Here is a 93,819-nt window from a genome sequence, read left to right as displayed (position 1 = left end):
TGGTGGGTGGTACTGGGATCGAACCAGTGACCCTCGCCTTGTAAGGGCGATGCTCTCCCAGCTGAGCTAACCACCCACTCTGGTACCTTTCAAAGGCACTCACCTGATATTGCTTATGTTGCCTGTAAACAGGCTTCATTGCTCAACCAAGTGAGAGGCGCATTTTAAGCATTTGTTCGGCGGTGTCAAATCTTTTTCGGGAAACCCTAGAAAAACCACCAACCGTCAGATTCTGCCTCCTCACGACGTTCGCGCTCCAGCTCCAGCGAAGCATATTCCTGCTCCAGCTGCTCAATTTTCCGGTCCGCCTCCAACGGCACCGAAGGACCGCCTCCGAATGGCCAGTACCATGGAGCCGGCTCATAAAGCCCCTCACTTTCAAGCCTTTCAATCTCAAGCGCGCGCTCTTCTTCAAGAAGCGATATCTGCCGCTCGTAGTCGACATCTTCGTTGGTTTCGACAATGGAGACGGCGGCATGGTTAGGCGCCAGCATATCGCTGTTCAGAAACCGTGTTGAGATAATTTCTTGCCTCTGCATGGCGTATTCCCGCGTGACCAGTTGCAGGTGCCCCTCTGCGAGGGGGTGTTCCGGATCGAGCTCCGGGTGCATCTGTGTTGGCTCAGATAATTCGTTATACCGCAGATAATAAATACGGCCTGGCTCAACCGTTAAGGTGGCGTCTGCAATCAGGCTAAGACTGAACGAATTCAGCCCTTCCAGGCCAAGCAATGGCCTGCGCATGGCAAGGTGACGCTCGCCGGGATTCACCACAAGCCAGGTAAAGCTGTTATTGCGGATATTGAAGTAGTGGGTGTCATCAATATAAACGCTGGGGGATTCGATCTCGTCTTCAGCCCATTGGGAGTGGGTGCGATAGAAGTACAGAACCGCATGCCTGCTGTCCCATTCATCGTTGTCGAGATGGACAAAGTCATGACCGGAAACCGGATGCAGGAAAGACCCGACGCTTTTGCCAATGGAATGGTAAAACGTACAACCAGACGCAGGCAGCAACAGTGAAACGACTAACAGCCCACGAAATGAAAATGAGGCGTGCTTGAGGGACTCAAAAAAAGACACTGGGGTTTTCATTTTTGTTAACTCTTCATCCTTTGGTGAGTTGCCCGATCATAGCAACTGACAAACCGTATAAATGAGAGCTACCGCAAGGGATGAATAACAAACCGTTACAAACCAGGGCGCGCACGCTCAGTGCGGCGCCACCAGTGTCGATGTCACCTCAGTTACTGGCCTGATACCTGGCTGCGAAGCTGATTAACTTCCTCCGACAACCGCACGAGGCGTGATGTAAGCTGGGCACGGGATGAATCGATTGCTTGAACATTCTTTTTCAGCGCCGCCAGCTCATTCCTTAGCGCCTGATTGCCGTCATTATCCGACAAATCAGCCAGTTTCCGCTCCAGAGCCGACAAACGCCCTTCCATGCCATCGATTCCGAGTTTTTGCTCCTGCTCAAAACGACGAACCCGGCGCTCTACCACCTGATCAACATCCGCCAACTGCTTGCTCAGCGATGTCAGCTGCTCCGTTGCCTGCCGGCTAGAATCCTCCAGGGCTGCAACAGACGTCTCAGTTTGCTTCGTCAACGCGGCCACGTCGGCGCCCAGGGACGCACGGACCTGTTCAACTGTAGATTCGATATCTGCCAGCGCCTTATTGCTTTCAGCGAGCCCGCCCTCTGCCGCGGCAATTCGGTCCTGGTGTTCATCCAGGCGCTTCTTGTTGCGCTCGTTTGCGATGGCCCACAGCTTACGGATCTCGCTATCCGCCACATCAAGTTGCTTCTTCTGGGCGTCAAGCTGCTCAGCCAGAGACGCTCCATGCTCTTGCAGATTCTCTCCGGTTTGTGAAAGGTCACCTTCGAATCTTGCCAATGCCAGCTTGCTCTGACGGGCCCAGTAATCCGCCTCCTCCAGTTGCCCCTCAAGCATCTGGATCCGTTGATTCTGGGAATACCACCCAGCAATGGACGCGACAGCCACCGCGATGACCAGCAACCATAAAACCGCCAGCCCGGACCGACCACTACCGCCGCCGTTACTATTACCAGTGCTCTTCTGTGCCGGCTTCGGTGGCTTCACTTTTCCGCCTGAAGCCTCCGCTGACGATTTCGGCTTCTTCTGGGCTGGTGCCTTTTTCTCCGCGGCGCCAAAAGGCCGTTCAGCTCTCAGTTCATCGTCATCTGGACGGATGGGTTCCATTGCAGCTCCTGAATATGGGCGGTTTAAGTCACTGACACTGATAATACATGCACTTGCGGATGGGTTGAAATCACGAAGCCGCCTTCCTTGCATGGTAGATAGCCAAAACATACAATGTCCGGCTTTCCAATTATCACAGGACTGTTGCGTATGCAGCCGCTTGTAGGACTTATCATGGGCTCGAAATCCGACTGGCCCACCATGGAACACGCCGCCAACATGCTCGAGAAACTCGGCGTCACCTATGAAACCAAAGTCGTCTCGGCTCACCGCACCCCGGATCTGCTATTCGACTATGCAAAAACAGCGTCCGATCGCGGCCTGAAAGTCATCATTGCAGGTGCCGGCGGCGCAGCTCACCTCCCCGGCATGGTCGCTTCGCAGACATCTCTACCGGTACTGGGCGTGCCCGTTCAATCCAAAGCGCTCAGCGGCCTTGACTCGTTACTTTCTATTGTCCAAATGCCCGGCGGCATTGCCGTTGGCACCCTGGCCATTGGCAACGCGGGCGCTACCAACGCCGGATTACTGGCCGCACAGATTATTGGCACCTCTGATGAGAGTGTGCGCGAAGCTGTCGACGAGTTCCGTACAGCACAAACGCAAACGATTCTGGATAATCCCGATCCAAAAGAGCAGTAAGCCCAACTCCGTGCAAGAGTGTGCGGACAGGGCTTTTCAAAACACGCTGTAAATACATCCATGTACGCTTGGCTCCGCCATCCATGGCTCCGCACAGTTTTGGAAAGCCCTGCCCGCAAACTCACCCAAACTTGATCAATGCCCGTCAACGGCAGGAGAACACAAATGAGAATTGGTGTACTAGGCGCCGGTCAACTGGGAAGAATGCTTGCCCTCGCCGGATACCCGCTGGCCAAAACCTTTGTTTTCTACGACATGTCAGGCAGCCCCAGTGCCGGATTGGGTGAAGTCATCATTGATCGCGAAGGCAAGTACCTGGATGACTTCCTGTCCCGGGTTGATCGGGTCACTTACGAATTCGAACACCTTCCTGTCGACGTTGCAGAAAAACTGGCCAAAGAAAAGCCGGTTCACCCCTGCCCCCGCGCCCTGCAGGTCTGTCAGAATCGAGAAGCGGAGAAGACACTGTTCGGTGAGTTGGGCATTCCTACGCCACAATGGAAGATTGCCGACAGCGCCGAATCCCTGAGAGCTGCGGCGGAAAGCCTGGGCTGCCCGGTTGTTGCCAAGTCCAACACCGAAGGTTACGACGGCAAGGGCCAAGCAGTACTGAGAAGCCCGGAAGATGCCGAAGCCGCCTGGGAATCCATCGGCCACCCGCGACTGATGGTGGAAAAGTTCGTCGAGTTCAGCCGGGAAGTATCAATCATTGCAGTCCGCGGTGAAGACGGCCAACTGGCCTTTTACCCCATCTCGGAAAACGTGCACCACGAAGGTATTCTGCGTTACGCAATCGCGCCGGCACCCAAGTTGGAAAAACACGTTCAGGAAGATGCAGAACGTTATATCAAAGCTCTTCTGAACGAACTAAATTACGTAGGTGTGCTAACGCTAGAGCTGTTTGACACGCCCGCAGGCCTGGTTGCGAACGAAATGGCACCACGGGTTCACAACTCCGGCCACTGGACCATCGAAGGCGCGATGACCAGCCAGTTTGAGAACCACATACGCGCCATAAGCGGGCATGCTCTGGGTAATGTAGAGCCACGAGGCCTGAGCTGCATGATTAACATCATTGCAGAGCACGGAGATATTGAACGCCTGCTGGAACTGCCTTACGCTCATGTGCACCTTTACAAAAAAGGCGAACGGCCCGGCCGCAAGCTGGGCCATGTAAATGTCCTGGCAGACAGCTACGCCGAACTGGTCTGGCGAGTCAGAAACTGCGTGCAGTTTTTGCCCGGCAGCCCAGAGTTCAGCAGTTCATTAAACAGCAACAGCAACGGTTGAATCGCCTACCGGGGTTGATATCGCTCAAATCGCCCCTATATTAGAGCGGTGACATTCACCATAATCGAGAGAATCAGGGAGAACGACCTCATGGCATTTGAACTTCCGGCACTACCTTACGAAAAGAACGCACTGGAACCCCACATCTCTGCCGAGACCCTCGAATACCATTACGGCAAGCACCACAACACCTACGTAACCAAGCTCAACGGCCTGGTTGAAGGTACGGACAACGCCAACAAGTCGCTCGAAGACATTATCACAAGCGCCAGTGGCCCGCTGTTCAACAACGCAGCACAAGTATGGAACCACACCTTCTATTGGCACTGCCTGAGCCCGAACGGTGGTGGTGAGCCCACAGGTGCAGCCAAAGAAGCTATTGAAAAAGCCTTTGGCTCGTTCGATGACTTCAAAAAAGAATTCAACGACAAAGCCGCCAACAACTTCGGTTCAGGCTGGACTTGGCTCGTCAAGAAAGCAGACGGCAGTGTTGCCATTGCCAACACCAGCAACGCAGAAACACCGTTGACCGGTGCTGACAAGCCTGTGCTTACCGTCGATGTGTGGGAGCACGCGTACTACATTGACTATCGCAACTCTCGCCCGAATTACCTGGAAGCATTCTGGAACCTGGTCAACTGGGATTTCGTAAACGAAAACCTGGCTTGATTGTCCTGATTTGTAATACAGGCACAGCTGGCAACAGCTGAAAATAAAACGCCCGCTATATGCGGGCGTTTTATTAATGGCAAAGAAGGAAACTTACAAATTGAAACGTCGACGCTCTTAAGTATCTGAAATAATCCCCGCTACTATATAGAGTGTCGTTTGACCTGAACCGTAATCCCTACAGTCAGCAATATGGTAAGTTACTCCAACACTTGATATCTACAAGAACAAGGGCGCCTGATGAACGGGCTAAAGACGGATTTGAATGCAAGCATCCTTTGAGGCCGAAAACCGCCTTGGCTACCGCATCCTTTGGTGGATACTTGCCGTTGCACTGATCAGCGGGGTGATTGTGAGTGCCATACAGGTGGTACTCGATGCTCGCCGCGTATCTGCTGACCTCAACAATGAGGCCGGCGAAACCATTGCGATGGTCAAAGACGCTGCAACCCAAGCCGTGTTCAGTATTGACGCAGATCTGGCAAAACAGGTGGTCGACGGCCTGTTTGAGAGGGAAGCCGTGCATCTTGCCCAGATCCTCCACACCAACGGCGAACCTCTAAGCAGTCGTTCGCGCCCAATGGCTGACAGTGCATTCCGACCGCTGACCAACTGGATTTTCGGTGCCGAACGCCAGTTTCGGACAGAACTGGTACGCAAAGGCGACCCGGCGGGCTCTGTATACGGTTATTTCGTTGTTCACTACGATACCGAGCCAGCAGCCCACATGTGGCTCGGCCGCGCCATCATTACCTTCACATCGGTTATCGCCACAGCCGTGATCTTGGGCATGGTGCTGTTTTTTGTTTTCTACATGCTTCTGACCCGCCCGCTGCTGCGCATTGTGCACTCCTTGAAGCAGGTCGACCCAGCACATCCGGATGACCGCCTGATTGGCACCCCTGCGGGACACGAGAAGGACGAACTCGGGCTTTGGGTAAAGGCGACCAACACCCTGCTTGTCGCGATTGGCGACAGCCAGAAACGCCATCGCGAAGCCGAAGACCGAGTCAGCCGGCTTGCCCGCTACGACCAGCTAACCGGGCTGCTCAGCCGAGACAGCTTCATGGAACTGTTGAAAGCTGATATCGAAGAATCGAAGCTTAACCAGACACTGCTATCCGTGATTGTTTGCGGTATCGACGATTTCAAATCTATTAACGACCAGTGCGGTTTCCGTACCGGGGATATGACCCTGCAGACCGTTGCAGACCGGCTCCTCAACTACCTGAGTGGTTCACGCTTCACTGTCGCCCGGCTCGGGGGGGATCAGTTTGTGGTTGTTGAGAAAGGACTCAAAGATGGTTTTCAGGCGGCAGATACTGCAGAAGCCATTCTGGCTGGAATCAGCGAGAACATCGGTGTCGAAGGCCAGAACATTTCCATGACGGCAACTCTCGGTATTGCCCTTTACCCATCCGATGCCATCCAGCCAGACCGTCTGCTACAGAGCGCAGAGCAGACCATGATGCTGGCTAAGCAGAAGGGCCGGGATCACTTCCAGTTTTACGTGGCAAGCATCGACCAGGAAATCCGGGACCGCAAGCAGCTGGAGAAAGATCTTTCACAGGCGCTGGCTCTTCACCAGTTCCACCTCGTTTACCAGCCTCAGATTAACCTCGAAACCAAACGGATTATCGGCGCGGAGGCGCTGCTTCGATGGGAACATCCTTTACGCGGCCTGGTTCCACCGGATTACTTTATTCCGGTCGCGGAAAATAATGGCACTATTGTAGAAATTGGTCAGTGGGTGCTGGAACAGGCCTGTCTGCAAGCCAGATTATGGGCAGACAAGGGGCTTCACCTGCGGATCGCCGTCAACCTGTCTGCGGTTCAGCTTCGTCAGGATCGGATTGTGGACGACATACTGAGCACGCTGAAGCGCCACAGCGTCCCGGCGGGTCGGTTGGAGCTGGAAGTCACTGAGACCAGCTTCATGACCAACCTGTCAGATGCGGTTGCCAAGCTTCACACCCTGAATCGGGCTGGCATCAGCATTGCCGTAGATGACTTCGGCACTGGCTACTCATCCCTTACCTACCTCAAGAAAATGCCAGTACAGCACTTGAAGATTGATAAGCAGTTTATACGGGACCTGCTTGTTAACGAAGAAGATACACAGATTGCCAACACCATTATCGATCTCGGCAAAAGCCTCAACCTTACGGTGATTGCGGAAGGCGTGGAAACAGCAGAGCAGGAATGCTATCTCAGCCAGCGTGGTTGCAAACTGGCACAAGGTTATCTCTTCAGCCGACCCATCCGTCCTGACGATTTCGAGACTTTTGTACAAAGGTTCCACCAGAAAACTGTAGAAAATAACACCTGACCCATTACCTGTGAGGAGTTGCCATGGGCACTACCATTATCGGCCTTATTGTTATTGCCATCGTGGCAATCTATCTGGTTTTTATCTACAACCGCCTGGTTTCTTTGCGTAACCAGTTCAAAAACGGCTTCGCTCAGATAGACGTTCAGCTTCAGCGCAGGCACGATCTCATCCCCAACCTGGTTGAAGCAGCCAAGGCCTACCTTGTGCACGAAAAATCAACGCTGACCCAGGTAATGGAAGCCAGGAATAATGCCGTCAGCGCGCAGAAAGACGCAGCAAAAGATCCAGGCGACGGCACCAAAATCCAGCGGCTAGGTGGCGCCGAAAACCTGCTGACCAAAGCACTTGCCAACTTTTATGCTGTAGCAGAAAACTACCCGGAACTGAAAGCCAATGAGACCATCCAGCAATTGATGGAAGAGCTTTCAAGCACCGAAAACCGGGTTTCCTTTGCCCGCCAGGCTTATAACGACGGAGTAATGAGCTACAACATCTTCCGCGAACAGTTCCCTAACAACATTATCGCAGGCATGTTTGCGTTCAAGGAAACTTCTCAGTTGGAGCTTGAATCTCCGGAGGCCCGCCAGGCTCCGAAAGTAGCCTTCTGAGGCTCTGAAAAATGGCTCATCCCGGTTTTTTCCAGCGCCAGGCCAGTGCCCGGCGCAATACCAGTCTGCTCGTGTTCCTGTTTATCACAGCAGTGATGCTGATCACACTGGCGGTATGTCTCGTGGGTTATCTCGTGACCCGCAGCGAAACTTCCGGCCAGCCTTTCCACTACTGGCTATTATCCAGCCATGGCCTGATCACCGCCTCAGCTGTTGTTATTCTCATATGTATGGGGTCACTCATACGCTGGGCAGACCTGTCCGGCGGCGGCAGCCGCGTTGCAAAAATGGTTGGCGCACGCCCCATTGACCCCGACACCCGAGATGGAGATGAGCGCAAGCTGCGCAACATCGTAGAGGAGATGGCTATCGCCAGCGGCGTGCCCGTGCCGGAGCTCTACATAATGGATAGCGAGACCGGCATCAACGCCTTTGTGGCGGGGTACACGCCCGGCTCGGCTGTGATGGTCGTTACCCACGGGGCAATCACCCAATTAACCCGGGACGAACTTCAGGGCGTTGTGGGTCACGAGTTCAGCCATATCTTCAACGGTGATATGCGCCTTAACGTTCGCCTCATAGCCCTGCTCGCCGGCATTCTGATGATTGGTCAAATCGGTGGGTTTCTCGTTCGTGTTTCGTTTTATAGCGGTGGACGGACAACCGCCCGCAACCGGGATGGGCGCGCCCAGGCTGCCATGGGGCTGCTTGGCATAGCTTTGTTTGTCATCGGCTACCTGGGCGTATTTTTCGGACGCCTGATTCAGGCTGCCGTGTCGCGTCAACGGGAAACCCTCGCCGATGCATCGTCAGTTCAGTTTACCCGCAACCCGGAAGGGATTGGCGGAGCCCTCTTCAAGATCGGCCTTAGAAGCAGTTACCTGGATACCACCGGCCATGCCAGTGATATGAACCACATGTGCTTCGGGGAAGCCGCACGCATGAAGTTCTCTGCTTTACTTGCGTCCCATCCTCCGATTGACCAGCGTATTAACGCCATTCAGCCCGGGTTAATGGCCCGGCTAAAAAGCCGCCTCAGGGACACTGAACCCGGTAGTGATCTGCGTGCAGCTACGACCGGGCGAAGACCTGAAGGTGCCTCTGGCTTTGCGGATACTGCAGCAGACATTTACGGCAGCATTTCTGGCCGGCGCACATCCCCTTCAGGCTCGGCAATCGCGGCACCAACACCCACATCCACGACGGCACAAAAGCTATCGGAACGAGTCGGTACGGTTAGCCCGGAAGGCGAAGACTTTGCAGTTCATCTGCTGCGCCGTTTGCCTTCAACATTCCGCGGCTTGCTTTACACCCGGGCAGGAGCCATTCAGCTCTGCTATGCCCTGCTCGTTAGCGATTTGGACAAACGGCAACAAGAAGAATGCCTCGGACTGCTTCCGGAGCATTCGTTACTTGGCGCGCAATCAGACCTGTTGGCCAAACTGATCCCTGCGCTTCAAAACCTTGGCGAGGCTGTGCGCTTCCCGGCTCTGGAACTCGCCATGCCAGCTTTGCGCAAACTGGATCCAGACGAACGCGCGCAATTGATTCGCAATGCGAGGAAACTGGTCAACGCAGACAAGCGGATTACGCTATTCGAGCTCACTCTTACCAGCTTCCTTTCCCGCCATTTAGGCGTGGATTCAGACAGGGCAATGCCTGTACGCCACCGCAGTTACAAGCCGGTGATGCCGGCACTTCAGAGACTTCTGAGCCTCTTGGCAAGAGCCGGGGCGGGTAAAAGTGCGGACGCAGGCATTTTGTATCGCGAAGCCATTGCCGGCTTCGCAAGCCGCGGAAGCGGCGATTATCCGATTCTGACAAAAGTCACCATGAAACAACTGCAAGAAGCATTGAAGGCGCTGAATGGCCTATCGCCCCTGCTGAAGCCAGCGGTTATCGATGCCTGCGGGCATTGCATCACTTATGATGGCGTTATAGAGGTACGGGAGTACGAGCTGATGCGGCTAGTGGCAGACCAGATGGACTGCCCTATGCCGCCGATGACTATCTAAAAGGCATGCAGGTATTTATTTTTCCGGCGAACTTTTATTCGCCGGCTTTAAACAATATGTCTACATCGGGATTCACTTCAACTTCCGGCAAGCCGAGTTTGTTGCGAATATCCAGGTTCACATCCCACAACTGATTGAACTTTTCGGATGTCGCCACTACCGCATCGCCCTTGCCAAGGAGAATCTTGGGTCGCAGGAACACCAACAGATTACGCTTCACCCTGCGCTCAGACTCCGACGAAAACAGTCTCCCGATATACGGAATGTCGCCCAACAGGGGCACTTTGCTCTTGTTCACCGTGTAATCGTCGCGGGTTAGGCCGCCAAGCACGATGGTTTCGCCATCGTCTGCAAGTACCGTTGTCTTTATTTCACGTTTGTTCGTCACGATATCCGACGCATCTTCAATACTGTCGGCAACGCTTTCTGTGGTCTGCTCAACAACCAGCCTTACCAGGCCATCCGCACTGATGGTTGGAGTTACCTTCAGAGTAAGACCAATATCCCGGCGCTCAATCGTGGTGAACGGATTAGTGGTGCCGTCACCCGTAACGGTGGACTGACCTGTACGAAAAGGGACGTTCTGGCCAACGATAATTTCCGACTCCTGATTATCCAGAGTAATGATACTCGGTGTCGAAAGCAGATTAGCCGCTGCAGAGGTTGATAGCGCCTGCAGTAGAATTCCCCAGGTCACACCGTCCTCATTTCTCTGGCCGGCACCGATAGTAACCCCCCCTAATGCCGGTGCAATGGCGGACTCCGTCAGAATTGCGCTGACAACATCACCCAGGCTGTTTCCCACATTCCCGAAGTTTGTTCCCATTACAGGCGTAGAGGCGCCGGATTCATCACCAACCGCCACCTGGACCCCAAGGTCCTGACCAAGTTCATCGCTGATTTCGACAATTGCCGCCTCAATCATTACCTGGGCACGACGAACATCCAGCGCGGCGACAATCACTTCTGCCTCCTGCATCAACGACGGCTCACCACGAACCACCAGAGCGTTCAGCCCCTCATCGGCAAACACCGAGAAGCTGCCCTGAGGCCTGCTGGTAGCGCCGCTACCAGCCGCGCCTCCGGAGCCACTTTCCTTGGCGAGCTCGCCCATTACACCCGTGAGGATCTCGGTCAGATTCTTCGCATCGGCGTGCCTGAGGCGGATTACCTTGGTTGTGCCCCCGCTGGCAGATGGCTGATCAAGTTGCGCAATCAAACCACGCATCTTGTTCCGGAAGGATTCATCACCCCGGAGGATAAGACGGTTGCTACGCTCATCAGCGGTGACACTGTACTTTCTGGCGGCGCTGTCGTTTCCGGCGCGACCCAGCTCATCCGGCGCCAGCTCCTGCAACAGCACCACCATATCGCCGACCCAGGCTTCCCGAAGTTTGATCACTTCTACTTCATATTTAGAGGGGCTGTCCAGCTCCCTCACAATCTGCTCAATCCGCTGAATATTAGAAGAATGATCACTGATAATCAGCGCATTAGCGGCTGCTACGCCAGCCAGATGGCCGTATTTTGCCACCAGCGGCCGAAGAATGGGCACTAGCTCCAATGCATTCGCGTTATCAATCTGAATAACCCGGGTAATCAGCTGTTCAGAGGGCGTACTGGGGAATCGGCCCAGAGCCTCGGCGGACTGTTTAGCATCCACCTGCTGAACCACCTTGATAACCTCTTCGCCGGGAATAGCGGTGAAACCATGGACGTTAAGCACCGCAAGAAACAGATCATAAATCTCATCCTTGTTCATCGGTGCACTGGAAAGGACGGTGACCTTACCCTTAACCCGGGGATCCACCACAAAACTGTAACCGGTAATATCCGCGACCTGAGTAACAAAAGCGCGGATATCCGCATCCTTGAGGTTCAGTCTCCAGGTTTCTTCCTGGCCGTATGCCATCGACATCAGGGGTAAAAGAACAAGCAGAGCCAGGGCCCGCAGAAAATTGGTTTTGTGGTTATACATCTGGCGATTTCTTCCTGTATCGATGAACCCGATCAGCGCCACTGCTCGGGTATGGCATAGCTTATGGTTAGGAAAGATCCGTCACGTTCGATTTCAATATCAAGGCTGGCCTGGCCACGCCAGCTTTCCAGCAACGACTGATCCTGTTGCAGGTCGCCCAGACGCTGCCCGTTGATGGCTGTTATTACGTCCCCGGCTTTGAGATTCACTGCGTTCAACATGGCATTAGAGCCGTCATATACGTAGCCCGACATACCGCTGTCATCCACGGGGCTCAGCCCGTAAGGCGTCAGTGCGGCAACACCTGAACTGTCCAACTGTTGCCTGGCATTTTCAAGAAACGCTTTCGGTGATGATTCTGCCGGCTCCCGTGCCACCTCTGCAACCATTGTGGAAGTGTCGTCTTCCTCAAACGTCAGTGATTCATAACGACCGCCACGGCGAATCAGTATGCGCCCGGGCTCTACCTCTGCCAACTCGGCATTGCCCGGAAGCAAATCACCAACCCGATACCACGAGGTTTCACCATTGCTTCCGGCCACTATAGCACCTGAGTCCTCCGGGCGCTGTCCTACCAGAACCCCTTGAAGCCTGAGCTTTAATCCAGTCTCCGGAGCTGAACGTTTCACTGCCTCGGCCACCTCTCCTGAGACCTCCGGCCGACCAAAAAACTCGTAGCTCGCCATTGGGTAGCGGCCAGAACTTCCAAAAACCGAAACACCTGACGCACTGGAGACCGGCGCAATCACAACCGGCTTATCATTCCAGGCGTAAAGCCAGGTAGCATTCGCCAACACAACTCCCAGATAGATCACCAACCCCACAAGCAGCAGATTGGCGAACGCTTTAGCAATCCGATGCTGGGTATCGGCAGCCGGCATAGCCATCATCAACGCGCCCCCGGGAGCAATGGCTGCCTTACACGGAACACGATATCATCCGGGCTGGCAGAGTCCGACCAGGGCTGACCGGCCAGATCGATCATGCGCTTATAGACCCGTAACTCCATCATTCCGTTCCAGCGGATATTTGCATCTGCCGCAGGACCGCTGCCTGATTGCTCCGAAATAACCAGTGCCACACCACCATTGGTCGTGTCCAGATTGGCTTGCATAGGCGGAAACTGGGCCTGCCCGGTCTGATCACCCATGGGCCAGCTCACCCTGCCCCCTGCCCATCGGCCGAGGCCGTCGGCACTCACGACACGGTCGTCGGCCCATTCCAGAGCCAGGCGATCAATGCTCACGTCGCCCTCAATCATCGCGCCACCACTGCGCCGGATCAGTTCTTCAAACTCGGCAACGGCAATATTACCGCGGGCATTCAGACGAGCATTTGCAGGCCAACCCAAGGCTATATCGCCCGAAACAGCGGACTGAAGAGACTCCACCGAAATCCGCACAGGTTGCTCCAGCGCTGTGATCGAGGGCCAGCCCAACTGCCAGTGCACGCGCACCGGAAAACCGGCAACAACAACTCCAGCGGCGCCATCCCAGACCTTGCCCGCGACCTGCTTGACCTGAACCTGAGCAGGAAGGGAAATATGCGGCGATGCCTGCTGCCAGAGCCAGCCTGCGGGTATAAAAACAATCAACGCACCGAGGTAGACAATCACCCCAAGCAGCAACAGCAAAAATACCTTGCCGGGGCGAAAAAAATGTTTGGATTCAGCGTCACTCATTCATTTACACACAGACAGTTGGCTGGTTGCCGAGTCTAGCAAACGCTTTGGTCAAGTTCATGACAAAAAAACAAAAACCCCGCGCCAGTGTGAACCGACGCGGGGTTTTTGAGCAGATCTGGCTGCGCCTCTTAATCAGAGGCGCAGTCGGAATCAGCAGGTTATGAACGGCATTACATCATGCCGCCCATGCCTCCCATTCCACCCATTCCGCCCATATCAGGCATAGCGCCACCGGCTTTCTCGTCATCCGGCTCATCCGCAACCATCGCCTCAGTGGTGATGATCAAAGATGCAACAGAGGCAGCTGCCTGCAGTGCAGAACGGGTTACCTTGGCAGGATCCAGGATACCCATTTCCAACATATCGCCATAAGCTTCGGTCGCAGCGTTATAGCCGAACGAACCTTCGCCTTCGCGAACCTTGGCAACCACTACAGAAGACTCACCGCCTGCGTTGTAAACGATCTGACGCAAAGGTGCTTCCATGGCGCGACGCAGAATGTTAACACCGGCTTTCTGCTCTTCGTTGATGGCATCAACTTTCTCCAGCGCAGCAATAGCGCGGATCAGAGTTACACCACCACCAGGCACAATGCCTTCTTCTACGGCAGCACGGGTTGAGTGCAGCGCATCTTCAACGCGAGCTTTCTTTTCTTTCATTTCAACTTCGGAACCAGCGCCTACCTTGATGACGGCAACACCGCCAGCCAACTTGGCCACACGTTCCTGAAGCTTCTCTTTGTCATAGTCTGAAGAGCTGTCTTCAATCTGCTTGCGAACCTGTTCAACACGGGCTTCGATATCCGTCTGCGCACCAGCACCATCAATAATCGTGGTGTTTTCTTTGGTGATGTTCACACGCTTGGCAGTGCCCAGGTCGTCCAGAGTGGTGTTCTCAAGGCTCAGACCTACTTCTTCAGAGATCACAGTACCGCCAGTCAGAATGGCGATGTCCTGCAGCATTTCCTTACGACGATCACCAAAACCAGGCGCTTTAACAGCGGCGACTTTTACGATGCCACGCATGTTGTTCACAACCAGAGTCGCAAGCGCTTCGCCTTCGATGTCTTCGGCAATGATCATCAGCGGCTTGCCAGCTTTAGCGACAGCTTCCAGAACCGGAAGCAGTTCGCGGATGTTGGAAACCTTCTTGTCGACCAGCAGCATGAACGGGTCATCAAGTTCAACAGACATGTTGTCCTGGTTGTTGATGAAGTACGGAGACAGGAAGCCGCGATCGAACTGCATACCTTCAACCACGTCCAGCTCGTCTTCCAGGCCACGGCCTTCTTCAACGGTAATTACGCCTTCCTGACCAACTTTTACCATTGCATCGGCAATAAGCTGACCAATCGTCTCGTCGCCGTTGGCAGAAATGGTACCTACCTGGGCAATGTTGCGGCTGTCATCGCAAGGCTTGGCCATGTCATGAATTGCTTTGACCGCTTCTGCAGTGGCCTTGTCGATGCCGCGCTTCAGATCCATCGGGTTCATGCCGGCAGTCACAGCCTTCACGCCCTCGTTAACGATGGCCTGGGCCAGAACCGTAGCAGTGGTAGTACCATCACCAGCAGTGTCATTGGCCTGGGAAGCAACTTCCTTAACCATCTGCGCGCCCATGTTCTCGAACTTGTCTTTCAGTTCGATTTCCTTGGCAACCGATACACCGTCTTTGGTGATGGTGGGTGAGCCGAAGGACTTCTCGAGAACAACGTTACGGCCTTTAGGGCCAAGAGTAACCTTAACAGCATCCGCCAGGACGTTTACGCCTGCGACCATGCGCTTGCGAGCGCTATCACCGAACTTAACTTCTTTTGCTGACATGTTTCTATTCCTGTTCGTTAAACCGAATTCGTTGAGTCAATCGAATAAAGGACTGATCATGCGAACTGCCTGAGCTGTTACTCAAGCACGCCGTAAATGTCGCTTTCGCTCATGATGAGCAGCTCTTCACCGTCGATTTTTACGGTGTTGCCGGCATACTGGCCAAATACCACGGTATCACCCGCTTTGACTGCCAACGCACGAACATCGCCGTTTTCCAGAACGCGACCGTTACCAACGGCAACGACTTCACCCTGGGAAGGCTTTTCTTTGGCATTACCTGGCAGCACAATGCCACCCGCAGTTTTCTCTTCTTCTTCTTTACGGCGTACAACGACACGATCGTGTAGCGGACGAATCTTCATTGCTCGGCTTCTCCAATAGTCAGATTAATGTGGCAATGACATTTGCTGTTGATAGCCGGATTGCTGTTTCAATCCGGCAAAATTGCCCGGCCTCTGACCCACTGCTTCCAGCTGGTATCGGCCTGCGGCTAACTTGTGAATCTTATGTGGGGCTCGTACAGGGGTTTTCAACACCCACTCCGATAAAATTTTTACTTTTTCTCGAGGCGATCGTGGTCGGTTTCTGTCTCGTCACGGTATTCACCTTCAATAATGTCGCCGTTGCCATCCCTGTCGAATGGCCGCTGTTTGCCAAAAGGGCTATCAGACCGCCCAAAGGGGTCCTGACCGAAAGGGTTCTGGCCACCCCCAGCGCGGAAATAGAACCCACTACTCTTGCCTGATACCACCATCCGCTTCAACGCCTGCGCGGCGAGCCAGTGCCGGGTGAAGGGCACAAGGCAAAAAAATCCGACGGCGTCGGTGATAAATCCGGGGGTCAGAAGCAGCACACCGCCAACGGCAAGAATCAGCCCTTCAGCAACTTCTCGGGCAGGCAACTCGCCACTGTTCAGGCGTTGATTGGCTTTAAGCAATGTGGCCAGGCCTTGCTGGCGAAGTAACCAGGCTCCCGCCACGGCCGTTAGCAACACAAAACCAATGGTGTTGAACACACCAATCACGCTGCCGACCTGAATGAGCACCGCCATTTCGGCGATCGGCATGATAATGAAGATAAATAATAATATGGGCATCAAGCTCTCACGGTCTGGATTGGGGCATTTAAAGGTCTGGTATACTCTCAGCCTTTCCAAAATACCTCCTCACTTACTTAGGGCAAAACATGAAACTTCAAGATTCTGTGATAGCAATTACCGGCGGCGGCCAGGGCCTTGGCCGCGCCATGGCCGAGTACCTGGCTGCAAAAGGCGCCAAACTGGCTCTGATTGACCTGATGCCAGAGAAACTTGAAGAATCCGCAGAAGCCTGCAGAAAAGCAGGCAGCGACGCGAAAAGCTACGTGTGCAATGTGGCAAAAGAAGACGAAGTAGAGAAAACATTTGCCGCCATCGCAGAGGACTTCGGACGCTTGGATGGTCTCGTCAACAATGCCGGAATACTGCGAGATGGCCTGATGGTCAAAGCAAAAGATGGCGAAATCACGAAGCGCCTGGAACTGGCCCAATGGCAGGCTGTTATCGACGTTAACCTCACGGGCGTCTTCCTGTGTGGCCGTGAGGCGGCTACTCAAATGATCAAGAACGATAATAAAGGCGTGATCATCAACATCGCCTCTATTTCCCGTGCCGGCAACATGGGCCAGAGCAACTATTCCGCCGCCAAAGCCGGCGTATCTGCACTGGTGCCCGTGTGGGCAAAAGAGCTCGCACGCTACGGCATCCGCTGCATGGGCATTGCACCCGGGTTCGTGGGGACAGAAATGACCGAATCCATGAGGCCGGAAGTCCTTGAGAAGTTGATCTCAGCCATCCCCCTCAAACGCATGGGCACGCCAGAAGAAATCGCCTCGGCGGCCGCTTTCATTTTTGAAAACGATTACCTGTCGGGCCGGATGATCGAGGTAGATGGCGCGATGCGTATTTAAATGCCCAAAATACTTTACAAAATAAACAAAAATAATAGTATGTAAAGTAAATTAGACAAAGTAACCACTCAGAATGGACTTACAAACATTAGGCAAGGCCATCTCAACCTTGCGCCAACAGAACGGGGTGTCTCAGCTAAAAATGGCTGAGCACCTCGGCATCTCCCGCGCCACGATCAATGCGCTTGAAAATGGCCGCTCAGGCGACGTTGGTATCCGCAAAGTCATGGCGATACTGGACTACCTCGGCAAGGAACTGGCCATTCGGGATAAATCGCCCTTCCCTACTCTGGAGGAGCTGCGGGATGGGCAATGAGCTAAGCGTACGCACTGGGGGGTTCCCTTCCGGAAAACTGTTCCAGGAAGCCGATGACCTCGTATTCCGTTACAGCGGGACGGCTTCCCCAGACCAGTTCGTTTCACTCACAATGCCTGTGCGCCGCAAAGATTACATCCACCCGCGCTTGCACCCGGTATTCGAGATGCATCTGCCCGAGGGCTATCTGCTCTCAATCATCAAAAAGCAATTTGCCAAAATTACAGAGACCGACGACTTCGGACTTCTCAGATTGCTTGCCCCTAATGTTCGGGGACGCGTTGAATACACGCGCAATGAACAATCTGAAAAGTCGCCCTTGCAGCTCGATACCCTTCTGCACTCAGATAATCCGGGCCTGTTCGAAGAACTCGTTTCACGCTTCGCTCTGCGCTCTGCACTGAGTGGCGTGCAACCCAAAGTGCTGGCACAACTTGAGAACAAGGCAACTCTGCGTCTGGATGACTTCATTGTTAAGGCCTGGGGCCCAGACTACCCTGCTCTTGCCCTGAACGAATACTGTTGCATGCTGGCCTGCCAATATGCGGGAATCCCAGTACCGGAGTTCTATCTATCCGACGACGAAGCCCTGTTTATCATGAAACGATTTGATCTCCGCGACGACGGAAGCGCGCTGGGCTTCGAGGATATGTGCGTGCTTCAGGCAAAGCAGCGAGAAGACAAGTACCGCGGCAGTTATGAACAAATTGCAAAAACAATAAAAACCTTTGTGAGCCCGGAAAACAAACAGGCTTCACTGGAGCAGTTCTTCAAGATGCTTGTTATCAGCAACGCGCTGCAGAATGGGGACGCGCACCTGAAAAACTTTGGCCTGGTTTATGAGAGCTTCACCTCAGCCAGACTTGCGCCGGCTTACGATATTGTCTGCACCACGGCCTATATCAGGCAGGATATTCCCGCGCTTACGCTTGCAGGCAGCAAAAAATGGCAAACTCGCAAGCAACTGGAGCGATTTGGGGTACAGGCATGCAATCTGACGGCTTCAAAGGCCAGTGCACTTTACGAAGAGTGCCGCCAGGCCCTGGGAAAACTGTCGCCTTACATCGCCACCCGACTTACTCAGAACCCGAACAATGTGCAGTCAATGGTGCTTGAGCACTTGCAGACTCTTATTGCCAACGAAACCGCGACATAGCTACCCGGCCGCTAACCACTTCGACGCCTTCCGCTTGCAGTAAACTGACCTGTTCCTGATAGATCTCGGAGCCTTCCGGAAAGGCGATCTGGCCATTACTGCGGATAACCCGATACCAGGGCACGGAGTGGCCTTGCGGGAGTTTGCCGAGCGCCCTGCCAATGTAGCGGGCCTGGCGACCGAGACCAGCCATTTCGGCCACTTGGCCGTAGCTGGCGACCTTGCCCGGCGGGATTGCGAGCACTACCTGCCAGATTTTTTGATCCTTTCCCGGTTCCATACGCTTTACCCGCTTGCGGCCTGGCCGGCCTCTGCACTGTCGTTACCTGAGTGATCGGGCGCCAAGGCATCCAGCCTGTCACCCTGGCGAATCATAAACAGAGCCAGAAGAATCGCGGGGATACCCATCAAGCCGGCTACGAGGAAAAACTCTGCATAACCAAAGCCCGCGACAACCATCCCGGAGAACCCGCCCAGAAACTTCCCTGGCAGCGTCATTAAAGAGCTGAACAACGCATACTGAGTAGCCGTAAAAGACGCGCTGGTCATGCTCGACAGCCAGGCAATCAAGGCCACATTGGCAATGCCTCCGCTGAGGTTATCGGCACTCACCACCACCGCAAGTGTGACCAGATCAGGCGGGTACTGGGCCAGAAATACGAACAGAAGGTTTGTTGCTGCCGTCATGATCGCGCCCACCAGCAAAATCTTCCTTGTACCATAGCGCACAACCAGAACACCGCCGGCCAGCGAGCCGGCAATCGTCATGAAAAACCCGAAAATCTTGGTTACGTCCGCAACCTGGGTTTTGCTGAAACCCATGAAATCCAGGTAGAAGGGGTTGGCCATAACACCCATGGCAATATCAGAAATGCGGTAAACCGCCACCATCAACAGAATTGCAATGGATAGCTCTTTGTAGCGCCGGAAAAAATCCAGGAAGGGCCCTGCTACGGCAGCATAAAACCATCCGGCAAAGCGTGCCATTCTCGGGCCCAGATGGGTACGCTTCGCGGCTTCCTGCTCGACTTTGTGGGCGATGTCCTGCGCGATAGAAAAGTGATTTACCTCAGGCTCCCGAACAATCAGCACGGTTAAAGCACCCACACCCACCAGAGCAGCCATAACCTCGTAGGACACCTGCCAGGACCAGAACTCCGCCAGGTATAAAGCCCCGGCTCCGGCTACCAGAAGAGCCAATCGATAACCAAAGATATAAGTAGCAGCCAGGGCGGCCTGAAGCCTCTCTTCAGCGATCTCGATGCGATACGCATCGATAGCCACATCCTGGGTTGCAGAGGAAAACGCCACCAGCAGCCCACAAAGCGCCATGGTTTCAGGCACCGCGATGGCGTCTACATGGGCCATCAGATACAAACCGGTCGCAATGCCAACCTGCGCCAGCAGTATCCAGCTACGACGCTTGCCCAGCAGCCTGTCCAGTATCGGCAGTTTCAATCGATCAACTACCGGCGCCCAGAACACCTTGATGGAATAGGTTATTCCCAACCAACTGAAGAAGCCTATAGTGGCGGTTTCCACACCCACGTCGGCAAGGCGGGCATTCAGCGTGGAAAACACCAGCAAAAAGGGCAGCCCGGCGGAGAACCCGAGAAACAACAGAGCGATCACCTGCCAGCGAGTGTAGGTGAACAGCGTGTCCCGGATCAGGGCCAGGCGGGTGCCGGTAGAAATGGTGGTGCCTCCGGATCAGTCGCGGAAATTATTAAACTGCAGAGGGACGTCCAGTTCGGTCTCGCGCAGCAAGGCAATTGCCGTTTGCAGATCATCCCGTTTTTTACCGGTCACCCGCACCTTGTCGCCCTGAATGCTCGATTGTACTTTCAGCTTGGCGTCTTTGATCAGCTTCACGATCTTTTTCGCCATGTCGGTTTCAAGGCCCTGCTTCAGCACAAAATGCTGTTTCATCAGCTTGCCGGATTTACTCTCGCCGCTCTCGGAAAGCGCGCGACCATCGATATTGCGGCTGGCAAACGCCATGCGCAGTATGTCGATCACCTGCTCCAACTGGAATTCCTGCTCGGCGCTGACGGTTACGCCCTTATCATCCTGTTCAATGTCTGCATCTACATTTTTGAAATCCCAGCGATTGCCGAGATCTTTTTTGGCTTTATCCACCGCGTTGGTGACTTCGTGCATATCAACTTCAGAAACAATATCAAAAGAAGGCATGGTCGTTATTCTCCTGGACCTGTAGCGAGTATACTGTCGGCTTTAGAAATTGTGGCAAGCATATCAAGCCCCGGTAATCATCGCATCTGACAATGGACTGTAAAAAGTAGACAAACATGCCAAATCTGGACCTTCCAATACTTGTAGTCGACGACGCGAAATTCAGCAGTATGGTGGTTGGCCGTACTCTAAAGAATGCCGGTTATCGCGACGTACGTATCGCCAATGACGCACCGGCGGCCCTCAAGCTTATCGAACAACGCCCGGTAAGCGTGCTGATTGCAGACTGGCTGATGCCCGAAATGGACGGGCTGGAGCTCACCGATCAGGTACGCCAGCAGGATGAGCAGAAAAACCACTACACCTATGTAATGCTGCTGACCGCTCGGGAGAGTGTGGAAGCTCTCGCAGAAGCGTTCGACCGGGGCGTAGACGATTTTGTCTACAAATCCGACATGAGCAAACAGCTGATCCCAAGGATTTTCGCTGCCGACCGAATGGCAGATCGACAGAACACACTGCTGCGTGCCAACGCCCTGTTGATCGAGAACAACCGGGAACTGGAATCCAGCAACATCATCGACCTTGAAACCGGTCTTTGCAACAACCGCTACGGCCGGGACCGGCTAACCAAGATGTTGCGCCATGCCGAATCCCGCGGCGGTGCGTCAGCTTACGTGCTCTGTGGCATCCGCAACTGGCAGGAACTCAAACGCAAGCACCCGCCCGCCATTATGAATGAATTGTCAGTGGGCATTGCACGCAGGCTAAGCACCCTGATTCGCCCCATCGATGTGCTATGCCGGGTCGGCGACAATCAGTTTGCGATCATTTCCTACTTCCCGAACAGCGACCACTGTACAACAACCGCCTTTCGCCGGGTGTTTGATGGCATTAACCACAAGGCCCTGAAAACCACCGCGGGGTATATTTCTGTCGAAGCCGGCATGGTGCTTTGCAAAGCCGACGCCCAGAACGGAACGCCCTCCATTCAGGATATGGAACGGGCCTCGGTAAATGGCCTGGTGGATGCCTATGAAACCCGCCGGTTTACCGAGACCGCACCAGAGATAGGCATGAGCGCCTGAGCAGGCAAACAATCCGTAACACTGAGACACACATCTCGCACAGACACAGCGCAGCGTACAGCCTATTCTGAGATTGTGGATTCAAGCAGTATCCCCCATGGCGGAGGAGCCGTGTTGTACCTCCGCCGCCAAATGGGGAATCCACCGAATTAACGAATTTTTCAGGCACTTTCGTTGTTCTTTTTTGGCCAGCTCGATAGCTGGCCTTTTTGTTTTTTGCTTCCCCGCAAATCCCTCTTTTAAAGTCGCTCGGCACAACATTCGTTATACTCCCGCTATAACATCCAAAAAATTGTGCTGTATTCATGAAAAACCTTGGAACCGCCTCCGTCGCCGCCCTTCGTCAATACGTTCGTGCGGCCGAATCCGCAGGCACAGATACCTCTGCCCTATTTGCACAGGCTAACCTGGATCCGAACATTCTGGATTCTGACGACGGCCGTATTGATGGTGAACAGTTCCAGCACTTTATCCGTTTGTTGTGCGAACTCACCGACAACCCGATTCTCGGGCTGGAGACCGGCGACTTCGTGCAGCCGGGCTCCTACAGCGTGCTGGGTTATATCACCATGAGCTGTGCCACCCTGGGGGAAGCCGTTGCCAGAATAGCGCCGTTTGAAAAACTCGTGGGCGACATGGGCACAACCGGGCTGGCCATAGCTCAGGGCTCAATCACACTAACCTGGAACTGCAACTACGATGACCCAGTGGTTCGACCACAGGTGATCGATAACGTATTCGCCTCTTGGGTGAACTACGCTCGCTGGTTAGCAGACGATACTGAAGCCTCTCCTACCAGCGTTCGCCTGCAACGGGAATTGCCCGGCGTCGAGCTGGAAAAGGCCTATCGCAACCGCTGGAACTGCCCGGTTCAGTTTGGCGCAGACGAAGATTCCATAACGCTCAAACAAGATTTACTGGATACCCGCCTGCGCCAGCCCGACCCCATGCTGCGCAAAACCCTGGAAGCGCACGCCCTCACCCAGCTGGCCTCACTGGATACGCTGGACACAGATACTGGCCTTACATCCCAGGTAAAACACAGCATTCAGCACCAGCTGACGCAGGGCATCACCCGGCAAGACATGGTGGCGGACGATCTGGGAATGACAAGTCGAACCCTGCAGAGGAAGCTGAGCCAGGAGGGCGTTTCCTATCAAAAGCTGCTGGATGAGGTTCGCCAGAAAATGGCGGAGGATTACTTACTAAACAGCGACTTGAGCATCCCGGATATAGCACTAAGGCTGGGATACAGTGAAACCACCTCGTTTCACCGTAAATTCAAAGCCGTAGCGGGAAAGACGCCTGGAGAGTTCAGGCAGTCGTAGACTTGTGACTGAGCAAAAACGGCCGAGGCTGGCAGAGCCTCCCAGAAAACGCCCGTAAATACATCCCTGTAGGGCTCGGTCGCGCCATCCTTGGCGCTCCACGTTTCTGGGAGGCTCTGCCAGCCCCGGCCTTTCTGACTATCTGCTGACTTCAGCTTTAAAGCTTGCGGCCTTTACCAGCAGCAATCCGCAGACGCAGAGCGTTCAGCTTGATAAAGCCTTCTGCGTCTTTCTGATCATAAGCACCGTGATCCTCTTCGAAGGTCGCGATGGTTTCATCGAACAGAGAGTCATCAGACTTACGGCCAACCACATCAACGTTGCCCTTATAAAGCTTCAGGCGAACGGTTCCGTTCACGTATTCCTGAGTCTGATCAATCAGCGCCTGCAGAGCTTCACGCTCTGGCGACCACCAGTAGCCGTTATAGATAACCTCGGCATAGCGCGGCATCAGGCTGTCTTTCAGGTGTGCTACTTCACGATCCAGCGTAATGGACTCGATGGCACGGTGGCCACGCAGCATAATGGTGCCGCCCGGTGTTTCATAACAGCCACGGGACTTCATGCCTACATAGCGATTTTCAACGATATCAAGACGGCCTATACCATTGGCGCCAGCAACCTTGTTCAGGTTTTCCAGCACTTCGTGTGCTTTCATTTCTTGCCCGTCAATGGCAACAATGTCGCCCTTGCGGTAGGTCAGCTCAACGTAAGTCGGCTCGTTCGGAGCTGCTTCCGGAGACACGCTCCAGCGCCACATATCTTCCTCGGCTTCAGACCAGGGATCTTCCAGGTTCATGCCTTCATAGGAAATGTGCAGGAGGTTGGCATCCATGGAGTAAGGCGATTTGCCCGGCTTCATATCTACCTGAATATTGCGCTCTGCGCAGTACTGCAGCAGCTTTTCACGGGAGTTAAGATCCCATTCACGCCAGGGCGCAATCACTTTCACACCCGGTTTGAGTGCATAGGCACCCAGCTCGAAACGAACCTGGTCGTTGCCCTTACCGGTAGCGCCGTGGGAAATGGCATCCGCACCGGTTTGATTGGCAATATCGATCAAACGCTTGGCAATCAGAGGGCGGGCAATGGATGTACCCAGCAGGTACTCACCTTCATAGATGGTATTCGCACGGAACATCGGGAACACGTAATCGCGAACAAATTCCTCGCGCAGATCCTCAATGTAGATTTCCTTAACGCCCAAGGCTTCCGCCTTTGCCCGCGCCGGCTCAACTTCCTCGCCCTGGCCAATGTCGGCAGTAAAGGTTACCACCTCACAGTTATAGGTATCCTGCAACCACCGAACAATAACGGAAGTATCCAGGCCACCGGAGTAGGCCAGAACCACCTTTTTAATATCAGACATGCTTTGTGCTCCAGACTGAACAGAATGGATGTATTGAAAAGAAGAGCGATATTGTACGGGATGGCGGGGGAGTTGGCTATTGGAGGAAAGACCAACGCCCCCCTCTCTTGGCGGGAGAGGAGCTTAAAGGAGGCGCGTCAGGAAGAAGGAAAATCAGCCAACCTGGGCCGACTGGCCCACCGCCTCTTCCCGAATGCCGTCCCAACCGCCTTTGATGGAGCGAAGCAGGTCAGCAACTTCGTCCAGCTTGGCAGTATCGTTCCTGGAACTCGCCTCTAGCAAGGTGCGCTCCATATAGTCATACAAGCCTTCAAGGCGTGCAGCAAGCTCACCGCCTTTTTCAAAATCCAGAAAGCTTTTCAGCCCACCGATAATTTCAATCGCTTTACCAATCAACTTGCCTTTACCGGCGAAGTCCTTTGCCTGCATACGAGCTTTGGCCATGTTGATACGTTCAAGCGCACCGTTGTACAAAAGCTGAATCAGCTTGTGAGGGTCGGCGTCGGTGATGCTGGTTTGCGTATTTACCCGTTGGTAAGCCTGTAAGCCGTTCATAGTTCGCCTCGTTTTTCATTAGCCAAGCCAGCACTTTGCCTGGCTTTACCTGATCAAATTTGTTTATCAATCGCTATTGCTTGAAAGCAGTGCTTCAAACTGCTGAGTCACATAATCACGCGTACTGTTGAGCTGAGAAATCAATGAATCTGCAGCGGTAAACTGGCTGACCAGCCGTTCCCGATAAGCTTCGATTCGAGTTTCCAGCGCGGCCTGGCTTTCAGCTATCGACTCCAGCTCCCGATTAAGGTTCGCGGTTCGAGTCTCGAATGCCCCATCCGCACCAACAAACCTGGTAACCAGGTCTACCGTGCGCTCTGCGATCCCTTCTACAAAGGTGATGGAGCCCCGACTACCGGTCTGATCACCCAGAATTCGAACCTGAAGCCCAGAGGCCCCTCCCGAGCCGCTGCCCAGATAAAGCACTTGTCCATCGCCTTCGGCAGTCCGTCCACCAATGGTACCGGCTACATCCAGCCCGGTGGTCGCCGTTGCCGTATCCAGCCCGAACGTTGTAGCGTTGTCTGCAGAGCTCAGGGTTACCGCGGATTCGTTTCCATAGGTTTCTGATGTGAAGACCAGCTTTCCATTTTCATCCAGCGCGGCCTTTACAGAGGTACCCGCCGCGTTCAGAGCACTGTTACTATTGAGCTGCAACTGAACCTCATTCATCAGGTCCTGAGCCGAGGCATAAGTCTGCTGGGTTAGCTGGAGGCTAACCGATAGCTCCCCGTTCACCTGCAGTGTCAGCGCATCATTGCTGTCATCAATAGAAATTCCATCCGCAAGCGCTGAACCCGCCAGAAGACTGCCCTGTGTAGCCGCCTGGGTGATATTGATATCATAGGTACCCGGATCTGTATCCAGACCGCTACGCACAAACTCGACCTGGCTATCGGTAGTCCGACCCTGTTCTGCAAACAGTGCCGTTACATCGTCCGGATTGGCCTTGAGCTGGGTAATGAAAGTATCCCTGTCAAACTCCAGTCCGCCGGTTTCAAAGTCTGTGGTAATTCCCACATCCGCCAGGCTGCGTACGTTTGAACCTTCCAAGCCCTCCACAATCCCGGTGAGCACCTGCCGGAGTTGGTTCTGTATACTCCGGACGGTACTGTCTCCACTGAGCAGGCCACCGACGCCGGCCTCTGCATTGTATCCAGCCAAACCATCAATGGTGGTTTGTAAGGCGTTAAACTGGTCAACAAAGCCCTGCACCCGATCCGCAACCGCATCGAAGTCCTGCTCGACCCTGATGACAGATGAGCCGGTTTCTGAAATATCAAAACTAAGCCCGTCTATAACATTTTCAAAACTGTTATCAGAGCGGGTAATCTCTACACCGTTAATGGACATCACAGCGTCTGTCGCCGCGATTGTCTCTCGTAAGCCAGAATCCGCATCCATTGCAGTATTAAAGGCGAAGCGGGAAAGCCCCTGGTTATCCGTCGCGGTACCTTCCGAGTCGCCGGAAACTGAAATGCTAACAGCGTTGGCTGTGCCGCTTTCATCGGCAGAAAACACCAGCTGAAATCCGTTACCCGTATCAATTACACCGGCAGACACACCCGCATCGGCCTCATTGATTGCATTAGCCAGCCCCTGCAGAGTGTCGTTGCTATCATCAATGGTGATATCGACGATGTTAGTCCCGACAGAGAGCGTAAGCGTTCCCTGACCCACGCTTGTGGAATCCCTGTCGGCAAACACGTCCCGGGAGGCCAGCGCCTGCGCACCCGCAAGGCTGGTGACTTCCACGCTGTAAGTGCCGCGACTGGCTTTGGTGCTATCAACCGTTACGCCGATGTCCTCGTTGGACGAGCTGGCAGAAAAGGCCGTCAGATTTTCCGGTGAGCTCAGCTGACGCATGGGCAGGCGCAGCTCAGTTACAGCGCTTCGCAAGGTGCCATAGGCTGAAATCAGGGCCTCGGCTTCTTCAGTTTTCTGGGCAAGACGGGTATCGGTTGGAGCACGCTCCGCCTCCACCAGCTGATCCACCAGATCAGACGTCAGAACACCAGAACCTATTCCCAGCGATGAAATGCTTGACATAACCACTGCCTCCCAAGGGGGCGAATCTATTCGTTGTTCAGTTTATCGGCAGAAGACGGCAAAACTTTGCCTCTTTCTTCACTCGATTTGTAACAACCTGTTAAACCGAATTTTAACCCAAAACGCAAAGCACCGCCGGCCCCTCTCAGGTGCGGCGGTGCTGAAATACCGTTGTCAGCCTTAAATCAAAACGGCAAGCGTTCAGACTTTAATGTTAAACAACGTCAGCGGTTCATCCTGCTGCAATTTTTCTGCCAACCTTAATGCCACCTCATCAGGCATCTGTCGGACAACTTCCTGGGTTTGCTGATCCACCACACGAACGATGGTCTGCCCCAGATCGTTATCCACTTCAAACTGCAGATCCCTCTGGACGTTCTGAACATAATCGTTCAGCTGCGAAACCGCAGAATCCAGTTCTTTCCGCTGCGCGTCATTCTGTTCCTTGAGCTGTTCAGCTTTAGAAACATCCTGACCTCGGGTAGCCACCGCAACCGGCGCAGCTGACTCAGAAGATGAAGAAACAAGCTCGGAGGCATTCCTGCCTTCGGCCTGAGATGACGACATTGCCTTTACCGGAGCCTGGCTGTCAGTACGCACCAGTTTCAGGCCCGGACTGCTCAGGTTAACGTCATTCATAGCTCACCTCTCTATCCTTAGACGGCTTAAAACCGGAACCCGAAGGTTCCGGCTGTTACCGCTGATCCCTTACTGCAGGAGGGACAGAACCTGCTGTGGACGGGCGTTAGCCTGTGCCAAGACGGAGATACCGGCCTGCTGCAGTACCTGAGATTTGGCCAGATTGGCAGTTTCTGCTGCGAAGTCAGCGTCCAGGATTCGGCTGTTGGAGGCGCTGAGGTTCTCTACCGAGGTACTCAGGTTCGCAATGGTGGACTCAAAGCGGTTCTGGATCGCACCCAGCTCACCGCGCAGGCCGTTTACTGAGGTGAGGGCAGCATCTACACGAGCAATCGCTTCATTTGCACCATCAACGTTGCTGATATCGATATCTTCAATAAATCCATCAGCACTAACATTTTGAGCAGCGCCGACAGAGGCAACATCCGTTCCGTCAACCACAACCGAGTCTTCCGCCGTAAAGCTCACTGTGCCGGAGAAATTCGTTTCGGTACCGTATCCAGCAGAACCAGTTGAGTCGAGAAGACCTTCTGCATCCAAGTCTGTAATGGTTGCGGACCCAGTAACAGCAGCAGCCTCCTGGATGGTGAAATTTTCACCATCAGCTTGAGCGATTACCAAATCGCCACCGTCCACGGAAGCAGAGATTCCTGAGTCAGCAAGAACGGAATTACTGTTGATCGCATCCCTGACATCTTCAACGGTAACCGTATTGGCACCATCCGCTTCCGGGCTGTTAAACGCCAGATCAACACTCTCACTCCCCACACCCACAGTAAGGGTGTAGCTTTCTGTATCATTTCCTGTATCTGCAGTCGTTAAAGTTACATCAGCAAAGTCAATTGTTTGTGAATTCTCCGCAGTGACACTCGAAGCTCCACCAACAGTAGAGCGAATAGTATCCGCGATGCTCGCCGCACTGCTACCCGCTTCAATATCGACCGTTTGGACCTCACCAGTTCCCACACGAAGTGTGAATGACTGCCCATCAGCAATGGCTTCTCCATCAACATCAAGATCAACCTGTGCAATCGAGCCAATTTGGGAAGCTCGAGTCCCTTGAGTCAGGTTAATACCGATCGTCTCACCGGCATTCGCACCCACTTGAAAGTCCTGCTGACCAAACGAACCATCCAACACCCTGAGTCCGTTAAAGGCAGTCTGAGAAGAAATTCGATCAATTTCTTCCAGTCGCTGCTGAACTTCATCGTTCAACGCAGCGCGATCAGAGTCACTGTTCGTTGCGTTGGCAGACTGAACGGCCAGTTCACGAATCCGCTGCAGGTTATTGGTGATCTCGTCCAGCGCGCCTTCTGTAGTCTGGGCCAGAGAGATGCCATCATTAGCGTTTCGGGTCGCTACATTCAGGCCAGAGATTTGGGACTGGAAGCGAGTCGAGATCGCCAGGCCTGCGGCATCGTCTTTGGCGGAGTTGATGCGCAGGCCAGATGACAAACGCTGAAGAGCCTGGTCATTCAAGCTTTGAGATTTACCAAGCTGGTTCTGAGCGTTCAATGAAGCGACGTTAGTGTTAATTCCGAGAGCCATAATGCTTCCCCTTCGACAGAAGTCGTTTTTTCATGGATAAGGTCTGGCGTTCTCTTTTTGGTTTGGAGCGCCGCCCTGTTGATTTACTTAACGGCGTTCATTGTTCTTCCTTTAGAAAAAACCGGCAGGATTTTGTAAAGGAATGTAAAAGCTCGAATCTAAAGCGCTATCATATTGTTTTAATAAGTTTTTTATTTCCTGGCTTTCAGAAAAATCGTTAATTTAGTCTGAGACGTGCCTGAAAAAAGCGGCAACTTGCTTCCCACACTCGCCGCCGGGAATATGGCAGGCCCTTCGCAAAAAGCATCAGAAAATAGCAAACAACGCTATATTTATTAGCTAGTTAAGGTTCATACAAAAAAACTGGCACACCCTTCGCTTAGTCTTCCACAAAACGGTCATTAACGAATTTTTTGCCGGTATGCTGCCTGATGCACAATGAGCAGCGTGACCCGGCACCTCTAAGCAGGGAGACTAGATATGCCTCAGGTCATCAACACCAACATTGCCTCATTGAATGCGCAGCGTAACTTGAACGCCTCACAGACTCAGGCCAACACAGCACTTGAACGCTTGTCTTCAGGCCTGCGCATCAACTCCGCCAAAGACGATGCCGCCGGCCTCGCCATTTCCGAAAGGTTCGAGTCACAGATCTCCGGGCTGAACCAGGCCCAGAGAAATGCCAATGACGGTATTTCTCTGGCACAAACTGCCGAAGGCGCGATGGATGAGATCACCAACAACCTGCAGCGCATTCGTGAGCTGGCGGTGCAGTCTGCTAATGCGACAAATAGCATTTCAGACCGCCAGGCACTAAATCAGGAAGTTCAGCAACGCGTTGAAGAAATTAACCGGATTGCCAGCCAGACTTCTTTCAACGGCTTGAAAGTGCTTGATGGCACGTTCGGCACCCAAACATTCCAGGTAGGCGCAAACGCCGGTGAGACAATCGGCATTAGTGGATTAGATTCCCGCGGGAGTCAACTCGGAGCGACCCTAGGGAAGACTAGCGGATTCACTGATCAGGTCGCTCCTTTTGATACCGAATCTAACGCACTGGGACTCGATTACACTGGAGATGTCACCTATTCAGTCACGATAGACGGTACTGCCTATACAGGCACTAGTACCGCTCCGGGCGACCTAGCCACCCTCACTGCCGATATTGAAACCGCCATTGCCGCTGCGAGCGGCATCACCGTATCAGACACTGCGGATGACACGCTGATCTTTACGAACAGCACCGGCGAAACGGTTCCGGTTGCCCTTGACCTGACAGACAGCGCTGGCACCCCCAACAACTTTACCCAAAGCTTCAGCGCAGAAGGTGGTGATTTAGCCGCTTACTTCGACACTAATCAGAAAACCACCGTCGACTTCAGCATCAACGGAGTATCGTTCTCTTCCGACAACATTACTTCGTTGAACGACTTGGTCGGAAAGATCAACGCTCAGTCCAACGATACAGGTGTCAAGGCAAACCTGGACAGAACCAACAACGAGATCGTTTTCTCATCACAATTTGGCGGAGACATCGATGTCGATATTAAAGCTGATCTTGATGGTGACCCTCTGACCAATGAAATTGACCTGGTAGAGGCTTATACCGCCACCGCAAATACTGTTTCGCTTAATGACATAGACATCTCAACGCCGGACGGTGCCGACGAGGCAATGTCCACTCTTGATTACGCCATCGACAAAATCAACGGTTTCCGAGCAGAGCTCGGCGCGGTGCAGAATCGCTTCGAATCCACGATCGCAAACCTGGCAACCACCTCAGAAAACCTCTCGGCCTCCAACAGCCGAATCCGCGATGCCGACTTCGCCGCAGAATCCGCCGAACTGGCCCGCACTCAGGTACTCCAGCAGGCTGGCCTCTCGGTGCTGGCCCAGGCCAACGCCAGACCTCAGCAGGTGTTGCAGTTGCTACAGGGCTAAACTCCTTCGCAGAAAACAAAACGGCCGGGCTAAGAACCCGGCCGTTTTTCTTTGTAGCCCCTCTGTACCAGCCTCGAAAACTGGCACACCTTTCGCAATACCTCACTTAACGCACAGCAAACAACCAAAAACTGCAGGCCTTTGCCGCAATTTTTGAATCTAGCGGCAGGTAAATGAGGTATCCCATGCAAGCCAAACATCACATTCAGGAATCCCATTCCCAACAGGCTCAGGCCGCCCGCCTGCTTCTGCAGGCCAACCTTGCCTATGGCGAGTCCAATAGCAGCGGGCTTAGCCATATTCAACGCCTGCAAGCCAGGCAGGAATGCCGTGTTTACCTGGAAGAGGTGATTGCACTGGAGCCAAACAACGTCATAGCGTTGGGGTTATTGGGGCGTGTCGAAATGGACGACGGGCAACTTAAAAACGCCCACGACCTCTTTACTGCCAGCCTGGAAATCCAACCCGGCCAGGCACAGCAATACGCCAACCTGGGCTACTGGGCTTTAAAAACCGAGCGGCCAGCCTTGGCTGAGCAGCACTTCCTGCAGGCTCTGGACTGCGACCGGCAATCGGCCGCCGCTTTTTGCGGGGTGGCCCATGCCAAGCGGTTGCAGGGTCAGTTTGATGTGGCGTACCTGCACTACCGCAAGCTGTTGGAGGCGGGCGCTGAATGGGATTCAGTCTACAGTGGCATGCTCAGCTGTGCTCAGCATCTGGCAGTGAATAAAACGGATAGCGACCTCGCGCTGGATGCCGTTGCACTTCTGAAACATGAAGGCTTGCCGCACCAGGAAATCGGTCGTTTTGTCGGCGCTATCGTCCGCCAGCAATACGATCTTGATAACCCCCAGACAGAAATTCTGCTGAATGCTGCCGCCGCGGACGAGCTGCTGATTCTGGCACTGCAAAAAACACTGATGCCGGATCCGGCCGTGGAAGAGCTGGTTGTAATGCTGCGCCGGGCGATTCTGGCGGAGGTTGCCCAAACCGTTGAACTACGAGACGAGCTCCAGCAACTTGCGCTCGCCATAGCAATGTATGCAGACCGCACCGGCTATGCGCTGGCAGCAGAGGATGATGAGGAGCGACTCGTAGCGGCCGTGAATGACAGCCTCAAAGCACAATTTGTAATGGGCGACCCACAGGAAGCCCTGATTGGCACATTGATGATCAGCGCCATGTATGGCGCGCTGTTTCACCAGGAATTTGCGGTTCAGCTCGGGCAATGGAATCTCGTGGACTGGCCCCTGGCCCTCCAACCGGTTTTGGCCGCCAGCTACTATCACCGTGCTGAAGAAGAAGGCATCAAGCAGTGCTTTGATGAGAAAGCAGAAGAGCTGTGTCTCGACAAAACGGATGTGCCACAAGCCTGGCCTGCGTGGTCAAAACTGGCGTATCGCGCTGAAAGCAGCCTGAAATCTCTGATGGCAACCGAGCTGGGACTGGCCACAAACAACCTGCCAGACACCTTGCGCATCATGGTGTGCGGTGCCCAGTCCGGCCAACGTGCCATGGAACTTGCGCGTTACCTGGCTGATGTGGAAGTGATCGCAGTGGATGAGTCCCTGGCCAACATCGCCAAGGCTACGCGCATGGCCACCGAATCCGAGATCAGCAACATTGTATTCTGGCCCTGGTCCATCGCCCGGCAGTTTGTGGCAGATGGCCATCAGGTGCACTGGGTTGAAGTCGGTCGCCTGCCCTCCCCGGCAATGACCGAACTCTCGCTGGCCGCACTGGTGAAAAGTGCCTCCGGCTCCGGCGCCATCGTGCATCTGCATACAGCCATTGCTGAACAGACAACTGGCGACCGGCAGATGCGGAAACTGATCGCAGAGCATAACCTGCAACCAACCCGCTCTACCTTGCGTCAACTGCGCCGGATGGTTCTTACCAACCGACAGGATGCCACTTGGCAGGAACTTACCAACGAGGACGACTTCTATAGCCTGGGAGGCTGCCGTGATCGCTGGTTCCGGCCTCAGGATGAAACGCAGCTAAAAGGCCTGATGGCAATGGTAAGCAATGAAGTCGAATGGAAGCTGGTAAAGGCTCGTGATGAGGACGGCCACAGCCTGGCTACCCGGCCCGTGCAAACGCAGATTCAGGCGGAGGCACTGGGAAGTGAAGTACAGAGTGTGATGGGGCAGAATCTGAGCGTGTATTTTCAGCGGCGCCGGTAACCGACGACATTCCCGGGCCGGAGATCTACTCTGGCCCAGGTAAATCTGCACCTTGATTACATGTAGGGGATCAAAGATTCCCCATACAAGTGCAGATCCTCCAGAATCTGCTGCTTCTGCGGCGTCAACTCCGGATCACTCGCAAGCCTTTGCAGCTCAAGCCCAAACGCCTCAAGCGAGAGCCAGCCTTTCTTCGGTGCCATCAAACGCTGAGAACGAAATGTCTCCCAACGTTCGGCCTCCTCACTGGTCAGCGAATCCGGGTAGTTACGAGCGCGGTATCGGAACAAGAGCTCCTGCAGGCGCTCGTCTTTAAAAGTGAATGTCTCCTCCACCAATGCTTCCGGCGGCGTTTGCAGCACCCGATTCAGTTCGCTGCGATCCGCAGGTGATATAAAGCCACCAGCGTAGAGCTGCTCGTCCGGATCGGTCAGGTCGCCTTCGTGAGGCTGGTCGAAGGCTTCGGCGATTCTCTCCGCCAGGCCCGGGGCTTTTCGTATGAGTGCGAGGTTGGCGCGAAGCGTGTCACCGTTCAGCTCAAGCTCAGCCAACCGCTCAGCAGAAAGCGTGGTGAGCATGTTTGCAGGTGCCAACACCGGGCATTTATTCAGCTGAACACTTTTCAGAGGGAATCGTTTCGTGTCCCCTAACTGCGCCTGAGAGGTAAACACTCGCTCCCGAATTTGCTCAGGTGTAGCGTTAATCAGCTCACTCGGGTCTTCCCGCAGGTCGTACACGATTACCAGGTTCTTGTTTGTGGGATGGTCAGCAAGCGGCGCGACCATGGCGCAACAGCCGCGAGTCGCCGGGTATTTGGCTGAGATGTGGAATACCGGCTTCATAGCAGCGGTATCCAGCATGGCGCGGGCGGAGTGTTTGTCCTTGTTATTCAGAACAAAATCGAACAGCTTGGGCTGCTTTTCCTTTATCAACTTCGCAACCGCGAGGGTCGCTTCCACATCCGACATGGCATCATGGGCGGCTTCGTGGGCAATACCATTGGCGGTGGTCAGCGCCTCCAGTTTAAAGCTGGGGCTGCCATCTTCCTTACGCGGCCAGTTGATGCCTTCGGGGCGAAGCGCATAGGTCAGCCGGACCATATCAATAATATCCCAGCGGGAATTCCCGTTCTGCCATTCACGGGCATAAGGGTCACGCAGGTTACGGTAGAGGGTATGGCGGGTTACTTCATCGTCAAATCGCAGGCTGTTGTAGCCTACTACGCAGGTGCCCGGCTGGCTGAATGCCTCGTTAATCTGAGCGATGAATTCAGTTTCAGGAAAGCCCTCTTCCATGGCTTTCTGAGGCGTAATACCCGTAATCAGGCAGGCTTCCGGTGATGGCAGGTAGTCATCGGTGGGTTTGCAGTAAATGACCAGCGGATCTTCAATAATATTCAGATCGGCATCGGTTCGCACACCGGCAAACTGGGAAGGATGGTCATGAACCGGGTCTACACCAAAGGTTTCGTAATCGTGCCAGTAAAACGAGCGGATCAAGGGAAGGCTCCTGCCTTGTGGATCATTGAATTCAGGAGTCTAACAAAATCAAAACAGCTTGGTACCCATATCCACCCGATGAGTCTGCAGGCGTGACACCCCCTGATTGATCAGCGTATTCATATCAACCTTCATGTTGGTGGGCAGGTTAATGAACACACCCTTACCGGCATTGATCACGTTTGCGCCATCCGGGCTATTCCACTCGACGCCTTCGCGCTGGAAACCGATAAAGAAGTCATCCGTAAAACCGGTGGTCGTATCCCCGTTGTCAGTACCCACGATAACCGATTGCAAATGGCTCAGGGGGGCGCAGTTTACGCCAGCAGAACAGTCCGTGGTGTCATCGTTGATTCCGATATGCGTCGCCCGGTAATCCGTTGCGCTACTGGTGGCATTGAACAACGTGGCGTCGTGCTCGGTGCCGGCGCTGTCTGTCAGTTTCAGACCAATGTTACCGCTGAAACTGCTGGCAAGAGAGGAAACCGAGCCGCGCGCCTGCTGGAACCCTATGCGGAATCCCGATAACTGGGTTTTATCGTGATCTTCTGCCAGCTCAATATAGGGCTGAACCGCCTCGAAAGGCACAACCTCTCCCACTGCATAGGTATTGCCGTCATACTGAACGGCCGAGGCATCGCGGGAGATATGGCCAAGCGCAATATGAGATGCGGAGAAATCTGAGCCGCCATCGATCTCACCAATTCTCGCATCATCAATATTTACCCTCGTTTCCACATCCATGCCAAGGGTCATGCGAGTAAATTCGTGCGTGGCGCCAGAGATATTTTCAATCTCCATAAAGGCCTGCCCCGTCACATCACCCATCGCCGATTCGGAAATCGGCTCCAGTTCAGCCTGGGCTAAAGGCGCGAAACCAAGGCACAAAATGATGAGAGCGGCGTATCCATACGCATGGTGTTGCATAGCAGTGTCTCGGGTTAAGGGTTTGCACGGTCACTTTTAATTTTACCGGTGCACTCAGGCAACCTATACTTGCAATTAACAACTTCTTCTTAGCGCATACTCACTATAGCGGAGACCACACGGGCTATAGGGTGAGCTCAGTCACAAACACGAATAACAAACGGTTACATTTCACCGGCACTCAAAACAAACTTAAAAGGTGTCGTTAGCGTGTACATATGTAAGCGTGCTGTTATACTTCGCACTGATAAAATTAATGAAACGATATTCAATCTTTCCTGGCAACAGTCATGACCACCCGAATACTCATCTGTGACGATTCCGCGCTTGCCAGAAAACAGATGGCGAGAGCCCTACCCTCAGGCCTTGCAGATACCATTCTTTTTGCCCACAACGGCGTAGAAGCTCTTAACAAACTTCGGGCGCACGAAGCCGATCTGATGTTTCTCGACCTCAACATGCCAGAGATGGATGGCTATGAGGTTCTGGAACGCGTACTGGCTGAAGACCTGCCCATCATGACCATCGTGGTCTCAGGCGACATTCAGCCGGAAGCTCGGGAACGGGTACGCAAACTCGGCGCCATAGACTTTATAAAAAAGCCTACAGACCTGGCCGTTGTGCTCAGCCTACTTGCTGATTACGGCTTTTATCGCCCCGGCGACCTTGAAAGCGCTGCGCTGAGCGACAGTGAGCTGAATCCCAGCGATGAGTCTCCGGCACAGGAAATTTCGATTTCACTGAACGATTACCTGCAGGAAATATCCAACGTCGCCATGGGGCGTTCATCAGACCTGCTTGCGCGGCTGTTACGGGTGTTCGTAAAGCAGCCCATCCCCAAAGTCGCTTTTATTGCCAATTCCGAACTCCACATGGCCATCTCGGCCGCACACGACAGAGATACCTATTCCGCTGTGTGTCAGGGCTTCACGGGCGCAGGTGTTGCTGGCGAGGCGCTATTGCTGTTTGCAGACGCCAGCTTCCGGGAAATGGCCAAACTCCTCCACTACGAGACGCTTGAGGGTGAATCCGTCAACGTCGAAGTGTTGATGGATATGTCCAGCATACTGTTCGGGGCTTTTCTCAAAGGTATGGGCGATCAACTGGACCTGAAGCTTGGCCTTGGTCACCCCAGCGTACTGGGACAGCACCGGCAGATCGCAGACCTGCTTGAACACCAGAGCTCCCGCGATGAACAGCTCCTGTGCATTGAAATCAGTTACACATTGGAGGATCGGGACATACAGTGCGACATGCTGGTGCTGCTCACGGAAGATTCAGTGCCCTTCCTGGAACAACGCCTTCAATACCTGACGGACTGAACCATGACCATAGACGAAACTGAAGCCCAATCCTTCCACTGGCTGGTGGATATGCTGGAATCCGTTGAGGTTGGCCTGGTGGTGCTGGATCTGGAGTTCCGAGTACAGGCATGGAACGGGTTTATGGAAAATCACAGCGGCATCACCGCCAGCAAAATCCGCAATCGAGTATTGTTCGAGCTGTTCCCCGATATCCCGGAAGCCTGGCTTACCCGCAAAGTGGACGCAGTTGCACTGCTTAACACCCGTGCCTTCACCTCCTGGGAGCAACGGCCCTACCTGTTCCGGTTTCGTAATACGCGCCCCATTACCGGAACAGAAGACTATATGTTCCAGAACCTCACCATCAGCCCGCTTTCAGGCAGTTCCGGGCAGGTGGAGAAGATATGCCTTATGGTGTACGACGTAACCGATATCGCCTCTGGCAAACGCGCACTGGAGCGGGCAAATGAGCAACTCGCCAAACTCAGTATGACCGACCGGTTAACCGGCCTGTTGAACAGAGGCACCTGGGAGAACCTGGTCGATGCAGAGTTTGAACGTTATCGCCGCTATAACCAGGCAACCAGCCTTGTAATGTTTGATATCGATTTCTTCAAAAAGGTTAACGATAGCTACGGCCACCTGGTTGGTGATGAGGTAATCAAACATGCGGCTACAACCGCCAAAAATAACTTGCGGCAATCCGACAGTATCGGCCGTTATGGCGGTGAAGAATTCGGAATAATATTACCGGAAACCGATGTTGAAGGAGCTCGCATAATATGTGAGCGCATACGAGAAAGTATTAATGATAGCGTTGTTCAGACCACGATTGCCCCTATTCGTTATACGGTGAGTGTAGGTATTGCACAACTAGATCATGCCGCAAAAAGCTATATGGAATGGATGCAGCAAGCAGACGAAGCTTTGTATGCTGCAAAGAACGGCGGAAGAAATCGCGTCATCGTTTTTGATCAGCTTTAATTCAGACAAAAAAAGGGCCAGGTGAATTTATCATCTGGCCCTTTTTAGATACCCGGCTGATCAGTCTTGCTGCCAGCTCTGTACCGCTTCTTTGCCGTGCTTTTCACGCCACTCGTTCAGAACCTTATGGTTACCGCCGCGGGTTTTAACCACTTCACCGGTATGCGGGTTCTTATAGGTTTTCATCGGTCGCTTGGCACGGGTGCTTGTGCTGCCTTCCGCTTTGGAACCAGCTATAGAAGGGTCAATCGCCGTCAGAATCTGGAGTACATGCTTCGGAGACTTGTCATATTCCTTCATCAACTCACGAATGCTGTTCTCAAACGCCAGTTCGCGCTTCAGAGACTGATCCTGTTCCAGTTGGTTAATCTCATCCGCAAGCTTTTCCATAAGCTGCTTCTTCTGGTAATAATCGTTAATCTTTGCCATGAAGCTATAACCTTATATTTTCTGTGGATTCTAAAACGCGAGTTCTGAAACCCGAAACTGACCTTGGAATATCGAACAGTAGGATTCAAGGAATTCTTAGATCACAGGAATAATAAGTCATCGCTTTATAGTTGGCAAAGACTATTCATTTAACAGTCATTAATAAATTAAAATAGTTTATTAATTACATTACTTATCGGGTATGAGCACCCGCGAATGGTTCATCTCAATAAGTCGCTGCTTAAACGCAAGCTTTGCAGATTCATCCCCATGCACGATGCGGATCTCAGCCGGCTTCTTGGGAATACCTTCAATAAACCGAATCAAATCTGATTGCCCCGCATGGGCAGAATAGCCTCCCACCTGATGTACGCTTGCCCTTATATCAAAGCGTTCACCATCCAATTCTACCCATCCTCCCCTCGGACCATATGTGAGGATATCGCGGCCGGGCGTTCCCGCTGCTTGATAACCCACAAATAGAACATCGTTTCTGGCTTCTCCAAGCATCGCCTTAAGATAATTAACCACCCTACCCCCGGCGCACATCCCGGAGCCTGCCAGCACCACACAAGGCCTGTTAGAGCTGGCCAGATATTCCACTGCATTCAGGTGATCCGCGTGGGAATCGATCACCGTTAACTGTTCAAAAGAAAGCGGGTGCCTGCCCTGCTGAACCAGATCGTTGGCTTCCGCATTCCAGAATGGCTTCAGCTTGCGATAGATGCCGGTGAATTCCGCCGCCAGGGGTGAGTCCACCACGATTTCCAAATCATCCCAGGCCAGGCCGTCCGCAACCGACTCGTTCCGAAACTCGTGTATCAGACCTTCCATCTCATACAACAGCTCCTGAGTACGCCCGATACTGAATGCCGGAATCAACACCGTGCCGCCATCCGCCAACGCTCGCTCCAGAATGGCTTTCAGGCGATAACGACGTGTTTCCCGGCTCTCATGATCCTTGTCACCGTATGTGCTCTCAATAACCAGCCGATCTGCCCTCTCCGGCGAAGCAGGTTCCTGCAACAAAGGCGCGTGGGGCGCGCCCAGATCACCGCTGAATACCACGCGTTCACGCTCATCGCCGGATACCGCGTCACACTCAACATAAGCCGAACCCAGTATGTGCCCTGCGCGCTGGAATCGAACGAAAAGCGAACAACTCGGCTCCGCAAAAACCTCATGCCACTGTCCGTAAGGCACAGGCACAAGCCGGGAGCGAATCAGCCCAAGTACGCGCTCAATCAGCGCCTTGTCCCGGGTGAAACCGATCTTCAAAGCATCTTCCAGAATTTCCGGCAACATAATCGCGGAAGGTTCCGAACAGATAATCGGCCCCTCAAACCCCGCCGCCAACAGGTAGGGAATCCGGCCGACGTGATCAATGTGCACGTGGGTAACAACGAGCGCGCGGATATGCGCAATGGGGAAATCAACGGAAAGGTTGGAAGCATCGGCGCTATCGCCCTTCTCTGCGCCCTGAAACAGGCCGCAGTCAATCAGGATGCCGGCAGAAGACGATTCGGAGGTGGAGTCTGACCCCAAACCGAGGGTAAGTTCGTGGCAGGAGCCAGTGACACCAGAGGTGGCGCCGTGGTGGGATAGTTTTATCATGCACAACAGTCCTTGTTGTCTATTGTAATCATTCAAACAGGCAGGCGATGTATTTTTCCTTTGCCCTCTTTTTCTACCGTCAGCTTATGGCCGCCATTGCACCACACGAGATCGGCCACATTGTCATTCGGCGTAAACCCAGTGGGTGCGCTTTTCAGCGTCTCGACAATCTCTCGGCAGTCAAATTCCTGGCTGGCCCGCGAAAGTTTGCCCAGGACCACTTCCAGGTCCTCCCAGGCCATCGATACTTCCCGCGCCATCATAATGCGCGGGTGGGACGTGCCCTGAGGATCATCCCCAATCAACAGCTCCTCAAACAGCTTTTCACCCGGCCGTAATCCCGTGAAGACAACCTCAATGTCACCCTCCGGCCGATCCGGCGTTTTCTCCACAAGCCCCATCAAATGAATCATCTTGCGCGCAAGGTCGGCAATCTTAACCGGCTCACCCATATCCAATACAAACACCTCACCACCACGGCCCATGCTCCCAGCCTGCAACACCAGCTGGCTGGCTTCCGGAATAGTCATGAAGTAACGGATGATATCCTGGTGGGTAACCGTAATCGGCCCGCCATCGCGAATCTGATCACGGAACAGAGGCACCACCGAGCCGGACGAGCCAAGGACATTGCCGAAACGAACCATCGAGAAAATCGTTTTGCTCTGCCGCTGAGCCAACCCTTGTAGTACCAGCTCCGCCATACGCTTGCTGGCACCCATTACATTGGTGGGGCGAACGGCCTTATCGGTCGAGATCAGAACAAACCGTTCGACGCCGGCCGTAATAGCCGCCTCCGCTGCGTGCAGCGTGCCGAACGTATTGTTCTGCACGCCTTCGATCACGTTATGCTCAACAAGAGGCACATGCTTGTATGCAGCCGCATGATAAACCGTTTGAATACCGAAACTGCGCATCACCATCTCACACCGGCGACGATGAACCACACTGCCCAGAAGCGGGTGGATCTCTACACCGAGCCCGTCAATCCGGTTAATCGCCTGCAGCTCCCGCTCAATGGCATAGAGAGAGTATTCAGACTGCTCGAACAGAACCAGAGCCCGGGGCCGGTGCTGAATGATCTGCCGGCAAAGCTCGGAACCAATGGAGCCGCCAGCGCCCGTGACCATTACCGCCTTGTTGTACAGACTGGCTGCAACTTGAGCGTTATCCGGCTGTACCGGATCCCGACCCAGCAAGTCTTCAATTTCAAGATCCCGTATATCGTTAATACGGGCCTGCCCTGCCACCAATTCAGACATGGAAGGAACTGTCTGGACCGGCAGCTTAAGTGCCTCCAAGCGGTTAAGTAACTGCCGACGATCAATTTGTTTATCGGCATCTAACGCCAGCAGCAATCGCTTCACACCATAGATGCGAATGGTACGTTCAAAATGTTCCAAAGCAAGAACAGGCACCCCGCCAATCAGAGCCTTATGGTTTGCAGGCAGCAAACTAATGAACACCACTGGATGGTACTCAGTACCCTGCTGCAACGCTCTTGCTAGCTGGGCTCCGGTTTCACCAGCGCCTACAATCGCAATTCGCTCCTTCCGTCTGTTGGAGGAATGATGCACCAGCATGCGCACGCCCATGCGACTGCCACCTACGAAGATAAACGCAAGGGCTGCATAGATTATTGGGACGGAGCGAGGAACCAGAACCTGCAGGCTGTAGCCGAGGATAATCAATAAGAGAGCGGAAGTTCCGACACCCATGATGATGGTCAGAAAGGCTCTGTCACTCATGTAACGCACAACGGCGCGATAGAGTCCGAGGCGAACGAAAACGCCAAGGGTAAAGGTTACGGTAAGTGCCGTCACTAAAAGCTGCCCCTTATCTGGGAGCCAAAGGCTTTGTTCTAATCGCAACGCAAACGATGCCCACAAAGCGAAAGAAAGCGCAATCGCGTCTACTGAAACAGAAACGAGTCGCTTTTGCAGTCTAGGCAGCCCCAGAAAGCTCTTAAACATGTTTTCAACCTTTTAAAAGCATTTGATACCCTCTTCCCCTGCGTGGGAGGGGGCGGGAAACAAAGTCAATACTTGCCAGGTATTCTATCGCCTGAGCCCTTACCAGTAACTGTCATGAAGATGTATTTAAAATAAGCAGGAATGCTCAGGTTAACCAACATTTTTGCATCGGTCTCCGCCAACAACTTGGGCGTAGACATATCAATATCGTTAACTTGGGCCAAGCCGGTAATACCCGGGCGCGCCTTCAACACGCCGCGTTGCTCACGCTCCGCAATCAACTCACGCTGATTGAACAAACAGGGCCTCGGTCCAACCAAGCTCATCTCACCTTTGAGAACATTCCAAAGTTGTGGCAGTTCGTCCAGTTTGGTGCGACGTAAAAAGTGGCCGAATTTGGTGATGGATGAACTACTAGAAAGATGACTGGCTACCGAGGCCGTGTCGACTGCCATAGTACGAAATTTAACTAGCGTGAACGGCTTTTTATGCCGCCCTACCCGCTCCTGCCAAAACATAGGGGACCCAGTATCAAACAAACCAATAATAACCAACAGCAACAGTACCGGAAACCCAAATACCAGCCCCAATAACGCAAAAAAAACATCAAAAAAACGAATCACACACAACCCTCAGTTATCGGGAAAACAGCGTTTCAAACCTTCTTCGACACTCAGTGGCGGTTGCCAGCCAAGCAAGCATTGGGCTTTAGAACTATTCACCTGCAATGAATCCATTACTCGTTGCGCCATTGCCTTTTTACCCAGTATGGTTGCACCTGCCAACAACAACCCGGCAGGCACAGGAATCAACCACGCTGGCTTGCGCATCGCCTTACCCATACCACGCAGTAATTCGGTGGTGGACAGATCTACACCATCGCTGACGAGAAATACTTGATTTGCAGCGGCAGGATGGTCAATGCAAGTGATGACCAGATCGACCAAGTTATCCAGGGCTACCAAAGAGCGTTTGTTGTGGATAGCGCCAAGCGGGATGGGTGCACCTTTAGCAACCCATCGGAGCAAAGCACCAAAATTCCCAGGTGCTCCGGGGCCGTATACCAATGGCGGGCGTATAATAACCAGCTCAATCCCTGTTTCTTTCTGCACGGTCCAAAGCCGCTGCTCGGCTTCCCACTTCGAGCGCGCATACACGTCAGTGGGGTTGGGGTGCGCCTCCTCGGTAAACGGCAGGAGGCTAGAGCTACCATTAACACCGATACTGCTCAGGAAAACAAAGCGCTGAATACCCGCTTTAGCAGCCTGACGAGCAAGATTCTCTGCCCCCTCCACATTGACTGCCCAAACATCCCCCCGCTTGCCATGAGCAACCGCTGCACAGTGAACAACAGACGTAATACCTTCGAAATAGCCAGACCAGTCGGTCGCCCCATCTACTACGTCGACATACTTTGTTGCAATAAAATCAGAGGCGATATTCATAGAACGTGAACGGCCTACCCCGACTACCGCTTTCTCTCGGTTCGCCAAGCTTGTCAATATACGGTGCCCAATAAAACCAAACGCTCCAGTAAGTAATACCTTCATGTATTTCGGGCCAAAAAATAACTCGCGATCTTAAAAGGCACTTTCAGGCTAACCAGAAGTATATTCGTATAAATGCCGTTGCCTCGACACGCCTTAACAATCTCCAAGTTCTGATGGACGCGCCACCAGAAACCGGTCGAGCTAATACCACCATCGCGCATTTTTACCAATATATCCTCAATACGAATCACCTTGACCCCTTTACAAAGGAAACGACTAAGCAACTCAAAGTCCGCAGCAACACGATAATCCGTTCTGTAAAGACCTAGCCTGTCAAACAGTTCACGCCGGGCGTAAAAAGTCGGGTGAGGTAACATGAAACCGAATCTCATTTTCCATGGACGAAAAAATTTCGACGAATAGAGCCGCACTGTCTTATCGAGGTTGGCACGATCAACATATACCAAGTCACCATACACGGCGTCTACACCTTTATTATGCCGTATAGCGGACGCAATTTTTGTAACCGAATCGGTACCCGAGAAGACATCGTCAGAGTTCAAAATACCTACGAAATCGCCGGCTGATGCTCGAATACCCTTATTCATGGCATCGTAAATGCCATCATCCTTCTCGGATACAACGTAATCAATACGGTCGCGATATTCTTCAATAATACCCGACGTTGAGTCTGTTGACCCACCATCAATAACAAGATATTCAATATTTGGATAATCCTGCTCAGCCACCGATTCAAGCGTATCCCTAACCGTAGCCGCACTGTTAAAGCAAACCGTAATAATCGATATTTTAGGGTAATCGGAATTAAACTCGCCCATACAGATCCTTAAGCCTCACAATATCGTCCTCACCCAAATATGAACCAGATTGAACTTCAATCAATTCCAGCGGAATTACGCCTGGGTTTTCGAGGCAATGCACCTGCCCCACCGGAATATAGGTTGATTGGTTCTCTGTAACCAGATACTGCTCATCATCAACCGTGACCATCGCCGTCCCACTCACAACAATCCAGTGCTCGGCACGATGGTGGTGCATTTGCACTGAAAGCTTCGCTCCAGGTTTCACTTTAATACACTTCACTTGATAGCGTTTGCTAATGTCGATCGAGTCATATGCACCCCAGGGCCGATAAACCTCTCGATGGTTCATGTGCTCATGGCGGCCATCATTTTTTATGGCCTTTACCACATTTTTGACATCCTGAGCTTTGTCTTTGTGCGCGACCAGCACTGCATCCTTGGTTTCCACAACCACCAGATTTTCGACGCCTACCGTCGCCACAAGCTTGTGCTCGGCATAAATCAGGCTGCCACGAGTGTTCTGTGCCAGCACATCGCCCTTGCAGACGTTACCATCTGCATCTTTATCACCAATCTCCCAAAGCGCAAACCAGGAATCGATATCGCTCCAGTCTGCGTCTAAAGGCACCACAGCTGCCGCTGACGCTTTTTCCAACACTGCGTAATCAATTGAGCTCTCCGCGCACTGAGCAAATACGCCGGCATCCACCTGCAAGAAGTCCGTATCCTGCTGGCCATTCTCTAAGGCAGCTTTACAAGCACCCAAAATGTCCGGCTGGAATTCAGCCAGTGCGTCCAAGTACACACTGGCCTTGAACATAAACATGCCGCTGTTCCAGTAGTAATCTTTAGAATCCAGATAAGCCTTGGCTGTAGCCACATCAGGCTTTTCTACGAAACGGACCACAGCATACCCTTCCTGAAGCAAGGCATCGCCCCGCTGGATATAGCCATAACCGGTTTCGGGCAGCGTTGGCACAATACCAAACGTCACAAGTTTGCTCTGTTCAGCCAACTTTTCTGCCTTCAACACGGCCCGCTTAAATGCGCATTGATCCGAAATAAAGTGATCCGCAGCCAAAACCAACAATATCGGGTCTTGTCCATTTCGTGTTGCGTTAAGCGCAGCTAGCGCTATTGCTGGCGCTGTATTACGGTCGACAGGCTCCAAAAGGATAGTCGCATCTTTGACCGACAGCTGTCGAACCTGCTCAGCCACTATAAAGCGGTGCTGCTCATTGCAAATAATTGCCGGAGACGTCGTTTCCAAACCTATCAAGCGGGACAGGCTTTGCTGTAAAAGTGTTAACTCGCCACAAAGCTTTAAAAACTGTTTTGGATTCCGCTGGCGAGACAGGGGCCAAAGTCGAGAACCGGTGCCCCCAGCAATTACTACTGGGCTAATCATGCTTAATCCTTGGGGGTTACAACTCAGACTGGAGATAAGAGAATGATGATAAGACGTTTAGACTCGCAAAGTTTCCCGATTCTTCAGAAACCATTCATAGGTTAATGCAAGGCCAAGCTCCAGAGAGGTGCTAGCCTCCCAACCAAGCGCATTCAAGCGAGAAACATCCATCAACTTACGAGGGGTACCGTCTGGTTTGCTGGCATCAAACACTAACTCACCGTCAAACCCCACCACGCGCATCATCGTTTCTGCCAGCTCACGAATCGTGCAGTCGACGCCCGTTCCCACATTAATATGCGAGAGCATGGGCTGAGTGTTGGCCTGATAGGTTTCGTCATCCAGGTTCATTACATACACACTTGCAGCGGCCATATCGTCCACGTGTAGAAACTCACGCATGGGTTTTCCGCTACCCCATACTACAACCTTCCCTGCGTTTGCTTCTTTCGCTTCGTGGAAACGACGCATCATGGCGGGAATGACATGGCTGTTTTCGAAGTGAAAGTTGTCATTCTGTCCGTACAGGTTGGTGGGCATAACGCTGCGATAGTCGAGGCTGTATTGGCGGTTATAGCTTTCGCATAACTTAATACCGGCGATCTTGGCGATGGCGTAAGGTTCGTTGGTGGACTCCAGCTGGCCCGTCAGCAAAGCCTCTTCTTTCATCGGCTGCTCAGCCATTTTCGGGTAGATACAGGAGGAACCCAAGAACAATAGCTTCTTAACACCGGCCAAATAGGCGCAGTGGATGATATTGGCTTCAATCATCAGGTTTTCGTAGATGAATTCTGCCGGGTAAGTGTTGTTAGCGTGAATGCCCCCCACCTTTGCCGCGGCCAAATACACTTGGTCGATGTTTTGCTCACGGAAAACCGAGAGCACTGCTCCTTGATCCAGCAGGTCCAGCTCAGCTCGGCTGCGAATTACCAGCTCCACGCTCTTGTCAGTTTCCAGTTGGCGCACCAACGCAGAACCAACCATCCCTTTGTGCCCGGCGACAAATATACGTTGATTAGACATAGCTGATTAGTTCTCCACCGAAATCATCACTTCGTGACCATGTTGCTTTAACAATGAATGACGCTTGGCCGTTCGGAGATCATCAGCAACCATTTCAGCACACATCTCAAGCGCGGTGATCTCTGGCGTCCAACCCAGTTTTTCATTGGCCTTGGTCGGGTCGCCCAATAGGGTTTCAACTTCGGCCGGGCGGAAGTAGCGCGGGTCGACCCGCACAATCGTGTCACCCACTTTGAGGGCTGGCGCATCGTCACCATCAATGGCGTCGATCACGGCAACCTCTTCGACGCCCTTGCCTTCAAAACGCAATGAAATACCCAGCTCTTTGGCGGACCATTGAATAAATTCCCGAACGGAATATTGCTTCCCGGTCGCGATCACAAAATCCTCCGGATGGTCCTGCTGCAGCATCATCCATTGCATGCGCACGTAGTCTTTTGCGTGTCCCCAATCGCGCAGTGCATCCATGTTCCCCATATACAGGCAGTCTTCCAGACCTTGGGCGATGTTGGCCAGACCACGGGTAATTTTGCGGGTAACAAAAGTTTCACCACGACGCGGGGATTCATGGTTAAACAACACCCCGTTACAGGCGTACATCCCATAGGACTCGCGGTAGTTCACCGTGATCCAGTACGCGTAGAGCTTAGCCACGGCATAGGGCGAGCGTGGGTAAAACGGAGTAGTTTCTTTTTGGGGCATTTCCTGAACCAAGCCGTAAAGCTCCGAAGTGGACGCTTGGTAAAACTTAGTTTGTTTTTCCAGCCCCAAAAAACGAATGGCTTCGAGCAGCCGCAAAGTACCGATAGCGTCAACATCTGCTGTATATTCTGGCGCTTCGAAAGACACCGCAACGTGAGACTGAGCCCCTAGGTTATACACCTCATCCGGCTGAACCTCTTGCAGAATGCGGGTGAGGTTCGAGGAATCCGTCAAATCGCCGTAGTGAAGCACGAAATTTTGGTGTTCTACGTGAGGATCTTGGTAGATATGGTCTACCCGCTGGGTATTGAACAGCGAGGCACGACGTTTAATACCGTGGACTTCGTAGCCTTTTTCTAGGAGAAATTCGGCTAAGTAGGAGCCGTCTTGGCCAGTGACACCTGTAATTAATGCTTTTTTCTTTATATCCATACTGTCAATCTCTAGTCAGCGGCAAATATACTTTTTCAAAAAATTCCTTACTCCTGAGGCCCCACGAGTACTTGTCCTGTATGATTTTTCTCGCAATACCCCCCATTTTAGCCATCGCACTTTCATCAAGTTCTAAAAACTCCTTAAGCACACTTTCAAAATCATTGAGATCAACACAACGACCAGCACACTTATCGTTTAGCTCTTCCCAAGGAGTATTTGAGCTAGTAATGACAGGCTTGGAAAAAGCCATAGCTTCAGCAATTACAACACCAAAATTTTCTGAATAGGACGGCAATACTAAAAACTCACAGTTCTCCAACACTTTACTCTTATCATCTCCAGATACCGAACCTAAATACAAGACCGTGGAAAGAGCGTCGGATGCTTGATACTGCCCATAATCAGGGCCCGCAACAACAAGTTCCCAGTCAGGATACTCATGCCTAAACCGATTCCAAATTTCAATAAGAATATCAAGCCCTTTTTTTTTGTGGAGTCTAGACATAAACAAAAAGTACTTTTTCGGCAGCTCAAAGCCTTTAACAATTCGGTCACGCTTGACCGATGTGAAATCGGTTTCAGCTGGAAAATCAACGCCATGGGGTATTAACACAATCTTAGTCTTATCAACTCCATACCTTTGTACCGCCTCAAATTCAGATTCCGAGGTAACATGAACCATATCACTTTTTGCCATAAACCTTTTTTGAAAAACTAAAGAAGCAATTTTTTTTAGCCCCCCCCTTTGTTTTAGAGACCATTCATAAAGCGACCCCCTGGGCGCAAAAACTATTTTCGCGCCTTTCTTTCTCGCAACCAAATAGGCGCAAAATGAAACATAATTCCAAAGGTTATTTATGTACACCAGGTCGTTACAAGATATATTGTTTTTTAGAACCCTATAAAACTTAAAAGAAAACATTATCTTTCTCGGACCAATTTTCCTACAGCTATTATCCCATTCAATATTGCTACCTTGCAATGATGAATTAAATTCATTATCACTTAATCGAACACTTATAATTTTAACAGGAATATGGAAGTTTTTCTGCAGTGCTTTAATTAAGCCCGGCAATGACACTGAGGGCCCTCCATAGCTATCATCCATATTTTCAATAATGGAAATTATTTTGGCCTCACCCTCCTTCATACACACCTCTTTTTAAAAAAAGATAAACAAAAAAATAAAAACACATTAGGAAAATACAAATACAAAAAACATAAATCACAAAAGAAAACTCTATTCTATGAATATAAAATGCAACGTAAGAAAATGGCACCAAAAGAAAAGATTTTAAAAAATCTGGCGCGCGGACAACAATAACCCATGAGCCCAAAAAAACCAATACGAAGTAAAACATTAAAAACAGCGCAAGGCCAAGGAACCCACCACCATAAATAGCCTCACCCCAAAATGATGCCCCCATTCCATATGATACTCCAGGATAAAATTCCTTCATTATAACCGACGAGTACCTTGAAAGTTCATACCCAAAGAAACTAGAAATATAATCAGAGAAAAATGGAAAAAGCCTAAAAAACAAACCCAAAAAATAATAATCGTTTGATCCATTTTTCTCGAAGCCATGAATGGAGTTGTTAAAATTTGACATTATCAAAGTGGACTCACTGCCATCAAGAACTCTATAAGCCAAAATACTTAAATTAGAAGACTTACTTAATGCACCAGAAAAATCTAAAGAAAAAATATCTTGATATAAAACTTTATAAAAAACTAAAAAAACAACAAGTGAAAATCCGAAAAATAGTAATTTAATATTCATTACCAATCTAAAACTATCCTTATCTTTAAAGTAAACTAAAACAAAAATTATAAGACTCGTCGCGAAATAAGACCGAGAGCCAACAAAAAGTAGAAAAAATATCAATAAAAAAGCGAATAAAGAATAATGCTTAATGCCCGAAAATTGCGCATACGAGAAAAAAGTAAGAACCGACCATGAAAAAACAGTAAAAAGAATCCCGAGGCTTACTAATCCAGACTTACCATCTTTCAATAGATCATCTAACCCAAAAACAAGCACCATAAAAAACAAAACACAAGAAAAAACTAACATTATACCGAGCATCGTTTTTGGCGCACAATGAAGATTTCTTCCCATCCTTATTTTTATTTTTTTATATAAAAAATCGAAAATTACTGCAAACCCAACCAACAAAATAAAAAAAACTGAGTAAAAATAATAAATAACATCGGATATTTTTACATAAGAATTAGCACCCGGATCATATATCACTCCAAAAAACAAAGGATAGGAATATAAAAAAGCACATATCGCAGATACGGAAAATAGATCTAATTGCCTTTTTTTTACGAAAACATAAAAGAAAGCACAAGACAAGCTAAAAAAGTATGCAAATTCAGGAATCATTTTTTTCCTTGGGCCATCATGCCGTTTATGCAAGTCTGTGTCTTTGGGGAGTTACGGGCGCAGGGGATCGCCGCGTTCTTTTTGGTCGCCCGGTGCTAGGACCGTCTAAGACAGCGAAATAGATGACACTCAAGGTGGGGGGGGGGGCGGTCATCAATCGCAATACCCACCGGATCCGGCCACTAGTGAGTGGTGCCTATCTTTGTAAAGATGGTCAAACTCCGGTACCGTTGAAAAAGCTCCCTGACTTGCTAGGCCCACCTCCTGATTCCGGCCTAGATGCTCGGCGCTCCAACGGTCGGAACCAATGGGGTTAGGGTCCATGAATCTAAGTAAAAGAAGTTGATCAATTGTTGAGCAATCATGATTGCAACTGAGCTTTAATAGCGACAACTTGTCAGATCTACGGTGATCGCTAGGGCGCCAATGAGCAATCCGGGCTAATCCCTTTCAATATCTGACCTTGCCGCAGACTTTCAACAGGCTCGGATGTGTAGTAAAACTCTGACACCTCAACCGGCAGAGCTCCCCCTACAGACAGCCGCCGCAAACACTCAGCAACGAGTTCGCCCTCCCTACTTTCCCACTCCGTCAAATAAGTCGAACTATAATAACGAACAGCTTCAGCGCTTGAACCATGATTGTCACGGGCGTTTTCGATCAGCTTTAACACTTCACCAACCGATGATGCAGGCGCGGCCAGGCCATGTTTTACATAGCCGTAGTAATCCGGCTGGTCTGCGGGTTCAAGTTCATAGTATATCGGCATTACCCCTGCCAGAGCGGCTTCCAGATGGATACTGCTATTGCCAGCAATCAACCAGCCTATTTTTTCCATGAAGTTCGAGACGAACTCTTCGCGAGGGTCACTAAGTTCAACTCGCTCACTATTAGCAAAGGCTCCGCGGTATTGCCCGATGTCTCGCCGTGCCTGACCGGGATGCCACCGCAAGCAGACGGCTTGGCCGTTTTCCACCAAGGCATTGATAAGCTCAATGCCAGCCTCGGCGTTATCCAGCGCGTTCAGAGCCACACCCACCACCTTTTTGTTTGGCCCGTTCGACCTTTTCAGGTATTTCTTCTGACCAGAGAGAATTACCTGTGGTATCGGAACGTTTCGCGCGGTACTCGGTTGGTTTCGTTCACATTCTCGGTAGATGTCAAGCGCAGACTGGCCATCAAGAAACGCATAATTTAATCGTAACGCAGGGAAAATAGGGCTAACAGATGCATGTTGCAGGTACACCGTCTTAATGCCCTGAAGATGAGCGACGGCAAGCATGCAACGGTTGGGAGCATTGTGGTCGTTAGCCGTGATTACGAATTCTGGTTTAACCTGCGACAGCACCCGATAAAAGTAGGCCAGATAAATATAAACTCGGCAGAAGGTAGCAAAATGCCACTTCACAGAAACGGGGTGCTTCTTCTTTAACATGCGATATAAACCATAACCTCGGTAAGTAAACAAGATGACCGATCGAACTACGTCAGTTATGCTCAATTGGTAAGGAATGTGATCTTTGACTCTGTCCCGACCTGTAAGCAACTGAGGGTCGCAGATGGAAATGAGTTCTTCTCCTCGGTATTCCAACGAACTAACGGTTTTATCTAGCGAGCCCATTTGGTTAGCCGTGCCTGCGAACACTAAGAATTTGGCACGGTGTTTGAGCTCTAGTGGTTGCTTCAGCCGGAGATCCCGAAGTAGTAACGCGCCGAATTTGGCCACTTGTAGGAAAAATCCTCGGTAGCGAGGTTTTTCCCTTGTAAGCATAGGGCGATTGTGCAGTTGTTGGCCATGCAGATAAGCCAACCACGTTTCTGGTTCATTGTTAAGGATACCTGTTATTTCTTTAAACCATCGCATAATGAATCGCAATCACCCTGAAGACCCGCTTGTTAAGGCAACAATCGCAGGTATCGCTTCATTTGTAGAAAGTTTTGATGTATAGCTGCGTTTGCGGTCAGTGTTCTTTGCCCTTCTGACAACAATTCGTACTCTAACATGGATAACATATCCGCCGTCGCATGTTTGTTGGGTACATACGGATCCGGCTTACCGCATATCCTTCGTAAAACTTTGTCCATAAAGCCCTCTCTCAGCTCGTCATATCCATCGACAACCATGCCGCCGATGGCACCGTGACTGCCCTTAGCCCGCCCATCTTCAGATAAAAGCAACGAAAGTTTTCCTATGCTGTTCATAAAAATGTGCGCGTGTACACGGTAACCGACATGAAGATCGATATCGCTATAGGTTTTAATCAGGTTTTGTGCACTACCCGATATGTCGCTATAAGGAATCTGCTCGGAATCCAGCCAGCCAGCGAATAGCTGGTGTCGCCGGAGATGCTCTGGCATCGAACTGCCGTAAGCGGCTTCAGTAGTATTAAGCTCTAGCGAATGATGGAAAAGAACCTTAAACTCTGCGTCTTTGTACAGTTTCCGGCACGCAAGAATCTGCTGCTTCATCTGCGATTCCATTTGTGAGCTTTGCACAAATGAAACCCCTAGAGAAAATCCAACGCGGGAAATCTTTCCCGGCAGCTGAGGTGCGACATTGAGCGAGTCTAGATCATAATAGGCTGGACAACCGGTCATCATCACATTGTTAATAGAATTGAAACGTAAACTATTCATACTATGATAATCACGAACACTAATAGGAAGACCCGAGCTCTCTGCTTTTTTCAATAATTGAATAGAGTGCTCCGAAAATGAATAGTTGTAAGTGTCCTGCCAGCGCCCCGCGGCTGATTTCCAGCCGACTCCCATTAGCGTAAGTGGAACAGTTATATCCGCCAAATTTTTTGTGAGGCGATAGATCTCAGGATACATTTCGTACCTGAGCGACGGACCGCCCATCAGTATCACCGCGCAAGCATCGTTTACCAGATCAAGTCTCTCCTTATCGAAAGGCTCCCAAGCGTTGAGATCAACAATGTCCCTATCTGACCTTTCTTGAGCAAACAAAGCCTTTGCTCGATGTTTTATCAGAAAGTCTCCAGCGTTATTCCTGCTCCCGGTAAGCAAAACGTAGTATGGCTTCATTCAAACATGTTCCAATGTAGTACTGTATCTTCAGGAATTTCCTTAACCACTTTTTTACCAACGAGATCATCAATCAAACGAGGACTAATGCCGTAAGCAGGGCGTTTAAAGGTGAGGTCACTCTCTGTAATTTCCTGACCAGATTTTAGGTCATTTCTAGCAATCAAGCTCCTACGGGCGTTTCTCCTGGAAATTTCTTCATCTTTCAGAGCGTCTACACGAAACCCACCCAACAACCCGAACACCCGGTCCATGTTCCTCTGAAATAGCTTAAGGTCATGCACATCCATGGCGTGGTAGTGGTCATTACCCGGCAGCGTCTTATCGTGCGTGAAGTGTTTTTCGATGATAACACTTCCGAGTAACGCCGCAATTTCACAAACTTTCATATCTGCTGGCATTGTATGGTCGGAATAACCAATCAGCTTATCAGGAAAGGCTTTAAGCAACCCTCGGATCATTCCCAAATTGGCATTCTCATCAGGGGTTGGATAATTAAGAACACAATGCAGCAATGCAACAGGGTTACCGAACTCCTCTATCCAACTGACTGCCTCCTGAATTTCCCAGAGTTCGCTTGCACCTGTCGACAATATGATTGGCTTATTAAAGCCACAAAGATATTTAATGAAGGGCTTATTGGTAATGTCGGATGATGAGATTTTGAACACATCCATCAATTCATTGAGGAACTGAGCTGACTCCAAATCGAACGGCGTGCTCATGAATTCAATATTTCTGAGATCACAGTACTCTTTGAGCTGTTCCATTTCTTTCTTCCAAAACTTGTCGTGCTTGGAGAATAGCTCATGCTGGGAAAGGGTGGGCTCTTTGGATGTGTCCCAATAGGCAGGTGAGTGGCGAGAAGCCAAGGTATCAGCTTTGTATGTCTGGAATTTTATGGCGTCTGCACCTCCTTCCGATGCCTCATCCACCAAACGCTTCGCTGTCACCATTGACCCTTCATGGTTGACGCCTGCCTCTGCAATGATAAAAGGGCGGTGAAGTTCCGCTCCGTATGTATTAATACTTGATAAGAAATCTTTTAATTTCATGATGACTCCAAAACGTTTCGTATAAGTTTCTGAACCCGTTTTCGACCGCTCGACAGGTCAGCCTGAGACATCAGACTGGCCATGTGTTTGCGCGATTCTGGACTTTCTACGAGCTGAACAAAGTGTTTAAGTATTGTTACCGTGTCAACTTTTTTACCGTCTCCAAGGTTAAGAAATCCAAATTCTGCGCTGGCAAAGAGATGAGATAATTCGCGTGCGTTCTGGGCCAAAACAATACAAGGAACCTCAAGGGAGGCAATTTCGTACGTTGTTCTCCCGGCTGACGTAAATGCGATATCGGCGCTGGCCATGTGATCGGATATTGACATCGTATTTCGAACGACCCGGACATCCTCAAACTCATCAAGCGAGTCGTGGTGTCGATAACCAAAGCCAGTCACCACCAATATTTCTATTCTTTGGGATTGGCAATATCCATAAATCGCCTGGAGAACTTTTCTCGTAAGGTTGGCTGGATCAACCCCCCCAAAAGTTAGCAGAACCTTTCTAACAGCATCGCTGACAGGCTTTGGCTGGCTTAGGATAAACTCGTCTCTTAGAACAACGTATTCATGTCCAAAATAATGATTGGGCAACACTTGGCGCTCCGGATAAATAGCATTGATAACCAAGTCCGCGTACTCGGCACCTTCCCCGAGATCCTCGAAATTTATGACTTTAATACCCTTTCTTTTGAGTTCTAAGATCTCACTTGCTTCGGTGTCGAGGCGGTCATTGATTATCACATCGGGCTGTCTAACCTCAATGTCCTGAAGCAAGTTACCTGTTTCCTGAATAGAAACTAAATAATTTTTCGATGCGATTTTGTCAAATGCAAGCCTACTTTTCCGATCAACCAGAAATTCAAGCTGATGACTCAGAATATCATTCGCGATTATAAGTGAGTTATATACATGCCCTAAACCGATCTCCTGATAGCCGGAAACCACAAAAAGAATTTTTTTTCGGTTCTTGTAATATTCACATAGACTCCAGTCTTCATAATTATCTATATCGATAGCCTCACTACCCTGAAGCTCAAATAACTCAACGCAATTACCTATACGACTAATTTCTGATATACAACGCTTTCTCGTAATCAGAAACCCTCCAGTTTCCTTAAAAGTCGGGGTCAAGTACTGTCGATTCAAACGCTCGCTGTAATTTGGAGTATAGCATCCATTTTCATAGCGCCAGGTAAGGTGAGTATCATTTACGGCCGAAATAACTGTGTCAACGGTCTCATTTAGAAGCAAAGAACCCAGCGCAGCATCCAAAGATTCCCTTTTAAGGAGAGGCGAAGTTGGCTGGAGGGTAACGATCAACTGGTATTCTTTTCCTTCGTTTTTTTCTGCCCGGTTCATGCAATCGTATATAACAGGATCAAGCGTTGTATCATCACCTGCTTTATTTACCTCTCGCTTGACAACCGACGCCCCTAACTTTTCAGATATTAGTGCAATTTCATCATCTTCTGTAGAGACATAAACATCGGGCTTATAGCGCGATGACAGCGCCATAGTAATTGAGTACTGAATAAGTGGTTTTCCATCCAGAATTCTAAGGTTTTTCCTTGGAATACCTTTCGAACCACCACGGGCCGGAATGACAATCAGTATTTCATTCATATCTGGGCTTTAAATCCTAGTTAATTGGTAACTTGCGCTAAGATTATCCAAAAATTATTCTCTTCAGCGACCACGGCATTGCAATAGCGCGAGATGCCAAAAACCATGTGGCGAGAAATTGAACGGTTGTACCGACACACATAGCCCAAGCGGCACCGGCTAGACCATAGGGCTCCAAAAGGGTTAGCAGAAGAACAATATTTATAGCGCCGGATAAAATCGTTATCTTAGATATTTGCTGAGTTTTTTTAGCGTAAATCAGATAGCTGGATACCACGAAGTACATACCAAGTATTGTTTGAGCTAAAACCAACCAACCTATGACATCACCAGCGGGCGCATACTCTACACCAGCGATAAATATCAGAGCCGGCTTCCCAAAAATGAACGCAAATAATGCAATTATTACAAGCCCCAAAAAATATAAATAGCTAATCTTAATTATGTGCTTTTTTTCTTCACAGTTATCCTGTTTTAAGCGCTCAAAAAGCCAAGGAACATATGCTTTGTGTATACTCTGCAATAATAAATTTAGCGCAAGTGCCAACTGTGCTGCAACCATGTAGTGACCGGCTGCCTCTAAACCCAGAATAGAGCTTATTACGGCCCTATCCACGGTTAACAGTAAAAAACCACCGATAAAATGAGGGAGCAAAGGCACACTGAATGTTAACGCATCCTTAATTAATTCCGGTTTCCAACTAAGAGTTAAAAGCTTATCCCGCCAAAGCAAAATTGCGCCTAAAACCCCAAACAGTAACATTGATGAAGTTATGCCAACTAGTCTTCCATCAACACCTAGTGAAACTGTTAACACTAGGAGCAACGACAAACCGGCATTAAAGGCGCTTTGACTGATTTGGAATTGCCCATACTTCATGGGCTCTTTTCTAACCTGCCACTGCCGTAGTCGCAACTGAACTAAGAAATTACCTATACCAACCAGTATACCTGCGAAAAGCCACTCCCTAGGCAATCCGAGTATCTTTAAAAGCGGATCCACAAGCTGTAACATAATAACGGTTAGTATTATAGAGCTGATTATCATAATTGCTACACAGGCCGCCACATAGTCTCCCATGTATCTTTCTGGTTCGTCGTAATCGTAATATTTCCGAGTTGCAGCCCCATAAGTATTAAGGCCACAAAATACCCCAAGCAAGCTACACCAGACCTGAAACACTGCGACTACACCATACTCTTCAGGAGTGAGGTGTCGAGTGAGTATCGGAAGCAGTAGGAACGGTATGGAAGAATTAATCAATGTGGAGATCGCATAAATTCCACTACCGGACACTAATGAACTATGACGAATTTTTTTTAACAAGTTAAGTTTTACGCCCTAGTTATTGACTGGTTTACTACCAAAGTTAATTAAAAACGTGTAACGGGTACACGAATTTTTTGTCGACCGCCACTCGCTTTGATTTAGCCGGAGCTTGTTAAACACCCCGTTTTCTTTAATGGAATTTCTTCTCAGCCTTCAGCTTCTCATAATGCTCTACATTCCGCTGACCAAATGATTTTGCTGGATGGCCGCCAGCAATTGCATATGATGGGATATCACTCACCACACAACTTCCAGCTTGAATTATTGCACCTTCCCCTATAGACACGCCACCCAACACGATCACTCTACTCCCCAGCCATACGTTGTCGCTTATTACTATATCCTTATGCACATATGTGCTGTCGTAAGGAATCGAACTTCCAAAATCAAAATTGTGGTTTTCAGAAATAAACAAACAGCCGGGGCCAGAATGAAAGTTGTCTCCAATAAATACCCTCCCACCACCAGTGATTTGCATACCGTTGAAATTAACGTTCGCCCCTAAGGTTGTTGTTGATGTCACTGAGGATTTTCCGTTCACAATTACAGGCCCTTTGTAATCTGCACACTGCCATAGGACCTTTTTTGTGTAATATTTCCGAATTACGTTTCTCCTCCACAGCAAAAAAATGTTAATAATAGATCTCATTTAGCGTTCCTTCGTGATATTTTGTTATAGATCTAGCCACCTGTCGGCCTTAGGCGTTCGTAATAAGGAGAAGCACGGTTTGAGGCGGTTTTTAGTCTCTTTCGACACGAGTAGCGGTTCGGCTTCACCAAGTAAGAGGCGAAAAAGTGGTCAAATCAGGCCTTTTTCACATTAGTATAAATTCAAAGTCGGCAGGCTGCTCGAACACGCCTATTTAGTGTGATATTGCCGGGATTTGGGCTAGTCGCCTTTCATTGGTCAGCATGGCCTTGAAATTATTGACGATGTATATGCTGCGGTCGACAATAACGGGCTCCGGGCGGACGCTCCGAAGCTAGGTGATTCACCATTTACAACTATTTTTGGTCACTTTCTACCGGTAGCAAATTGCCGCTCGCAAATGACTTCATTTCTAAATATGGAAAAGGTTTTATATATTTCATACCGGCCGGACTTGGCATCCAAAGCTGGAAATAGAGCTTAACCGGAAATATCTGAGAAATCTTAGAAATCCTTTCCCCTAGGCCGAAGACTCGAAACGTTATTCTATTAATTATACTAGTGCTATTAACACTGACCAAGGCGTCTTATCTGTTTTCTTATTTCAGCCTTTTTTTAGCCTTCTGAGAAACCTTCCTTTCCTGATCGGATAAAGGCAACTAAAATTACCGTAAACACCCCAAGCATCCCGCCAAGCATCGTGGCCACGATTGCTATCAAAGCCCGTTTTGGCTCACTCTTTTCCTGAGGAATCACAGCCGGGTCCAACGTTTTAAATATATATTCGCTTTGGGCGTTAGCCAGCATCACCGTGCGGGTTTCGCTTTCTATGAGCTGGTAGAATACCTGTTGCATGCCGGCGATATTTGTTTCCCCAAGCTTTCTTTCAAGGTAAGCAATGCGGGTTTCAGCTTCGTCCACATCTTGCGCGCGCATGTGTTCGTTAATGTCGTGTACCAGTTTTTCAGCCCATTCTTTGGCCACAGGGGGTGCCTGGCTTTTAATGCTCAGGGTGAGCATGCCGATATCTTCATTTGTAGAGAGGCTCAGATGGCTTTGTTTAAACTGCTTCACCATATCCCAGTCTGTTGGCTCTAGGCTTTCTCCTTCGTCATTAGTCAGCCATTCACCGGTCTCGGGGTTGTAAACTTCCCGGTCTATTAGCCACTTTTCATTTTCTACATCCCAGGTGTCAGTAGCCATAAGAGGGATAATGAGGTTGTGTCTGTGGATAAAATCTGTAAGGAAGGCGCGAGATTGCAGAACTTCCTTTGCTATAACAGTTTGGTTCGACCCGCCTCCGCCGAGACTGATACCGGCCAAGCTAGCCAAACCACCAAGCTGGCCGCTAATTCCGGAACCGCCCTCGTCCTGAGCAGGGGCCAAGAGCACGCTGGACTGGTAGATGTTTGGCTTACTGAGTGCATAAAACACCCCAGCGGAGGCGAATATGATGACAAAGAGAGTGATGATCCACTTACCACGCCACAGGATGGCAAAGAGCTCTCGGAGATCGATTTCATCATCCGAATAGTGAGGCCGTTCCATAACGTGCGGAATATGTTTCTCTTGGCTACTCATCACAGGTTCCCCACTGCTGCGGCGCCCAGAGCCATTTGATAAACAATCTGGCTTACGTTCGTCCACAGTTCCAGTTGGTTCAGACGGTCCACATCAATGGGCATAATTACCGTATCACCGGGTTGCAACTGCTGGCTGCGACCACCAAACCAGGCACTCTTCTCGGGCAACATCACCGAGCCGTCAGCCTTTACCACGTATACGCGGTTCTCGTCCGCCTGGCGGGTAGGCCCGCCAGAGCGTTCCAGGTAGTCGTCTACCGTCAAACCTGCCGAGTGCAGATGGCTTGTGGGGAATTGTACTTCGCCGAACACACTCACAGCCTGAGGGATAGTGGGGACAGTTAAAGAATCGCCATCCTGAAGGCGAATGGATTGGTAGCTGCTATCTTCGAGAACTGAGGCAAGATCAATAACCATGCGCCCTACCGGGCGGCTGCTCTGTACATCGTCCAGTAGCCCCTGAACCTGCTCCACCCGCTGTGCATTTTGACCACCGAAGTTGTCACCATCCAGCTGAACCCCCAGCAAATCCCCTTGGAGTCGTTCTTCAGCTTCCCGCAGGCGCTGAGCTTCCAGCTCACGCAACTTTTTACGGGTGAATACCGCACCCCGCGGGAAGGCATTGCTGGTAAGCCCTCCTGCACGCTCAAGCACGTCCACCAGCGTCTCGCCGTCGCTGAATGTGTACTCACCTGGATAAAGTACTTCACCTCTCAGTTTTATCGTACGTGTGGCGCCGAACAGAGGGATGGACCTGACCATCAGGCGGTCACGACTTTGCAACTGTATATCGGCTTGGTCGTTCATTGCGTCAGCCAGGCTGACGGTAAGGAGCTGGGTTTGCTCTACTCCATCACCACTCAGGTTTCGGCGAGCCAACTCTGCATCTAACATCAGTGCGGAGTCTTTCAAACCACCGGCCATAACAATGGCATCTTTCACTTTTCCTGTCGCTGGCAGGGGGTACTCACCCGGATAACGAACCGGGCCGGAGATGGTCATCGTTTGCTGAGGCGTCGCCGGCGTTGCCTGGGCCTTCAAACGTTTCACTACAGGACTGAACAATGTTTCCCGGCTGTAGCGCTGAAAAGCTTTGTTCATTTCTTTATCTGCGTCTTGCGTGAGCTCGCTCCTTCCCTCATCCGCGAATAGCAGCAGTTGGTCTTTTTCCTGCAAAACCAGATCTTCAACACCGCCGGGGTTGGCGATCGCTGCTTTAAGCTCAAGACTACGTACAGAAATTTCGTGAGACTCGGGATCGGTTCTAACCAGCGCTGCGAAATTGGTGTCTGCAATAGGCAACAAATCCGCATCCAGGTTTCGGATGATAGAGCTCACCCGCATCCCAGGTACCCACGCAAACTTGCCCTCCCGGGTTGCCGCACCGGTTATTTCAACATACTGGCCGGTTACATCCGCGATAGATGCAACTGAAACTCGGTCACCGGGTCTAACCTTGGCGCGCTTGTCCTGGTCATTCGTGAGGTCGGCTTCCGCGATCACGCGAAGAAAATCCTGGTTCGTACGTTCGATGCGCGTTATTTGCGGATAGGCTTGAGAGGTGAGACCTCCAGCCAGATTTACCAAGCCGTCTAACGTGGTGGAGTTTTTAATTTCGTAAAGCGCTGGGCGATAGACTTCTCCATCAATCCCTACCCGGGGGCCTACAGCCGGAATGAATACTGCATCTCCGGGCTGAAGGCGTATATCACCGCTGGTATCGCCTTTCAGCAGCAGGTCGTAGAGATCCAACGTGCCTACAACCTTCCCGTTACGCTTCAGCTGTATATTGCGCAAAGACCCTGTGTGGCGAATGCCGCCAGATACGTAAAGCGCATTGGTTATGGTGGAGAGCGAGCTGACACTGAAGGACCCTGGCGTGCGGGCCTCACCAAGCACAAACACTCGCATACTGCGCAGCTCGCCCAGGGATACAGCCGCTTTTACACCAATGTACTGCTCTGCAACCAGCCGGCTAATTTCTTCTCTGATTTGCTGAAAGCTCATGCCCGCGACATTGACGGGCCCTCTCTCAGGCATGTCGATGGTGCCATCACGGGAAACAACCAAAGATAGCTGACGATTCTCATTGCCCCAAAGCTGAACTTTCAATTCGTCACCAGGGCCCAGTGTATAATTGGCCGGCACTGGAATTTCCGTCACCGGCGCAAAGGTGCTGGGCTTACCTTCAAACAACTCGTAGCCGAATGGCTTCAGGCCGTTGTTCTTATCGCTGAACGCTTGTTCTTCTTTCGAAGGCTTGCTCCTCCCTTCGTTCTCACCCCCCCCCTGCTCCGAGTCTCTCTCAAGCGGCTCAACGACAGAAATGTCTCGGTTTACATTTCGCTGAGACTGCGACGTTCCACTTTGAATCTGATCCAGGTCCACCCCATATTGCCGCGCCAACGCTTCCTGCTGGGCTTTGGGTAAAGATTTAAACTGCTGAATTTGGGCAGGTGTTATCGATTGAGCGGCAACACCGAGAGGCATGAGTAATGCCAAAGAACAGACGAAACTCTTAAAGTTCACAGCGGGTTTCCAGTATATGTTTTAAAAAAGAGTTTGAAGTTATCGACCAGATTAAGCTCGTCAGAAACGGTATCGCCAACTGGCACCTACGGACCACTGGCCAGCTTCATTCTCTGCAGGGTTAACCAGTTCAAGCTTTTTATCGGCAAACTGCGCACTTAAGTCCAGCCAGCCACTTAAAAACTCTGTGCCATAGCCAACTTTTGCGATCACTTGTTTGGCGTTTTCAGCCGGGACCATTAATTTGATGCTTTCATCAACTACCGGTGTTCGGCTAATTCCATCTTTGTTGAACTCAACAAAGCTCAGGCTGGCCGCAAGATTGCGTCCGTCGTCGAAGAAGTGAAAGCCGCCTAATGTTATTGCCTCGGCATCCCCACTGAAGCTGGCGCCCATGGTTCGGCCATAATAGCGATAGCCGCTGTTGTAACGAGAGTGGTCGTAAGTAATGTTGGGCATGGCGTCGCCCAGAAAGTCATCTGCAAGGGTATTGGCGTACTCTATAAACCACTGCTGCTCGCCGCTTAGCAGCTGGCTCGTCCAATCGGAGCCCAGAAGCCAGGATTTACGGGCGGGGAAAGCACCGGCTTCGTCTTCACCCATCATCTGACCATAGACACCCATCGTTTGCTTGCCGATTGCAAAACCATAACGCGCATCAATGCTGGCAAGCTGGTTGCCTGGGTCATCTTCTTCCAGTTGGCCGTTGTCCTTGCCGACCAATGCATTCCAGATGGTAGAAGCGCCTTCAGGCCGGCCCTCACCTCCAAGCATGATCGCACGGGAAAAGCCCAATTCAAGCCCATCCAGTGGGCGAAGGTTCAGGCGCATACCGATCAGCTTAGCTTCCGGCACTGTGCGTTCTTTTTCGTACTGCCCGGCAAATATTGTGAGTTGCCAGGGGCCAATCCAGCTGAGCCAACGGCTTTCTGGAGCGGAAGCGTCTTTGCGGTTCAACCATACCGAGGGCAATGGCCGGGCGTTATTGGATAAAATAAGACTCGATTGCCAACCCGGGCCCCACCAGCGATCGATAGCACCCGCACCAAACACCCAGTTACCTGCGGTTGCGGCGAGATAGGAGCCATCCAGGCGAATGCTCTCATCATCATCGGGATTATGGGCGTAAGCCGGGCTGATTCCGAAGGCCCAATTCTGTCCCTGCCATTGCACGTCAAGTATCGCGGCCGCCTCAGACATTGGGCCGCGATCAAAACCCTGAACTATTGACACTTCATTTGTGCCAGAGAGTTCAAACTCGGCACGAAAACCAGGTGACGCTTGCTGGCTCCGCTCAAACTCAAGGTAATGGCGTGCGAGCCCAGTGGCAGGATCAGAATTGTTTTCTGACTCACTCAAGCCATTGGTTATCGAGCCCCACATGATTGGCCAGCTTGTGACAGGGCGCTGAAGCTGACCGCGATCAGCGAGCTTCTGGACAGCATATCGGGCACGCACATCACCTGGTTCAAGCCATGGCGCCGCTGTCGTTACAGTGCTAGTCAGGCACGCTACCGCCCCACCGACCAAAGCCCAGTGTTTTAAGGTCATAGAAATAAATTGCCTGCAATAACAGGAAAAAAACGAGAAGGGGAAAACACGCTCCCGACTGCATCCCTGTCAGTATGTGAATAGTCCAAGTCTGAAGCGGGGCAATTCTACGGCATCGTATGTGACATTCAAGTGACAAAAAGTCTGACACATGTGAGAAATGAATGCGGAAGCGTCAAAGGCTGTGAAAGCATCAGAAGTGCGTCTAATTTAAATAAGATCAGCCAGCACCCTCACCAGCGCTCTCAGTTGCTACCTGCTCTCTTACCGAGGACACAAACTCGCTCATAAAGGCCAAAAAAACGCCCAACATGCTGCCGAGCAACACCGCCAACACAGCGATGAGACTGCGTTTAGGGGCTACTTTTTCGGCACTTTGACGGCTGGTAACTAGTACCTCAACTCCCTGTAGGCCCTCAAGCCTACCCTCGAGCTTTGAGCGCCGCTCTATGGCACCGGCTATAGCTTCACCAGCATCTTTTTCACCTTTCAATGTCTCAATAGCGCTCTCGACAGATTCGATCTGTCGCTGCAAGCTCTGCCGTTCGCTCTTGATCAATACATCCTGGTCGTCTTTAACGCTGTTTATCAGGGCACTGTGGGCAGCGCTAACCGCCTGACCTTCGTCCTTCGTTGTAATGCTTTCAAAACGAATAAGACCGGTGCTTTCGGGATTGTTGAAAACCACATCAAAGGGCAGCTTTCTGCCGTGCTCTCCGCGATAACGCGTCTGCACTTCTGGCAACCAACGGCTCTCCAGCGTTGCAATTGTTGTCTCGGGAGGCTGCACAAATTCCTTGCTGTCTTTTTGCGCGATCTGAACAAGGCTGACGTATTCGAACTCGTCCGGCATCCACAGCGCGTACCCCAAGCCAGCTAAGGTGACGAAAATAAACACCACATAAAAAACCCGGCGCCTGCGAACAAACGTTGCGACCAGGTCAACCAGGCTGATTTCATCGGAATAATCTGGCCGCTGATCGGCCGGGGGTGTGTTTTGCATCTCATTCATTAAATTGTAACCTGGAGCACGTATTTTGTAATGGGAGCGAACAATCTGGCGAGAACTGGTTCAGCGCCAATAGACTTACTAGTCTACAGTGTAGACCTTATTATTTACGTTAATACCCAGTAAGCCATCAGGACTAGTGCCTTATGGCCGAAACCGACACCTTCACTGATTGTTGCTTCTGCATAAAGCTGATCAGCACAATAGCCCTTTCTTCACCATCATAAGCCTGAAACACTGCATTGATACCCTCAAACGGACCTTCACTCAGCTGAACAGTCTCTCCAGTTTTCAGCCCGCCATGCTGTTGAACCGTATCGAGGCCCTGTTTAACTTGCTGGATCACTTCATCAGAAATGGCTGCCGGCTTGTTTGCGAAGCTGACAACGCGCAACACGCCGCGGGTTGAGCGCAGCTTTGCCCAACTTGGATCGGTTTGCTCCAGTTGCACGAAGAGGTAACCGGGGAAAAGCGGCTCAAGTTTCTGAGACCGCTTTCCGGATTTGATCTTCTCTACCTGAATTTTCGGGTAAAAACAGGTGATCTCCTGATTTTGCAGGTGCGCCAGTGCGCGATCACCTTGGGCAGGCTTGTGCTGCAGAGCGTACCAAGTCATACGATTCCGTAGTTAATTTATGGTGAGCCGTAACCCTAAATGCGCATCAAAAATACCAGTTTCCTGCCGCAATAAAATACGGATTTAACACATCCTCTTTGCCATACCTAAGGGGTTCACCATTCAAAGCGTTTACGCTACCGCCCGCTGAAAGCAGCACGGCATGGGCTGCAGCCGTGTCCCATTCACTGGTAGGGCCCATGCGTGGATAAAGATCGGCGTGGCCTTCGGCTATCCGGCAAAATTTCAGTGAGCTGCCAGCCTGAATCGTTTTGTGGGCTCCAAGCGCTCTAATAAAGTTGCGGGTCTCATCATTCATATGGTTTTTGCTGGCGACAACGCGCTTGGTTGACGGGGGCTCCGCAACGCGGATGCGGTGAACCTGCCCGGTTCGGTCACGCTTATGGGCGCCCTCACCCTTTATTCCCCAAAACGCTTCTTTTAATGCAGGGGCGGTAACCACACCCATTACCGGCACACCGTCTTCAATCATGGCAATATTCACCGTGAACTCGCCGGTACGCTGGGTAAACTCTTTGGTGCCATCAATCGGATCAACCAGCCAGAACCGGCGCCAGTGCTTGCGCTCTTCCCAACTAGCCTGCATACCCTCTTCGGAGAGGATTGGAATGTCCCGACTTATATTGCGCAGACCTTTAACTATAATCTCGTGGCTCGCAACATCCGCAGCGGTGATAGGTGATTCATCTTCCTTGTAGCTCACCTTGAAATCAGACTGGTAGATATGAAGAACTCTGGTGCTGGCTTCATCCGCTACTTTAATAACGTCCGGGAGTATTGAGCTATAGTGCATGCCATGGATCCTGCTTCAGTGAAGTTTCCGGATACTAACAAATATTAGCGGCTGTCCGCACTGAGGCTTTTCTGCAGTGGCGCTTTCAGGCAATCTTGTAGCACTCACTTCAAACGCATTCTAACCCACCCGCTCAAAAGGTCTTTCGTGTATGAAACTTCGTTTCCTCGGCGGTACCGGCACGGTAACCGGCTCACGTTACTTGCTTTCCGATGACAAGCATCGCGTTTTGATCGATTGCGGTATGTACCAAGGCGTGAAGACCCTCCGCAGGAGAAACTGGGCAAAGTTCCCTGTAGAGCCCAGCACCATTGATGCGGTTGTTCTTACCCATGCCCACATAGACCACTCTGGTTACCTGCCTGCACTGGTGAAAAATGGCTTCAAAGGCAAGATATACTGCACGAAGGGCACCCATGATTTGTGCAAAGTGCTGCTTCCGGATGCGGGTTATTTGCAGGAAGAGGACGCAAAATACGCTTTCCGGAAGAAATTTTCGAAGCATGCACACCCGGAACCGCTCTTTACGGTGAAGGATGCAATGGAAGCTCTGAAACATTTTGAACCCCTTCACTACCACGAAACCTTTGAGCCGGTGAAGAACTTTGAAGTCACCTTTACCCCTGCAGGACACATCCTGGGGTCTGCTTGCGTGCATGTTCACCACAAAGCTGATGATCGCACAGTGGTATTCAGCGGGGATTTGGGTAGGCAAACTGACCCGATCATGCGTCCACCGGAGCCGATCAGCAAAACTGACGTGCTTGTGTGCGAATCAACCTACGGCGACAGGTTGCATGAGGAAACCGACCCGGAGACCGAACTTGCCGAGATCATCACTCGCACCGCTGGCCGTGGCGGCATCGTATTGATACCGGCTTTTGCTGTTGGCCGCGCACAGATGCTGCTCTACGTGATTCATAAAATCATGAAAGAAGGGCGCATTCCCAAACTCCCCGTGTTCCTAAACAGCCCCATGGCCATCAAAGCTACAGAAATATTTTGCAAGCATCATAAAGAACACAAACTAAGCGCCAGCCAATGCGAAATGATTGACGCTCATACCACGTTCGTCCGCACCGTGGATGAATCCATCAAGCTGGACTCCGCCCGCTACCCTTGCATCATCGTATCTGCCAGTGGCATGGCCAGCGGTGGGCGGGTCCTCCACCACCTGAAAACTCTGCTACCGAACTATAGAAACAGCGTCGTGTTCGCAGGCTTTCAAGCTCCAGGAAGCCGGGGCGACCGGTTGGTAGCGGGTGTAGAGTCGGTAAAAATTCATGGAGAATACTGGCCCGTGAAAGCTGAAATTCACAACCTGGGCTCCCTCTCCGCCCACGGCGACTACAATGAAATTCTACAATGGCTTGAGCAAGGAACCCTTGAGCCAGAGAAAGTTTACGTTACCCACGGCGAAATGCTGGCCAGCGACATCATGCGCAAGCGAATCCATGAAAAGTTCGGATGGGACGCTGAGGTACCGGATTTGTTTGAAGAGGTTGAGATTTGAGGTTCACTGAGTACTTTTTCGGCTTTCTCCTACTGTTTTTGGCAGCTAGCACGGTTCAGGCCCAACCCTTCACACTCCCCGGTATTCCCGGGCTTTCGGGTGGGTCTTCTGAGCAGACCGATGAACAGGAGGCCTCGCCCGAACAACTGACGGAATCTCTTGAGGTCACTATCCAGGCTTTGCAGGATGACGAAAGCCGGCAGGCTCTGGTTGAACAACTCAAGGCTATCCAGCAGGGGCTGGCAGTGGAATCTTCGCAAACCTCACAAACGAGAGCCGGCGGAGAAGGCCTGCTGGGTGCTCTGGCGGTTCTGTTTGATGAAGCCGCTAACCCGGATAACAATGCGGAATCACCACTTGGGAAGTGGAAAGCGAATTTCAGAAATGCCTACAGTGCGGCCGAAAAATTACTGGCAGGCGCATCGTTTCGAGTGCTTATGGAAACCCTTGCCGGACTCACAGCTTGGCTGGTCGCACTTTGGGGCCTCTCACGCCTGGCCCGCATGTTGTACGCATGGCGAGATTGGCCCGTAGAGATGCCGAGGCAACCCCGGCCCTGGATGCTGATAGCGCACCTCGCGCGGCGTCTTTTACCCTGGCTGATTACCTTTACCGCGCTGCTGGCCGGACTACCAACGTTCGGCATGTCTGAAGGCGCTCAAACCACCGTTTTGATTCTTGCCTACGCCGCCCTGTGCGCCCGGGCACTGACTACATTCTTTGATGTAACCATCTCCATCTTCTCCAGCGGCCATCGCCAAACTGCCGTTCTGATACTGCGCCGGCGAATTCTGGTGCCACTGTTCATCATAGGCGCGCTCTTCGCTCTAGAAGATGCCCTGGGCACCGCCGAGCTCACCTCGCAACTCGGCACAGAACTGGCCAGCGCCCTCGCCCTGATCTTCAGCATAGTCGCGGCTCTGCTGAGTTTTTTCCTTATTATTCGAAACCGTCGCCCCGTCACTCATCTGATTCGCAATCGTCCCTATAAACAACGCAAAAATCAGGGTGTCGGGCGCGAAGTGACAGCATTGCTGGCGAGGCTTTGGCATATCCCAATGCTGCTCGCAATCAGCGCCTCGGTGGTAGCTGTTTTCGCAAATGGTGGAGAGGCTGATGAGGCCCTGGGCAGAGCAATGATCTGCGCGTTACTGCTTGCGGCCACACTTGCCATCCAGGGTTTGTTCGGCATTCAGGAAAACAGCCCCAAGCATCGGGCCCTCAGTAAATTCAGCCAAAGATTAGTGCGTTTTGGATACCACTTGCTACAGATTGCTGCATGGCTGGCGTTCTTTGAGCTGATTCTCCAGATCTGGGACCTATCATTACTCGGTTTGGGCGAAAAACCACCGATCAGTGTCGGCCTGACGAACAGCCTGATCGGTATAATCCTCACATGGTTGATTGCCAGCATTGCCTGGATCTTTGTTGACGAACTGCTGGAACGGGCGCTGCGCGAGGGCGATCGAAAGAAAAGAATCAATCCGGCAAGGGCCCAGACAATTGTTCCCATCGCCCGGAACACTCTGCTGATTACCATCATCGTTGTAGGGATATTTGTAGGCCTATCCACATTAGGCGTAGACGTAACGCCCCTTCTGGCAGGTGCGGGCATAATCGGCCTCGCAGTCGGTTTCGGCGCCCAGACGCTCGTTCAGGATTTGATCACTGGCCTGTTTATTGTGGTTGAAGACTCCATGTCGGTCGGCGATTTCGTAGAAATCAATGGATTCATGGGCACAGTGGAAGGGTTCAACTTACGAACTGTGCGGTTGCGGGACCTCGAAGGCGTTGTTCATCACATCACCTTCAGCAAAATCAGCTCCATACACAACATGTCGCGCCAGTTCGGTATCGCGCTGATCAAAATCCGGATCCCCCGCGAGTTACCCATTGATGACGCCATTCTTTTGATGGAAGAAACGGCCGAGGAGCTGCGGACGCAGCCGGATATGCGCTGGCTGATCTGGTCTCCACTCGAGATGCAGGGGATTCACTCGTTTGAAGAAGGCTGCCCGGTATTGCGGATGCGGATGCGCACCAAGCCGGAGTGCCAGTGGGATGTTTCGAGAGCGTTTAATTTGTTGCTGAAGCGGAATATGGAGGAGCGGTATATTGATGTTGCGGCGCCGAGGATTAGTGTTGAGATGAATGGCGAGGGTGGTGGTCGCTCTCCGTTAATTGAAAGACAAACCCAAGGTAACACCTGACATACAGCGGGTTCTCGTTGTCTTTACAAAGCTAAGATCCGCTGATCGATACTGTGCTTGCAACTGACGATTGCAAAGTACGGCATTCAACTTCACAGACGACAGCCAGAAGGCAAATAAGACGCGTCCCATGTCGCTGTCACCGCTGTGATATCGAGCACACAACTCCATGCGCCCGATGATGTGCGCTCAAAACGCAGAATCAAACCTGTCAAGTTTGGGTGCGCATTGCCGCCCATGGTCACCTGAAGCTGACCCGATCCGTCAGGGTTAAGCGTACCTATATTTGTTGCCTGATTTCCGCTGGTTAGGTTGGATGGGGTATAACCGATTTCGTTGTTGGTAACGTTCCCGCCAGAACCTGAGCGCTCTTCAAATGGCGCTTTATAAGCTGACAATTCACCTACAGCCCGGTTTAGCTGAGCTTTAAAGACGTAGCCTTGATAGAGAGGGATAGAAACAGCAGCGAGAATGCCGATGATCGCAACGACAATCATCAGTTCAATTAAGGTAAAGCCGGCATTTTTAGTCATAAGCGATCGAGTTCTGGCAGCAAGGGTTAGAGAAATAGAATTGCAAAATTCGCGCCAAAACCCGGCCCATTGGGAGAGCCGCCCTTTAGATCTTTCGAGTGTAGTGGGCATCAACTACGTAGATTCAAATAGGCTCGAATGACATCAGCTTCTTGTTCTCGACCAGCCGCTTTCAGTGCGCTCTCAAGAGCAGAAAAGAGAGCCTTACTCTCGCCCTCCAGTACCTCTTTAAAGCGAATACGATCAATTCCTGCATTTAAAATTGTAATAGCCTCATCCGCCTGACCATTTTTCACAAGCGCATCAGCCAATACAGTTCGAGCCTGAACACAGTCAGGAGCACCTTCCAAGCTATCGTCAAGCAATTGGATGGACTCATCCTCCTTCCCCAACATCCAAAATAACCTTGCTTTAGTAGCAAGCTGAATACAGTTCGGCGACTTGAATGCCGCTTGCCTTTCTATTCGAGAGATCGTCTTTTCGGCGAGCTCATGCCCTAGATCCATATCAGCCATTGCAATCGCCGTATTAGCTTCCGAAAGAATCAAGTAGTTGGAGATTGACGTGTTCAACGGTGAAAAATAAGACAGTGGTAAAAGCTCGTAATAAATATTATTAGATAAAGATGGAGCCGTTTTTTCAACATTAGATTGGCTAATTATTTCTCTAGATAGATAATCAGTCCCAGATGAAATCAAACCAAATAAGCCAATCGAAGACAATACGACAGCTGACGACCACTTCATCATTTTAGGACTAATAATTTTTTCAAGATTCATTCTTCTATAAGGTACGAATTCAAAAGCTCCAATCCCCAGAAAGCTACCAAATATAAAAGCCAACAGAGGCTGATAAAAAATAAAGTTAACGAAAGCATGTGCAGCTACAGTAAAAATAATCGATAAGAGAAAAAAGCCCTGTATACGACGACTATCACTATCCGTTCCGATTAGACCTTTCGCGACTTTAAAAATTACAATTAACGGGAACGCTATGCAAGCAACAAAGCCGAAAACCCCCAACTCCAGAAGAAGCTGCAAATAATCATTATGCACAAAAAAACCAACTGTTCCTACTTCAGAGGGCTCACGCACAGCTGGATACAATAAAGAGAATGTCCCCAACCCTGAACCGAACCAAGGAGAGTTGAAAAAGAGCTTTAGACCCGACATCCAGATATCAAGACGGTAATTAAATGATTCAACCCTACTAAACGGACTAATGCTATCGGAAACCCTGAATGATAACAGCATGTTTGAAAGGAAATATGCAGCTACGAGGACAGAAAAAATAGTTAATAACGACTTTCGGTAACGGTTACTACATAAAATAAAAATAAAGAGAAAAGAAATTAAAAGAACTAAAATTGCAGCTCTTGACTGCATTGAAAATGTCGCAACCCCCAGAAATAACAGCATTAACCAAACTACGAGCTTATGCTTTTTCTCATCAACAACAACTGATTCCGACAAAATTAAGATTGCAATCACGGATAAATTTGCTGCTAAATTTGCATCAGCAAACATACCTCCCGTGCGGTCAACATGAAGTATTGACATAAACATCACAACAGAGGCATTGCATGACGCAAAAACAACGATAGATAGCTTTAGATACTTTTTTGCAACGCTAGATCCATCGTTCAGAAAAATCATGAACCCAATCGACATTAAGCTCAACGAACAAGCAACCCAAAAAGATACCCAAGGCCATTGACTAAAAAAAATAGAAGCAAAAAGAACAACTAAGAAAATAATGGCGTAAAATTCCAGCCGTGCAATCGGCGCAGAACCCCTCACCACAAATAAGCAACAAACCGAGATTACCCAAAGTACTGAAAGCCACCCACTATCAGAAGGAATGGATTGAAAGCCAATCAAAGTCGCCAGAGCAATGCAGAGAATAATCTGAGCCCAGCTCGAATTCATAGCGGTTGACATTATCCGTCTCCGAAAGATTGCAACTAAAAAGGGAGGGGTCGCCCCCTCCCTTCATAGCACACAGCTCTACACAGAGCCCTTAAACACTTAGCCTATGGAACAGCAGGTGTTCCGGCAGTGCATGAAGACGGCAGATAATCGGCGTCGACGTCGGAGACACACTCCCAGCTTCCCGCAGTGGTCCGTTCAATACCGATAACATCACCGTTAAGAATGGCTGAGGCGTCTTGACCGAAAGTCGCGATGATAACACCAGCACCACCAGCGGCTGACTGGAACGTAATCGTGCTAGGTATAGAGCCGTCCATCAAGTTGGAAGACGTCATACCAAGATCACCCGCGTCTGCTGGAAAAGAGCCGCGATTAAGCTGTTCTTCAGCGGACGTTTTTGCAGCAGAAATCTCACCCAATACTCGAGTGACTTGCGAACGCGCAATGTAATCCTGATACTGAGGAATAGCGATAGCCGCCAAAATACCAATGATCGCAACAACGATCATAAGTTCGATCAGCGTAAAACCCTTCTGGGCGTGATTGATTTTCATGTTCTTCATATTCGACCTCTATGATTGTCGTTGATCAACTCGAAATGGCCCGGGGCCGGTGGAGCTTTGCCCCGAGACCGGTTTTTTGAGCCTACCGAAGTCTAAGCACTTCTCGTGCCAATCAAAATAAAACAATAAAAATCTTTTAACTCAATAGCTTAGAAAATTCCGCGTTCCAAACACCTTATCAACCCCAAACCCTCAGAGTCGTTTTCCGTCATTCACTGACACTATTTGTCACCCCAGACTGCTACTCAACATTTTTTTGTCAGACCACTCCCAATTTAAACCTCGAATAGAGCACACGCCTTCCCAAACCAACACTGTGCATCTAAACTCACCTGAATAGACAAAACCTTCTTTCAGTCACTTAGACGGCACTCCTTATATAGTTTATGGCTACTAACCAAAGCAATATCACACTTACCGGTCTGGCTCGGCGCTTTGTAGATGACGGACTCCTTGACGAAGCCATCGCCAAGGATGCCTTCGTTCAGGCCTCCCAAAACCGGATTCCTCTGATCACCTACCTCACCCAGAACAAGCTGGCTGACAGTTCCAAGCTGGCCTTTTCGGCCGCTATGGAGTTTGGGGTATCCGTTATGGACCTCTCTGCATTTCTCCCGGAAATGATGCCGGAGAAGATAGTTGACGAAAAACTGATTCGAAAGCACAACGCCCTTCCTCTTCTCAAAAGGGGAAATCGACTTTTCATCGCGGTGTCCGATCCCACGAACATCCAGGCACTTGATGAAATAAAATTCAACACAGGCCTGAGCACAGACCCTGTATTGGTTGACGATGCACGGCTGCGTGAGGCTATAGACAAGTATCTTGAGTCAAATGACACCAGCATGGGTGATCTTGATGATGCGGACCTTGAAGGTGTAGAAACTGAAGGGGGTGAACAGGATGATGATGAAGGCGCTGTTGCTGCCAGCGATATAGATGATGCGCCCATCGTAAAGTATGTAAACAAAATGCTTCTGGACGCCATTCGCGGAGGCGCTTCGGACGTGCACTTCGAGCCCTACGAAAAAGTTTACAGGGTGCGATACAGAACCGACGGCATGCTGAAGGAAATGTCTCGCCCTTCGATTAAACTGGCACCGAAGATTTCGGCACGCGTCAAGATTATGGCGCAATTGGATATATCCGAACGGCGCGTTCCCCAGGATGGCCGAATCAAGATGAAGCTGTCCAAGACGAAAGCCATTGACTTCCGGGTTAACACGCTCCCTACCCTTTGGGGTGAGAAAATTGTTCTCCGGATCCTGGATCCAAGCCAAGCGAAACTGGGCATTGATGCCCTGGGCTACGAGGAAGACCAGAAGCAATTGTACCTAGATGCTCTCGCCCAACCCCAAGGCATGATACTCGTTACAGGCCCAACGGGCTCCGGTAAAACCGTATCTTTGTATACAGGCCTCAATATTCTTAACACCGAAGACATCAATATTTCCACAGCGGAAGATCCAGCCGAGATTAACCTCGAAGGCATTAACCAGGTAAACGTAAACAACCGGGTGGGATTAGGATTCGCCGAAGCATTGCGCGCCTTTCTCCGGCAGGATCCCGATGTCATCATGGTGGGTGAGATCCGGGATCTGGAAACAGCCAACATCGCGATAAAAGCCGCACAGACAGGTCACCTGGTTTTATCTACCCTGCACACCAACAGCGCTGCAGAAACCCTTACCCGAATGATGAATATGGGCGTCCCCGCTTTCAACATTGCGACGTCGGTGAGCCTGATCATTGCCCAGCGACTTGGCCGGCGGCTGTGCAGTGCGTGCAAACAGCCCGGTGATGTGCCAAAAGACGTACTTTTGACCGAGGGGTTCACACAGGAACAAATTGATACAGGGTTCAAGTTGTACCACCCCAAGGGCTGTGATAAATGCAATGGTGGATATAAAGGCCGCGTCGGTATTTACGAAGTGGTCAAGATTACTGACAAGCTGGCAAGCATGATTATGGAAGAGGCCAGCTCCATTAAAATTGCAAAGCAGGCTGAGGCCGAAGGCTTCCGGAATTTACGCCAATCCGCACTTATGAAAGTGATTGAAGGCGTAACCAGTCTTGAGGAAGCCAACCGCGTGACGAAGGATTAAGCATGGCAGAGAAAGCGCAAAAGCTGGAATCGTATATCTGGGAAGGTAAAGACCGGAAAGGCAACAAGTCCAAAGGTGAACTTACCGGGTCCAATTTGTCCCTGGTTAAAGCCCAGCTACGCAAGCAGGGGATCATTCCGGACAAGGTCAAGAAGAAGCCCAAGCCACTGTTTGGTGGAAGCAAAAAGATCACACCCTTCGATATCGCCATGCTTACCCGGCAATTGGCGACAATGATGAAAGCGGGCGTGCCACTGGTTCAAAGCTTCGACATAGTTACCGATGGCCTTGAGAACAAAGGCTTGCAGGAACTGGTTATGGCAATTCGGAATGACATTGCTTCCGGTACCAGTTTTGCCGGGGCGCTTCGCAAGCATCCGAAATACTTTGACAACCTTTACTGCAACCTGGTGGATTCCGGCGAAAAAGCTGGCGCGCTAGAGAAAATGCTGGATCGAATCGCGACCTACCTTGAAAAAACCGAGCTTCTCAAGAAAAAAGTTAAAAAGGCAATGACCTACCCCATTGCAGTGATTGTTGTGGCGCTCGTCGTCACCGCTATTCTTCTCGTTAAGGTAGTTCCTCAGTTCGAAAGCCTTTTCCAGGGGTTTGGCGCGGAGCTTCCTGTCTTTACCCAAATGGTCGTGAGGCTATCTGAGTGGATGCAGACATGGTGGTTTGTCGTATTGCTAGGCATTGCAGGCACGATATTTCTGTTCAAGGAAGCCAACCGTCGCTCCCCGAAATTCTCGGACTTTGTGGACAAATATGTACTTAAGCTGCCTATCGTAGGGGAAATTCTAGACAAGTCTGCAGTCGCTAAATTTGGACGGGTTTTATCCACGACCTTCGCGGCAGGTGTTCCCCTCGTAGATGCATTGGACTCCGTTGCTGGCGCGACAGGAAACGCCGTGTATAGGGACGCCATTCAACGCATAAAAACCGATGTTTCCAGCGGTACCCAGTTACAGGCATCCATGCGACAGCAGGACATATTCCCTGTTATGGCGGTGCAGTTGACAGCGATCGGCGAGGAATCCGGTAATCTGGATGAGATGCTGGAAAAGGTGGCTATTCATTATGAGGCAGTAGTTGACGATATGGTCGACAACCTGACTGCACTAATGGAGCCAATGATCATGTCTGTTCTGGGCGTTCTTGTGGGCGGTTTGATTATTGCGATGTACCTGCCAATCTTCCAGATGGGACAAGTTGTGGGCTAAAAGCCACTGTTCCCTCTCCCCGCACCCCTTTCCCCAAGGGTGCGGGGAGTAATACGAAAGAACCACTAAGAGCTTTTGAATGTCCACATTAAACATCTTCCTTTCAACTCCCTGGCTTCTGTACCTCACCGTAATCTTCGTTTCCCTATGCATCGGTAGCTTCCTGAACGTTGTCATCCTTCGCCTACCAAAAATGATGCACCAGGACTGGCGCTGCCAGTGCGAAGCCTTTCTTGAAATTCCGGAGGCCCAGCACAAACAGGAAGAGCGCGTAACGCTTTCCAGCCCGGCGTCCACCTGCCCTTCCTGTGGCCACAAAATCCGCGCTTGGGAAAACATTCCGGTAATCAGCTACCTGCTCCTTCGCGGAAAGTGCGCCGGCTGCAAGGCCCCCATTTCGGCCCGTTATCCCGTGATTGAGGCATTAACCGCATTGTTTTCCGTGATCACGGTGGTAGTTGGGGGCGCTTCTGAATCGACCTTGCTGACCTTGCTATTGGTTTGGGCATTGGTCGCCCTTACTGTGATCGATTTCGATACTCAGCTTCTACCAGACAGCATCACCCTACCCTTGATGTGGCTAGGGCTGGTATTAAGTTATTTTGGGTTTCTGGGTGATTTTAACAGCGCTTTCCTGGGAGCCGTATTCGGTTATCTTTCTCTCTGGTCTGTTTACTGGGTGTTCAAGCTGGCAACCGGCAAAGAAGGCATGGGGCACGGAGACTTCAAGCTGCTGGCCGCCTTAGGTGCCTGGCTGGGGTGGGAGTTATTACCCGCAATTATTCTGCTGTCGTCAATTGTGGGTGCGGTAGTTGGTATCAGCCTGATGCTATTCAAACAACATGGGCGTGAAGTCCCGATTCCATTTGGCCCCTACCTCGCAGCGGCCGGGCTGTTATGCTTATGGTTCGGCGTTGAGATCCAGGCATTCTGGTACGGACTTTTAGGAGTTTGAGGCATCAGATGATCGTTTTAGGCCTTACTGGCGGCATTGGATCTGGCAAATCAACAGTCGCGCGTCATTTTGGCGCTTTGGGCGTGCATTGGGTGGATGCAGACGATGTAGCCCGCGAAGTAGTGGAGCCGGGCAAGCCTGCGCTGGCAGCTATTGCAGATCATTTCGGGCAGGAGATTCTCACAAGTGAAGGAGCACTGGACAGAGCACGCCTTCGGCAAATCGTGTTCGAACAGCCGGAACAGCGTGCGTGGCTGGAAAGTCTGCTGCATCCGATAATTCGTGAAGAGCTGATACGCCAGCTACATCCTGCCGATTATACTTTGCCTTATGTTCTGTTAGTGTCTCCCCTGCTACTTGAAACCGATCAGCACAAGTTGACTGAACGGGTTCTGGTGGTCGATGTGCCTGAAGAGGTGCAGATTGAACGTACCATGGCCCGGGACACCAATTCCCGTGAGCAGGTTGAACGCATTATCGCGGCGCAGCTTCCAAGAAACCATCGCACAGCCAAGGCAAATGCCGTTATTGACAATAACCAGCCCGCAGAAAAAGTAGCCGCTGAGGTTCGCGCACTGCATGAAAGGTTCATGGTGGACTTTGGTTGATTTGTTCCATTTGAGGCAGAGTTCGGCTTTTGCCCGGACAGTTGCAGCTCTGCTCTATCTAATCAGCACCAACGGTTACAGTATCGAACCCGTGTTCAAGGTTCAGGAACACTCTATATCTGACACCCTGGCGCCTGCGACACTGCCTCTTTCGTTCTATACGTTTGAGCCTGATGAGTACTGGGCAGAGCCAATAGACTCCTACTGGATGGGTTTCAGCAACTTTATCCTGCGCCAGGAGCGTATTCAGGGACCAAAGGTTCAGTCCCTCGGCAACTGGGCAGACAGAATGCTCTCAGGCGAAAGCCATAACCTCCCGAACAACGAAAGCTACTTGCGCCTCGGCTTCGCTACCGAGTCAGAGTACGGCGACCCGGCCCAGTTTGAACCGGAAGCCCGTTTCCGCCTGGATATACCCACTACAAAACGTAAGTTGCGCCTGGTTATCGAAAGCGAAAGTGATGACCTCGTTCCGCTCGAAGAGCGTCAGCGCGACCGGCAATTGACCGAAGCAGACCGAACGACCGGCACGGCGACTGGCGCATTGCGGTATCTCTCACAGATCGGAGACGCCATCAACCTGTCAAACGACATTGGCGCCCGCCTGCGATTTCCGCCGGATGTCTTCTGGCGGGCCACGGCCGAAAAGCGCTGGAAAGCAGACGAAGACTGGGCAATTCGGGCTCAGCAGCGCTTTTACTACTACCACCAGGAAGGCTGGGGTGCCAACACTTGGTTAAGTGCCAGCCGGGATGTTGGTCATGGTTGGCGTTTCTGGTCATCTTCGGAGCTTGAGTGGGTACATAGCGACAGCAAGTTTGTTGCTTCGCAGATTTTCAGCACTTACAAGCGCCTCAATAATCGCTCAACACTCAATCCGCGCGTGGGCGTTCTCGGCGAGAGCAAACCGAACTGGCGAACAACTTCGGCGTTTGTTGACCTTACCTGGCGTTACAGGCTCCATAGCGACTGGCTGTTTGCTGAAGTAATTCCAGCCTTGACGTTTCCAAGAGAAAAGAGTTTTAAAGACCAGGGCTCTCTTCTTTTTCGTGTAGAAATGTTCTTTTCCGGTAGCATTAACCCGGATTTCTAACTCCAAAACCCGAAGAGGCCTGCAAGCGGGGCCTTCCGGGAATGTCGGAGGCCATGGATGGCCGGAGTCAAGCGCACAGGGATGTGCTTGTAGCGGTTCCCGGAAGGCCCCGCTTGCAGGCCTCAACCACGGAGTATGAATCAGGACCCATGCCCAGACACCACTCTATTCCCGCATCCGATGCACTCGCGCTTTCACCCATCGCCATCACCAGGTCGTGCTTCAAGGACAAATTCGGAGTTCCCCGGCAACCGGGCCTAACACGCTATGCCAGGGCCGATCTGATTATACAGCCACCTTACAACCGGGAAGATGCCTTCCGCGGCCTGGAAACAGCCAGCCATCTCTGGCTGATCTTCCAGTTTCATGAAGCCGTTCGGGCCGAGTGGCGCCCCGTGGTTCGCCCCCCTCGCCTGGGCGGAAACCTGAAAATGGGGGTGTTCGCCTCCCGCTCACCGTTCCGGCCCAATAGCCTTGGCTTATCTGTGGTTAGAAACGAAGGGCTTGTGCGCGCAGATAGCCAGTTTTTATTGAGAATAAGCGATCATGATCTGATTGATGGCACGCCGATTCTCGATATCAAGCCCTATCTACCGTTTGCGGATTCGGTGCCAGATGCAGGGCTGGGATGGGCTGAATCAGCGCCGACCGAGCGTCTGGATGTCATTTTTCTGCCAGAAGCAGAGGCGCAACTTGCTAATCTGCCTGCAGAGCAGTATCCAGACCTGAAGTTGCTCATCACCGATGTTGTGAGCTACGACCCCCGGCCCTCCTTTCGCAGGGGGCGGGATGAAGAGCGTATTTACGGCGCCCACCTCTACAATCTGAACGTGCGATTCCGGTTTATGAATGATCGTTCACAGAAACGTGTCGAAGTGCTGACGGTCTGTTAGACTTCTCCGGGTGGTTTAGTAGTCGACACAGGGAATTTGTGCCTTGCCTTCAAATCGAATGTTTACGCGTATGGGTATCCGGCCGCTTGCAATGCGGCTGCTTGCGTATGTTCTGATATTCAGCCTGGTGCTCTCCCTGGTTGCCACCGGTGTGCAGATGATCGGCGAGTTTGAGCGCCGAAAGTCCGATCTCGAGGAAACCCAGAAACGGGCCGCAGGTCTGGTATCCGGTGGCATGAGCAATAACATCTGGCTGATGAACTTCAGCGAGGTGGCCAACAGTCTGGATGACATGCGGGCAGTAGAGGCGATTGATTACGCCAGCGTTGTGACATCTTCGGGAGAGCATTTCAGTACCGGAGGCCACCCGGAGGGCCGGGTAATTTCACAAACCTTCCCGCTAGTCTTCAACCGCTCTACGTACCGCGGCCCCGAAAACATGGGCACCCTTACTATCACCTCGTCAGTTGAGCAGGTGTACACAGAACTGCGCAGTGGCGCCCTGATTAACCTGTTGTTCCAGTCAATTGTGGTAATGCTCGGCACACTGGGGCTCGTGATTATTGTTCGCCTCACCCTCTCCCGCCACCTCGAAACCATGGCGGATTACGCCGCACGGCTGAACCTGGATGCACTGGTGGATCCGCTACACCTGAAGCGCAAACCGCCCCGCAAGCCCGATGAGCTTTCAGAGCTTGAGCAGGCACTTAACAAAATGCGGCTGCAGATTCTGGAAGATACCCGATCACTCCGGCAAACCACCATTCAATCACAGGATGAGCGGGATGAAGCCATTCGGGCCAATCGTGCGAAAAACCAGTTTCTTGCCAATGTAAGCCACGAACTGCGCACGCCTCTGCAGTCGGTTCTCGGCTACGCCAACCTGTTGACCGACACGTCGTTGGATCAGGAGCAGAAGGAGTACGTGCACACTCTGCTGAGCGCTTCAGAAGGCCTCTCCGCCATCATCAACGATTTGCTCGACATTTCCAGCATGGAAGCTGGAAAGCTTGTGCTTGAGGACATCCCTTTCGATCTGCGGGAAACCCTGAACGACCTGGTGCACATGCTGGGCGAACGTGCACGGGAGAAAGGGCTGGCCCTGGAACTACGCATTGACGAAGAGCTGCCCTGGGCACTGCGCGGTGACCCGGTGCGAATCCGTCAGGTGTTACTGAATCTGGTTTCCAACGCCATCAAGTTTACCGATTCCGGGCACGTGCTGATCAGTATCGAAGTACTGGGGCGCCGGGATGAGAAGGTTCGCTTGCGTCTGGCAGTAGAAGATACAGGCATTGGCATTAACCCCGAAGACATTCCGCTGGTGTATGAGCCATACGTGCAGTTGGGCCAGAGGTTCCAACGTCAGCTACCTGGCGCCGGGTTGGGGCTGACCATCTGCCGACAGCTCGTCGATCTGATGGCTGGCTCTCTGGACCTGGAGAGCCAGCCCGGTGAAGGTTCTACGTTCTGGGTTGAGCTTACGCTGCCCACAACGCCGGAGAACACACCCCGAGTGCGCCCAGATACGCGCATGCTGAAGGGTAAGCGGGTTCTTGTAGCCGATTCGTACGAGCTCTCTCGCAAGATTACGCTGGAAATGCTGTCGCGCCATGATGTCCACATCGAGGCAGTTAAATCCGCCGGCGAAGCACTCACGTCATTGCGGCTGGCATTCGACAGTCAGGAACCGTTTGACGCCATCATTCTCGACGGTTTCTTGCCGGATATGGACAGCGACCTGCTGTGCCGCCAGATTAGGGGGAATCCTTTATGGACCGATATGCGCCTCTTGATTCTCTCATCCAACCCTCAGCGCGGTGATGCCGAACATTTTCGCCAGGCCGGGTCAGATGCCTTTCTCAGCAAATCCTTGCGCGAATCCTGTCTGACGCCGATTCTGAACCAGCTTTTTGAGGATGCCACGAAGGATGAGCGACGTTTTCTCACACGTTTTTCTCTTCAGGCAAGCGACGACACTGAAAAACGCCGTGAACTCACATCTCGCAGAATGAAGGTGCTGCTGGTTGAAGATAACCCGGTAAATCGCACGCTCACCCGCAGGTTGCTGGAAAAACTGGGATGCGATGTCATGACAGCGAATGATGGGGAGGCTGCATCCAGCCTGTGGCAATGGCACCCATTCGATCTGATATTTATGGATTGCGTAATGCCCCGGGTCGACGGCTTTGAAGCCACCAGGCGTCTGCGAGCGTGGGAAATCTCCCGAAAACGGCCTCGGGTTCCGGTGGTTGCTCTTACCGCCAGCGCCATGGAAGAGGATGAGGAGCGCTGCCGCCAGGCCGGGATGGATTCGTTTGTTGCCAAGCCCGTCAATATTGCAATGCTCAGGGCTGTTCTGGAACAATATGCCCATGACATTCCAGCAAAAGCCCCTGTTTAGCGATTTGAAAGGTCCACATGAACGTAGAATGCCCCACCTGCAATAAATCCGTAGAATGGTCGGAGTCCAACCCTTCCAGACCATTCTGTTCAGAACGCTGCAAGCTGATTGACCTTGGAGCCTGGGCTAATGAGGAATACCGGGTTCCTGCGGAGAATGCATCTCCGGATGATCTTGACCAGGGCGGCGAAACAACACGCCACTGATTGTGCAGACATCATCGCATGGTTCTTTCCACGAGCTTACACGCTTGTAAGTTGTGGTACCCCAGTCAGCCCGTTACCATTCGCCCCAATCAGTACGTGCACCGCAATCAAGAAGGTAAAAGAATGAAAGTATCCCGTATTTCCGTGTTGGTTCTTTCTCTGGCTGCTGCGCCTGCATTTGCCAGCGATTTGGATCTGAGCCTGACCAACGATTCCGTAAAGGGCCAGGTAAACTTCTTTGGCAACAACAACGACCTTCAGCTTGGCGCCGGCTATACCTACCATGAAGGCAGCCGCCACATTGGTAACGTAGATTTTCATGCTCAGGGCCGCACCGCTCTGGGCAACCTGCCCACAACCGCCGGCATTGGTATGCGTGCCATAGGCTGGGACGACGACCATCTGGATGGCGGCGCAGTGGGCCTGGGAGGCTTTGCTACCGTGAACGTTCCCAAGGTACCGGGCCTGTCGTTCACGGGTGGCCTGCACTATGCCCCGCGAATCCTATCGTTTGGCGACTCTGAAGAGATGACCAGCGTTGAGCTCCGTGGCAGCTACCGGGTTATCCGCAATGCTGAGTTGTTTGCCGGCTACCGCTACCTGAACACCGAACTGGATTCCCCCTACCGGGGTGACATTAATCTGGACGAAGGCGTTATGGCTGGCATGAAGATTTTCTTCTAAAGCCGTTCAGTTGCTTCAAACGGGCGCTCTGTTCTCAGGCGCCCGTTTCGTGCCCTTCCTCACGCTTTCCTGCAACGCTCACTGCTAGACTGGCTACCGTTTTTTGCACGGACTGCCAGACATGCGACTGAATCCCGGGTTATTTCTTTTATCGTTTGTTGCGCTGACCACTGCCTGCGGGGGTGGCGAAGACGCCATTGACAGCGTGCGCAATCAACCCAATTCATTTGCTGGCACGAAAAACCCCGTGGACGACTTCAGCCCCGGCAGCACCGGCGATTCCGGCAATACCAGTGGCCTGAGCACCGACGAAGTCCGAATTACTCTTGAAATGCCCGCCAGCCTCGCACCGGACGGTGAACCTACACGGCGTAACCTGCGCCTCGTTCAACCAGACTCCATCAGCGTTTATCAAACCAACCGTAACCTGCAGAACCTTGGCTCTGTTCTTTACACCAGTCGTAAGGACAGCAACGGTTTTACCATAATCAGGTTTCAGAATGGCCAGCTCCAGGGGCCAGACGTAATCATCGAAGCCAGTTATGGGAACGCCACCCTGCGAGCCCTGGCAGCCGACGCCGACCGGGACATCAAAATCAATCCGTTCTCCGAGTACCTGGTACGCAACACAATCCCGCATTATACCTCCGGCGAATACCAGGGCATTATTGATTGCGTCAACGCCTCAAATAACGCTCTGTGTCTCAATAAATACGTCTGGCCCGCCCTGGCTGACCAGGTTCACGATTTCGAGATTGATATTCCGACCGGCGCCAGTGTTGCCAGTGCACTGGATTTGCTTTCCCAACGCGCTGATTTTGCCAGCTACGTCTCCTCAATGGCGAACTATGCACTTCTGGACGATCAGTCCTCCGGCAAAATTTCAGCGAGTTCGGCGGATTACAACTCGGTTTTCATGGGCGTAGAGCTGGGGCAAACCTTTCTTGAGAGCAGTTTTAGTGGGTCTGGCCAATGGGGTGTTCGCCTCGGGCGCGAGGAGCAAACCGGCACCAGCTCCACACCCGCATACCGATACCCCGGGCTCACATTGGCAAGCTTTGATGTTTTCAACATCAAGGTAACGTCTCTTGCCACGCAAATTCCTTACGACCGAAAAACCCTGGTTCACAAATCGGGCAACGATTTTTATGCGCGGGGAGAAGACACCTGGGCCCTGAACACTCACTCAACATCGCCCGGTGCCGCCACCCTGGAGGAGGACGCCCGCTTGCTGGCTGGCCGGTCGCTCTACCAGAGCATTACCGATAAAAACAGCGCCAGAACGATTGGCTGGACCCGTAACCCGTACTTTCTGGACGCCTACACCGGAGGAGCCGGCAGCACCAATACTGGCCCGGATCGAGCATTGGCGGGCTACTTCAGTGCAGGCAAAGCCATCGCATTGGAATCCGAAGACAGCAAGCTGAGGCGTAAAGATGAGCTGGAAGTTCATTATCTCTCCGCGCTGGAACTGAACCTGCTGCGGGAGGAGGGATTTGATACGGACATCCTGAATGATCGTGATTACAACACGGTTTATCTGACCACACGGTTTTCAGAATCAGCAACACCCGTACAGGTTGAAGCAGGATCTGGCTCATGGCAGGTACGTGCGAGTTCCGGTAACAGTTCCGTCACCCAAATTCAGGCATTTACCACACTCAGCCGCGACAGTTCAGGCGCAGCCTATGCAGACAACACAGGCGCCCGTTCTGACAGCTGGATTATTACTCCGCGCACCGCCCTTCTTAGCAGCGGTAACAAGGAAATTGGCCGGCTCAATCTCGATATCAACAACCCGGCCGGAGCTTCCGGTCAGCCGGATCTGGGCGTTGGTGCCAGTGTGCCGGACGGCTCGCTACTGGCGTTTAATCTGGCCAACGCAGCATCGACAAGCGGGGCAATGGGCGATGGTTTACTCATTGCCGGTGAACAAAGCCTCTCAGCGGCACCAGGCTCCGGACAATACCGAGTGCAGGGCTTTGTGCTCGGTATGGTAGATGGCTTCAACCGACTCACTCACCTGGACAACGGCGTTCTGGAACTCTCGGGCAGCACTGCAAGTCTCGATAGTAAGACACTTGAAGTGCTCCATTCCGTAAACGACGAAAGTGTCTCCCCACCCAACTCAGGACAATTAAGCGCAAACCTGGCGTACAGCGATGAGGGCAGCGGCCGTGTCAGTTTCAGTGCCGGAGACCTTTTGTTGAACGGCCTTGTGACCCAGGATCAAAGCCAGTTTTATCTCGTCCTGCAAAACGTCACCAATGGCGAGGAGCAGCTCGGACTTTTGATCGCAACCCGGCTTCCGTGAACCCTCAGACATCCCTGCTCGTACAACCTGTTATAATTATCAACCCATACCCCGCTTGAAAAGCCTGCCGGGCACAGAGACAGGTTGTGAAGAGAGGTTTTATGTCAGCTGCAATGCGCTCGTTAATGCTGGTAGTCCCGCTAGTCGCTTTTGCTATCGGAGGCGGGCTTTACGTACCCTCAGAAAAATCAACCTATGACGATACCAGCGGCTCTGAGCCCGCTCTGAGCTCACTCCCTCCTCTACCTGCGTGGGCCCGGGAAGAACTTCCGGATTTCTCTGGCTATCAGGACACGACAGAAAAGAAAGTGGCCTTTTTCTCATTCCTGTACCCGCGCATCGTCCTCGCAAACTCGCGCATACTTATTGAACGAGACTATCTGGACAGCCTTGCCACTAAGGATACCCTGTCGAAAAAGGAATACGCCTGGCTCGCAGCCCAATCAAAACGCCTGCGTGTAGACGAGGAGCCTGGCAGCCCTGAGCAATTCGCCTTGCTGAGGAAACGTCTGGATATTATTCCGCCTTCCCTGATTCTGGCCCAGGCCGCTAACGAATCAGCCTGGGGGACCTCCCGCTTTGCTCTTCGAGGAAACAATCTGTTTGGCCAGTGGTGCTTTACTAAAGGTTGCGGCCTGGTACCTTTGAACAGAATTGAAGGTGCCAGCCATGAAGTGGCATCTTTCTCATCGCCCTATCACTCTGTGCGAGCCTATATTCAGAACCTGAACCGGCATGCCAGCTACCAGGGACTGCGTGATACACGCCTCGATGACAGAAAAACCGGTGACCCGCTTTCGGGGCTTGCTCTCGCCCGCGGGTTAAGCAGCTATTCTGAACGCGGCGAAGAATATGTTAGTGAAATTCGCTCAATGATCCGTTATAACAATCTGGAATTTTACGACATGGAGTTCAGGAATATTTTAAGCGACCGCAGCCCGTCGCATCTGAAGAGTCTGGCATCGGCGAAAGCCGGGCAGACACTTCTCCCTGGCCAGATTGCAGGAGAGAGAACCGCTGCTTCGGCCGAGGGCTGATCTCCGATTAACCCCTGATAACCTGAGACATTCCCGCATGCTTGATTTTCTGCCTGCGCCGCTGAAGGGAACCCTGGCGGCTCTGCTCGTGTTGATAAACACCCTTATACTCTTTCCGTTTCTGCTATTGTTTGCTCTGCTCAAGCTCGTGCTTCCGATAATTGCTGTTCGCAAAGGCTGCACCCTTGTACTGAACACCATCGCCAGGGTGTGGATAGGAGTCAACAACCTGGTAATGGATACGCTACACAAGGTTGAGTGGGACGTACGGGGCGCAGAGCAGCTCAGCCGCGAACACTGGTATTTCGTCACCTGCAACCATCAAAGCTGGGCTGATATTCCGGCCATACAGTACGTACTCAACAGCCAAATACCTCTGCTCAAGTTCTTTCTGAAAAAGCAGCTAATCTGGGTTCCGTTACTGGGTGTTGCCTGGTGGGCACTGGATTTTCCCTTTATGCACCGCCACACAAAAGAGCAGATTGCACGGAAGCCCGAACTGAAGGGTAAAGATATCGCCGCTACCCAGGCGGCATGCGAAAAGTTTCGCTATACGCCCGTCACGGTCTTCAACTTCATGGAAGGAACCCGCTTTACGCCGGCGAAACAAAAACGCCAGAACTCGCCTTACAAGCATCTACTGAAACCACGGGCAGGCGGCACCGCTTTTGTTCTGGGTGCAATGGGCGAAATGCTGCATACCATGCTGGATGTTACGATTGTTTACCCTGGGCAGAATCGCAGCATAGGCATCTGGGATTATCTCAGCGGGCGCATCCGCACTATTGTAATCGATATCCGGGTACGAGAAATTCCGTCCCAGTTTCTCGGCATGGATTATGAAAACAGCCGGGAAACCCGGGTGGAATTTCAGCGGTGGGTAAGTGAACTCTGGGCCGAAAAAGATGCCCGGATTGAAGCAATCAAAAGCGAAAGCCTGAACCAGAGCTGAATCTGGCAGGCTTCATAGCAGCCCAAGCTCACGGGCCCGGACGGTCGCCTGGGTGCGGGAACGCACCTCCAGTTTGGCGTTTATACGCCGGGCATGCGTTTTTACCGTATGCAACGAGATGTGCAGTTTGTCAGCAATTTCCTGGTTCGATAAACCTTGCGCAATGAGCTCAAGCACACTCTGTTCGCGATCGCTGATAGGCTCAGCCAACGAAGCGGGCAGTTTGCCTTCTGCTATGCCAAACAGATGCCCCAGGGCTGCTCGGAATGCGGTGACGGGGAGCTGATTGTAAGCCTTTTCCATCAGGTCCCTCAGCTCAAGCTTCAGCTCTGCAAATGGGCTTATAAAGTGCTCCTTCTCAGCTTCCGACACCACCGCTAAAACCATCTTCTGTGCGGCTGCCAGGCCTTTATCCTCGCTGACGAGTATGGCCTCCAATAGCCTCATGTGTATGTCCACGCCCCATGGGATGGCTTCATTATAGCGCTTGCGGGAACTCGCGAGGGCTTCCCGCGCCCTTACGGTTTCGCCCCGGGCGAGATCCAGGCGCACCTGAAGGCAGTCCAATAACCCCGGCATCATCGGAAAAAGTTCCGGCACGCATCCAGCTTCCCGGTAGGGTTGTAATCTCCTAAGGGCCTGGGCGACGCTTTCCAGCTGGCCGAGGGCCAGCCAGCAACTGGCTTTCAGGGCTTCCAGAACCGGCACATAAAGTGACTCATCTACCTGCCAGGTATGCATGGTGCGCTCTGCTCGCCCAATCCAGACAAATGCGTCTTCCAGACGGCCCTGAGAGCGACACATCAATACACGGATAGCCATTGCCAGCAGGAGACCAAGATCCCGGGTCTGCTCTGCGTGGCGCCCACAGGTTACCAATAGGCGATCAGCCTCAGCGTCACGCCCCTGGTGCCAAAGCACCAGCACAAGATTCAGCTGAAGCCGTGTCTCACCAATTCGGGCGGGCCGGGCAAGTTCCTGCACAACCGTATCCAGCCCGGTTCGCAGCAGTTGCTCTGCATGCCTGAGCGCGCCTTTGCCAAGCTCAATCCGGGCATGGGAGTATACTGCCAGCGCTTCTGAACCAGAGTCCCCGGCCTCCCTCGCCAATCGGGACGCCGCGCGGTTGGCCTCCCTGGCTTCGGTAAAACGTCCGGATGCACACAAAGCGCTGGCACGAACCATCTCGGTGACTAACTGGCCCTGAGTTGAAAGCTCCAGACCGGAAAGAGCACGCTCGGCCATTTCCAGCGCCGGTGCAACCTGCCCTTCCCCGCGCAGGATAAACGCTCGGAGTGCCCAGATTCGTGCTTCATGCTCTTGCAGGCTCGCATCATCCATACCGTCAATAAGAGCTCGCGCCTGCCGGAACTGACCACCAATGGCGTGTACCCAACTGTATACAATTCTAAGCCTGGAGCTGCGCTCAAGCAGGGGAGCAGGCAGGCTTTTGCGCAGACGCAGAAGTGATGCTGTGTCCTGCCCAAGCAGAAGCGCTTCGGATCCCTCAGACGCGATACGGATTACTTCTTCCGCATCACCTGCGAGTAGCGAGTATTTGAGAGCCTCGGGAAATTGATCGCGACTGCCGAACCACTGACTGGCGGCTAACATCCTGTCAGCATAACCGGCCATTACGGGTGCTTTTAACCACTCCACCAGCAGCGGGTTGAGCCGATACCAGCGGCCCCAACCTGGCATGACCTTTAGGGGCAGGCCTCTTTCATAAGCATCAGAAGGCAGCATTACGCCGTCTGGTATGAGGGATTGAAGTGCCAACACCAGTTCATCGGAACAAGGTCCAAGCTCTGATATAGCCCTCAAAGCACGTACCTGGCTGGGCGATAGGTTGCCCAATACGGATTCCTTCAAAAATCGCTCAACTCCGGGCGTTTCCGAAACAGTATGCCGCTCTGTACTTTGGAGTATATCCCGACGATAGAGCGCCAGTGGCGTTGGCCAGCCCTCGGTAAGATCGTACAAGTGGTCAATCGCAACACTGGTTAGCTGTTGATCACTCAAAACATCCCGGAAAAACTCAAAGGTTTCGCTTCGACTGAACTCCAGCTTTTCGACGCCAATTCGGGTAAACCGGTTTTCCAGTTCCAGAGCGTGGGTCTCATAGGGTAGCGCTTGCCTTGAAACCATAACGACCGAGAAGTAAGAAGGTATGTCAGCCACCAACTGCTGTATCAAGGCGATAACCGCCGGGTTGGTGATATGGTGGAGACCATCCAGAATCAGAACAGAGTGTTCCTCTGCGGGCGTTTTTTTCAGCCCCAGGAGCATTATCGCGAGAGCGTCAGAGAATGTTGCGCCACCTTGCAGACTGCTTTCGGAAGATTCAGGAATATCAAGGGCCACAGACAGCAGGCTGAGAAAACGGGTTGGTGCGTTATCCTGAGAATTTAGCGGAAACCACCGAATACCTTCGTCTTTGATACCCGCCGCCTGAACCCCCATGGCAACAGTATGGGATTTTCCATACCCACAAGGCGCTTCCACGAACGTCACGCCGCGTGGTGTTAATGCCTCGGCAACGAGAGCATCAAGATGAGGGCGTGCCAATGAATGGGTTGGAACAACAGGTAACTGCAACCTTTGCCTGAGCAAATCCCTTACGAGTTCACCCCGCTGTAGACCGCTATTTGCTGTCTGAAATTCGTCATTGGCCGCATAGCCATCATTGAATGATTTCACACACTGCCCCGCATACACCTTTAGTATGATAGCGAGGTTAAACCAATTGAGGGGCTGGCTGCAAAGTTTTGACGTAAAAGGTATTTATACCGTGACAGTTTTCCATCATGAAAACAGAAACGGCGGGCCGAAGCCCGCCGTTTCCTAAGATCAACACACCCGTTTAGCGGGTTCCGGCTCTGCGCAGAGCTGCCGGCGTGTAATCTCTGGATTGACGCTTGACGCCAAACTGGTAGGGGTTAACTTCCTCGTTTGTCAGACCCAGCACCAGGTAGCGGCCAGACAGAAGGTCATAAAGGGTTTCAACCGCATACCAGGGAACGATCTTATCGTAGAACTGCATGGAGTGAGCTTCTGCTACACGCCAGAGCTCGCCACGGCCATCGTAGTGGTCGATCACTGATGCCTGCCAGGTGTCTTCGTCAATATAGAAATCACGCTGGCCATAGATATGACGCTCGCCTTCTTTCAGGGTTGCACGAACATGCCAAACCCGGTGGAGCTCATAGCGGGTCAGATCCTGGTTGATATGGCCAGCTTTAACAATCTGGTCATAGCTCAGATCCCGGTCAACCAACTTGTAGGAGTTATACGGAATGTACATTTCCTTCTTGCCGACCAGCTCCCAGTTGTAGCGATCTGGCGCACCGTTGAACATATCGAAGTTGTCCGACGTACGCATGCCGTCAGACGCAGTACCTGGCCCATCGTAGGCAACCTGAGGCGCACGTCGAACACGACGTTGGCCCGCGTTGTATACCCAAGCACGCCGTGGTTCTGAAACCTGGTCTATGGTCTCATGAACCAGCAATACGTTACCGGCCAGACGCGCCGGTGCGGTGATTGCCTGTTTGAAGTAAAACAGCACGTTGGCGTCCTCGTCCGGGCTGTAATCTTCCAGGTAAGTACGCCAGGTCAACTCATCCTGAAACTTCACAATAGAGTATGCGCCATTGGCGGTAGGCGTTGCCTGCCCAACATTACGCTGCACCGAACCACCACGATAGCGTGTAATGTGGTTCCAGATTGCTTCCAGGCCGTTCTGCGGCATCGGGAACGGCGTCGCATACTGGTAGTTTCCGAGTCCGTTACCATCCTTGATCAGTTCCGTACCGGTCGCATTCTCGACGGTTTGATCCATAACGTCTTTCGGGTAGACCGCGGTGCGGTGAGTCTCGTACACCGGCAGTACATACTCCGGGTACTGCTTGATCATCGCAATTTGTCCGGGGGACAGGTTGTCAGCGTATTCCGCGACATTGCTCTGATCGATCGTGAACTGAGGCGACTCGTCCGGGAATGGGTTCACATAGATTCCGTCCCCTTTGTAGTCAGAGGGAGGCGTTGTCAAACCACCGGTCCAGGCAGGAATCGCACCACCGTTACCCGCCTTTTCTGCACCCATCGGCGTAAGTGAATCGCCGAGTTTGGCTGCTTCTTCGGAAGAAACTGCACCCCAGGCCTGGCCTGCTACAAGACTCGCAGCCAAAACGCCGGTGGCCAGTATTTTTTTGTTTAGTTTCATTTACAGTACCTCGTTAAACGAATTCTTGACGGTTCAGAATGAGTAGGAAACGCTGGCACTCACGAAGTCCCGATCAGTCAACTCGTTATACGGCTTGCCGCCGAAAAAGTTTGTATAACCGATGTTGCCGGTAATCTTGTTCTGATAAACACCCTGAAGGGAAAGGCCGATCGCTTTGCTGCCTTCGTTGAAAGCTCCACCAGGTTGCGGGCTATAACCCTGCACGTCATGACTCCAGGCCAACTGCGGTGACAGGTTTATACCGGCAATCGCGCTCGGGTAATCCCAGACCAAACGGGCGCGATAGCCCCAGGAAAAGTCTGTCGTGAAGCCTTCATTGGTGCAATAGCTTGCGTTGATGTTCACGCCTGCAGCGCAGACATCAACAATATTCCCACCACCAGCATCGGTCGGCAGCGTGCCGAGACCAAAGGTGCCCGAGCGGCCATAACGTGCCTCGTCAAGGCTTGGAAGATCGTGGATGTATGTTGCACCAAACTCCGTGATCAACGACAGACGGCTCGCACCCATCACCTGATCGAAGAATTTGATCAATGTAAACTGAGCTTGGGAAACACCGAAACTATCATTACCCGAAACTCTGGAACCTGGAGTAAGCGTCCCGCCTGCTTCTTCAAGACGCTGTTGTTCCAGCTTACTTACCGGACTGCCATCAACCGGATTTGCAAGTTGAAGCCCGCCATAAATCAGCTCGAAGGCGTTCCATTGCAGCGGCATTTTGTCACGATAGGAGTATTCTGCACCCAGAGACCACCCGCCTGCTACGTTGGTATTGACGCTAATACCGTAGAGGTTGATGTTTTCAGGATATTCAATGAAATAGGACGGGAAGGTTCCGCCAACGTCTTTAATGGTTCCACTGACGTAAGGCAGGCGGCTGTTGTACTTGATGTAATAGAAGCCGAACTCGGAATCGTTCAATGCAGGTACATACCAGCGCATGGCAACACCAAACTGGTCTTTTGAATCTGCCTCTACATCACCCAGGCGGGGTGCAATGAAGCCTTGCGCATAGGCCTGGGAATCCGGTAACTGCCCGGCAAGAAGCACTGGGCCGCAACCATCCCCTGCAAAATCATTGGTGGAGAAGAAAGTACCGCAATCATCAGGTCGAACCGGAGCCCAGTCGGTCTGCACGAATGCTTCGAGCGTGATGTTCTCGGTCACGCCCGCTGAGATGTAAAACATTTCCACCGGCAAAAGAGCATCTTTCAACTCAGAGCCCGGAGCTCTGAAAGCCGGGACATCCACCGGATTTATCGTGTTGATCCCACCCTGGATAAATGTGCTCTCACCCCAACTCAAAACCTGCTTACCGTAACGTACACTCAGGGGAACATCGCCGAGATACCAGTCAGTAAACACGTAGGCGTCCAGTAACTCACCACCGGACGCATTATCTTTTACCTGGCTATTCAGCTCCCGGCGTTGACCCACATCGTCAACAGCGCGCTGCTCGTCTTTCAGTTCGAAATCGTACCAGTAACGGCCCCGGACCAGTGCCCCGACTCGGGTAAGCATATCGCCGTTTACATCGTAGTTGAGGAAAAGCTCACTGTTGCCTTTGACGATCTTTGAGTAGGTGTCTCCCTTGCCAAAGTTCAGGTTACCGTCGTCGTAGTTGTTAGTAGACGCACCTGTGGTGGTGTTAGCATATTGAGGCCCGAGGTTACCTTGAGCAATCAGGCGTTTGTCCTGATCCGAAACTCGCCACCCAGCCCCGGCTGAAAGCGTGGTATTGAATTGGGCTTCTACATCCCCAAGGTAAAAAGAGTACGCAGATGCTTGGCCAGACATACCGGCCGCTACTGCCACAGCAAGCGGTAATTTTGTCCAACGCTGCCATTGGTGTATTTTTCTTGTCATTGGAAGGCTACTCCATTGTTGTTCTGAGTCGCTGCTCTGATTATTGGTATTCACGATGTATTGGAGGCTTCATGCACAGTGCT

The 93,819-nt window shown here is 51.7% G+C and carries 76 protein-coding genes and 1 tRNA gene; 29 read left to right on the top strand and 48 right to left on the bottom strand.

Annotation, left to right across the window (positions count from 1 at the left end; genetic code table 11):
* The 3 genes from Q4606_RS06195 to Q4606_RS06185 form a co-directional block, all read right to left on the bottom strand.
* Positions 1 to 76 (bottom strand) — tRNA-Val (locus Q4606_RS06195).
* A 130-nt stretch (positions 77 to 206) separates the two neighbouring features.
* Positions 207 to 1,094 (bottom strand): DUF2846 domain-containing protein, encoded by an 888-nt coding sequence (locus tag Q4606_RS06190; RefSeq protein WP_303606988.1) that lies wholly within the window; start codon positions 1,092 to 1,094, stop codon positions 207 to 209.
* 152 nt (positions 1,095 to 1,246) lie between these two features.
* Positions 1,247 to 2,224: a hypothetical protein gene (locus Q4606_RS06185; protein ID WP_303606987.1), complete on the bottom strand. Its 978-nt coding sequence runs from the start codon at positions 2,222 to 2,224 to the stop codon at positions 1,247 to 1,249.
* Between the two features lie 150 nt (positions 2,225 to 2,374).
* Between Q4606_RS06185 and purE the strand changes: the two genes are divergently transcribed.
* The 6 genes from purE to Q4606_RS06155 all read left to right on the top strand — a co-directional run bounded on the left by purE (position 2,375) and on the right by Q4606_RS06155 (position 9,780).
* The gene (gene purE, locus Q4606_RS06180; RefSeq protein ID WP_303606986.1) at positions 2,375 to 2,866 is read left to right on the top strand and encodes a 5-(carboxyamino)imidazole ribonucleotide mutase; all 492 of its coding nucleotides are present in this window, start codon (positions 2,375 to 2,377) and stop codon (positions 2,864 to 2,866) included.
* 165 nt (positions 2,867 to 3,031) lie between these two features.
* Positions 3,032 to 4,156: a 5-(carboxyamino)imidazole ribonucleotide synthase gene (locus Q4606_RS06175; protein WP_303597269.1), complete on the top strand. Its 1,125-nt coding sequence runs from the start codon at positions 3,032 to 3,034 to the stop codon at positions 4,154 to 4,156.
* A 90-nt stretch (positions 4,157 to 4,246) separates the two neighbouring features.
* The gene (sodB, locus tag Q4606_RS06170) at positions 4,247 to 4,825 is read left to right on the top strand and encodes a superoxide dismutase [Fe] (protein WP_303597270.1); all 579 of its coding nucleotides are present in this window, start codon (positions 4,247 to 4,249) and stop codon (positions 4,823 to 4,825) included.
* Positions 4,826 to 5,090: 265 nt separating this feature from the next.
* Positions 5,091 to 7,154: a bifunctional diguanylate cyclase/phosphodiesterase gene (locus tag Q4606_RS06165; protein ID WP_303606985.1), complete on the top strand. Its 2,064-nt coding sequence runs from the start codon at positions 5,091 to 5,093 to the stop codon at positions 7,152 to 7,154.
* Positions 7,155 to 7,177: 23 nt separating this feature from the next.
* On the top strand, positions 7,178 to 7,765 hold the full coding sequence (locus tag Q4606_RS06160) for a LemA family protein (protein ID WP_303597272.1): 588 nt from the start codon (positions 7,178 to 7,180) through the stop codon (positions 7,763 to 7,765).
* 11 nt (positions 7,766 to 7,776) lie between these two features.
* Positions 7,777 to 9,780 (top strand): M48 family metallopeptidase, encoded by a 2,004-nt coding sequence (locus tag Q4606_RS06155; RefSeq protein WP_303597273.1) that lies wholly within the window; start codon positions 7,777 to 7,779, stop codon positions 9,778 to 9,780.
* Positions 9,781 to 9,814: 34 nt separating this feature from the next.
* Here Q4606_RS06155 and gspD read toward each other — a convergent pair whose 3' ends face one another.
* The 6 genes from gspD to Q4606_RS06125 all read right to left on the bottom strand — a co-directional run bounded on the left by gspD (position 9,815) and on the right by Q4606_RS06125 (position 16,364).
* The gene (gspD, locus tag Q4606_RS06150) at positions 9,815 to 11,758 is read right to left on the bottom strand and encodes a type II secretion system secretin GspD (RefSeq protein WP_303597274.1); all 1,944 of its coding nucleotides are present in this window, start codon (positions 11,756 to 11,758) and stop codon (positions 9,815 to 9,817) included.
* A 32-nt stretch (positions 11,759 to 11,790) separates the two neighbouring features.
* On the bottom strand, positions 11,791 to 12,645 hold the full coding sequence (locus Q4606_RS06145; protein ID WP_303607021.1) for a type II secretion system protein N: 855 nt from the start codon (positions 12,643 to 12,645) through the stop codon (positions 11,791 to 11,793).
* Between the two features lie 2 nt (positions 12,646 to 12,647).
* Positions 12,648 to 13,439, bottom strand: coding sequence for a type II secretion system protein N (gene gspN, locus Q4606_RS06140; protein WP_303606984.1), 792 nt, complete (start codon positions 13,437 to 13,439; stop codon positions 12,648 to 12,650).
* Between the two features lie 173 nt (positions 13,440 to 13,612).
* Positions 13,613 to 15,265 carry a chaperonin GroEL gene (groL, locus tag Q4606_RS06135; RefSeq protein WP_303597276.1) on the bottom strand — a complete coding sequence of 551 codons (1,653 nt, stop codon included), beginning with the start codon at positions 15,263 to 15,265 and terminating at the stop codon, positions 13,613 to 13,615.
* 77 nt (positions 15,266 to 15,342) lie between these two features.
* Entirely contained in the window at positions 15,343 to 15,630 is a 288-nt protein-coding gene (groES, locus tag Q4606_RS06130; RefSeq protein WP_072796755.1) for a co-chaperone GroES, read from the bottom strand.
* Between the two features lie 191 nt (positions 15,631 to 15,821).
* A complete protein-coding gene (locus Q4606_RS06125) occupies positions 15,822 to 16,364 on the bottom strand; it encodes an FxsA family protein (RefSeq protein WP_303606983.1) in 543 nt (180 codons plus the stop codon).
* A gap of 89 nt (positions 16,365 to 16,453) precedes the next feature.
* Here Q4606_RS06125 and Q4606_RS06120 point away from each other — a divergent pair, with 89 nt between their 5' ends.
* From Q4606_RS06120 to Q4606_RS06110, 3 genes are all read left to right on the top strand, one after another.
* Positions 16,454 to 17,215, top strand: coding sequence for an SDR family oxidoreductase (locus Q4606_RS06120; protein ID WP_303606982.1), 762 nt, complete (start codon positions 16,454 to 16,456; stop codon positions 17,213 to 17,215).
* Between the two features lie 73 nt (positions 17,216 to 17,288).
* Positions 17,289 to 17,531, top strand: coding sequence for a helix-turn-helix transcriptional regulator (locus Q4606_RS06115; protein WP_303606981.1), 243 nt, complete (start codon positions 17,289 to 17,291; stop codon positions 17,529 to 17,531).
* Positions 17,521 to 18,687: a type II toxin-antitoxin system HipA family toxin gene (locus tag Q4606_RS06110; protein ID WP_303606980.1), complete on the top strand. Its 1,167-nt coding sequence runs from the start codon at positions 17,521 to 17,523 to the stop codon at positions 18,685 to 18,687. The genes Q4606_RS06115 and Q4606_RS06110 overlap by 11 nt, the downstream gene beginning before the upstream one ends.
* On the opposite strand, the gene Q4606_RS06105 is transcribed toward Q4606_RS06110, so the two are convergent.
* From Q4606_RS06105 to Q4606_RS06095, 3 genes are all read right to left on the bottom strand, one after another.
* On the bottom strand, positions 18,662 to 18,967 hold the full coding sequence (locus Q4606_RS06105) for an MGMT family protein (RefSeq protein ID WP_303606979.1): 306 nt from the start codon (positions 18,965 to 18,967) through the stop codon (positions 18,662 to 18,664). The two genes, Q4606_RS06110 and Q4606_RS06105, sit on opposite strands and share 26 nt — an antisense overlap.
* Before the next feature lie 5 nt (positions 18,968 to 18,972).
* Positions 18,973 to 20,319 carry an MFS transporter gene (locus Q4606_RS06100; protein WP_303597282.1) on the bottom strand — a complete coding sequence of 449 codons (1,347 nt, stop codon included), beginning with the start codon at positions 20,317 to 20,319 and terminating at the stop codon, positions 18,973 to 18,975.
* A gap of 78 nt (positions 20,320 to 20,397) precedes the next feature.
* The gene (locus Q4606_RS06095; RefSeq protein WP_303597283.1) at positions 20,398 to 20,880 is read right to left on the bottom strand and encodes a YajQ family cyclic di-GMP-binding protein; all 483 of its coding nucleotides are present in this window, start codon (positions 20,878 to 20,880) and stop codon (positions 20,398 to 20,400) included.
* Positions 20,881 to 20,996: 116 nt separating this feature from the next.
* Here Q4606_RS06095 and Q4606_RS06090 point away from each other — a divergent pair, with 116 nt between their 5' ends.
* Together Q4606_RS06090 and Q4606_RS06085 are read left to right on the top strand one after the other, a co-directional pair.
* Positions 20,997 to 21,968, top strand: coding sequence for a response regulator (locus tag Q4606_RS06090; RefSeq protein WP_303597284.1), 972 nt, complete (start codon positions 20,997 to 20,999; stop codon positions 21,966 to 21,968).
* A gap of 305 nt (positions 21,969 to 22,273) precedes the next feature.
* Positions 22,274 to 23,296 carry an AraC family transcriptional regulator gene (locus Q4606_RS06085; RefSeq protein WP_303606978.1) on the top strand — a complete coding sequence of 341 codons (1,023 nt, stop codon included), beginning with the start codon at positions 22,274 to 22,276 and terminating at the stop codon, positions 23,294 to 23,296.
* Positions 23,297 to 23,453: 157 nt separating this feature from the next.
* Here Q4606_RS06085 and Q4606_RS06080 read toward each other — a convergent pair whose 3' ends face one another.
* From Q4606_RS06080 to Q4606_RS06060, 5 genes are all read right to left on the bottom strand, one after another.
* A complete protein-coding gene (locus Q4606_RS06080) occupies positions 23,454 to 24,665 on the bottom strand; it encodes an argininosuccinate synthase (protein ID WP_303597286.1) in 1,212 nt (403 codons plus the stop codon).
* 153 nt (positions 24,666 to 24,818) lie between these two features.
* Positions 24,819 to 25,220, bottom strand: a complete 402-nt coding sequence (fliS, locus tag Q4606_RS06075) for a flagellar export chaperone FliS (RefSeq protein ID WP_303597287.1) — start codon at positions 25,218 to 25,220, stop codon at positions 24,819 to 24,821.
* A 66-nt stretch (positions 25,221 to 25,286) separates the two neighbouring features.
* Entirely contained in the window at positions 25,287 to 27,269 is a 1,983-nt protein-coding gene (fliD, locus tag Q4606_RS06070; protein ID WP_303606977.1) for a flagellar filament capping protein FliD, read from the bottom strand.
* Positions 27,270 to 27,470: 201 nt separating this feature from the next.
* Positions 27,471 to 27,908 carry a flagellar protein FlaG gene (locus Q4606_RS06065; RefSeq protein WP_303606976.1) on the bottom strand — a complete coding sequence of 146 codons (438 nt, stop codon included), beginning with the start codon at positions 27,906 to 27,908 and terminating at the stop codon, positions 27,471 to 27,473.
* A gap of 69 nt (positions 27,909 to 27,977) precedes the next feature.
* Entirely contained in the window at positions 27,978 to 29,456 is a 1,479-nt protein-coding gene (locus Q4606_RS06060) for a flagellin (RefSeq protein WP_303606975.1), read from the bottom strand.
* Positions 29,457 to 29,936: 480 nt separating this feature from the next.
* On the opposite strand from Q4606_RS06060, the gene Q4606_RS06055 reads away from it, so the two are divergent.
* Positions 29,937 to 31,397, top strand: coding sequence for a flagellin (locus Q4606_RS06055; RefSeq protein ID WP_303606974.1), 1,461 nt, complete (start codon positions 29,937 to 29,939; stop codon positions 31,395 to 31,397).
* A 185-nt stretch (positions 31,398 to 31,582) separates the two neighbouring features.
* Positions 31,583 to 33,583, top strand: coding sequence for a hypothetical protein (locus tag Q4606_RS06050; RefSeq protein WP_303606973.1), 2,001 nt, complete (start codon positions 31,583 to 31,585; stop codon positions 33,581 to 33,583).
* A 56-nt stretch (positions 33,584 to 33,639) separates the two neighbouring features.
* Here Q4606_RS06050 and sbcB read toward each other — a convergent pair whose 3' ends face one another.
* Entirely contained in the window at positions 33,640 to 35,082 is a 1,443-nt protein-coding gene (gene sbcB, locus Q4606_RS06045; RefSeq protein ID WP_303606972.1) for an exodeoxyribonuclease I, read from the bottom strand.
* A 48-nt stretch (positions 35,083 to 35,130) separates the two neighbouring features.
* The gene (locus tag Q4606_RS06040) at positions 35,131 to 36,009 is read right to left on the bottom strand and encodes a hypothetical protein (protein ID WP_303606971.1); all 879 of its coding nucleotides are present in this window, start codon (positions 36,007 to 36,009) and stop codon (positions 35,131 to 35,133) included.
* Between the two features lie 290 nt (positions 36,010 to 36,299).
* Between Q4606_RS06040 and Q4606_RS06035 the strand changes: the two genes are divergently transcribed.
* Positions 36,300 to 37,331: a response regulator gene (locus Q4606_RS06035; RefSeq protein WP_303606970.1), complete on the top strand. Its 1,032-nt coding sequence runs from the start codon at positions 36,300 to 36,302 to the stop codon at positions 37,329 to 37,331.
* Positions 37,332 to 37,334: 3 nt separating this feature from the next.
* Positions 37,335 to 38,297: a sensor domain-containing diguanylate cyclase gene (locus Q4606_RS06030; protein WP_303606969.1), complete on the top strand. Its 963-nt coding sequence runs from the start codon at positions 37,335 to 37,337 to the stop codon at positions 38,295 to 38,297.
* A 60-nt stretch (positions 38,298 to 38,357) separates the two neighbouring features.
* Here the strand turns inward: Q4606_RS06030 and Q4606_RS06025 are convergent, their stop codons facing one another.
* The 23 genes from Q4606_RS06025 to cysQ form a co-directional block, all read right to left on the bottom strand.
* A complete protein-coding gene (locus Q4606_RS06025) occupies positions 38,358 to 38,726 on the bottom strand; it encodes a histone-like nucleoid-structuring protein, MvaT/MvaU family (protein WP_303606968.1) in 369 nt (122 codons plus the stop codon).
* A gap of 189 nt (positions 38,727 to 38,915) precedes the next feature.
* A complete protein-coding gene (locus Q4606_RS06020) occupies positions 38,916 to 40,340 on the bottom strand; it encodes an MBL fold metallo-hydrolase RNA specificity domain-containing protein (protein WP_303606967.1) in 1,425 nt (474 codons plus the stop codon).
* A 32-nt stretch (positions 40,341 to 40,372) separates the two neighbouring features.
* Positions 40,373 to 42,313 carry a nucleoside-diphosphate sugar epimerase/dehydratase gene (locus Q4606_RS06015; protein WP_303606966.1) on the bottom strand — a complete coding sequence of 647 codons (1,941 nt, stop codon included), beginning with the start codon at positions 42,311 to 42,313 and terminating at the stop codon, positions 40,373 to 40,375.
* A 65-nt stretch (positions 42,314 to 42,378) separates the two neighbouring features.
* Positions 42,379 to 42,936 carry a sugar transferase gene (locus tag Q4606_RS06010; RefSeq protein WP_303606965.1) on the bottom strand — a complete coding sequence of 186 codons (558 nt, stop codon included), beginning with the start codon at positions 42,934 to 42,936 and terminating at the stop codon, positions 42,379 to 42,381.
* Positions 42,937 to 42,945: 9 nt separating this feature from the next.
* On the bottom strand, positions 42,946 to 43,863 hold the full coding sequence (locus tag Q4606_RS06005; protein ID WP_303606964.1) for an NAD-dependent epimerase/dehydratase family protein: 918 nt from the start codon (positions 43,861 to 43,863) through the stop codon (positions 42,946 to 42,948).
* Positions 43,860 to 44,642: a glycosyltransferase family 2 protein gene (locus tag Q4606_RS06000; protein WP_303606963.1), complete on the bottom strand. Its 783-nt coding sequence runs from the start codon at positions 44,640 to 44,642 to the stop codon at positions 43,860 to 43,862. The genes Q4606_RS06005 and Q4606_RS06000 overlap by 4 nt, the downstream gene beginning before the upstream one ends.
* A complete protein-coding gene (locus tag Q4606_RS05995; protein WP_303606962.1) occupies positions 44,629 to 46,035 on the bottom strand; it encodes a mannose-1-phosphate guanylyltransferase/mannose-6-phosphate isomerase in 1,407 nt (468 codons plus the stop codon). The genes Q4606_RS06000 and Q4606_RS05995 overlap by 14 nt, the downstream gene beginning before the upstream one ends.
* A 57-nt stretch (positions 46,036 to 46,092) precedes the next feature.
* Positions 46,093 to 47,058, bottom strand: coding sequence for a GDP-L-fucose synthase (locus tag Q4606_RS05990; RefSeq protein WP_303606961.1), 966 nt, complete (start codon positions 47,056 to 47,058; stop codon positions 46,093 to 46,095).
* A 6-nt stretch (positions 47,059 to 47,064) separates the two neighbouring features.
* Positions 47,065 to 48,192, bottom strand: coding sequence for a GDP-mannose 4,6-dehydratase (gmd, locus tag Q4606_RS05985; RefSeq protein ID WP_303606960.1), 1,128 nt, complete (start codon positions 48,190 to 48,192; stop codon positions 47,065 to 47,067).
* A gap of 4 nt (positions 48,193 to 48,196) precedes the next feature.
* Positions 48,197 to 49,345, bottom strand: coding sequence for a glycosyltransferase (locus Q4606_RS05980; RefSeq protein ID WP_303606959.1), 1,149 nt, complete (start codon positions 49,343 to 49,345; stop codon positions 48,197 to 48,199).
* Positions 49,332 to 50,588: a hypothetical protein gene (locus tag Q4606_RS05975; protein ID WP_303606958.1), complete on the bottom strand. Its 1,257-nt coding sequence runs from the start codon at positions 50,586 to 50,588 to the stop codon at positions 49,332 to 49,334. Before Q4606_RS05975 ends, Q4606_RS05980 begins: the two co-directional genes overlap by 14 nt.
* Before the next feature lie 415 nt (positions 50,589 to 51,003).
* On the bottom strand, positions 51,004 to 52,452 hold the full coding sequence (locus Q4606_RS05970) for a hypothetical protein (RefSeq protein WP_303606957.1): 1,449 nt from the start codon (positions 52,450 to 52,452) through the stop codon (positions 51,004 to 51,006).
* A 32-nt stretch (positions 52,453 to 52,484) separates the two neighbouring features.
* Positions 52,485 to 53,636 (bottom strand): polysaccharide pyruvyl transferase family protein, encoded by a 1,152-nt coding sequence (locus Q4606_RS05965; protein WP_303606956.1) that lies wholly within the window; start codon positions 53,634 to 53,636, stop codon positions 52,485 to 52,487.
* Positions 53,633 to 54,691 carry an N-acetylneuraminate synthase family protein gene (locus tag Q4606_RS05960; RefSeq protein ID WP_303606955.1) on the bottom strand — a complete coding sequence of 353 codons (1,059 nt, stop codon included), beginning with the start codon at positions 54,689 to 54,691 and terminating at the stop codon, positions 53,633 to 53,635. Before Q4606_RS05960 ends, Q4606_RS05965 begins: the two co-directional genes overlap by 4 nt.
* On the bottom strand, positions 54,688 to 56,319 hold the full coding sequence (locus Q4606_RS05955; protein WP_303606954.1) for a hypothetical protein: 1,632 nt from the start codon (positions 56,317 to 56,319) through the stop codon (positions 54,688 to 54,690). The genes Q4606_RS05960 and Q4606_RS05955 overlap by 4 nt, the downstream gene beginning before the upstream one ends.
* Positions 56,320 to 56,362: 43 nt before the next feature.
* A complete protein-coding gene (locus Q4606_RS05950; protein ID WP_303607020.1) occupies positions 56,363 to 57,616 on the bottom strand; it encodes a lipopolysaccharide biosynthesis protein in 1,254 nt (417 codons plus the stop codon).
* 163 nt (positions 57,617 to 57,779) lie between these two features.
* On the bottom strand, positions 57,780 to 58,298 hold the full coding sequence (locus Q4606_RS05945) for an acyltransferase (RefSeq protein ID WP_303606953.1): 519 nt from the start codon (positions 58,296 to 58,298) through the stop codon (positions 57,780 to 57,782).
* 615 nt (positions 58,299 to 58,913) lie between these two features.
* Positions 58,914 to 59,879, bottom strand: a complete 966-nt coding sequence (locus Q4606_RS05940) for a Wzz/FepE/Etk N-terminal domain-containing protein (protein ID WP_303606952.1) — start codon at positions 59,877 to 59,879, stop codon at positions 58,914 to 58,916.
* Complete coding sequence (locus Q4606_RS05935; protein WP_303606951.1) at positions 59,879 to 62,410, bottom strand: SLBB domain-containing protein; 2,532 nt, start codon at positions 62,408 to 62,410, stop codon at positions 59,879 to 59,881. Before Q4606_RS05935 ends, Q4606_RS05940 begins: the two co-directional genes overlap by 1 nt.
* A gap of 60 nt (positions 62,411 to 62,470) precedes the next feature.
* Positions 62,471 to 63,961: a capsule assembly Wzi family protein gene (locus Q4606_RS05930; protein WP_303606950.1), complete on the bottom strand. Its 1,491-nt coding sequence runs from the start codon at positions 63,959 to 63,961 to the stop codon at positions 62,471 to 62,473.
* A gap of 220 nt (positions 63,962 to 64,181) precedes the next feature.
* Positions 64,182 to 64,973: a Wzz/FepE/Etk N-terminal domain-containing protein gene (locus Q4606_RS05925; protein ID WP_303606949.1), complete on the bottom strand. Its 792-nt coding sequence runs from the start codon at positions 64,971 to 64,973 to the stop codon at positions 64,182 to 64,184.
* A gap of 133 nt (positions 64,974 to 65,106) precedes the next feature.
* Entirely contained in the window at positions 65,107 to 65,586 is a 480-nt protein-coding gene (rfaH, locus tag Q4606_RS05920) for a transcription/translation regulatory transformer protein RfaH (RefSeq protein WP_303606948.1), read from the bottom strand.
* A gap of 46 nt (positions 65,587 to 65,632) precedes the next feature.
* Positions 65,633 to 66,400: a 3'(2'),5'-bisphosphate nucleotidase CysQ gene (gene cysQ, locus Q4606_RS05915; RefSeq protein WP_303606947.1), complete on the bottom strand. Its 768-nt coding sequence runs from the start codon at positions 66,398 to 66,400 to the stop codon at positions 65,633 to 65,635.
* A 151-nt stretch (positions 66,401 to 66,551) separates the two neighbouring features.
* Here cysQ and Q4606_RS05910 point away from each other — a divergent pair, with 151 nt between their 5' ends.
* Both Q4606_RS05910 and Q4606_RS05905 read left to right on the top strand, forming a co-directional pair.
* Positions 66,552 to 67,913 (top strand): MBL fold metallo-hydrolase, encoded by a 1,362-nt coding sequence (locus tag Q4606_RS05910; RefSeq protein WP_303606946.1) that lies wholly within the window; start codon positions 66,552 to 66,554, stop codon positions 67,911 to 67,913.
* Positions 67,910 to 70,123, top strand: coding sequence for a mechanosensitive ion channel domain-containing protein (locus Q4606_RS05905; RefSeq protein ID WP_303606945.1), 2,214 nt, complete (start codon positions 67,910 to 67,912; stop codon positions 70,121 to 70,123). Before Q4606_RS05910 ends, Q4606_RS05905 begins: the two co-directional genes overlap by 4 nt.
* A gap of 92 nt (positions 70,124 to 70,215) precedes the next feature.
* On the opposite strand, the gene Q4606_RS05900 is transcribed toward Q4606_RS05905, so the two are convergent.
* The 3 genes from Q4606_RS05900 to Q4606_RS05890 form a co-directional block, all read right to left on the bottom strand.
* The gene (locus tag Q4606_RS05900) at positions 70,216 to 70,656 is read right to left on the bottom strand and encodes a pilin (RefSeq protein ID WP_303606944.1); all 441 of its coding nucleotides are present in this window, start codon (positions 70,654 to 70,656) and stop codon (positions 70,216 to 70,218) included.
* Between the two features lie 110 nt (positions 70,657 to 70,766).
* Positions 70,767 to 72,596, bottom strand: coding sequence for an O-antigen ligase family protein (locus Q4606_RS05895; protein ID WP_303606943.1), 1,830 nt, complete (start codon positions 72,594 to 72,596; stop codon positions 70,767 to 70,769).
* A 92-nt stretch (positions 72,597 to 72,688) separates the two neighbouring features.
* Positions 72,689 to 73,150 (bottom strand): pilin, encoded by a 462-nt coding sequence (locus Q4606_RS05890; RefSeq protein ID WP_303606942.1) that lies wholly within the window; start codon positions 73,148 to 73,150, stop codon positions 72,689 to 72,691.
* A gap of 386 nt (positions 73,151 to 73,536) precedes the next feature.
* On the opposite strand from Q4606_RS05890, the gene pilB reads away from it, so the two are divergent.
* The 12 genes from pilB (at position 73,537) to Q4606_RS05830 (ending at position 87,624) form a co-directional block, all read left to right on the top strand.
* On the top strand, positions 73,537 to 75,255 hold the full coding sequence (gene pilB / locus Q4606_RS05885; protein WP_303606941.1) for a type IV-A pilus assembly ATPase PilB: 1,719 nt from the start codon (positions 73,537 to 73,539) through the stop codon (positions 75,253 to 75,255).
* 2 nt (positions 75,256 to 75,257) lie between these two features.
* The gene (locus Q4606_RS05880; protein ID WP_303606940.1) at positions 75,258 to 76,478 is read left to right on the top strand and encodes a type II secretion system F family protein; all 1,221 of its coding nucleotides are present in this window, start codon (positions 75,258 to 75,260) and stop codon (positions 76,476 to 76,478) included.
* A gap of 79 nt (positions 76,479 to 76,557) precedes the next feature.
* Complete coding sequence (locus tag Q4606_RS05875; RefSeq protein WP_303606939.1) at positions 76,558 to 77,433, top strand: A24 family peptidase; 876 nt, start codon at positions 76,558 to 76,560, stop codon at positions 77,431 to 77,433.
* An 8-nt stretch (positions 77,434 to 77,441) separates the two neighbouring features.
* Positions 77,442 to 78,041: a dephospho-CoA kinase gene (coaE, locus tag Q4606_RS05870; protein ID WP_303606938.1), complete on the top strand. Its 600-nt coding sequence runs from the start codon at positions 77,442 to 77,444 to the stop codon at positions 78,039 to 78,041.
* The gene (locus Q4606_RS05865) at positions 78,013 to 79,134 is read left to right on the top strand and encodes a hypothetical protein (protein WP_303606937.1); all 1,122 of its coding nucleotides are present in this window, start codon (positions 78,013 to 78,015) and stop codon (positions 79,132 to 79,134) included. The genes coaE and Q4606_RS05865 overlap by 29 nt, the downstream gene beginning before the upstream one ends.
* A gap of 149 nt (positions 79,135 to 79,283) precedes the next feature.
* A complete protein-coding gene (gene tsaA / locus Q4606_RS05860; protein ID WP_303606936.1) occupies positions 79,284 to 80,027 on the top strand; it encodes a tRNA (N6-threonylcarbamoyladenosine(37)-N6)-methyltransferase TrmO in 744 nt (247 codons plus the stop codon).
* A 43-nt stretch (positions 80,028 to 80,070) separates the two neighbouring features.
* Positions 80,071 to 82,431 (top strand): response regulator, encoded by a 2,361-nt coding sequence (locus Q4606_RS05855; RefSeq protein WP_303606935.1) that lies wholly within the window; start codon positions 80,071 to 80,073, stop codon positions 82,429 to 82,431.
* Between the two features lie 17 nt (positions 82,432 to 82,448).
* Complete coding sequence (gene yacG, locus Q4606_RS05850) at positions 82,449 to 82,637, top strand: DNA gyrase inhibitor YacG (RefSeq protein WP_303597330.1); 189 nt, start codon at positions 82,449 to 82,451, stop codon at positions 82,635 to 82,637.
* Between the two features lie 123 nt (positions 82,638 to 82,760).
* Positions 82,761 to 83,321 carry a YfaZ family outer membrane protein gene (locus Q4606_RS05845; RefSeq protein WP_303597331.1) on the top strand — a complete coding sequence of 187 codons (561 nt, stop codon included), beginning with the start codon at positions 82,761 to 82,763 and terminating at the stop codon, positions 83,319 to 83,321.
* Positions 83,322 to 83,442: 121 nt separating this feature from the next.
* On the top strand, positions 83,443 to 85,635 hold the full coding sequence (locus tag Q4606_RS05840) for a hypothetical protein (RefSeq protein ID WP_303606934.1): 2,193 nt from the start codon (positions 83,443 to 83,445) through the stop codon (positions 85,633 to 85,635).
* A gap of 101 nt (positions 85,636 to 85,736) precedes the next feature.
* Complete coding sequence (locus Q4606_RS05835; protein WP_303606933.1) at positions 85,737 to 86,672, top strand: glucosaminidase domain-containing protein; 936 nt, start codon at positions 85,737 to 85,739, stop codon at positions 86,670 to 86,672.
* 37 nt (positions 86,673 to 86,709) lie between these two features.
* The gene (locus Q4606_RS05830) at positions 86,710 to 87,624 is read left to right on the top strand and encodes an acyltransferase (RefSeq protein WP_303597334.1); all 915 of its coding nucleotides are present in this window, start codon (positions 86,710 to 86,712) and stop codon (positions 87,622 to 87,624) included.
* Between the two features lie 12 nt (positions 87,625 to 87,636).
* On the opposite strand, the gene Q4606_RS05825 is transcribed toward Q4606_RS05830, so the two are convergent.
* From Q4606_RS05825 to Q4606_RS05815, 3 genes are all read right to left on the bottom strand, one after another.
* Positions 87,637 to 90,324, bottom strand: a complete 2,688-nt coding sequence (locus Q4606_RS05825; RefSeq protein WP_303606932.1) for a LuxR C-terminal-related transcriptional regulator — start codon at positions 90,322 to 90,324, stop codon at positions 87,637 to 87,639.
* 163 nt (positions 90,325 to 90,487) lie between these two features.
* The gene (locus tag Q4606_RS05820) at positions 90,488 to 91,849 is read right to left on the bottom strand and encodes a DUF1329 domain-containing protein (protein ID WP_303606931.1); all 1,362 of its coding nucleotides are present in this window, start codon (positions 91,847 to 91,849) and stop codon (positions 90,488 to 90,490) included.
* 33 nt (positions 91,850 to 91,882) lie between these two features.
* Positions 91,883 to 93,736, bottom strand: coding sequence for a DUF1302 domain-containing protein (locus Q4606_RS05815; RefSeq protein WP_303597337.1), 1,854 nt, complete (start codon positions 93,734 to 93,736; stop codon positions 91,883 to 91,885).
* Positions 93,737 to 93,819 lie beyond the last annotated feature (83 nt).

The sequence above is a fragment of the Marinobacter sp. 1_MG-2023 genome (assembly GCF_030549045.1).
GTDB lineage: Bacteria > Pseudomonadota > Gammaproteobacteria > Pseudomonadales > Oleiphilaceae > Marinobacter.
Note: the sequence above shows the minus strand (reverse complement) of the source record. Positions and strands in the feature narration are given on the sequence as shown.

What these genes read in the sequence shown, in the direction of transcription:
- Q4606_RS06190 (WP_303606988.1), bottom strand. Translation starts at nt 1,094, where the DNA reads ATGAAAACCCCAGTGTCTTTTTTTGAGTCCCTCAAGCACGCCTCATTT.
- Q4606_RS06185 (WP_303606987.1), bottom strand. Translation starts at nt 2,224, where the DNA reads ATGGAACCCATCCGTCCAGATGACGATGAACTGAGAGCTGAACGGCCT.
- purE (WP_303606986.1), top strand. Translation starts at nt 2,375, where the DNA reads ATGCAGCCGCTTGTAGGACTTATCATGGGCTCGAAATCCGACTGGCCC.
- Q4606_RS06175 (WP_303597269.1), top strand. Translation starts at nt 3,032, where the DNA reads ATGAGAATTGGTGTACTAGGCGCCGGTCAACTGGGAAGAATGCTTGCC.
- sodB (WP_303597270.1), top strand. Translation starts at nt 4,247, where the DNA reads ATGGCATTTGAACTTCCGGCACTACCTTACGAAAAGAACGCACTGGAA.
- Q4606_RS06165 (WP_303606985.1), top strand. Translation starts at nt 5,091, where the DNA reads ATGCAAGCATCCTTTGAGGCCGAAAACCGCCTTGGCTACCGCATCCTT.
- Q4606_RS06160 (WP_303597272.1), top strand. Translation starts at nt 7,178, where the DNA reads ATGGGCACTACCATTATCGGCCTTATTGTTATTGCCATCGTGGCAATC.
- Q4606_RS06155 (WP_303597273.1), top strand. Translation starts at nt 7,777, where the DNA reads ATGGCTCATCCCGGTTTTTTCCAGCGCCAGGCCAGTGCCCGGCGCAAT.
- gspD (WP_303597274.1), bottom strand. Translation starts at nt 11,758, where the DNA reads ATGTATAACCACAAAACCAATTTTCTGCGGGCCCTGGCTCTGCTTGTT.
- Q4606_RS06145 (WP_303607021.1), bottom strand. Translation starts at nt 12,645, where the DNA reads ATGGCTATGCCGGCTGCCGATACCCAGCATCGGATTGCTAAAGCGTTC.
- gspN (WP_303606984.1), bottom strand. Translation starts at nt 13,439, where the DNA reads ATGAGTGACGCTGAATCCAAACATTTTTTTCGCCCCGGCAAGGTATTT.
- groL (WP_303597276.1), bottom strand. Translation starts at nt 15,265, where the DNA reads ATGTCAGCAAAAGAAGTTAAGTTCGGTGATAGCGCTCGCAAGCGCATG.
- groES (WP_072796755.1), bottom strand. Translation starts at nt 15,630, where the DNA reads ATGAAGATTCGTCCGCTACACGATCGTGTCGTTGTACGCCGTAAAGAA.
- Q4606_RS06125 (WP_303606983.1), bottom strand. Translation starts at nt 16,364, where the DNA reads ATGCCCATATTATTATTTATCTTCATTATCATGCCGATCGCCGAAATG.
- Q4606_RS06120 (WP_303606982.1), top strand. Translation starts at nt 16,454, where the DNA reads ATGAAACTTCAAGATTCTGTGATAGCAATTACCGGCGGCGGCCAGGGC.
- Q4606_RS06115 (WP_303606981.1), top strand. Translation starts at nt 17,289, where the DNA reads ATGGACTTACAAACATTAGGCAAGGCCATCTCAACCTTGCGCCAACAG.
- Q4606_RS06110 (WP_303606980.1), top strand. Translation starts at nt 17,521, where the DNA reads ATGGGCAATGAGCTAAGCGTACGCACTGGGGGGTTCCCTTCCGGAAAA.
- Q4606_RS06105 (WP_303606979.1), bottom strand. Translation starts at nt 18,967, where the DNA reads ATGGAACCGGGAAAGGATCAAAAAATCTGGCAGGTAGTGCTCGCAATC.
- Q4606_RS06095 (WP_303597283.1), bottom strand. Translation starts at nt 20,880, where the DNA reads ATGCCTTCTTTTGATATTGTTTCTGAAGTTGATATGCACGAAGTCACC.
- Q4606_RS06090 (WP_303597284.1), top strand. Translation starts at nt 20,997, where the DNA reads ATGCCAAATCTGGACCTTCCAATACTTGTAGTCGACGACGCGAAATTC.
- Q4606_RS06085 (WP_303606978.1), top strand. Translation starts at nt 22,274, where the DNA reads ATGAAAAACCTTGGAACCGCCTCCGTCGCCGCCCTTCGTCAATACGTT.
- Q4606_RS06080 (WP_303597286.1), bottom strand. Translation starts at nt 24,665, where the DNA reads ATGTCTGATATTAAAAAGGTGGTTCTGGCCTACTCCGGTGGCCTGGAT.
- fliS (WP_303597287.1), bottom strand. Translation starts at nt 25,220, where the DNA reads ATGAACGGCTTACAGGCTTACCAACGGGTAAATACGCAAACCAGCATC.
- fliD (WP_303606977.1), bottom strand. Translation starts at nt 27,269, where the DNA reads ATGTCAAGCATTTCATCGCTGGGAATAGGTTCTGGTGTTCTGACGTCT.
- Q4606_RS06065 (WP_303606976.1), bottom strand. Translation starts at nt 27,908, where the DNA reads ATGAATGACGTTAACCTGAGCAGTCCGGGCCTGAAACTGGTGCGTACT.
- Q4606_RS06060 (WP_303606975.1), bottom strand. Translation starts at nt 29,456, where the DNA reads ATGGCTCTCGGAATTAACACTAACGTCGCTTCATTGAACGCTCAGAAC.
- Q4606_RS06055 (WP_303606974.1), top strand. Translation starts at nt 29,937, where the DNA reads ATGCCTCAGGTCATCAACACCAACATTGCCTCATTGAATGCGCAGCGT.
- Q4606_RS06050 (WP_303606973.1), top strand. Translation starts at nt 31,583, where the DNA reads ATGCAAGCCAAACATCACATTCAGGAATCCCATTCCCAACAGGCTCAG.
- Q4606_RS06040 (WP_303606971.1), bottom strand. Translation starts at nt 36,009, where the DNA reads ATGCAACACCATGCGTATGGATACGCCGCTCTCATCATTTTGTGCCTT.
- Q4606_RS06035 (WP_303606970.1), top strand. Translation starts at nt 36,300, where the DNA reads ATGACCACCCGAATACTCATCTGTGACGATTCCGCGCTTGCCAGAAAA.
- Q4606_RS06030 (WP_303606969.1), top strand. Translation starts at nt 37,335, where the DNA reads ATGACCATAGACGAAACTGAAGCCCAATCCTTCCACTGGCTGGTGGAT.
- Q4606_RS06025 (WP_303606968.1), bottom strand. Translation starts at nt 38,726, where the DNA reads ATGGCAAAGATTAACGATTATTACCAGAAGAAGCAGCTTATGGAAAAG.
- Q4606_RS06020 (WP_303606967.1), bottom strand. Translation starts at nt 40,340, where the DNA reads ATGATAAAACTATCCCACCACGGCGCCACCTCTGGTGTCACTGGCTCC.
- Q4606_RS06015 (WP_303606966.1), bottom strand. Translation starts at nt 42,313, where the DNA reads ATGTTTAAGAGCTTTCTGGGGCTGCCTAGACTGCAAAAGCGACTCGTT.
- Q4606_RS06005 (WP_303606964.1), bottom strand. Translation starts at nt 43,863, where the DNA reads ATGAAGGTATTACTTACTGGAGCGTTTGGTTTTATTGGGCACCGTATA.
- Q4606_RS06000 (WP_303606963.1), bottom strand. Translation starts at nt 44,642, where the DNA reads ATGGGCGAGTTTAATTCCGATTACCCTAAAATATCGATTATTACGGTT.
- Q4606_RS05995 (WP_303606962.1), bottom strand. Translation starts at nt 46,035, where the DNA reads ATGATTAGCCCAGTAGTAATTGCTGGGGGCACCGGTTCTCGACTTTGG.
- Q4606_RS05990 (WP_303606961.1), bottom strand. Translation starts at nt 47,058, where the DNA reads ATGTCTAATCAACGTATATTTGTCGCCGGGCACAAAGGGATGGTTGGT.
- gmd (WP_303606960.1), bottom strand. Translation starts at nt 48,192, where the DNA reads ATGGATATAAAGAAAAAAGCATTAATTACAGGTGTCACTGGCCAAGAC.
- Q4606_RS05980 (WP_303606959.1), bottom strand. Translation starts at nt 49,345, where the DNA reads ATGAAGGAGGGTGAGGCCAAAATAATTTCCATTATTGAAAATATGGAT.
- Q4606_RS05975 (WP_303606958.1), bottom strand. Translation starts at nt 50,588, where the DNA reads ATGATTCCTGAATTTGCATACTTTTTTAGCTTGTCTTGTGCTTTCTTT.
- Q4606_RS05970 (WP_303606957.1), bottom strand. Translation starts at nt 52,452, where the DNA reads ATGCGATGGTTTAAAGAAATAACAGGTATCCTTAACAATGAACCAGAA.
- Q4606_RS05965 (WP_303606956.1), bottom strand. Translation starts at nt 53,636, where the DNA reads ATGAAGCCATACTACGTTTTGCTTACCGGGAGCAGGAATAACGCTGGA.
- Q4606_RS05960 (WP_303606955.1), bottom strand. Translation starts at nt 54,691, where the DNA reads ATGAAATTAAAAGATTTCTTATCAAGTATTAATACATACGGAGCGGAA.
- Q4606_RS05955 (WP_303606954.1), bottom strand. Translation starts at nt 56,319, where the DNA reads ATGAATGAAATACTGATTGTCATTCCGGCCCGTGGTGGTTCGAAAGGT.
- Q4606_RS05945 (WP_303606953.1), bottom strand. Translation starts at nt 58,298, where the DNA reads ATGAGATCTATTATTAACATTTTTTTGCTGTGGAGGAGAAACGTAATT.
- Q4606_RS05940 (WP_303606952.1), bottom strand. Translation starts at nt 59,879, where the DNA reads ATGAGTAGCCAAGAGAAACATATTCCGCACGTTATGGAACGGCCTCAC.
- Q4606_RS05930 (WP_303606950.1), bottom strand. Translation starts at nt 63,961, where the DNA reads ATGACCTTAAAACACTGGGCTTTGGTCGGTGGGGCGGTAGCGTGCCTG.
- Q4606_RS05925 (WP_303606949.1), bottom strand. Translation starts at nt 64,973, where the DNA reads ATGAATGAGATGCAAAACACACCCCCGGCCGATCAGCGGCCAGATTAT.
- rfaH (WP_303606948.1), bottom strand. Translation starts at nt 65,586, where the DNA reads ATGACTTGGTACGCTCTGCAGCACAAGCCTGCCCAAGGTGATCGCGCA.
- cysQ (WP_303606947.1), bottom strand. Translation starts at nt 66,400, where the DNA reads ATGCACTATAGCTCAATACTCCCGGACGTTATTAAAGTAGCGGATGAA.
- Q4606_RS05910 (WP_303606946.1), top strand. Translation starts at nt 66,552, where the DNA reads ATGAAACTTCGTTTCCTCGGCGGTACCGGCACGGTAACCGGCTCACGT.
- Q4606_RS05900 (WP_303606944.1), bottom strand. Translation starts at nt 70,656, where the DNA reads ATGACTAAAAATGCCGGCTTTACCTTAATTGAACTGATGATTGTCGTT.
- Q4606_RS05895 (WP_303606943.1), bottom strand. Translation starts at nt 72,596, where the DNA reads ATGTCAACCGCTATGAATTCGAGCTGGGCTCAGATTATTCTCTGCATT.
- Q4606_RS05890 (WP_303606942.1), bottom strand. Translation starts at nt 73,150, where the DNA reads ATGAAGAACATGAAAATCAATCACGCCCAGAAGGGTTTTACGCTGATC.
- pilB (WP_303606941.1), top strand. Translation starts at nt 73,537, where the DNA reads ATGGCTACTAACCAAAGCAATATCACACTTACCGGTCTGGCTCGGCGC.
- Q4606_RS05880 (WP_303606940.1), top strand. Translation starts at nt 75,258, where the DNA reads ATGGCAGAGAAAGCGCAAAAGCTGGAATCGTATATCTGGGAAGGTAAA.
- Q4606_RS05875 (WP_303606939.1), top strand. Translation starts at nt 76,558, where the DNA reads ATGTCCACATTAAACATCTTCCTTTCAACTCCCTGGCTTCTGTACCTC.
- coaE (WP_303606938.1), top strand. Translation starts at nt 77,442, where the DNA reads ATGATCGTTTTAGGCCTTACTGGCGGCATTGGATCTGGCAAATCAACA.
- Q4606_RS05865 (WP_303606937.1), top strand. Translation starts at nt 78,013, where the DNA reads ATGAAAGGTTCATGGTGGACTTTGGTTGATTTGTTCCATTTGAGGCAG.
- tsaA (WP_303606936.1), top strand. Translation starts at nt 79,284, where the DNA reads ATGCCCAGACACCACTCTATTCCCGCATCCGATGCACTCGCGCTTTCA.
- yacG (WP_303597330.1), top strand. Translation starts at nt 82,449, where the DNA reads ATGAACGTAGAATGCCCCACCTGCAATAAATCCGTAGAATGGTCGGAG.
- Q4606_RS05845 (WP_303597331.1), top strand. Translation starts at nt 82,761, where the DNA reads ATGAAAGTATCCCGTATTTCCGTGTTGGTTCTTTCTCTGGCTGCTGCG.
- Q4606_RS05840 (WP_303606934.1), top strand. Translation starts at nt 83,443, where the DNA reads ATGCGACTGAATCCCGGGTTATTTCTTTTATCGTTTGTTGCGCTGACC.
- Q4606_RS05835 (WP_303606933.1), top strand. Translation starts at nt 85,737, where the DNA reads ATGTCAGCTGCAATGCGCTCGTTAATGCTGGTAGTCCCGCTAGTCGCT.
- Q4606_RS05830 (WP_303597334.1), top strand. Translation starts at nt 86,710, where the DNA reads ATGCTTGATTTTCTGCCTGCGCCGCTGAAGGGAACCCTGGCGGCTCTG.
- Q4606_RS05820 (WP_303606931.1), bottom strand. Translation starts at nt 91,849, where the DNA reads ATGAAACTAAACAAAAAAATACTGGCCACCGGCGTTTTGGCTGCGAGT.
- Q4606_RS05815 (WP_303597337.1), bottom strand. Translation starts at nt 93,736, where the DNA reads ATGACAAGAAAAATACACCAATGGCAGCGTTGGACAAAATTACCGCTT.